Source organism: Kitasatospora sp. NPDC101447 (assembly GCF_044767225.1).
GTDB lineage: Bacteria > Actinomycetota > Actinomycetes > Streptomycetales > Streptomycetaceae > Kitasatospora.
In genome coordinates this window covers 1-112661 of sequence record NZ_JBIWNL010000004.1, presented here as the reverse complement: position 1 = coordinate 112661, position 112661 = coordinate 1, and the positions used below count along the sequence as shown (strand labels likewise).

General features: G+C 73.0%; 101 protein-coding genes and 2 pseudogenes (1 of these 103 running past the window's edge). 46 read left to right on the top strand and 57 right to left on the bottom strand.

Going from position 1 to position 112661, the window contains the following annotated elements:
- The 5 genes from ACIRST_RS07575 to ACIRST_RS07555 all read left to right on the top strand — a co-directional run.
- Positions 1-1973, top strand: the 3' portion of a protein-coding gene (locus ACIRST_RS07575) for a DEAD/DEAH box helicase (RefSeq protein ID WP_402800698.1). The gene continues 319 nt to the left of window position 1, outside the view; only the last 1973 of its 2292 coding nucleotides appear in the window; its start codon lies off the left edge, out of view; it ends in the stop codon at positions 1971-1973.
- A 231-nt stretch (positions 1974-2204) separates the two neighbouring features.
- Positions 2205-3080 (top strand): alpha/beta fold hydrolase, encoded by an 876-nt coding sequence (locus ACIRST_RS07570; protein WP_350522124.1) that lies wholly within the window; start codon positions 2205-2207, stop codon positions 3078-3080.
- Positions 3081-3477: 397 nt separating this feature from the next.
- Entirely contained in the window at positions 3478-3636 is a 159-nt protein-coding gene (locus tag ACIRST_RS07565; protein ID WP_158834957.1) for a hypothetical protein, read from the top strand.
- 307 nt (positions 3637-3943) lie between these two features.
- On the top strand, positions 3944-4582 hold the full coding sequence (locus ACIRST_RS07560; RefSeq protein WP_350522125.1) for a DUF6758 family protein: 639 nt from the start codon (positions 3944-3946) through the stop codon (positions 4580-4582).
- A gap of 95 nt (positions 4583-4677) precedes the next feature.
- On the top strand, positions 4678-5538 hold the full coding sequence (locus ACIRST_RS07555) for a PHP domain-containing protein (protein ID WP_402800694.1): 861 nt from the start codon (positions 4678-4680) through the stop codon (positions 5536-5538).
- A gap of 179 nt (positions 5539-5717) precedes the next feature.
- On the opposite strand, the gene ACIRST_RS07550 is transcribed toward ACIRST_RS07555, so the two are convergent.
- A complete protein-coding gene (locus ACIRST_RS07550; RefSeq protein ID WP_402800692.1) occupies positions 5718-6359 on the bottom strand; it encodes a suppressor of fused domain protein in 642 nt (213 codons plus the stop codon).
- 431 nt (positions 6360-6790) lie between these two features.
- On the opposite strand from ACIRST_RS07550, the gene corA reads away from it, so the two are divergent.
- Complete coding sequence (gene corA, locus ACIRST_RS07545; protein ID WP_350522128.1) at positions 6791-7912, top strand: magnesium/cobalt transporter CorA; 1122 nt, start codon at positions 6791-6793, stop codon at positions 7910-7912.
- 18 nt (positions 7913-7930) lie between these two features.
- On the opposite strand, the gene ACIRST_RS07540 is transcribed toward corA, so the two are convergent.
- Complete coding sequence (locus ACIRST_RS07540; protein WP_402800690.1) at positions 7931-8860, bottom strand: DMT family transporter; 930 nt, start codon at positions 8858-8860, stop codon at positions 7931-7933.
- Between the two features lie 140 nt (positions 8861-9000).
- On the opposite strand from ACIRST_RS07540, the gene ACIRST_RS07535 reads away from it, so the two are divergent.
- From ACIRST_RS07535 to ACIRST_RS07520, 4 genes are all read left to right on the top strand, one after another.
- On the top strand, positions 9001-9540 hold the full coding sequence (locus ACIRST_RS07535; protein ID WP_350522129.1) for a hypothetical protein: 540 nt from the start codon (positions 9001-9003) through the stop codon (positions 9538-9540).
- A 130-nt stretch (positions 9541-9670) separates the two neighbouring features.
- Complete coding sequence (locus ACIRST_RS07530) at positions 9671-10966, top strand: magnesium transporter MgtE N-terminal domain-containing protein (RefSeq protein ID WP_350522130.1); 1296 nt, start codon at positions 9671-9673, stop codon at positions 10964-10966.
- A 49-nt stretch (positions 10967-11015) separates the two neighbouring features.
- Complete coding sequence (locus ACIRST_RS07525) at positions 11016-11591, top strand: DUF1003 domain-containing protein (protein ID WP_396544746.1); 576 nt, start codon at positions 11016-11018, stop codon at positions 11589-11591.
- Between the two features lie 56 nt (positions 11592-11647).
- Entirely contained in the window at positions 11648-12808 is a 1161-nt protein-coding gene (locus ACIRST_RS07520) for a P-loop NTPase (RefSeq protein WP_350522131.1), read from the top strand.
- An 88-nt stretch (positions 12809-12896) separates the two neighbouring features.
- Here the strand turns inward: ACIRST_RS07520 and ACIRST_RS07515 are convergent, their stop codons facing one another.
- The 4 genes from ACIRST_RS07515 to sigE all read right to left on the bottom strand — a co-directional run bounded on the left by ACIRST_RS07515 (position 12897) and on the right by sigE (position 16122).
- Positions 12897-13565, bottom strand: coding sequence for a hypothetical protein (locus ACIRST_RS07515; protein WP_350522132.1), 669 nt, complete (start codon positions 13563-13565; stop codon positions 12897-12899).
- Between the two features lie 223 nt (positions 13566-13788).
- Complete coding sequence (locus ACIRST_RS07510; protein ID WP_350522133.1) at positions 13789-14223, bottom strand: sec-independent translocase; 435 nt, start codon at positions 14221-14223, stop codon at positions 13789-13791.
- A gap of 148 nt (positions 14224-14371) precedes the next feature.
- On the bottom strand, positions 14372-15394 hold the full coding sequence (locus ACIRST_RS07505; protein WP_402800688.1) for a zf-HC2 domain-containing protein: 1023 nt from the start codon (positions 15392-15394) through the stop codon (positions 14372-14374).
- Entirely contained in the window at positions 15391-16122 is a 732-nt protein-coding gene (gene sigE / locus ACIRST_RS07500; RefSeq protein WP_396544748.1) for an RNA polymerase sigma factor SigE, read from the bottom strand. The genes ACIRST_RS07505 and sigE overlap by 4 nt, the downstream gene beginning before the upstream one ends.
- Positions 16123-16410: 288 nt before the next feature.
- Here sigE and ACIRST_RS07495 point away from each other — a divergent pair, with 288 nt between their 5' ends.
- Complete coding sequence (locus ACIRST_RS07495) at positions 16411-17043, top strand: O-methyltransferase (RefSeq protein ID WP_189915839.1); 633 nt, start codon at positions 16411-16413, stop codon at positions 17041-17043.
- A gap of 115 nt (positions 17044-17158) precedes the next feature.
- Here the strand turns inward: ACIRST_RS07495 and ACIRST_RS07490 are convergent, their stop codons facing one another.
- Positions 17159-17326 (bottom strand): DUF3117 domain-containing protein, encoded by a 168-nt coding sequence (locus ACIRST_RS07490; protein WP_014137929.1) that lies wholly within the window; start codon positions 17324-17326, stop codon positions 17159-17161.
- A gap of 300 nt (positions 17327-17626) precedes the next feature.
- Between ACIRST_RS07490 and ACIRST_RS07485 the strand changes: the two genes are divergently transcribed.
- On the top strand, positions 17627-18427 hold the full coding sequence (locus tag ACIRST_RS07485; protein WP_350522136.1) for an enoyl-CoA hydratase-related protein: 801 nt from the start codon (positions 17627-17629) through the stop codon (positions 18425-18427).
- A 70-nt stretch (positions 18428-18497) separates the two neighbouring features.
- Here the strand turns inward: ACIRST_RS07485 and ACIRST_RS07480 are convergent, their stop codons facing one another.
- Together ACIRST_RS07480 and ACIRST_RS07475 are read right to left on the bottom strand one after the other, a co-directional pair.
- Positions 18498-19091 (bottom strand): DNA-3-methyladenine glycosylase I, encoded by a 594-nt coding sequence (locus ACIRST_RS07480; protein WP_350522137.1) that lies wholly within the window; start codon positions 19089-19091, stop codon positions 18498-18500.
- Entirely contained in the window at positions 19088-19534 is a 447-nt protein-coding gene (locus ACIRST_RS07475; RefSeq protein ID WP_402800685.1) for a DivIVA domain-containing protein, read from the bottom strand. Before ACIRST_RS07475 ends, ACIRST_RS07480 begins: the two co-directional genes overlap by 4 nt.
- Positions 19535-19715: 181 nt before the next feature.
- On the opposite strand from ACIRST_RS07475, the gene folP reads away from it, so the two are divergent.
- Positions 19716-20528 (top strand): dihydropteroate synthase, encoded by an 813-nt coding sequence (gene folP / locus ACIRST_RS07470; protein WP_350522251.1) that lies wholly within the window; start codon positions 19716-19718, stop codon positions 20526-20528.
- 63 nt (positions 20529-20591) lie between these two features.
- Here the strand turns inward: folP and ACIRST_RS07465 are convergent, their stop codons facing one another.
- Together ACIRST_RS07465 and dapE are read right to left on the bottom strand one after the other, a co-directional pair.
- Entirely contained in the window at positions 20592-21401 is an 810-nt protein-coding gene (locus ACIRST_RS07465; RefSeq protein ID WP_350522139.1) for a TIGR00730 family Rossman fold protein, read from the bottom strand.
- Positions 21402-21513: 112 nt separating this feature from the next.
- Complete coding sequence (dapE, locus tag ACIRST_RS07460; RefSeq protein WP_350522140.1) at positions 21514-22590, bottom strand: succinyl-diaminopimelate desuccinylase; 1077 nt, start codon at positions 22588-22590, stop codon at positions 21514-21516.
- A gap of 189 nt (positions 22591-22779) precedes the next feature.
- Here dapE and ACIRST_RS07455 point away from each other — a divergent pair, with 189 nt between their 5' ends.
- Positions 22780-23838 (top strand): hypothetical protein, encoded by a 1059-nt coding sequence (locus ACIRST_RS07455; RefSeq protein ID WP_402800682.1) that lies wholly within the window; start codon positions 22780-22782, stop codon positions 23836-23838.
- A 302-nt stretch (positions 23839-24140) separates the two neighbouring features.
- Positions 24141-24944, top strand: a complete 804-nt coding sequence (locus tag ACIRST_RS07450; RefSeq protein WP_350522142.1) for a hypothetical protein — start codon at positions 24141-24143, stop codon at positions 24942-24944.
- 130 nt (positions 24945-25074) lie between these two features.
- Here ACIRST_RS07450 and dapC read toward each other — a convergent pair whose 3' ends face one another.
- Both dapC and fdxA read right to left on the bottom strand, forming a co-directional pair.
- The gene (dapC, locus tag ACIRST_RS07445) at positions 25075-26223 is read right to left on the bottom strand and encodes a succinyldiaminopimelate transaminase (RefSeq protein WP_350522143.1); all 1149 of its coding nucleotides are present in this window, start codon (positions 26221-26223) and stop codon (positions 25075-25077) included.
- A 20-nt stretch (positions 26224-26243) separates the two neighbouring features.
- A complete protein-coding gene (gene fdxA / locus ACIRST_RS07440) occupies positions 26244-26570 on the bottom strand; it encodes a ferredoxin (protein WP_030061559.1) in 327 nt (108 codons plus the stop codon).
- A gap of 199 nt (positions 26571-26769) precedes the next feature.
- On the opposite strand from fdxA, the gene ACIRST_RS07435 reads away from it, so the two are divergent.
- Together ACIRST_RS07435 and ACIRST_RS07430 are read left to right on the top strand one after the other, a co-directional pair.
- Positions 26770-27714: a GNAT family N-acetyltransferase gene (locus ACIRST_RS07435; RefSeq protein ID WP_402800679.1), complete on the top strand. Its 945-nt coding sequence runs from the start codon at positions 26770-26772 to the stop codon at positions 27712-27714.
- Between the two features lie 121 nt (positions 27715-27835).
- Positions 27836-28708 carry a transglutaminase family protein gene (locus ACIRST_RS07430; protein ID WP_402800678.1) on the top strand — a complete coding sequence of 291 codons (873 nt, stop codon included), beginning with the start codon at positions 27836-27838 and terminating at the stop codon, positions 28706-28708.
- 13 nt (positions 28709-28721) lie between these two features.
- On the opposite strand, the gene ACIRST_RS07425 is transcribed toward ACIRST_RS07430, so the two are convergent.
- The gene (locus tag ACIRST_RS07425; protein ID WP_396544571.1) at positions 28722-29351 is read right to left on the bottom strand and encodes a response regulator; all 630 of its coding nucleotides are present in this window, start codon (positions 29349-29351) and stop codon (positions 28722-28724) included.
- 143 nt (positions 29352-29494) lie between these two features.
- On the opposite strand from ACIRST_RS07425, the gene ACIRST_RS07420 reads away from it, so the two are divergent.
- Together ACIRST_RS07420 and ACIRST_RS07415 are read left to right on the top strand one after the other, a co-directional pair.
- The gene (locus tag ACIRST_RS07420) at positions 29495-30451 is read left to right on the top strand and encodes a MerR family transcriptional regulator (protein WP_350522147.1); all 957 of its coding nucleotides are present in this window, start codon (positions 29495-29497) and stop codon (positions 30449-30451) included.
- Complete coding sequence (locus ACIRST_RS07415; RefSeq protein ID WP_402800675.1) at positions 30445-30945, top strand: GNAT family N-acetyltransferase; 501 nt, start codon at positions 30445-30447, stop codon at positions 30943-30945. The genes ACIRST_RS07420 and ACIRST_RS07415 overlap by 7 nt, the downstream gene beginning before the upstream one ends.
- Before the next feature lie 46 nt (positions 30946-30991).
- On the opposite strand, the gene ACIRST_RS07410 is transcribed toward ACIRST_RS07415, so the two are convergent.
- The 3 genes from ACIRST_RS07410 to murJ are packed head-to-tail and all read right to left on the bottom strand — an operon-like array spanning position 30992 to position 33395.
- Positions 30992-31342: a hypothetical protein gene (locus ACIRST_RS07410; protein ID WP_396544575.1), complete on the bottom strand. Its 351-nt coding sequence runs from the start codon at positions 31340-31342 to the stop codon at positions 30992-30994.
- A 14-nt stretch (positions 31343-31356) separates the two neighbouring features.
- On the bottom strand, positions 31357-31674 hold the full coding sequence (locus ACIRST_RS07405; protein WP_350522150.1) for a hypothetical protein: 318 nt from the start codon (positions 31672-31674) through the stop codon (positions 31357-31359).
- The gene (gene murJ / locus ACIRST_RS07400) at positions 31671-33395 is read right to left on the bottom strand and encodes a murein biosynthesis integral membrane protein MurJ (RefSeq protein ID WP_402800673.1); all 1725 of its coding nucleotides are present in this window, start codon (positions 33393-33395) and stop codon (positions 31671-31673) included. Before murJ ends, ACIRST_RS07405 begins: the two co-directional genes overlap by 4 nt.
- Positions 33396-33538: 143 nt before the next feature.
- Here murJ and ACIRST_RS07395 point away from each other — a divergent pair, with 143 nt between their 5' ends.
- Together ACIRST_RS07395 and ACIRST_RS07390 are read left to right on the top strand one after the other, a co-directional pair.
- Positions 33539-34204, top strand: a complete 666-nt coding sequence (locus ACIRST_RS07395) for a response regulator transcription factor (RefSeq protein ID WP_350522152.1) — start codon at positions 33539-33541, stop codon at positions 34202-34204.
- A 2-nt stretch (positions 34205-34206) separates the two neighbouring features.
- Complete coding sequence (locus ACIRST_RS07390) at positions 34207-35616, top strand: ATP-binding protein (protein ID WP_350522153.1); 1410 nt, start codon at positions 34207-34209, stop codon at positions 35614-35616.
- Between the two features lie 22 nt (positions 35617-35638).
- Here the strand turns inward: ACIRST_RS07390 and ACIRST_RS07385 are convergent, their stop codons facing one another.
- The 4 genes from ACIRST_RS07385 to ACIRST_RS07370 all read right to left on the bottom strand — a co-directional run bounded on the left by ACIRST_RS07385 (position 35639) and on the right by ACIRST_RS07370 (position 40955).
- Positions 35639-36895, bottom strand: coding sequence for a histidine kinase (locus ACIRST_RS07385; RefSeq protein WP_350522154.1), 1257 nt, complete (start codon positions 36893-36895; stop codon positions 35639-35641).
- An 8-nt stretch (positions 36896-36903) separates the two neighbouring features.
- Positions 36904-37626 carry an ABC transporter permease gene (locus tag ACIRST_RS07380; protein ID WP_350522155.1) on the bottom strand — a complete coding sequence of 241 codons (723 nt, stop codon included), beginning with the start codon at positions 37624-37626 and terminating at the stop codon, positions 36904-36906.
- Positions 37623-38606: an ABC transporter ATP-binding protein gene (locus tag ACIRST_RS07375; RefSeq protein ID WP_350522156.1), complete on the bottom strand. Its 984-nt coding sequence runs from the start codon at positions 38604-38606 to the stop codon at positions 37623-37625. Before ACIRST_RS07375 ends, ACIRST_RS07380 begins: the two co-directional genes overlap by 4 nt.
- 186 nt (positions 38607-38792) lie before the next feature.
- Positions 38793-40955 carry an alpha/beta fold hydrolase gene (locus ACIRST_RS07370; RefSeq protein WP_402800669.1) on the bottom strand — a complete coding sequence of 721 codons (2163 nt, stop codon included), beginning with the start codon at positions 40953-40955 and terminating at the stop codon, positions 38793-38795.
- A gap of 315 nt (positions 40956-41270) precedes the next feature.
- Here ACIRST_RS07370 and ACIRST_RS07365 point away from each other — a divergent pair, with 315 nt between their 5' ends.
- The 5 genes from ACIRST_RS07365 (at position 41271) to ACIRST_RS07345 (ending at position 47325) form a co-directional block, all read left to right on the top strand.
- Positions 41271-41465, top strand: coding sequence for a DUF2304 family protein (locus ACIRST_RS07365; RefSeq protein ID WP_350522158.1), 195 nt, complete (start codon positions 41271-41273; stop codon positions 41463-41465).
- Positions 41466-41496: 31 nt separating this feature from the next.
- A complete protein-coding gene (mshB, locus tag ACIRST_RS07360) occupies positions 41497-42405 on the top strand; it encodes an N-acetyl-1-D-myo-inositol-2-amino-2-deoxy-alpha-D-glucopyranoside deacetylase (RefSeq protein WP_402800668.1) in 909 nt (302 codons plus the stop codon).
- Positions 42402-42860, top strand: a complete 459-nt coding sequence (locus tag ACIRST_RS07355; RefSeq protein WP_396544593.1) for a DUF6113 family protein — start codon at positions 42402-42404, stop codon at positions 42858-42860. The genes mshB and ACIRST_RS07355 overlap by 4 nt, the downstream gene beginning before the upstream one ends.
- Positions 42861-43103: 243 nt before the next feature.
- Positions 43104-45464, top strand: coding sequence for a hypothetical protein (locus ACIRST_RS07350; protein WP_402800667.1), 2361 nt, complete (start codon positions 43104-43106; stop codon positions 45462-45464).
- A gap of 139 nt (positions 45465-45603) precedes the next feature.
- A complete protein-coding gene (locus ACIRST_RS07345) occupies positions 45604-47325 on the top strand; it encodes an ABC transporter family substrate-binding protein (RefSeq protein ID WP_402800666.1) in 1722 nt (573 codons plus the stop codon).
- A gap of 23 nt (positions 47326-47348) precedes the next feature.
- On the opposite strand, the gene ACIRST_RS07340 is transcribed toward ACIRST_RS07345, so the two are convergent.
- The 12 genes from ACIRST_RS07340 to typA all read right to left on the bottom strand — a co-directional run bounded on the left by ACIRST_RS07340 (position 47349) and on the right by typA (position 62879).
- The gene (locus ACIRST_RS07340) at positions 47349-48398 is read right to left on the bottom strand and encodes an ABC transporter ATP-binding protein (RefSeq protein ID WP_402800664.1); all 1050 of its coding nucleotides are present in this window, start codon (positions 48396-48398) and stop codon (positions 47349-47351) included.
- A 163-nt stretch (positions 48399-48561) separates the two neighbouring features.
- On the bottom strand, positions 48562-49797 hold the full coding sequence (locus ACIRST_RS07335) for an ABC transporter ATP-binding protein (RefSeq protein ID WP_402800939.1): 1236 nt from the start codon (positions 49795-49797) through the stop codon (positions 48562-48564).
- Between the two features lie 25 nt (positions 49798-49822).
- A complete protein-coding gene (locus tag ACIRST_RS07330; RefSeq protein WP_350522164.1) occupies positions 49823-50875 on the bottom strand; it encodes an ABC transporter ATP-binding protein in 1053 nt (350 codons plus the stop codon).
- A gap of 15 nt (positions 50876-50890) precedes the next feature.
- Entirely contained in the window at positions 50891-51805 is a 915-nt protein-coding gene (locus ACIRST_RS07325) for an ABC transporter permease (protein WP_350522253.1), read from the bottom strand.
- Between the two features lie 76 nt (positions 51806-51881).
- Positions 51882-52808, bottom strand: a complete 927-nt coding sequence (locus tag ACIRST_RS07320) for an ABC transporter permease (RefSeq protein WP_350522165.1) — start codon at positions 52806-52808, stop codon at positions 51882-51884.
- Positions 52809-52919: 111 nt separating this feature from the next.
- A complete protein-coding gene (locus ACIRST_RS07315; protein WP_350522166.1) occupies positions 52920-54542 on the bottom strand; it encodes an ABC transporter substrate-binding protein in 1623 nt (540 codons plus the stop codon).
- Positions 54543-54813: 271 nt separating this feature from the next.
- Positions 54814-55830: a dipeptide ABC transporter ATP-binding protein gene (locus tag ACIRST_RS07310; RefSeq protein WP_350522167.1), complete on the bottom strand. Its 1017-nt coding sequence runs from the start codon at positions 55828-55830 to the stop codon at positions 54814-54816.
- Positions 55823-56872, bottom strand: a complete 1050-nt coding sequence (locus ACIRST_RS07305) for an ABC transporter ATP-binding protein (protein WP_350522168.1) — start codon at positions 56870-56872, stop codon at positions 55823-55825. Before ACIRST_RS07305 ends, ACIRST_RS07310 begins: the two co-directional genes overlap by 8 nt.
- A gap of 19 nt (positions 56873-56891) precedes the next feature.
- On the bottom strand, positions 56892-57836 hold the full coding sequence (locus ACIRST_RS07300; protein ID WP_350522169.1) for an ABC transporter permease: 945 nt from the start codon (positions 57834-57836) through the stop codon (positions 56892-56894).
- Positions 57829-58755, bottom strand: a complete 927-nt coding sequence (locus ACIRST_RS07295; RefSeq protein ID WP_350522170.1) for an ABC transporter permease — start codon at positions 58753-58755, stop codon at positions 57829-57831. Before ACIRST_RS07295 ends, ACIRST_RS07300 begins: the two co-directional genes overlap by 8 nt.
- Positions 58756-58899: 144 nt before the next feature.
- A complete protein-coding gene (locus ACIRST_RS07290) occupies positions 58900-60543 on the bottom strand; it encodes an ABC transporter substrate-binding protein (protein ID WP_350522171.1) in 1644 nt (547 codons plus the stop codon).
- Positions 60544-60974: 431 nt separating this feature from the next.
- On the bottom strand, positions 60975-62879 hold the full coding sequence (gene typA / locus ACIRST_RS07285; protein ID WP_350522172.1) for a translational GTPase TypA: 1905 nt from the start codon (positions 62877-62879) through the stop codon (positions 60975-60977).
- A 286-nt stretch (positions 62880-63165) separates the two neighbouring features.
- Here typA and ACIRST_RS07280 point away from each other — a divergent pair.
- Positions 63166-63264: pseudogene (locus ACIRST_RS07280) on the top strand (alpha/beta hydrolase); the annotation flags it as partial.
- A gap of 27 nt (positions 63265-63291) precedes the next feature.
- Here ACIRST_RS07280 and ACIRST_RS07275 read toward each other — a convergent pair.
- From ACIRST_RS07275 to ACIRST_RS07245, 7 genes are all read right to left on the bottom strand, one after another.
- A complete protein-coding gene (locus tag ACIRST_RS07275; RefSeq protein ID WP_350522173.1) occupies positions 63292-65079 on the bottom strand; it encodes an ABC transporter family substrate-binding protein in 1788 nt (595 codons plus the stop codon).
- Between the two features lie 149 nt (positions 65080-65228).
- The gene (locus ACIRST_RS07270; protein ID WP_402800663.1) at positions 65229-67838 is read right to left on the bottom strand and encodes a SpoIIE family protein phosphatase; all 2610 of its coding nucleotides are present in this window, start codon (positions 67836-67838) and stop codon (positions 65229-65231) included.
- 240 nt (positions 67839-68078) lie between these two features.
- Positions 68079-70823 (bottom strand): SpoIIE family protein phosphatase, encoded by a 2745-nt coding sequence (locus ACIRST_RS07265; RefSeq protein ID WP_350522174.1) that lies wholly within the window; start codon positions 70821-70823, stop codon positions 68079-68081.
- 139 nt (positions 70824-70962) lie between these two features.
- Positions 70963-71475, bottom strand: a complete 513-nt coding sequence (locus tag ACIRST_RS07260; protein ID WP_402800662.1) for a (deoxy)nucleoside triphosphate pyrophosphohydrolase — start codon at positions 71473-71475, stop codon at positions 70963-70965.
- A gap of 18 nt (positions 71476-71493) precedes the next feature.
- Entirely contained in the window at positions 71494-71691 is a 198-nt protein-coding gene (locus tag ACIRST_RS07255; protein ID WP_350522176.1) for an SPOR domain-containing protein, read from the bottom strand.
- A gap of 224 nt (positions 71692-71915) precedes the next feature.
- Positions 71916-73292, bottom strand: coding sequence for a DUF4190 domain-containing protein (locus tag ACIRST_RS07250; RefSeq protein ID WP_402800661.1), 1377 nt, complete (start codon positions 73290-73292; stop codon positions 71916-71918).
- Between the two features lie 287 nt (positions 73293-73579).
- Positions 73580-74398, bottom strand: coding sequence for a methyltransferase domain-containing protein (locus ACIRST_RS07245; protein ID WP_402800659.1), 819 nt, complete (start codon positions 74396-74398; stop codon positions 73580-73582).
- A gap of 164 nt (positions 74399-74562) precedes the next feature.
- On the opposite strand from ACIRST_RS07245, the pseudogene ACIRST_RS07240 reads away from it, so the two are divergent.
- Both ACIRST_RS07240 and ACIRST_RS07235 read left to right on the top strand, forming a co-directional pair.
- Positions 74563-75704 (top strand): annotated as a pseudogene (locus ACIRST_RS07240) (dihydrofolate reductase family protein).
- 58 nt (positions 75705-75762) lie between these two features.
- Positions 75763-76437, top strand: a complete 675-nt coding sequence (locus ACIRST_RS07235; RefSeq protein WP_402800658.1) for an HAD-IA family hydrolase — start codon at positions 75763-75765, stop codon at positions 76435-76437.
- 107 nt (positions 76438-76544) lie between these two features.
- Here ACIRST_RS07235 and ACIRST_RS07230 read toward each other — a convergent pair whose 3' ends face one another.
- The 4 genes from ACIRST_RS07230 to ACIRST_RS07215 form a co-directional block, all read right to left on the bottom strand.
- Complete coding sequence (locus ACIRST_RS07230; RefSeq protein ID WP_350522180.1) at positions 76545-76799, bottom strand: Txe/YoeB family addiction module toxin; 255 nt, start codon at positions 76797-76799, stop codon at positions 76545-76547.
- Positions 76796-77077, bottom strand: coding sequence for a type II toxin-antitoxin system prevent-host-death family antitoxin (locus ACIRST_RS07225; protein ID WP_329927349.1), 282 nt, complete (start codon positions 77075-77077; stop codon positions 76796-76798). Before ACIRST_RS07225 ends, ACIRST_RS07230 begins: the two co-directional genes overlap by 4 nt.
- A gap of 198 nt (positions 77078-77275) precedes the next feature.
- Positions 77276-78349 carry a redox-regulated ATPase YchF gene (ychF, locus tag ACIRST_RS07220; RefSeq protein WP_350522181.1) on the bottom strand — a complete coding sequence of 358 codons (1074 nt, stop codon included), beginning with the start codon at positions 78347-78349 and terminating at the stop codon, positions 77276-77278.
- Between the two features lie 84 nt (positions 78350-78433).
- On the bottom strand, positions 78434-78823 hold the full coding sequence (locus ACIRST_RS07215; protein WP_402800657.1) for a VOC family protein: 390 nt from the start codon (positions 78821-78823) through the stop codon (positions 78434-78436).
- 297 nt (positions 78824-79120) lie between these two features.
- Here ACIRST_RS07215 and ACIRST_RS07210 point away from each other — a divergent pair, with 297 nt between their 5' ends.
- Positions 79121-79600: a DUF6542 domain-containing protein gene (locus ACIRST_RS07210; protein WP_350522183.1), complete on the top strand. Its 480-nt coding sequence runs from the start codon at positions 79121-79123 to the stop codon at positions 79598-79600.
- 138 nt (positions 79601-79738) lie between these two features.
- Here the strand turns inward: ACIRST_RS07210 and ppgK are convergent, their stop codons facing one another.
- Positions 79739-80485, bottom strand: a complete 747-nt coding sequence (gene ppgK, locus ACIRST_RS07205) for a polyphosphate--glucose phosphotransferase (protein ID WP_350522184.1) — start codon at positions 80483-80485, stop codon at positions 79739-79741.
- Positions 80486-80674: 189 nt separating this feature from the next.
- A complete protein-coding gene (locus ACIRST_RS07200) occupies positions 80675-81649 on the bottom strand; it encodes a 4-hydroxy-3-methylbut-2-enyl diphosphate reductase (RefSeq protein WP_350522185.1) in 975 nt (324 codons plus the stop codon).
- 109 nt (positions 81650-81758) lie between these two features.
- Between ACIRST_RS07200 and ACIRST_RS07195 the strand changes: the two genes are divergently transcribed.
- The 4 genes from ACIRST_RS07195 (at position 81759) to ACIRST_RS07180 (ending at position 85382) form a co-directional block, all read left to right on the top strand.
- Positions 81759-83114, top strand: coding sequence for an APC family permease (locus ACIRST_RS07195; RefSeq protein WP_402800655.1), 1356 nt, complete (start codon positions 81759-81761; stop codon positions 83112-83114).
- A gap of 9 nt (positions 83115-83123) precedes the next feature.
- Complete coding sequence (xseA, locus tag ACIRST_RS07190) at positions 83124-84338, top strand: exodeoxyribonuclease VII large subunit (RefSeq protein WP_350522187.1); 1215 nt, start codon at positions 83124-83126, stop codon at positions 84336-84338.
- A 32-nt stretch (positions 84339-84370) separates the two neighbouring features.
- Positions 84371-84631: an exodeoxyribonuclease VII small subunit gene (locus ACIRST_RS07185; RefSeq protein WP_350522188.1), complete on the top strand. Its 261-nt coding sequence runs from the start codon at positions 84371-84373 to the stop codon at positions 84629-84631.
- Between the two features lie 148 nt (positions 84632-84779).
- Complete coding sequence (locus ACIRST_RS07180) at positions 84780-85382, top strand: malonic semialdehyde reductase (protein WP_350522189.1); 603 nt, start codon at positions 84780-84782, stop codon at positions 85380-85382.
- Positions 85383-85455: 73 nt separating this feature from the next.
- Here ACIRST_RS07180 and ACIRST_RS07175 read toward each other — a convergent pair whose 3' ends face one another.
- Positions 85456-85992 carry a DUF4245 domain-containing protein gene (locus tag ACIRST_RS07175; RefSeq protein ID WP_350522190.1) on the bottom strand — a complete coding sequence of 179 codons (537 nt, stop codon included), beginning with the start codon at positions 85990-85992 and terminating at the stop codon, positions 85456-85458.
- Between the two features lie 215 nt (positions 85993-86207).
- Here ACIRST_RS07175 and glpX point away from each other — a divergent pair, with 215 nt between their 5' ends.
- Positions 86208-87248, top strand: coding sequence for a class II fructose-bisphosphatase (gene glpX, locus ACIRST_RS07170; protein WP_224283188.1), 1041 nt, complete (start codon positions 86208-86210; stop codon positions 87246-87248).
- A 133-nt stretch (positions 87249-87381) separates the two neighbouring features.
- Here the strand turns inward: glpX and ACIRST_RS07165 are convergent, their stop codons facing one another.
- Positions 87382-87813 carry a WhiB family transcriptional regulator gene (locus ACIRST_RS07165; RefSeq protein WP_350522191.1) on the bottom strand — a complete coding sequence of 144 codons (432 nt, stop codon included), beginning with the start codon at positions 87811-87813 and terminating at the stop codon, positions 87382-87384.
- 264 nt (positions 87814-88077) lie between these two features.
- Entirely contained in the window at positions 88078-88839 is a 762-nt protein-coding gene (locus ACIRST_RS07160; protein ID WP_402800653.1) for a DUF1707 domain-containing protein, read from the bottom strand.
- A gap of 147 nt (positions 88840-88986) precedes the next feature.
- On the opposite strand from ACIRST_RS07160, the gene ACIRST_RS07155 reads away from it, so the two are divergent.
- The 3 genes from ACIRST_RS07155 (at position 88987) to ACIRST_RS07145 (ending at position 91326) form a co-directional block, all read left to right on the top strand.
- The gene (locus ACIRST_RS07155; RefSeq protein WP_350522193.1) at positions 88987-90654 is read left to right on the top strand and encodes a fumarate hydratase; all 1668 of its coding nucleotides are present in this window, start codon (positions 88987-88989) and stop codon (positions 90652-90654) included.
- Positions 90655-90796: 142 nt separating this feature from the next.
- On the top strand, positions 90797-91069 hold the full coding sequence (locus ACIRST_RS07150) for a type II toxin-antitoxin system Phd/YefM family antitoxin (protein WP_396544644.1): 273 nt from the start codon (positions 90797-90799) through the stop codon (positions 91067-91069).
- Positions 91066-91326 (top strand): Txe/YoeB family addiction module toxin, encoded by a 261-nt coding sequence (locus ACIRST_RS07145; RefSeq protein ID WP_402800652.1) that lies wholly within the window; start codon positions 91066-91068, stop codon positions 91324-91326. Before ACIRST_RS07150 ends, ACIRST_RS07145 begins: the two co-directional genes overlap by 4 nt.
- Before the next feature lie 21 nt (positions 91327-91347).
- Here ACIRST_RS07145 and ACIRST_RS07140 read toward each other — a convergent pair whose 3' ends face one another.
- Positions 91348-92106, bottom strand: a complete 759-nt coding sequence (locus ACIRST_RS07140) for a GntR family transcriptional regulator (RefSeq protein WP_350522196.1) — start codon at positions 92104-92106, stop codon at positions 91348-91350.
- 136 nt (positions 92107-92242) lie between these two features.
- Between ACIRST_RS07140 and ACIRST_RS07135 the strand changes: the two genes are divergently transcribed.
- Positions 92243-92446: a hypothetical protein gene (locus ACIRST_RS07135; RefSeq protein ID WP_350522197.1), complete on the top strand. Its 204-nt coding sequence runs from the start codon at positions 92243-92245 to the stop codon at positions 92444-92446.
- Between the two features lie 250 nt (positions 92447-92696).
- Here ACIRST_RS07135 and ACIRST_RS07130 read toward each other — a convergent pair whose 3' ends face one another.
- On the bottom strand, positions 92697-92981 hold the full coding sequence (locus ACIRST_RS07130; protein ID WP_402800651.1) for a hypothetical protein: 285 nt from the start codon (positions 92979-92981) through the stop codon (positions 92697-92699).
- Positions 92982-93195: 214 nt separating this feature from the next.
- Between ACIRST_RS07130 and ACIRST_RS07125 the strand changes: the two genes are divergently transcribed.
- From ACIRST_RS07125 to ACIRST_RS07115, 3 genes are all read left to right on the top strand, one after another.
- Positions 93196-96168 (top strand): AfsR/SARP family transcriptional regulator, encoded by a 2973-nt coding sequence (locus ACIRST_RS07125; protein WP_402800650.1) that lies wholly within the window; start codon positions 93196-93198, stop codon positions 96166-96168.
- A 574-nt stretch (positions 96169-96742) separates the two neighbouring features.
- A complete protein-coding gene (locus ACIRST_RS07120; RefSeq protein WP_402800935.1) occupies positions 96743-97414 on the top strand; it encodes a class I SAM-dependent methyltransferase in 672 nt (223 codons plus the stop codon).
- A gap of 69 nt (positions 97415-97483) precedes the next feature.
- Positions 97484-99328 carry an ATP-binding SpoIIE family protein phosphatase gene (locus tag ACIRST_RS07115; RefSeq protein WP_350522200.1) on the top strand — a complete coding sequence of 615 codons (1845 nt, stop codon included), beginning with the start codon at positions 97484-97486 and terminating at the stop codon, positions 99326-99328.
- A gap of 114 nt (positions 99329-99442) precedes the next feature.
- Here ACIRST_RS07115 and ACIRST_RS07110 read toward each other — a convergent pair whose 3' ends face one another.
- Positions 99443-101626, bottom strand: a complete 2184-nt coding sequence (locus tag ACIRST_RS07110) for an MMPL family transporter (protein ID WP_350522201.1) — start codon at positions 101624-101626, stop codon at positions 99443-99445.
- Between the two features lie 138 nt (positions 101627-101764).
- On the opposite strand from ACIRST_RS07110, the gene ACIRST_RS07105 reads away from it, so the two are divergent.
- Positions 101765-102388 (top strand): TetR family transcriptional regulator, encoded by a 624-nt coding sequence (locus tag ACIRST_RS07105; RefSeq protein WP_350522202.1) that lies wholly within the window; start codon positions 101765-101767, stop codon positions 102386-102388.
- A gap of 24 nt (positions 102389-102412) precedes the next feature.
- On the opposite strand, the gene ACIRST_RS07100 is transcribed toward ACIRST_RS07105, so the two are convergent.
- Positions 102413-103366: a LysR substrate-binding domain-containing protein gene (locus ACIRST_RS07100; protein WP_402800649.1), complete on the bottom strand. Its 954-nt coding sequence runs from the start codon at positions 103364-103366 to the stop codon at positions 102413-102415.
- A 191-nt stretch (positions 103367-103557) separates the two neighbouring features.
- Here ACIRST_RS07100 and ACIRST_RS07095 point away from each other — a divergent pair, with 191 nt between their 5' ends.
- Positions 103558-104109: a peroxiredoxin gene (locus ACIRST_RS07095; protein ID WP_350522204.1), complete on the top strand. Its 552-nt coding sequence runs from the start codon at positions 103558-103560 to the stop codon at positions 104107-104109.
- Between the two features lie 3 nt (positions 104110-104112).
- A complete protein-coding gene (locus ACIRST_RS07090) occupies positions 104113-104655 on the top strand; it encodes an alkyl hydroperoxide reductase (RefSeq protein WP_350522205.1) in 543 nt (180 codons plus the stop codon).
- Positions 104656-104804: 149 nt separating this feature from the next.
- Here ACIRST_RS07090 and ACIRST_RS07085 read toward each other — a convergent pair whose 3' ends face one another.
- The 4 genes from ACIRST_RS07085 to ACIRST_RS07070 form a co-directional block, all read right to left on the bottom strand.
- Positions 104805-106337, bottom strand: a complete 1533-nt coding sequence (locus ACIRST_RS07085; protein ID WP_402800647.1) for an AI-2E family transporter — start codon at positions 106335-106337, stop codon at positions 104805-104807.
- 545 nt (positions 106338-106882) lie between these two features.
- Positions 106883-107629, bottom strand: coding sequence for a transglycosylase SLT domain-containing protein (locus tag ACIRST_RS07080; RefSeq protein WP_396544663.1), 747 nt, complete (start codon positions 107627-107629; stop codon positions 106883-106885).
- 452 nt (positions 107630-108081) lie between these two features.
- Complete coding sequence (locus tag ACIRST_RS07075) at positions 108082-109416, bottom strand: PhoH family protein (RefSeq protein ID WP_350522208.1); 1335 nt, start codon at positions 109414-109416, stop codon at positions 108082-108084.
- Between the two features lie 247 nt (positions 109417-109663).
- The gene (locus tag ACIRST_RS07070) at positions 109664-110458 is read right to left on the bottom strand and encodes an isoprenyl transferase (protein ID WP_350522209.1); all 795 of its coding nucleotides are present in this window, start codon (positions 110456-110458) and stop codon (positions 109664-109666) included.
- 447 nt (positions 110459-110905) lie between these two features.
- Between ACIRST_RS07070 and ACIRST_RS07065 the strand changes: the two genes are divergently transcribed.
- Positions 110906-112501 carry a chitinase gene (locus tag ACIRST_RS07065; protein ID WP_402800645.1) on the top strand — a complete coding sequence of 532 codons (1596 nt, stop codon included), beginning with the start codon at positions 110906-110908 and terminating at the stop codon, positions 112499-112501.
- Positions 112502-112661: the final 160 nt, after the last annotated feature.

The window sequence follows — 112661 nt, the reverse complement described above, 5'->3', positions numbered from 1 at the left end:
TCGTCGTGCGCGCCGACGTGGACGCCGGCCGGTGCACCGAGGAGCAGCTCTCGGACTTCCCGCAGGCGCTGATCGTCGTCCCGACCCGTGAGCTCTGCACCCAGGTCACCAACGACCTGCAGACCGCCGGCAAGGTCCGCGACGTGCGCGTCCTCGCCGTCTACGGCGGCCGGGCGTACGAGCCGCAGGTCGAGGCGCTCACCAAGGGCGTCGACATCGTGGTCGGCACCCCGGGCCGACTGCTCGACCTGGCCGGCCAGAAGAAGCTGAACCTGTCCAAGGTCCGCGCGCTGGTCCTGGACGAGGCCGACGAGATGCTCGACCTCGGCTTCCTGCCGGACGTCGAGAAGATCATCACCATGCTGCCGGCCAAGCGGCAGACCCTGCTGTTCTCGGCCACCATGCCGGGCCAGGTCATCAGCCTCGCCCGCCGGTACATGAGCCAGCCGACCCACATCCGGGCCACCGCCCCGGACGACACCGGCACCACCGTCGCCAACATCGAGCAGCACATCTTCCGTGCGCACTCGCTCGACAAGGTCGAGATGGTCTCGCGCATCCTGCAGGCCGACGGCCGCGGGCTGGCGATGATCTTCTGCCGCACCAAGCGCACCGCCGCCGACGTCTCCGACCAGCTGACCCAGCGCGGCTTCGCGGCCGGCGCGGTCCACGGCGACCTCGGCCAGGGCGCCCGCGAGCAGGCGCTGCGGGCCTTCCGCAACGGCAAGGTGGACGTCCTGGTCTGCACCGACGTCGCCGCCCGCGGCATCGACGTCGAGGGCGTCACGCACGTCATCAACTACCAGTGCCCCGAGGACGAGAAGACCTACCTGCACCGGATCGGCCGCACCGGCCGGGCCGGCGCCTCCGGCACCGCCGTCACCCTGGTCGACTGGGACGACATCCCGCGCTGGCAGCTGATCAACAAGGCGCTGGACCTGCCGTTCAACGACCCGGAGGAGACCTACTCCACCTCGCCGCACCTGTACGAGCTGCTGAAGATCGCGCCGGGCACCAAGGGTGTCCTGCCGCGCTCGGAGCGGACCCGGGCGGGGCTCAACGCGGAGGAGGTCGAGGACCTCGGCGAGACCGGCGGACGCGGCAGCCGTTCCGCCCGTTCCGGCCGCGGTCGCGCCGGACAGGGCGGCCCCGGCCGTCCGGCCGCCGCCCCGGCCGAGACCGAGGAGCAGAAGCCGCGCCGCACCCGTGAGCGCCGCCGCACCCGTCGTGGTTCGGCGCTCGGCGCCGAGGGCGAGGCCGTCGCCGGCGTGACCGAGGCCGCCGTGGCGGCCCCGGCCGTCGAGGGCGCCGAGGGCGAGGCCGCACCGCGCCGTCGCCGTCGCCGCTCGCGCGGCGGTGCCGCCGGTGAGGCCGTGGCCGCTGCCGCGGTCGAGGCGACCGTGGTGGAGGCGGCTCCGGCCGTCGAGGCCGCTCCCGCCGTCGAGGCTGCGGTGGCGGAGAAGCCGGCCGCCCGCACCCGTACCCGGACGCGCAAGCCGAAGGCGGAGGCGGTCGAGGCCGCTCCGGCCGTCGAGGCCGTCGCCGTCGAGGCGGTCGTCACCGAGGCCCCGGCCGAGGAGAAGAAGCCCGCCACCCGGACCCGCACGCGCAAGCCGAAGGCGCAGGCCGTCGAGGCCGCCACCGAGGCCGTCGTCGCCGAGGCCGTCGTCACCGAGGCCCCGGCCGAGGAGAAGAAGCCCGCCACCCGGACCCGCACGCGCAAGCCGAAGGCGGAGGCCGTCGAGGCCGCCACCGAGGCTGCCGTCGCCGAGGCCGTCGTCACCGAGGCCCCGGCCGAGGAGAAGAAGCCCGCCACCCGGACCCGGACCCGCAAGCCGAAGGCCGCGGCCACCGCCGAGACCGCCCCGGCGGCCCCGGCCGCCGAGGCCGACGTGGCCGAGGTCCCGGCCCCGCGCAAGCGCACCCGCGCCCGCAAGGCCGCCGCGACCGTCGAGGCGACCCCGGAGAGCTGATCCCGGTGCATCCCCCGAGGGGGCGAGCCAGGCCGACAGGCCCGGCCCGCCCCCTCGGGCGTTCCCGGGCCCCGGCCGCACCGGCGACGAGGGGCCTGCCGCCGTCCGGGCCCGCCGGCGCCGGGCGGGGCACGACACGTCGCCGACGGCACGGGCGCCGGACGGCGGCGGGCACGCCCTAAGCTCGGGGGCGTCGGGAAGTCGCAGGCAGGAGAGCAGGGAGACCACGCCATGAGCACGCCGCCGTTCCTGAGGTTGCCCCGGTGCGCGCGGGCCGAGCGGGTGGTGACCGGGCGCGGCGGGTTCGCGGCGCTGCGGGCGGAGCCCGACGGGGCGGTGCTGGGTTCGGCGCTGCTGGTCCCGGGGTTCACCGGCAGCAAGGAGGACTTCATCGGGCTGCTCGAACCGCTCGCGGCAGCCGGGTACCGGGTGACGGCCGTGGACCAGCGCGGGCAGCACGAGACCGGTGGGCCGGACGACCCGGCGGCGTACGCCGTCGGCGAGCTGGGCGCGGACGTGCTGGCGCTCACCGAGGCGCTGGCGGCGGACGGCGAGCCGCTGCACCTGCTGGGGCACTCCTTCGGCGGCCAGGTGGTGCGGGAGGCGGTGCTCTCCGCCGCCGCGCACGGCCCGCTGCCGTGGCGGTCGCTGACCCTGATGTCCACCGGGCCGGGCGCGATCGACCCGGCCGAGGCGGCCCGCACCAAGCTGCTGCTGGACGCGCTGCAGGTGATGGGCCTGGAGGAGATCTGGCAGGTCATGCGGCAGATGGAGGCCGACAGCGGGCAGCCGCTGCCGGCCCTCGACCCCGCCGTCGCGGAGTTCCTGCACCGCCGCTGGCTGGCCAACGTGCCGCGGGCGCTGTCCGTCACCGGCGGCCACCTGGTCGCCGCGCCGGACCGGGTGGACGAGCTGGCCGCCGCCACCGCCGGGCTGCCGGTGCTGGTGCTGTCCGGCGTGCGGGACTACGCCTGGCCGGTCCCGGAGCAGACCGGGATGGCCGAGCGCCTGGGCGCCCGACGGGTGGTGGTCGCGGACGCGGGCCACTCCCCCAACGCCGAGCAGCCGGCCGCGACCGCCGAGGCGCTGGCCGCGTTCTGGGCCTGACCGCCCTCCGGTCCCGACCGACCCCCGTCACCTCACCGCCTTCCGGAAGTGGTCTGTACCACTTTCGGAAGTTCGACGGGCTTCATCGCAGGACAAAAGTCGTTAGTTACGGTAATCTTTGATTCTGTCCGGGAATCATCGTCGGCCTCGACGCCGACGCGTACCGCTCGAAACCTGGACTTCACGGACGGGCAACGGCCCGGTAGCACCGCCACGACACCGTGGTTACGAGGCACTGGACGCACCAGGCAAGCAGGGGGAGCCCTTGCCGCAGCAGACCGCCGCACGCACGACCCGCCCGGTCCGGCCCCTTCGCCGGACCCGCAGGACCCCGAAAGGGCTGATACCGACTCAGCCGCAATCGCCCCGCCCGACAGGGCAAGGAAGGGAGACGCCCATGACGAAGACCATGCGCTTCGAGATCGTCCGACTGGACGACACCAACGGCTCCGCCACCGACCGTCTGATCGCCGACGCCGCGACCGTCCGCGAGCACGTCCAGGCCGCCGCCCGCACCGGCGAACGCCTGCTCATCCGGCCGTGCCCGACCGTCTGACCCCGCGCGGCGCCTCCGACCGGGAGGCCTCACCCGCCGCAGACGAGCCGGGGGCGTCCGATCCGGACGTCCCGATACCGGACTGACGCCCCGTCATCGCGACCGCCGATGACGGGGTGTCAGTGTGTCCGGGGTCGCGCCCCGGACGTTTGCCGCCGCCCGTCACGGGACATCCCCCAACGGGAACCACCCCGCGCCGCGCCCACCCCGCGCCGGCCGGGCGTCCACCACCGACAGGTGCCGCCGAGCCCTCCGTACGGGTGATCGTCCTTGACGCGGCGGTCCGGAGGGAGGAGCGTTGTCGGCTATGAGGGGCGAGCCAAGCTGCCCGAGGTGCGCCGGTCGGGTCCGCGCCCCCGGTCTGTTCTCAGACACCTGGCAGTGCGACCGGCACGGAGCCGTGCACCCGATGCAGCCCGTGCTGCCCCCGAGCGTCGAGGCCCTGGGCGTCGCCGTCGCCCGCTCGCAGGTCCCCGTCTGGATGCCCTGGCCGCTCCCGGTCGGCTGGCTCTACACCGGCATCGCCCACGCCGGCGACGACGTCTCGGGCGCCCGCGCCACCGCCGTCGCCTGCTCCGGCCCGGCGCCGCTCGGCGGCTTCGGTGAACTGGTGCTGGTCGCCGAGGAACTGGGCGTCGGGCTCGGTGCCCGCTACGCCGGACTCCCGGGGCCCGACCCGGGCGACTCCGTCGGCCTCTACAAGCCCGCCGACGCCAAGCTGATGGCCGCCGGCCGGCCCACCCCGATGTTCCACGTCCCGGACGCCCCGGCCGACCGCGCGGTCTTCGTCGGCGAGGCGCGCGGGCTGTGGCTCTGGGCGATCGCCTGGCCCGAGCAGTCCGCGCTGGTGATGTACGACGAGCTGGTGCTCACCGACCTGCGCGACGCCGGTGCCGAGCTGGACCTGCTGCCCTGCGGAGCGCTCTCACCCCGACTGCTCGGCTGACCCGCCCGGGCCGCCCGCTCTCCCGCCGCACCGCCCGCCCCTCGCCCGGACGGCCTATCCTGGTCGGCACCCACGAGCCCCCAGGAGCCCGCCCCGTGCGCATCGACCTGCACGCCCACAGCAACGCCTCCGACGGCACCGACAGCCCGGCCGAGCTGGTCGCGGCGGCCGTCGCCGCGGGCCTCGACGTCGTGGCGCTCACCGACCACGACACCGTGGCCGGCCACGCCGAGGCGGCCGCGGCGGTGCACGCGCTGCCCGACGGCACCCGACTGACCGTCGTGCCCGGCGCGGAACTGTCCTGCGTCGTGGACGGCGTCAGCATGCACCTGCTGGCGTACCTGTTCGACCCGGAGGAGCCCGAGTTCGCGCGGGAGCGGGAGCTGGTGCGCACCGACCGGTTCCGGCGCGGGCAGGCGATCGTCGAGCGCTGCCGGGAGCTCGGCGCGGACATCAGCTGGGAGCAGGTGCAGCGGATCGCGGGCGCCGGCTCGGTCGGGCGGCCGCACATCGCCAGCGCGCTGGTCGAGGCGGGCGTGGTGGCCACCGTCTCGGACGCCTTCACCCCCGAGTGGCTGGCCAACGGCGGGCGGGCGGACGTCCGCAAGCACGAGACCGACCCGCTGGAGGCGGTCCGGCTGGTCCGGGCGGCCGGCGGGGTGCCGGTCTTCGCCCACCCCGGCGCGGTCAAGCGCGGCCGGGTGGTCCCGGACGCGGTGATCGCCGACCTCGCGGCGGCCGGGCTGGGCGCACTGGAGGTCGACCACACCGACCACGACGAGGAGACCAGGGCCCGGCTGCGCGGTCTGGCCGGCGAGCTCGGCCTGCTGGTCACCGGCTCCAGCGACTACCACGGCACCCGCAAGACCGTCCGGCTCGGCGAGCACACCACCGACCCCGCCGTCTACGAGGCACTGCTGGCGCAGGCCACCGGCGCGAAGCCGATCGAGCGCTGAGGGTACGGGCCGCCGCGCTCCGGCGTGCGGGGCGCGGCAGGGGCCTGCGGGCGCGTCCCGCACGCCCTGCCCGGGTCCGGCCCGGCCCCTGCCCGAGCGGCGCCTGAACAGCCGTCAGCGGCCGCCGGGGGCCCGCCGAGGAGCGTCGGGGAACGCCGACCGGGCCGCGGGCCGGGCCGTCAGTCCAGCCGGACGCCGCGGCGCTCCGGGTCGCGCAGGTCGGTGCCCTGGTTCAGCCAGCGCTCCTGGAGCGCGGCCGCGCCGTGCACCCGCTTCCAGCCCGCCTCGTTGGGCGTCATCGGCAGCAGCGGCAGGAAGCGGACCGGCTCGGCCGGCTCGGCCAGCTCCAGGTCCTCGACCAGACCGCCCGGCTCGGCGGCCAGCACCGAGGTGAAGGGCGCGCCCTCCCACAGCGGGGCGCCGAGGTCCAGCGAGCCGCCCGGGGCCACCACCAGGCCCTCGACCTGCGGCGTCGCGGCGAAGGTGGCCAGGCTGCGCAGCACGCCGTCCCGCCCGCCGCGGACGGTCAGCACCAGTTCGGCGCGCGGGCCGCGCACCTGGTCGGCGACCATCGCGGTCGGGTCGGCCATCGGCGCGGCGGACATCCCGAGCGTCGCGTACCGGGCCAGGCCCTCGGCGTCGGGGCCGAAGCGCAGCACCTCGATCCGGTCGGTGCCGAGGAAGGTGACCGCGGCCCGGCCGCTCGGCTCGCCGAAGGTGGAGATCAGCCGGGCCTCGACGGCGGCGAGCACCGCCTCCCGGGAGAGCTCCGGGGAGCTGCCGCCGTGGGGATCGCCGAAGAGCGGGAAGTCGTGGGCCATGCCGGTGAGCGTAACCCGGTGGGGCGCACGGGCCGCGTGCGGGCGGCCCGGTGGAGCGGCCCGTCAAGGACCCGTAAAGCCTCGGGGAACCCCCGGGCGCCGATGGCCGGTCAGATGTTAGGGTGAGCGACTGGCCACCGGGATGCTTCCGTCCCGGGGCGGCGGCGCGAAGGAGGTGGTTGCGGTGGATACCGGCCGACCATGCAGTACCGGCAGCTCTGCCCGGCCCCGACTTCCCCGTACCCCTCGCCCCGCAGGCCCAATCGGCTGAATCAGCCGCAGTAGCCCAGGGCGCAGGACCACGGCGGACGGACCGGCCGGGAGAGCACCTTCATCCCCCCTTTCACCGGTGTTCTTCGCCGTCGTACCGCGGCCGAACGTTTCTTCTTCCGCGCCGCCTTGCGACGGCTCCCTGCCCCTGGGAGCCTGCCATGTCGATGATCAACAGCCTGCGTGCCGCCGTCCGCACCAACCGCCGCCGGGTCGTGGCCGGGGTGTACGACGTCCTGCCCGAGGACGCCGCTTCGGCGGTCGTGGACTGCGCGGTCTACCAGCACGGCAAGCGCAAGGGCGAGTCCTGCAGCCCGCGCGAGGCCGCCCGCCGGGTCAAGGCCGAGCAGCAACTCCAGGACGGCGCGGGCTCGTTCAGCTGGATCGGACTGCACGAGCCGACCGAGGCGGAGTTCGAGGGGATCGCCCAGCGCTTCGGCCTGCACCCGCTCGCGGTCGAGGACGCGGTGCACGCGCACCAGCGGCCCAAGGTCGAGCGCTACGACGACGTCCTGTTCGCCGTCTTCAAGACCATCCGCTACGTCGAGCACGACCAGCTCACGCCGACCAGCGAGGTGGTGGACACCGGTGAGCTGATGGTGTTCGCCGGGCGGGACTTCGTGATCACCGTCCGGCACGGCGGCCACGGCTCGCTGCAGGAGCTGCGCCACCGCCTGGAGGCCGACGCGGACGAGGCCGGACTGCTCGCCAAGGGCCCCGCGGCGGTGCTGCACGCGATCGCCGACCACGTCGTGGACAACTACCTGCTGGTCGCCGAGCGGCTGCAGAACGACGTGGACGAGATCGAGTACGGCGTCTTCTCGGCCAAGGGCGGCCGCAGCTCCGACGTCGGCCGGGTCTACCAACTCAAGCGCGAGGTCCTGGAGTTCAAGCGCGCCGTGGTGCCGCTGCTGCGCCCGATGCAGCAGCTGTCCGAGCCGCTGCAGCGCCTGGTGGACCCGGACATCCAGAAGTACTTCCGGGACGTCGCCGACCACCTGGCCCGGGTCGCCGAGCAGGTGCACGGCTTCGACGAGCTGCTGAACTCGCTGCTGCAGGCCAACCTGGCGCAGGTCTCGGTCGCGCAGAACGAGGACATGCGCAAGATCACCGCGTGGGCGGCGATCTTCGCCGTGCCCACCATGATCACCGGCGTGTACGGCATGAACTTCGACTACATGCCCGAGCTGCACCACGAGTACGGCTACCCGATGGTGCTCGGCGCGATCGCGCTGATCTGCGTCGGGATGTACCGGGGCTTCCGCCGCAACGGCTGGCTCTAGGACCTGGACCGCGGCCGGTCAGCGCCGGCCGCCGCGGGCGACCAGGACGAGGCCGAGCAGGATCAGCACCACCGCCGGGTAGGCGGCCGCCGGGGGCCACTGGCCCAGCCAGAGCGCGGCGATCAGGGCCGCGCCCGGGGTCTCCAGCAGGATCGCGGTGGAGGTGATCGACGGCCCGAGGTTGCGCACCACACGGTTGCTCAGCGAGTGGCCGAGCAGCTGGGCGGCGACCATCAGCAGCACGATCTGCCACCACACCCCGGCCGGCCAGCCGGCCAGCGGGGTCCCGGCGACCAGGCAGATGCCGAGCAGGACGACCGCCGTGGTGGCGTAGCAGACCAGCGTGTACGCGGTGGTGCTGACGGTCCTGCGGACCTCGGCGCCCAGCAGCATGTACCCGGCCGCGGCCAGGCCGGCGGCGAGGGCGAGCGCGTCGCCGAGCAGCGCGCGCGGGGAGAGCGAGAGGTCGACCCCGGTGAGCACCAGCACGCCGGCGAAGGCCACGACCGTGCCGAGCCAGACCGTCCGGGGCGCCCGGACGCCCATCAGCCGCATCAGCAGGATGGTCCACAGCGGGGTGGTGGTGACCAGGGCGGTGGCGGAGGCCACCGAGGTCATCCGCAGACTGGGCATCCACAGCGCGAAGTGGACGGCGAGCAGCGCCCCGGCCGCGACCGCGAGCAGCAGCGCCCGCCGGCCGATCCCGCGCAGCTCGGCGCGGTGGCGCAGCAGCGCGTACGGGCCCAGGGCCCCGACCGACATGACGTTGCGCCAGAAGGCGATCGCCAGCGCGGGCGCGGCGGTGGCGCTGATCAGCGGACCGGACAGCGAGATGCCGCCGATCGAGACGGCGAGCAGCAGCAGGTCGAGGGTGGGGAGCGGATGCGTCGGCCGCGGGTCGGCGGTGGGCGTGGCGGCGGGGGCGGTCGCGGGCCGGGCGGCGGGCACGGCGCTCCTCTGCTGGTCGCGGTGGGCGGGGCGCTCATACGGTAAGGCCCGTGGCGCAGTAATGGAACTGTCGCCCGGGGGCTGAGACGTCCCGGCGTCCCGTGGACGGGAGCGGACCGGAAAGCCGTACGCTGTCGGCCATGGACCGTACGCCCGCTGCCGCGACCGCCGACGCCTTCCTCGACCAGGCACTGCTGGAGGAGGCCGCGAAGAAGTCCGGCCTGCTCTGGGTGCGCGCGGACGGCCAGGAGCAGGCCCGGCCGCTGTGGCACGCCTGGCACGACGGCGCGGTCGTGGTGGTCGGCGAGGGCGGCGAGCAGCCGCTGCACGGCCTGGCCCCCGGTGCCGGGGCCGTGGTCACCGTCCGCAGCAAGGACAAGGGCGGCCGGCTGACCGGCTGGCACGCCCGGGTGGTCGACCTCGCGCCGGGCAGCCCGCAGTGGCTGGGCGCGGTCGAGGAACTCAAGGGCAAGCGGCTGAACGCGCCCGACACCGACGCCATCACCGAGCGCTGGGCCCGCGAGTGCCGGGTGCTGCGGCTGGAGCCCTCCGGCCCGCTCGCCGAGGGTCCGGGCGCGATGCCGGACGGCTCGCACGCCGCACAGCCGATGCCCACCCCGGCCACCACCCGCCGCCCGATCCCGGCCGGCCTGCCCAAGCTGCTGTTCAAGCGCCGCTGAGGGTTCACGCCGAGGACTCCTCGCCCGGCTACCGTGCCCTCGTCGGGCCGGGCCCCGCACTCGCGGGTAGATTTGGCCGCGAGTGCGCCCGGGCGCACCACGCACGGCGTCGAGCGAGTCGAGGGAGTCCATGGCAGGGCCAGGCACGCGGGTCTTCATCTCCCACCTGTCGGCCATCGCGGTCTTCGACCCCAACGGCGACCAGGTCGGCCGCGTCCGCGACGTCGTCGTCTCGCTGCGGCTCGGCGGGCGTCCGCCGCGCGTGCTCGGCCTGGTGGTCGAGGTGGTCGGCCGACGCCGGATCTTCCTGCCGATGACCCGGGTGACCAGCCTGGAGTCCGGCCAGGTGCTCACCACCGGCGTGATCAACCTCCGCCGCTTCGAGCAGCGCCCGTCCGAGACCCTGGTGCTCGCCGAGCTGCTGGACCGCACCGTCACCTGGTCCAAGACCGGTGAGGAGGTCACCGTGCTGGACGTCGGCATGGTGCAGTCCCGGGTGCGCGAGTGGGAGGTCAGCAAGGTCTTCGTCCAGGTCGGCCGGGCCGGCCGGCTGCGCAAGGGCAAGGGCGAGCGGCTCACCCTGGACTGGCAGGACGTCACCGGCTTCTCCCTGCCCGAACAGGACCAGGGCGCCGCCAACCTGCTCGCCACCTTCGAGCAGCTGCGCCCCGCCGACCTCGCCAGCGTGATGCACCACCTGTCCGCCAAGCGCCGGGCCGAGGTCGCCGCCGCACTGGACGACGAGCGGCTGGCCGACGTCCTGGAGGAGCTGCCCGAGGACGACCAGGTCGAGATCATCGGCAAGCTCCAGGAGGAGCGCGCCGCCGACATCCTGGAGGCGATGGACCCGGACGACGCCGCCGACCTGCTCTCCGAGCTGCCCGGCGAGGAGGCCGAACGACTGCTCCAGCTGATGGAGCCGGACGAGGCCGCGCCGGTGCGCCGCCTGCTCACCTACGAGGAGGACACCGCCGGCGGTCTGATGACCACCGAGCCGATCGTCCTGGAGCCGGACGCGACGGTCGCCGAGGCGCTGGCCCGGGTCCGGATCAGCGACCACAAGCCCGCCCTCGCCGCGCAGGTCTTCGTCTGCCGCCCGCCGAACGAGACCCCGACCGGCCGCTACCTCGGCACCGTGCACTTCCAGCGGCTGCTGCGCGAGCCCCCGTACGTCCTGGTCGGCTCGCTGGTCGACGACGACCTGGACCCGCTGCCGCCGGACACCCCGCTGTCGCTGATCACCAGCTACCTGGCGACGTACAACCTGGTCGCCGCGCCGGTCGTCGACGAGGCGGACCACCTGCTCGGCGCGGTGACCGTCGACGACGTGCTCGACCACCTGCTGCCGGACGACTGGCGCGACGCCGCACTGCACTCCGGGGACGCCTGGCAGCACGAGACGGAAGGGGTGACCGGTGGACGGTGACCGCAACGGCCGGCCGGACGACTCCGCCCGCCGACGCCTGCAGGGCGAACTGCGGCAGCTGCGGCAACTGCGCGAACTGCGCACCCGCGAGGGCAGCCGCGAACGCCGGCCGGAGACCGCCACGATCACCGGCACCGGCCGCACCCGGCTCGACCAGCCCCGCACCGCCCGCCCCGGCCTGCTCTCGCTGCCCTCCTACGACCCGGAGGCCTTCGGCGTCCTGTCCGAGCGGATCGCCCGCTTCCTCGGCACCGGGCGGTTCATCGTCTGGATGACGGTGGTGGTGGTCGTCTGGATAGCGTGGAACACCCTGCTGCCGGCGACCGTGCGCTTCGACGAGTACCCGTTCATCTTCCTGACCCTGGCGCTGTCGCTCCAGGCCTCCTACGCGGCGCCGCTGATCCTGCTGGCGCAGAACCGGCAGGACAACCGGGACCGGGTCAACATGGAGCAGGACCGGGCCCGCAGCGACCGCAACATCGCGGACACCGAGTACCTGACCCGCGAGGTCGCGGCCCTGCGGCACGGACTCGGCGAGGTCGCCACCCGGGACTTCATCCGCTCCGAACTGCAGTCCCTGCTCAGGGAGATCGAGGAGCGCCGGGAGACCTCCGAGCAGCTGTGACCGGCGGCACGCTACCGGCGAGTCAAGGGGATCCGTCGGCGCCGTACCATCAAGGCATGGCCAACGAGACAGAGGTCGCGGCCGGCGTCACGGAGGAGTCCGTACGCCAGGCGCTGGCGACCGTCAACGACCCGGAGATCAACCGCCCGATCACCGAGATCGGCATGGTGAAATCGGTCGAGATCGCCGAGGGCGGCGCGGTGCGCGTCGCGGTCTACCTGACGGTCTCCGGCTGCCCGATGCGCGACACCATCGTCACCCGGGTCCGCGAGGCGGTCGGGAAGGTCTCCGGCGTGACCGGCGTCGAGGTCGAGCTCGACGTGATGAGCGACGAGCAGCGCAAGGAGCTCTCCCAGCTGCTGCGCGGCGGCGCCCCCGAGCGGGAGATCCCGTTCGCCAAGCCGGGCACGCTGACCCGCGTCTACGCCGTCGCCTCCGGCAAGGGCGGCGTCGGCAAGTCCTCGGTGACGGTCAACCTGGCGGCGGCGATGGCCGCGGACGGCCTGAAGGTCGCCGTCGTGGACGCCGACATCTACGGCCACAGCGTGCCGCGCATGCTGGGCGTCGAGGGCCGGCCGACCCAGGTCCAGGACATGATCATGCCGCCGCAGGCGAACGGCGTGAAGGTCATCTCGATCGGCATGTTCACCCCGGGCAACGCCCCGGTGGTCTGGCGCGGCCCGATGCTGCACCGCGCGCTCCAGCAGTTCCTCGCCGACGTCTGGTGGGGCGACCTGGACGTGCTGCTGCTGGACCTGCCGCCCGGCACCGGCGACATCGCGATCTCGGTGGCCCAGCTGGTCCCCAACGCGGAGATCCTGATCGTCACCACCCCGCAGATGGCCGCCGCCGAGGTGGCCGAGCGGGCCGGCACCATCGCGGTGCAGACCCACCAGAAGATCGTCGGCGTGATCGAGAACATGTCCGGCATGCCGTGCCCGCACTGCGACGAGATGATCGACGTCTTCGGCACCGGCGGCGGCCAGACCGTCGCGGACGCGCTCACCCGCACGGTCGGCGCGACCGTTCCGGTGCTCGGCTCGATCCCGATCGACGTGCGCCTGCGCGAGGGCGGCGACGACGGCCGCCCGGTCGTGCTCGCCGCGCCCGACTCCCCGGCCGGCGCCGCCCTGCGCGCCGTGGCCGGCAAGCTCGGCGGCCGCCAGCGCGGCCTGTCCGGGATGTCGCTCGGGCTGACGCCCAAGAACAAGTTCTGAGCCGACCGCCACGGAGGGGCCCGGTGACGCACGCGTCACCGGGCCCCTCCGTCGTCACGGGCGGGTCCTACGGGCTGCTGTACGGGGCCTACGGGCGGGTGTAGGCGGCCAGGTCCGGGACGGTCGAGAAGCCGACGCCGTAGGCGCTGACACCGCGGCCGTACGCGCCGAGCAGGACGCCGGGGGCCTCCCCGGCCAGCACCCAGCCGTACTCGGACTCGCGGTAGCGGAAGGGCTGCGGCAGGCCGTTGACCGGCAGGCTGAGGGTGGACCAGCCGGGGCCGGCCAGGTCGTCCGCGAGGTCCCAGGCGAGGCTGCTCTGCTGGTCCAGCCAGTCCTGGCGCAGCGCGCGGTCCAGCTGGCCGGGCCAGGTCGCGGCGAGCAGGCCGGAGCCGGCCAGCCAGGCGGCCGAGGAGGCGGAGGTCGCCTCCAGGGTGCCGGTGTTGTCGGCGCTGCGCCGGCTGTCGCGGCGGGCGACGGTGACCACGGCCGCGAACTTCCGCATGTCGCGCGGCTCGTACTGCTTGGCCGGCTCGTCGCCGTGGCCGAGCGAACCGTAGTCGACGCTGCCCGCGGCGCGGGTGCCGGCGCCGGCCTGCATCAGGTAGCGGCGGCCGGTCCAGCCCTCGTCCAGCCCGTACCAGGGGAAATCGGCGGACAGGTAGGGCACCAGCGGGTCCGCCGGGCCGGCCTGTCCGCCGACCACCGGGCCGCCGGCCGTGGCCGTCGCCCCTCCCGCCTGACTCGTCGCGTCCATCCCCGGGCCTCCTCAAACGCACGTGTGCCTGCCGTGGCGCGCTCCCATGGTGGCGTACCGCGGCGTTCCCGGGGGCCGTTCCTGCTCCGCGACCACGCGGAATGTGACGGACGGCTCATCGGGAACAATCAGCACAATAGCGGCGCACACACCGCCGCCCCGCTCAGCCGGGCGGCCGGGCGGGGCGGTGGCGTGCTGCCGGAGCCTCGTGGCGGAGCGTGCGTCAGGTGGCGTCGGGGTCGAACGGGGGCCGCTCGCCGGGCGCCAGCGGAGCGCCGGCGGAGGCGGTCGCCGGGGCGGACTTGTCGAAGCTGACGCCGCCGCTGCGGCCGTTCACCGGCGCCGCGGGCTTGTCGTCCAGGACGGAGCGGATGTCCAGCGAGTCCTTCATGTCCTTGAGGCCCAGCGGGTCCGCCTGGTCGCCCATGAGCTGCTTGCGGACGAAGGTCTTGGGGTTGAGGTCCTCGAACTCGAAGTCCTTGAACTCGGGGCCGAGCTCGCTGCGGATGTCCTCCTTCGCGTTGTCGGCGAAGGAACGGATCTTCCGGACGAAGCCCATGGTGTCCTGGATCAGCTTCGGCAGCTTGTCCGGGCCGAAGATGATGATCGCCATCACGATGAGGGTCAGGATCTCCAGCCCGCCTACGTCGCTGAACACCTTTGCTCCCTAGCTCGTCGGACGACGGTTCCTACAGGGTAATGGCCACCGGCGAGTCTCCGACCCACGCTGCGATGAAGCCGTGGTAAAGACCTGCCGGTGGCCGAGCACGTCGGGAGCCGGACGCCAGGACCCCTCCGGGGACGCTCTAGCGGGTCTGCTGACGCAGTGCGGCGACGCCGCCGGGGTAACGCTCCGGGGAGGACGGCGGGGACGCCTCACGGGTCGCGGCGACCGGTCGGCCCGGGAAGTCCACCGGGACCTGCGCGGTCATCGGGACGAGGCCGCCGCGGCCGGTACCGGCGTTGCCGCCGGCCGGGCTGACGGTCGTGCCGTGGCGTTCCTCGCCCTGCGGGGTGAGGCCGCCGACGCCGCCGAGCGTGACCGCGGCGACGGAGAAGGCTCCGGCGGCGGCGAAGACCAGTCGGCGGCCGCGCGCGGCGGGGCGGACGGCTGCCGCGGCCGGCTGCGGCCGGGCCCCGTGGTCCGGTCCGACGGCGGGCTCGGGGCGGGCGGCGCGCCGGCCCATCAGCGGCCGCAGGACCGCGCCGCGGCCGAAGGCCCGCGGGTCGACCCCGGGCACCGGCGTGTCGGCGCCGAGCGCGCCCGCGCCGAAGGAGGCCCCGGCGCCGCGGCCGAAGGAGCCGCCGTCGAGCCGGCTGCCGCCGAGCGTGCCGGTGGCGGCGACGCCGCCGCCCGGCAGGTCGTCGTCGTCATCGTGGTGGGCCCGCCCGGACCGCCAGTCGCCGTCCGCCGGGCCGTCCTCGGGGAGGTTGCCGACGGCCATCAGCCGGGCCATCAGCGCGGAGGACGGGCCGGGCGTCCCGGTGCGGGTCAGCAGGTGCTTCACGGAGCGGCCCTCGTCGACCTCGGCGAGGCACTGCGGGCAGGTCGCCAGGTGCGCCTGGACGCGGTCGCGCGAGTCGTGGCCGAGCTCGCCGTCCAGGAAGGCGGAGAGGCGCTCGCCGAGGTGGTGCTCCTCGGCGGCGGGTTCGGCGGGCCGTACGGGCAGCGCGTGCAGCGCCGTGTCGGCGGGCAGCGCCAGCGCGGGCAGCACGGGCTCACCCGGTTCGTCGGTACCGCGACGCCCCGGCAGGGCCCAGCTCCGCCGGGTCGAGGACCGGCCGGACGTGTCCGAACGGTCCGAGCCGGACCGGCTGGTTCCGCTCACGATCGCCTCCGTCCGCGCCCACCGGGCGCGACGGCGGCCTCGACCGCGCCGACACCGACCGGCACCGGCTCCTCCGAGCCGCCGCGGCGCTCACGGCCGGGGGCCGAGCCGGGGGCACGGTGCTTGAGCGCGGCGCGCAGGTGCGAGCGGCCGCGGTGGATGCGGCTGCGGACGGTACCGAGCTTGACGCCCAGCGTGGCGGCGATCTCCTCGTACGACAGGCCCTCGATGTCGCAGAGCACCACGGCCGCGCGGAACTCCGGGGCGAGGGTGTCCAGGGCCTGCTGCACGTCGGCGTCGAAGTGGGTGTCGCTGAAGTGCTGGGCCGGGCTGGGCTCGCGGGAGGCGAGCCGCTCGGCCGCGTCCTCGCCGAGCGCGTCGAAGCGGATGCGCTGGCGCCGGCGGACCATGTCCAGGAAGAGGTTGGTGGTGATCCGGTGCAGCCAGCCCTCGAACGTGCCGGGGGTGTAGGTGGACAGCGAACGGAACACCCGGACGAAGACCTCCTGGGTGAGGTCCTCGGCGTCGTGCTGGTTGCCCGTCAGACGGTAGGCGAGCCGGTAGACGCGGGCGCTGTGCGCCTCGACGATCTCCTCCCAGGAGGGCGGAGTCCAGGTCTGCGCGTCGGGGCCCTCGGCGAACGTCGCGAGGGCGGGGGCCTCGGTGGTACCGGCGGCCGGCGTCGCGGCGGCGGGCTGGTCCAGGTCGGAATGCGCAGGCTGGTTCATCACGGGCTTCGGCGTACGGGCCGACGCGGTGCCGCGGGAGTGCCGCCGCACGGGCACGTCTCCCTCGGCCACACCTCCTCGGTCGGCTCTTCTGCCCAGCAGGGCCACCACCATATCCACCTCACCCGTCAAGCCCGGATAAAAGTGCCCGGGAGGTCTCCCGCACCCGGTCCGACATGACAACGGCCCGCCCCCGTACGCGGTTCCCGGTCGGCCAGTAATCTGTGGCAGGAAATATCGACATCCCCCGGCACCGGGCCGCCACCCGGGGCTCCGAAAGAGGCAGCCATCAGCGAGTTCGGGCCCGCGCGCGCGGCCCTCGCCGACACCTACGTGGGCGAGGACGCGGTGCTGACCTACGCCCGGGCGCAGTCCGCGCGGACCGGCATACGCGCGATCGGGCCGAGCGGCGGGGCGTGCCTGCGGCTGCTGGCCGCCGCGCTGGACGCCAAGGCGGTCGCCGAGATCGGCACCGGCACCGGGGTGTCCGGGGTCTACCTGCTGCGCGGCATGCGGCCGGACGGCGTGCTCACCACCGTGGACTCGGAGCCGGTGCGCCAGCAGCTGGCCCGCGAGGCGTACCAGGCGGCCGGGTTCGCGGCCAACCGCTCGCGGTTCATACCGGGCCGGGCGCTGGACGTGCTGCCCCGGCTCGCCGACGGCCAGTACGACCTGGTGTTCTGCGACGGCGACCCGGCCGAGTCCCGCGAGTACCTGCTGGAGTCGCTGCGGCTGCTGCGGCCGGGCGGCATGGTCTGCTTCGAGGGGGTCTTCCAGGAGGGCCGACTGGCCGAGCCGGAGCTGCAGGACCCGCAGACCGGCGCGGTCCGGGACCTGGTCCGGGACGTCCGGGAGAGCGAGGCGCTGCTGCCGGCGCTGCTGCCGGTCTCGGACGGGCTGCTCTGCGCCGTCAAGCGCTAGGGGCCGCCCCGGGGGCCCTGCCGGGGCCGCCGGGAAACGCACGGGCCCGGGCCGACATGACGTCGTGCCCGGGCCCGGCAGCGCATCTCCAGGAGATGGCGAGCACCTGCTGCGGTCAGCCGCAGGCCTTCTTCAGGGCCTCGCCGAGGGCGTCGGCCTCGTCAGGCGTGAGCTCCACCACGAGGCGTCCGCCGCCTTCGAGCGGAACGCGCATGATGATGCCCCGCCCCTCTTTGGTGACTTCGAGCGGGCCGTCACCCGTCCGCGGCTTCATGGCCGCCATGCTCGTTCCCCTTCCTGCAACCGCTCAGCTACGCACCGGCAGTCCGTCCACCGCCGGTATCGAACGCATTGATCGGAAGCCATTATCCCGCATGCCACGGGCTGATGACCAACATCACTCTCGGTGCAACCTCGGCCGGACCGCCCCCAACCGCCGCAATTCACGTCATAAGCCCCGGCGTGGCGGCAGTGCGGACGCCACCGGAAGGTGCGATACCTCACACTCCCCAGGCCACCGCGTGCTCCGGCATCCTGGCACACGACACCGACACCACGACGATCACCCAGGGAGCCCTCGCCCATGTCCGATTCCGTGCTGTACGAGCTGGACGGCGGCCTGGCCGTCATCACCATCAACCGCCCGGAGGCGATGAACGCCCTCGACGTGGCCACCAAGGTGGCGCTGCGCGACACCGTGACCGCCGCCGCCGAGGACCCGGCGGTGCGGGCCGTCCTGCTGACCGGGGCGGGCGAGCGCGCGTTCTGCGTCGGACAGGACCTGAACGAGCACCTGACGATGCTGAAGCGGGCCGACGAGACCGGCGAGGGCGCGCTGCGGACCGTCGCCGAGCACTACAACCCGCTGACCCGGGCCCTGGCCGGGATGCGCAAGCCGACCGTCGCCGCGGTCGGCGGGGTGGCGGCCGGCGCGGGTGCCTCGCTCGCCTTCGCCTGCGACTTCCGGATCCTGTCCGACCGGGCCGGCTTCAACACCGCCTTCGCCGGGATCGGCCTGACCGCCGACTCGGGCGCGTCCTGGACGCTGCCCCGCCTGGTCGGGCACGCCAAGGCCACCGAGCTGCTGATGCTGCCCCGGACGGTGAAGGCCACCGAGGCGATGGAGCTGGGCCTGGCCACCAAGGTGGTGCCGGCCGACGAACTCGCCGCCACCGCCCGGGTCTTCGCCCGCGAGCTGGCCGAGGGTCCGACGGTCGCGTACGGCGCCATCAAGGAGTCGCTGGCGTACGGCGCTTCGCACTCGCTGTCCGAACTCCTCGACAAGGAGGACGAGCTGCAGACCCTGGCCGGCGAGAGCGAGGACCACCGGATCGCGGTGCGCGCCTTCATCGCCAAGGAGAAGCCGAAGTACGTGGGCCGCTAGCGAGCGGCCACCGGGGAACGGCCGCCGGGAACGGGCCCTCCGGGGCCGGGCCGCCGGGCGGGCGGCGGGCTCAGCCCTTCGCCCCGGTGCGGACGTGGCAGTCCGCCAGGTGGTCGTCCACCAGGCCGCAGGCCTGCATCAGGGCGTAGGCGGTGGTCGGGCCGACGAAGCGGAAACCCGCCTTCTTCAGCGCCTTCGCCAGCGCCGTCGACTCGGGCGTGACGGCCGGCACCTCGCTCATCCGGCGGGGGGCCGGCCGGCCCGGCTCCGGGGCGAAACCCCAGATCAGCGCGTCCAGCCCACCCTCCAGGTCACGGGCGACCCGCGCGTTGGCGATCGCCGCCGCGATCTTGGCCCGGTTGCGGATGATGCCCGCGTCGGCGAGCAGCCGCTCCTCGTCGGCCTCGCCGAACTCGGCGACCTTGCCGATCTCGAACCCGGCGAACGCGGCCCGGAAGCCCTCGCGGCGGCGCAGGATGGTCAGCCAGGACAGGCCGGACTGGAAGGCCTCCAGGCAGACCCGCTCGAACAGGGCGTCGTCGCCGTGCACCGGCCGGCCCCACTCGGTGTCGTGGTAGACCCGGTAGTCGTCGGTGGAGTCACCCCAGGCGCAGCGGAGCAGCCCGTCCGCGCCGAGCACCGAACCGTCGACCGGTCCGGTCACTGGTCGTTCACCGGCTTCGCGTCCTCGGGGGCCCGGGCCGGCTCCCCGGACGACGACTTGGTGAGGGCGACGGTCGGCTCGACGACCTTGGCGAACTGCTCCAGGCCGGGCAGCGGTTCGGCCGCCGGGTCGGGGCCGGTGGTCGCCTCGACCGCGCCGCGCAGGTGGGCCGCGGCCTCCAGCTCGGCGATCCGCGCGTCGCGGTAGGCCAGTTCGGCGCCCAGACGGTCCAGGACGTCGTCCACCTCGTCCATCCGGTAGCCGCGCAGCGCCATCGGCAGGCGCAGTTCGTCCACGTCCGCCTTGCCCAGCGGGCGGTCCTGCGGGAGCCGTGCGGAGATGCGGTCCGGTACCGCCTCCGGCATCGAGCCGCCCCCGCCGAGCGCCACCAGGGCGGCGCCGCCGACCACCACGGCCATGGCGACCACGATCACCCAGAACACGAGCTGTCCTCCCGAACTCCCGGTCGGCCTTCGTCGAGGTGCCAGGGAACCAGACTGATCATGACAGCATGGTCCCTTAGTGAGGCCGGGGGCCATCATCGCACCCGCAGGAGCTCTGGAGGAGACATCGGTGGCACTGCGCCTGGGACCGCGGGAATTCGGTGACGACGAACTGGTGATCATGGCGATCGTCAACCGGACGCCGGACTCGTTCTTCGACAAGGGCGCGACCTTCGCCGACGAGGCCGCGTTCGCGGCCGCCGACCGGGCGATGGCCGAGGGTGCGGCGATCCTGGACATCGGCGGGGTCAAGGCCGGGCCGGGCGACGAGGTCACGGTCGAGGAGGAGCTGCGGCGCACCGTGCCCTTCGTGGCCGAGCTGCGCAAGCGCCACCCCGACGCGGTGATCAGCGTGGACACCTGGCGGCACGAGGTCGGCGAGGCGGTCTGCGAGGTGGGCGCCGACCTGCTGAACGACGCCTGGGGCGGGGTCGACCCGAAGCTCGCCGAGGTGGCCGCCCGCCACGACGTCGGACTGGTCTGCACCCACGCGGGCGGCGCCGAGCCGCGCACCCGTCCGCACCGGGCCGGGTACGAGGACGTGATGGCGGACATCCTGCGGGTGACCGTGGGGCTGGCCGAGCGCGCCGTGGAGCTGGGCGTGCGGCGCGACGCGGTGATCATCGACCCGGGGCACGACTTCGGCAAGAACACCCGGCACTCGCTGGAGGCCACCCGGCGGCTGCCGGAGATGACCGCGACCGGCTTCCCGGTGCTGGTCTCGCTGTCCAACAAGGACTTCGTCGGCGAGACCCTGGACAAGCCGGTGGACGAGCGGCTGCTCGGCACGCTGGCGACGACGGCGGTCTCGGCCTGGCTGGGCGCGCAGGTCTACCGGGTGCACCAGGTCGCGGAGACCCGCCAGGTGCTGGACATGGTCGCCTCGATCCGGGGCACCCGCCCCCCGGCGGTCGCCCGCCGGGGGCTGGCGTAGGGCCCCAGGGGACTCGGCGGCGCCCCTTCGGCTCGCTCGCGGGCCCGCTCGCGCCGGATCCCGTCAGATCTCGTTCACGGGCCGGCGGGCGTCGGCGAGGATCTTCATGACCTCGTCGACCTCGTCGGTGATGTGGAACAGCTCCAGGTCGTGCGGGGCCGCCTTGCCCTGCGCGACCAGGGTGTTCTTCAGCCACTCGAAGAGGCCGCCCCAGTACGCGGTGCCGTAGAGGATCACCGGGAAGCGGGTGACCTTCTTCGTCTGCACCAGGGTGAGCGCCTCGAACAGCTCGTCCAGGGTGCCGAGGCCGCCGGGCAGGACCACGAAGCCCTGCGCGTACTTCACGAACATCGTCTTGCGGACGAAGAAGTAACGGAAGTTCAGCCCGAGGTCGACGAACTCGTTGAGGCCCTGCTCGAAGGGCAGCTCGATGCCGAGCCCGACGCTGAGGCCGCCGGCCTCGGAGGCGCCGCGGTTGGCGGCCTCCATCGCGCCCGGGCCGCCACCGGTGATCACCGCGTAGCCGGCCTCGGCGAGGGCCCGGCCGATGGCCATGCCGGCCTCGTACTCGGGCGAGTCCGCCGGGGTCCGGGCGGAGCCGAAGACGCTGATCGCGGGCGGGAGTTCGGCGAGGGCGCCGAAGCCCTCGACGAACTCGGAGGTGATCCGCAGCACCCGCCACGGGTCGGTGTGCAGCCAGTCGGTCGGCCCGGTGGTGTCCAGCAGGCGCTGGTCCGTGGTGCTCGTGCCGACCTGGTCCCGGCGCACCAGCACCGGGCCCTTCTGCTTCTCGGGCCAGGCCTTCTTCTTCCGCGGCACGCCGACCTGCTCGGGGCCGTGTCCGTACTGCTTTTCGTCTCCTGTGCCTGTCATGACGAAACCCTACGCCCGCCTTCCCCCGTTTTCAGGCAACGGGGGAAGGTCGGTTGGGCAACCGGAAGATGGCGTTCGACCGTTGATCGGATCGGCTGCCCGGGAACGGGGCTCAGTCGGTCAGCCAGGCGCGCAGGCACTCCTCGGTCTCCGCGATGGCGCTCAGCGAGCAGTGCTCCTCCCGCTTGTGCGCGAGGTTCGGGTCGCCGGGGCCGTAGTTGACCGCCGGGACGCCCAGCGCGCTGAACCGGGCGACGTCCGTCCAGCCGAACTTGGCCCGGGCCTGGCCGCCGGTGGCCGCCAGGAAGGCCTGCGCGGCCGGCTGGGAGAGGCCGGGCAGGGCGCCCGGGGCGAAGTCGGTGACGGTCAGCTCGAAGCCGTCGAAGACCTCGCGCACGTGCTTCTCCGCGTCCGCCTCGCTGCGGTCCGGCGCGTAGCGGAAGTTGACCGTGACGACGCACTCGTCCGGGATGACGTTGCCGGCCACGCCGCCGTCGATCCGGACCGCGTTCAGGCCCTCGCGGTACTCCAGGCCGTCGATCTCCACCCGGCGCGGCTGGTACTGCGCGAGCCGGGTGAGCACCTCGGCGGCGCGGTGGATGGCGTTGTCGCCGAGCCAGCTGCGGGCCGCGTGGGCGCGCACGCCGGTGAGCCGGATCTGCGCCCGCAGGGTGCCCTGGCAGCCGCCCTCGACCATGGCGCCGCTGGGCTCCATCAGCACCGCGAAGTCCGCGGCCAGCCACTCCGGACGGTCCTTGGCGAGGTGGCCGAGGCCGTTGCGGTGGGCCTCCACCTCCTCGCAGTCGTAGAACACGAAGGTGAGGTCGCGGTTGGGCTCGGGCAGGGTGGCGGCGAGCCGCAGCTGGACGGCCACGCCGGACTTCATGTCCGAGGTGCCGCAGCCGTAGAGCAGGTCGCCCTCGACGTACGAGGGCAGGTTGTCGGCGATCGGCACGGTGTCCAGGTGGCCGGCCAGGACGACGCGCTCGGCCCGGCCCAGGTTCGTCCGCGCGACCACGTTGTTGCCGTACCGGTCCACGGTGAGGTGCGGGTAGCCGCGCAGGGCGGCCTCCACGGCGTCGGCGAGCGCCTGCTCGTCGCCGCTCACCGACGGGAAGTCGACGAGCCGGGCGGTCAGCGTGCCGCCGTCGAGGGTGAGGTCCAGGGGCGTCGGGTTCGGGCTGCTCATGGCGCCAGCCTAGTCCGCGCCCCGTGCGCGCTGCGTGGTCGCCCCGTGACACCGGTGCGACGCCTCCGCGACACCGGGGAGACACGTTCTGTGACACGGATGGGACTCGGTTCGGCAACCGGGGGGCGCCGCACATCCGTCCGAGTGGGTACGGTGTCGGATCAAGGAGCAGGCGCGAGAGGGGCGACGGTGGCCAGGAAGAGGAGCAGCGAGGAGCTGGGCGACGAGACGGCGCCCGCCCGCCGCCGCGGGCCGCTGCGCGCGCTGCTGTTGGTGATCGTCGGACTGCTGGGCCTCGCGCTGGTCGCGGGCCTGGCCGTGGTCGGCATCTGGTGGTTCGGCTTCAAGCCGGGCGAGTCCGAGGGCTGCACGGTGAAGACCGCGGCCGGCAACGGCACCCTGGAGCTGCCGCAGGCCGCCAACGCCGCGACGATCGCCGCGGTGGCGCGCTCGCGCGGGCTGCCGGACCGGGCGACCGCGATCTCGCTGGCGACCGCCATGCAGGAGTCGAAGCTGCGCAACCTCGCGGGCGGCGACCGGGACTCGATCGGCCTCTTCCAGCAGCGGCCCTCGATGGGCTGGGGCACCCCGGAGCAGATCGCGGACCCGGTGTACGCGACGAACAAGTTCCTGGACGGCCTGGTCAAGGTCCCGGGCTACACCCGGCTGCCGCTGACCGACGCCGCGCAGGCGGTGCAGAAGAGCGGCTACCCGCAGGCCTACGCCAAGCACGAGACCAAGGCGACCCTGCTCACCTCGGCGCTGGCCGGCCGCGAGCCCGCCTCGTTCTCCTGCATCGTGCACGACTACGCCAAGCCGGACCCGGGTGACTCCTCCTCCCCGACCGCCACCGCCTCCGCCACCCCGGCCGCGGCGCCGGACCGGGCCCAGGTGCTGTCCGACCGGGTGCGTCGGGAGTTCGGCCGCACCGTCACCCCGGCCACCGGGTACGCCTCCACCATCAAGGGCGCCGAGAACGCGGTGGCGCTGACCCCGGACCCGGCCACCGCCGCGCTGACCTCCTCCGCGGACGCCGGCGCCGACGGCGGGGTGAGCGCCGAGCGGGCGAGCGGCTGGGAGGTGGCCCACTGGGCGGTCGCCCAGGCCCAGCAGCTGGGCATCGCGACGGTCGCCTACGACGGGAAGATCTGGCGCAAGAGCAAGTCGGAGGACGGCTGGCAGCCGCAGCCGTCGGGCACCTCGACCAAGCTCGTCCAGGTCACCATGGCGGCACCCGACAAGGGCTGACGCACAGACGTACGGGTTGCCGCCGGACGGGTGATTCCGGTCAACCCCGGTGGACCGGCGGCGCGTTCCGCTCCCCCGGCCGGAGAACCGTCACTCCCCTTGGCCGGGCCGGTTCCACGGCCTCCGGCGGGACCCGGACGTCGTCTCCACTGCGGTCGTACGATCCGATGGTCGGTCAGGACCTTTCCTTGCAGCGACCGAAACCTTCTGGCTTCTCAAGCGGTAACAACCTCGTCCGCCCGGTCGTCCACGCCCGGTCCCAGGGGCGGACGGGACGGACCCAGACCCCTTCGAGGAGCCCCATGTCTCACCCCCTCACGCGCCGGATCGCCCAGGCCGCGCTCGTCGTGGCGGCCGGAGCGACCCCGCTGGTCGCGGCCGGCTCCGCGTCCGCCCTGGGCGGGGACGCCCTGCTGCCCAAGAGTGACCTCGCGGCACCGCTGGGCCAGCTGACCAACACCGACACCGGTTCCACCCTGCAGCACACCACCCACCAGCTGGGCCAGGCCGCCGGCACCACCGGTGCGGCCACCGTCGCCGCGGGCGTACCGGCCTCCGCCGACGCCGCCGGCAACATCGTCGCCCAGCAGCTCCCCGAGGCGAACGAGAAGGCCAGTTCGCTGACCGCGCCGGTCGACCAGACCGCCGCCACCACCGGCCAGCTCTCCGCCGTCACCCCGAAGGTCGCCTCGGCCCTGGCCGGCAAGCTCGGCGAGGCCGTCACGGGCAGGAGCGCGGCCACCCGCAGCGCCGACGCCGGCGCCGGCCCGGTCGGCGGACTCTCCCAGGCGGGCTCCGTCGCGCAGGCCCTGCCGGGCGCCGGCAAGCTCTCCGGGGCCGTCCCCGGCACCAACGCCGTCACCGACGCGCTGCCGCTGGGCTCGGTGGAGCGCGCGCTGCCGCTCGGCTCGGTGCAGCACGCCCTGCCGGCCGACCTCCCGGGCGCCGACGTCCTGGGCCTGGCCGAGCACGGTTCGGCCAACCGCCTCGGCGGCGCCGACCTCGGCCCGAACAACCCGCTGTCCGGCCTCACCGGCGCGCTCGGCCCGCTGGGCGGGCTGCTGAACGGTGTGAACGGCGGCAGCATCAGCGGCCTGCCGCTGTAGTCCGGACGCTGTAGTCAGGACGCGGTGCCCGGACGCGGTAGCCCGCGTGCGGTGGTCCCGATGCCGAAGGGCCGGTGTTCCGAGGAGGAACACCGGCCCTTCGCGCGTGCGTGCTGCGTGCTGCGTGCGCTCAGCGCGCCGCGTTCAGCCGCTCCACGGCCGCGGCGACCCGCTCGTCGGTCGCGGTGAACGCGACCCGGACGAAGCGCTCGCCGGCCGGACCGTAGAAGTCGCCGGGCGCCACCAGGATGCCCAGCTGCGCCAGCTCGGCCACGGTCTCCCAGCACGGGCGGTCCTGGGTCGCCCACAGGTAGAGGCTCGCCTCGGAGTGCTCGATCCGGAAGCCGTAGGCCTCCAGCGCCGCCCGCAGCGCCGAGCGCCGGGCCGCGTACCGCTCGCGCTGCTCGGCCACGTGCGCGTCGTCCGCGAGCGCGGCGACCGTCGCGGCCTGGACCGGCGCGGGCACGATCATGCCGCCGTGCTTGCGCACCTCCAGCAGCTCCTTGACCACCACCGGGTCGCCCGCGACGAAGGAGGCGCGGTAACCGGCCAGGTTGGAGCGCTTGGAGAGGGAGTGGACGGCCAGCAGTCCCTCGTGGTCGCCGCCGCACACCTCCGGGTGCAGGACGGAGACCGGGTCGGCCTCCCAGCCCAGCTCCAGGTAGCACTCGTCGCTGACCAGCAGCGCCCGGTGCTCGCGGGCCCACTCGACGGCGCGGCGCAGCTCGTCCGCGCCCAGCACCCGGCCGGTCGGGTTGGACGGCGAGTTCACCCAGAGCAGGCGCACCCGGGAGCCGTCCAGCTCGTCCACCGAGTCGTACTCGACGGGCTCGGCGCCGCACAGCCGCGCGCCCACCTCGTACGTGGGGTAGGCCAGGCGCGGGTAGGCGACCTGGTCGCCGGGGCCGAGGCCCAGCTGGGTCGGCAGCCAGGCCACCAGCTCCTTGGAGCCGACGGTCGGCAGGACGGCCTGCGGGCCGATCCCGGCGCCGAGGCGGCGGTGCAGCCAGCCGGCGATCGCCTCGCGCAGCTCCAGCGGCCCCCAGACGGTCGGGTAGCCGGGCGTGTCGGTGTGCGCGGCCAGCGCCTTCTGGATCAGCTCGGGGACCGGGTCCACCGGGGTGCCGACCGAGAAGTCGCAGAGGCCGCCCGGGTGCGCCAGGGCGGTGGTCTTGTACGGCTCCAGCTTGTCCCAGGGGAAGACCGGCAGGAGGTCGGAAACGCGGCGCGCCGCCCCCGGGTGGCCCGGGAACGGCGCGCGCGTGCTGTCGTTGCTCACAGCTTCGTTGCCACCGATCGTCAGTGGTCGGCGTTCTGCGGCGGCAGAGCGGCGATGAACGGGTGGTCACGCTCGATCAGGCCCAGCTTCGAGGCACCACCGGGCGAACCCAGGTCGTCGAAGAACTCGACGTTCGCCTTGTAGTAGTCCTTCCACTCCTCCGGAGTGTCGTCCTCGTAGAAGATCGCCTCGACCGGGCAGACCGGCTCGCAAGCGCCACAGTCGACACACTCATCCGGGTGGATGTAGAGCGATCGCTCGCCCTCGTAGATGCAGTCAACCGGGCACTCTTCGATGCACGCCTTGTCCTTCACGTCGACACAAGGCTGCGCGATGACGTAGGTCACGCTGTCGTTCCTCCTCGGAAGGGCCTGGTGGCCCGTTCTGTTCTGCTCGCGTGCGCGGTGAGCGCGGCGTCGTCGATGCCCGCCCCTAGTATCGCGGGTCGGAGACCGCAAATGCACAGGAGGTGGCCACATGGCGACGGGCAACCCGGTCGACAGCCGTCCGGAGGTCCGGATAGATCGCTCTGACGTGGGACGACGCGTGTCCGTCCGACGCCTCGCCGAGTTCGTGGACGACCGTCCGGTGTTCCGGGATTCGATCGGCGTGCTCACATCGTGGGACGATCATGGGTTGACGGTCGTGCCGCGCTCGGGGGATCCGGTCTTCTTGCCGGAGAAACTGCTGGTCGCGGGCAAGGTCGTGCCGCCGTTTCCCGTCCGGCGCGCCCCGCTGCCGGTCGCCGCGCCGGTCGAGCTGCAGCGGATCGCGGGGCGCGGCTGGCCGGCCGTCGAACAGGAGCCGCTCGGCGAGTGGACGCTGCGCGCCTCGGCCGGGTTCACCCGGCGGGCCAACTCCGTCCAGGCCCTCGGGGACCCGGGGCTGCCGCTGCCGGAGGCCCTGGCCGCCGTCCGGGCCTGGTACGCCGAGCGCGGGCTTCCCTCCTACATCGAGGTGATCACCCCCGGGTCGCCGGAGGAGCTGCGGACGGAACTCGACCGGCTGGGCGCCGGGTACGCGCCGACCCTGGTCCGCACCAGCCCGCTGGCCGGGCTCGCGCGGGCCGGCGGCGGGCAGGACCGGGTGCGGCTGTCCCGGACGGCCGACGAGGCGTGGCTGTCGCTGTACCGGCGGGTCGGCGACGACCGGGAGGTCGAGGAGGCGGCGCGGCGGGTGCTGCACGGCGGGCCGTCGGTCTGGTTCGCCACCGTGCCGGGAGCGCCCGGGCAGCCGCCGCTGGCGATCGGACGCTGTGTCATCGAAGGGGCCTGGGCCTGCTTCGGCGCGATCGAGGTGCAGCCGTACGCGCGGCGGGCCGGGCTGGCGACGGCGGTCATGGCGGTGCTCGCCTCGCGGGCCGCCGAGGAGGGCGCGACCGGCGGGTACCTGCAGGTCGAGGCGGAGAACGCGGGGGCGATCGCGCTCTATGACGGACTCGGCTTCACGACCAGTCACACTTACCACTACGCCCTCCTTCCCCAGGGGTAGCGCTCGGGCCGATCCGTCGGCTTGTCTGTCCCCCGCCCCGTCCGCCGGTCGTCTTGTCCGTCCGTCGCCTTGCCCGTCCGTCGCCTTGTCCGTCCGCCGTACGAAAGCCGTCGCCGTCACCGTGACCGAGCAGAGCAGAGACCGCTTCCGGACCGCCGCCCGCTCCGAGCAGCCCGACCCGGTGCTGCTCTGCCTGCTCGCCGCCGCCGAGCACCGGCCGGCGCTCGACCCGGGCGATCCCGGCGAGCCGCCGGGCGTGGACGCCCTGCTCGCCGCCTGCGAGGCCGCGCTGGACCGGCACGCGGCCGCCGTCCGGCTGGCCGTCGCCGAGCGCGCGCCCGCCGGGCCCGAGGAGACCGCCGCCCTGCTCGCGGCCGTCCTCGGCGGGCGGGAGCGGTTCCACGGGCGGCAGGCGGACTACCGACGGCTGGAGTCCTCCCTGCTGCCGGAGGTGCTGCGGCGGCGGCGCGGGCTGCCGATCATGCTCTCGCTGGTGTGGATGGCGGTCGGGCGGCGGGCCGGGCTCACCGTCCACGGCATCGCGCTGCCCGGCCACTTCGTGGTCGCCGTCGGCGGGCCGGCCGACGGCGGCGACTACGTCCTGGCCGACCCGTTCCACGGCGGGCGGCTGCTCGACCCCGGGGACGTCGAGGACCTGGTCGCCGCCGCCGGGCACGAGTTCACTCCCGACCTGCTCACTCCGGCCCAGCCCCTGGACATCGTGCTGCGCGTGCTCGGCAACATCCGCGTCTGGGCCTCCGACCGCCCCGAGCAGGCCCGCACCCAGCTCTGGGCCACCGAACTCGCCCTGCTGCTGCCCCGCCACCCCGCCCAGCTCCGGCTGGAGCGGGCCGAACTCCTCGTCCGCACCGGGGACTTCCTCGGCGGCTCGGCGGAGATGGACGCGTACGCGCAGATCCTGGACGCCTTCGACCCGGACGGCGCCGCCAAGGTCCGGCAGGAGGCGCGGGCGGCCCGGCACCGGCTGAACTGAGCTCCGGCCGGAGCTACAGCCAGCCCTTCTCGCGGGCGATCCGGACCGCCTCGGTGCGGTTGCGGGCCTCGGTCTTCTGGATCGCCATCGACAGGTAGTTGCGCACCGTGCCCTCGGACAGGTGCAGCCGCCTGGCGATGTCCGCGTTCACCGCGCCGTCGGCGGCCGCGCCCAGGACGTCCCGCTCGCGCGGGGTCAGCGGGTTGGCGCCCTCCGCCAGCGCGGCCGCCGCCAGCGCCGGGTCGATCACCCGCTCGCCGCGCAGCACCCGGCGGATCGCCTCGGCCAGCTCGGCGGCCGGCGCGTCCTTCACCAGGAACGCGTCGGCGCCCGACTCCATCGCCCGGCGCAGGTAGCCGGGGCGGCCGAAGGTGGTCGCGATGACCACCTTGGTGTGCGGCGCCTGCCGGCGCAGCTCGGCGGCCGCCTCGATGCCCGTCATCCCCGGCATCTCGATGTCCAGCACGGCGACCCGCACGTCGTTCGCCAGCACCGCCGCCACCACCTCGTCACCGCGCCCGACCTGCGCGACGACGTCGATGTCCCCTTCGAGGCCCAGCAGCGCGGCCAGGGCCTCCCGGACCATCCCCTGGTCCTCGGCCAGCAGTACGCGGATCGAGGCCCCGTTCTCAGTGTCGTCCATGGCCATGACCTTAGGGGGCGGGCCGGAGCGCCGGGCGGGCAGGCGGCCGGGGGGCAGGCGGCCCGAGCGGGCAGACGGGCCGAGCAGGGCGGGCTGCCAACGGACTTGAGTCTCCGGTAGGGGGAGAGTCCACAGTGGTGCCCATGGACGGCAGCTCCCCGGACGACGGCATCCGGTACTCGATCGGCGACCTCGCCCGGCGCACCGGGCTCACGGTCAAGACCATCCGGTTCTACGCCGACACCGGCCTCGTGCCGCCCACCGACCGCACCTCCGCCGGCTACCGGCGCTACGACGTCCACGCGCTCGCCCGGCTGGACCTCGTCCGCACCCTGCGCGAGCTCGGCCTCGACCTGCCCGCGATCCGCCGGGTGCTGGAGCGGGAGACCCCGCTGCACGAGGTCGCCGCCGCGCACGCCGAGGCGCTCCAGGTGCAGATCCGCACCCTGCGGCTGCGCCGGGCGGTGCTGCTCGCGGTCGCCCAACGTGACTCCACCCCAGAGGAGATGAAACTCATGCACAAGCTCGCCGCACTCTCCGACGCCGAACGCCGGCGCCTCGTCCACGACTTCATCGACGAGGCCTTCGGCGGCCTCGACGCCAACCCCGAGTTCGTCGCCATGATGCGCTCCGCCATGCCCGAACTGCCGGACGAACCGCGGCCGGAGCAGGTCGAGGCCTGGGTCGAGCTGGGCGAACTCGTCCAGGACCCGGACTTCCGCGCAGCGGTGCGCCGGATGGCCGAGCGCCAGGCCGCGGAGCGGGCGGACGGGGACCGCGGCGGCCTGCACACCGAACTCACCGCGACCGTACGGTCCTCGGTGGGCACGGCCCTGGCGGACGGCATCGCCCCCGCCTCCCCCGCCGCCGACCCCGTCGTCGACTCCCTCACCGCCGCCTACGCCGAGGCCTTCGGCCGCCCCGACGACGCCGACCTCCGGCGGTGGCTGCTCGACCGCCTCGGGATCGCCGACGACCCGCGCGCCGAGCGCTACTGGCACCTGCTGGCGACCGTCAACGGCTGGCCCGCCCCGGAGAGCCTGCGGGAGGTGTTCGAGTGGTTCGGCGAGGCCCTGCGGGCCAGACTGTCGGGATGCTGAGCCTGGAACCCCTCCACCCGGACCACGCCGAAGCCCTGCTGGCCTTCGAACGCACCAACCGCGCGTACTTCGCCCGCAGCGTCCCCGACCGTGGGGACGACTACTTCGCCGACTTCCCGAGCCGGCACGCCGCGCTGCTCGCCGAACAGGGCGCGGGCACCTGCCGGTTCCACGTGATCCGGGACGCGGACGGCGCGCTCGTCGGCCGCGTCAACCTGGTCGACATCGCCGACGGCACCGCCGAACTCGGCTACCGGGTCGCCGAAGCCGCCGCCGGCCGGGGGATCGCCTCCGCCGCGGTCGCCGAGGTCTGCCGACTCGCGGCCGGCCCCTACGGCCTGCGCTCCCTGACGGCGGGCACCTCCGTCGACAACGCCGCCTCGCAGGCCGTGCTCGTCCGCAACGGCTTCCGGTTCGGACACCGGTACCTGCTCGGCGGCCTCCCGGCCCTCGCCTACCGCCGCGACCTGGACGACCTGATCCCGGCGCACTGACCGGAGCGGCCGGGCTGCCCGGGAACGGGACCGGGACCGGGACCGGTCAGAGCCAGCGCAGGGCGGCCTCGACGCTGTCCGCGCCGCTGGTGTTGAAGGCGATGGCGGACCCAGGCGCGTGGCGGCGGACGAGGTTGACGACGAGTTCGAAGAACGGGAGGGCCGGCTCGGGCTTGCGGATGCCGCCGCCGATGACGACGACGTCCCACCCGTGCCCGTCGAGCGCCGCGACGATCGCGGGCTCGGCGGTCGCGTCGGGGGCGACCAGGGTCATCGCGGCATCGATGCCGTGATCGGCGAAGCGGGCGAGTTCGGCGTCGAGGACGGCCCGCACGGCGTCGCCGTCCATGCCGGGGACGCTGTGCGGGTCGAAACCGAGAACGAGGACGGTGGGCATGCCCGGTAGGACGATCAGGCCGCCTCGCCGGGTTCCCCGCGCAGGAAACGGGCGGCGTCGGCCAAGGTGAGCTTGGGGTCGGTCCAGGAGCAGACCTCCAGCCGGGAGAGCCGCCCGTCCTCGGCGAAGAGGAGGACCTCGCCGTCCTCGCCGAGGTCCGTCTCGGCCGCGATCTCCGGACGGGCCGCCGGGTCGGGGCCGGTGAAGTGGACGGTGCAGCCGCAGGCGCAGCGGGCCCGGATGCGCAGGTACGGGACCTGGGCGCGCAGCGGGTGGCCGTCGGGCAGGAGGACGTCGAGGGTGTGGCGGACGTCGGCGGGGAGCTGGTTCATCGGCGGCGCAATCGCGTGGTGAGGGCGGACAGTTCTTCGACACGGAGGAGGTGGGCGAGGAGCAGGTAGACGACGGCGAGGGCGGCGCCGGCGGGCAGCAGGCCGTAGCGGGCGGTCCACCAGGCGGCGGCCGCGGCCGGGAGGGCAGCGGCGAGCAGCTTGAGGTGGGCGCCCAGCACGCGCAGCGGGCCGAGACGCCGGCGCAGCAGCAGCTGGGCCGCCACGCAGGTGAGCAGGAAGGAACCGCCGTAGCAGCCGGCCATCCCGGTGACGACCCAGCGCAGCGGCAGCAGCCGGTGGCAGAGCAGGGCGCCGAGCACGGTGGCGGCGACGGGCAGGAGGTTGAGCAGGAAGGGCGTGCGGCTGTCGCCGAGCGCGTAGAAGGTGCGGGTGAGCGCGTACGCGGCCGAATAGAGGACCAGGCCGGGGGCGAAGGCGGCCAGCATGCCCGCGATGGCCTGGACGTCGGCGGAGCCGGTCCGGCCGTGGCCGAAGGCGAGGGCGCACAGCTGCGGCGCGAGGACGGCCAGCGCACAGGCCGCCGGGACGGTCACCACCCCGATCGTGCGGACGGTCCGGGAGAGAATCCCGCGGACGGCGCGCGGGGTGTCGGCGGCCGCGCTGAGCGCGGGGACGGCGGCGGTCACCACGGACACCGTGATCACGCCGTGCGGCACGATCCACAGCAGGTACGCGCTGCTGTAGGCCGTGTACCCGACGCCCGGGAGACCGGCGGCGGCGGCCTGCGAGCCGGCGAGCGTGGAGAGCCGGGTCACCACCCAGTAGCCCACCTGGTCGCTGAGCACCAGCAGCAGCGTCCACCCGGCGGCCCGCAGCGGCTCGCCGAGCCCGGCCTGCCGCCAGTCCCAGCGCGGCCGCAGCCGCACCCCGGCGGCCCGCAGGCAGGGCAGCAGCACCAGGCTCTGCACCACCACGCCCGCCGTCGTCCCGGCGCCCAGCACCGTCAGGTCGGCGGCGGAGAAGGACCGCTGTCCGACGTACGCACCGAACACCCCGATCACGACCAGGTTGTTGAGCACGGGCGCCCACGCCATCGGCGCGAACCGCTGCCGGGCGTTGAGGAGTTGGCCCAGCACCGTGAACAGGCCGTAGAAGAACACCTGCGGCAGGCACAGGTACGCCAGCAGCACCGTGCGGTCCAACTGCGCGTCGCCGTACGAGGTGTACGCCCGGACGACGAGCGGCGCGGCGGGCACCACCACGGCCGTCAGCACCAGCAGCGCGGCCACCAGCACCGTCACCAGCCGGTTGACGTGCGCCGCCCCGCCGTCCGCCGACTCCTTGGCGGCGCGCACCAGGTGGGGCACCAGCGCGGTGTTCAGCGCGCCGCCGATCAGCAGCACGAACAGGATGTTGGGCACCGTGTTCGCCACGTTGTAGCCGTCCGCGAGCACCCCCGAGCCCAGGACGGCCACCAGCACCGCCGAGCGGACGAAGCCGGTCGCCCGGGACACCACCGTCCCCACCGCCATCACCAGGCTCGGCGGCACGGTGCGCCGCGGCTTGCGGTGCCGGGCGGACGGGACGGGCCGGGCCGGCGGAACGGCCGGGGCCGACGAAACGGGCCTGGCCGACGGAGCAGGCAGGGCCGGCCAGCCCGGGGCCGGGTGCTCCCCGGCGGACCTCGGCTCCACCCCCTGCCCGGGCTCACGGGCGTGCCCGAGCTCACGGGCCCCGACGGCCTCCTGGAGAACGGTCATCCGCCAGCTCCTCTCGCTCCGGGCACCGGCCCGAACAGGCCGGCGAGAACGGCGAGAGCATGCGTCAAGTGCCCTGAAGCGAAGCTGAGAAAGCTGAAGACCGCTTAAGGAGCGGATCCGGCGCCGGTGGCATCCTGATCCGCATGGAAATTCTGATGGTGGAGGACGACCCCCAGGTCGCCGCGGCCGTCCGGCGCGGCCTGGAGGCCGAGGGCTACACCGTCGACCTCGCCCCGGACGGCCTCACCGGCCTGCGGCTGGCCCGGCGGCACGCCTACCGGGCGATCGTGCTCGACATCATGCTTCCCGGCCTGAACGGCTACAAGGTGTGCGAGGCGCTGCGCGCCGAGGGCGTGACCACCCCGATCCTGATGCTGACCGCCAAGGACGGCGAGTACGACGAGGCTGAGGGCCTGGACACCGGCGCCGACGACTACCTCACCAAGCCGTTCTCGTACATGGTCTTCCTGGCCCGCCTGCGCGCCCTGATCCGCCGCAGCCAGACCCCCGGCCCGCTGCTGCGGGTGGGCGACCTGTGGCTGGACCCGGCGGGCCGCCGCTGCGGCCGCGGCAGCGCCGAGATCACCCTCACCGAGCGCGAGTTCGCCGTGCTGCGCTGCCTGGCCGAGCACCCCGGCGAGGTGCTGTCCAAGCGCCGGATCGTCGACGAGGTGTGGGACATCGCCTTCGACGGCGAGGAGTCCATCGTCGAGGTGTACGTCAGCATGCTGCGCCGCAAGGTGGACTCCCCGTTCGGCGTCCGCTCGATCACCACCGTGCGCGGCGCCGGTTACCGACTGGAGGCCTGACCGTGCTCAGCCGCCTCTCCACCCGCCTGCGCACCTCGCTGGCGGCCGGTCTCGCGGCCCTGCTGCTGCTCGGCGGCGGCGCCTGGTGGCTGCGCGACCACATGTACGACGCCCAGCTGCAGGCCGCCGAGTCGGAGGCCAAGTCGCAGGCCCGGGAGATCAGCAACAACTTCAAGTACGGCCAGCAGCTGAAGGACAAGGCACAGCTGCCGTACCTGGTGCTGGGCAACGACGGCCAACTGGTCACCATGGGAGGCCCGCTGACCACCCAGCACCTGGTCGGCCCGATGCCGACGCTGGTGCCGCACCTGGCGCCGGACGACTGGCAGACGGTCCAGCGGATCACCATCGGCCCCGTCGGCACGGCCGCCGCCAACCGCTACTCGGGACGCACCTTCGTCGCGATGGGCGCCTGGAGCCCGCTGCTGGAGAAGGACGGCTACCAGCCGCGGGCGGGGACCAACCCCTACACGGTCTACGTGCTGGCCACGCCGTTCGTCGCCGAGGCCTCGCTGCGCACCATCGACCCGGTGCTCCGGGCCGGCGTGCCCGTCGCGGCGCTGCTGGTCGCGCTGACGGCCTGGGTGGCGACCCGCCGGGCGCTGCGCCCGGTGGACGCGATCCGCGCCGAGCTGGCCGAGATCGGCGAACACCGACTGGACCGCCGCGTCCCGGTGCCGCCCTCCGGCGACGAGATCACCCGGATGGCCCGGACCACCAACGCCACACTGGACCGGCTGGAACGCTCGGCCGCCCAGCAGCAGCGCTTCGTCGCGGACGCCTCGCACGAGCTGCGCAGCCCGATCGCGGCGCTGCGCACCAACCTCGAAGTCTCGCTGGCCCACCCCGAACGCACCGACTGGCCGGCCGCCACCCAGGAGGCGCTGACCTCGGTCGAGCGGCTCCAGCAGCTCACCGAGGACCTGCTGTTCCTGGCCCGGGGCACGCACCCGGCGGCGGCCGGCCAGCTCGCCACCGTCGACCTGTCCGCCGTGCTGCGCGAACTCGCCGACCAGTACCGCCCGGCCCTCCACACCCGGCTCGTCCTGCAGGTGGACACGCCCGAGGCGGTCCTGGTGCGCGGCAGCCGGATCCGGCTGCACCGGCTGGTGCGCAACCTGCTGGACAACGCCAAGCGGCACGCGGCGACCGAGGTGGTGATGTCCGCGCGGCAGACCGCGTACGGCTGCGTCGTGGAGGTCCGGGACGACGGCCCGGGCGTGCCGCCGGAGGACCGCGAGCGGATCTTCGAACCGTTCACCCGGCTCGACGAGGCCCGCAGCCGGGACGCCGGCGGCAGCGGCCTGGGCCTGGCCATCGCGGCGGACGTCGCCACCCGGCACGGCGGCAGCCTGCGCGTCGCCCACGCGCCGCGCGGCGCCCGCTTCGTGCTGGAGCTGCCGTCCGCCTGACCGGCTCGGTCGGCCGGGCCGGCTACTCGGGCCCCGTGGCTCCGGGCACGACGGACACCGTCCGCAGCGGCACCGAGGCCCGCAGCCGGAAGCCCCTGCCCCGCTCCGCCGGTCCGGTCTCCAGCCGCCCGCCGACCAGTGCCAGTCGCTCCTCCAGCCCGGACAGGCCGTTCCCGGCCTGGGACTTGCCCGGCCCGCGCCCGTCGTCGGCGATCTCCAGGACGGCGTAGCGCTCGCCGTCGCCCGCCCAGCTCTCGTCCGCCGTCACCGTGCAGACGGTGGCGTCCTCGCCGTGCCGGACGATGTTGGTGACGGCCTCGCGCAGCGCCCAGGCCAGCGCGCCCGCCTCCTCGGTGGCCAGTCCCGGCCAGCTGTCCACCAGCTCCGGCGCGACCTCCAGCCGGACCTGGGCGGCGGCCAGCGCGGTACGGGCGGCGGCGAGTTCGACCGGCAGGGTCGGACGGCGGAAGCCGGTGACCGCCTCCCGGACGTCGATCAGCGACTGCCGGGCGACCTGCTCGATGTCGGCGACCTGCGCCCGCGCCGCCTCGTCCTTGCCGGCGTCCATGAACCGCCCGGCCAGCTCGCTCTTCAGGGTGATCAGCGAGAGCGAGTGCCCGAGCAGGTCGTGCAGGTCGCGGGCGAGCCGCAGCCGCTCCTCGGAGGCGGCCAGGTGCGCGACGGCGGCGCGGGCCTCGCGCAGCTCCTTCATGGTGGCGACGAGCCGCTGCAGGCCGGTCATCGCGGCGCCGGAGAGGAAGGCGCTGAGGGCGAAGGTCGCGATGCTGTCCATTCCGGCGTGGATCAGCAGGCCGACCGCGACGACGAGCCCGGACATGGCGGCCAGGGCGCGCAGCGCGTACTGCGCCGGCGAGATGATCGCGACGCACACCGAGGTGTAGATGAAGAGGGGCAGGAAGGTCTCGCCGAGCACGACGGAGGACGCGATCGCGAGCGCCACCATCAGTGCGACGATCACCCGGCAGGCCCGCGGCCACATCCCCGGGGTCGAGCGGAAGATCACCAGCAGGACGTAGCTGCCCACGAAGAACGCCAGGCTGATCCAGCCGAACACCTGGGCGCCCGTGCTGTGCTCGCCGTTCAGCAGGCGGCTCACCGGGTAGGCCAGGTACGTCAGCCACAGCAGCATCCAGGCGACCTTGACCAGCAGCTGCCGCCTGGTCTCCACCGGGGATCCGGGGACGTTCATGAACGACGCACGCGCCGGGCCCTCCCCCCGCTGCTCGTCGGAGTGGTCGGCCTGACGCGTGTCGCTCATGTGGATCATCATGCCTGGCGGGTGTCACGGCGGTACAGGGCCGTCGCGGCCACGACGAACACCACCAGGAAGCCGGCCAGCCCGACGGCCGCGACGGTGTCCAGGGAGTGCCCGGGCTGGGTGAAGGTGGCCAGCTTGTTGTACAGGAACACCGGATTGAAGCGGGCGAACTTCTCCAGCGAGCCGCTCACCGGGAACCAGGTGCCGCCGAGCAGCGCCATCGCCATGTAGGTGATCATCACGATCGGCTGCACCGAGTCCGGCGCCGCCGCGTAGCCGAGCGCCACCCCGAGCGCCGCGAAGACGAAGCTGCCCAGCCACAGCGCGGCCGCCAGCCCGATCCACTGCGCCGCGCCCAGCGAGACGCCCTGGCCGGCGCCGACCGCGAAGACCACCAGGATCGCCGGCAGCGTGGTCACCGCGCTCGCCGCGATCTTGCCGAGGGTGTACGCCCGGCCCGGCAGCGCCGTCAGCCGCAGCTGGCGCGTCCAGCCGGTCTTGCGCTCCAGCGAGATCCGCTGCGCGTTGCCGGTGAGCACCGCGCCGACCGCGCCGAAGGTGGCCATCGAGACCATGAAGTAGGTCTTCACCGGCAGTCCGCCGGCCTGGTCGGCGGCGCCGTACGCGTGGATGAAGAAGACGTACATCAGCGCCGGGTAGGCCACGGTGAAGAACAGGTAGCGCCGGTTGCGGAGGGTCCGCAGGATCTCCAGCCGGATCAGGGTGGTCATCGCGCACTCTCCAGGGCGGCGTCGTTCTGCGGGGCGGCGTCGTCCGACCGGGCGTCGTCCCGGTCCAGCTCGCCGGTGATGGTCAGGAAGGCCTGCTCCAGGCCCAGGCCGGTGACCTCCAGCCCGCGCGGGTACAGGCCCGCCCGGTAGAGCCCGGCGACGCTCGCGTCGGCGTCCGCGGTGCGGATCCGCACCGTCCGCACCCCCGGGACCCTCGCGGTGACGTCCAGCGACTGCACACCCGGCAGGGCGCGCAGCACGGCGTCCTCGAACCGGCCGTCCGCGTCGTGGAGTTCGAACGCGATCCGGCGGGCCCCGGCCCGCGCCTTGATCTCCGCGGAGCTGCCGTCGGCGATCAGCCGGCCCCGGTGCAGCACCAGGACGCGGTCGGCGATCGAGTCGGCCTCCTCCAGGTAGTGGGTGGCGAACAGCACCGTGCGCCCGGCGTCGGCCTGCGCCCGCATGCTCGCCCAGAACGACTGCCGGACGCTGACGTCCATGCCCGTGGTGGGCTCGTCCAGCACGATCAGGTCGTTGTCGCCGGCGATCGCCAGGGCGAAGCGGACCCGCTGCTCCTGGCCGCCGGACAGCTTGTCGACCCGGCGCTCCGCCAGCTCGGTGATCCCGGCGTCGGCCAGCACCTCCGGCACCGACCGGCCGCGCGGGTGCACGTCGCAGGCGAGCCGCACCAGCTCGCGCACCTTGACGTCGGACATCAGCCCGCCGCTCTGCAGCATCGCGCCGACCCGGCCGGCCTCGATCGCCGCCCGCGGGGTGCCGCCGAACAGCGTCACCCCGCCCTGGTCGGGCTCGCGCAGTCCGAGCAGCAGGTCGAGGCTGGTGGACTTGCCGGCGCCGTTCGGGCCCAGCAGGGCGACGGTCTCCCCCGGCCGCAGCACGAGGTCCAGCCCGTCCACGGCGCGCACCCGCCCGTAGCTCTTGCCCACGCCGCGGAAGGCGGCCACCGCCTCGGTGTCCATCGCCCGGCTCCTCTTCCCTGGTGGTGTCGTGTCCGTTGCTGTTCGCACCACCTCAGAGTCCCGCGCGGGCGGGGGCCGGCGTCAGTGTCCGCCGTCGTGCCTTCGACATGACGGATGTCATGCCGACGGCCGGTACCCGTGTCAGCCCGGTGGGGCGGTGGGGGTACCGGCCGTCGGTCGCGCCGGTCAGGAGCCCTGCATCCCCAGCGAGCGCTTCACGAAGTCGACCTGGAGCAGCAGCAGGTTCTCCGCGACCTCCTCCTGCGGGGTCATGTGCGTGACGCCGGACAGCGGCAGCACGGTGTGCGGGCGGCCGGCGGCGAGCAGCGCCGAGGAGAGCCGCAGGGTGTGCGCGGCCACCACGTTGTCGTCCGCCAGCCCGTGGATGATCATCAGCGGGCGCTCCAGCCCGGCCGCGTACCCGCTCAGCGAGTTGGCGGCGTACACCTCGGGCCGCTCGGCCGGATCGCCCAGGTAGCGCTCGGTGTAGTGGGTGTCGTACAGCGCCCAGTCGGTCACCGGCGCGCCGGACACCGCCGCGTGGAAGACGTCCGGGCGGCGCAGCACGGCGAGCGCGGCGAGGTAGCCGCCGTACGACCAGCCGCGGACGGCGACCCGGTCGAGGTCCAGCGGGAACTCCGCGGCGAGCGCCTGCAGCGCCTCCACCTGGTCGTCCAGGGTCGCCCCGGCGAAGTCGAAGGCGATCGACTTCTCCCAGGCCGGGCCGCGCCCGGGAGTGCCGCGGCCGTCGGCGACGACCACCGCGAAGCCCTGGTCGGCGAACCACTGCGAGTTGAGGTGCGGGTTGTGCGCCTGGACGACACGCTGGCCGTGCGGGCCGCCGTACGGGTCCATCAGGACGGGCAGCAGGCCGTCGCGCTCGCGGTCGTAGCCGGTGGGCAGGAAGACGGCGGCCGGGATGCGGCGCTCGCCGGCGAAGCGGAACACCGGGCGGGCGGTGATGACCGGGGTCTCGGCGTACGAGGCGATGGTGGCGATGTCGTCGACCACCACGCCCTCGGGCAGGTCGCGGGCGACCTGCACCAGGGTGCCGGGCAGGTCAGGCTCGGCGGTGACCCGCACGGTGACCCCGCCGCCGTGCACGGCGTTGCCGACGGAGGTGAACGGCCGGCCGTTGGCCGACTCCCAGCCGAGCCGCGTGCCGTCGTGGCTGATCCGGCCGACGGCGATCCAGCCGGGCTCGGGGTCGGTCTCGGCGGCGCCGCCGGAGGCGCTGAAGAACACCTCGTCCTCGGTGACGGCGATGACGGACCTGACGTGCAGGTCGGCCCCGGTGACGGCCCGGTCGCCGACCACCAGCGTGCGGCTTCCCCCCTCGTCCGAGATCCGCACCAGCTTCCCGTCCGGGGTCCACGCCGGGACGCCCGGGAACAGCTCCAGCCAGGCCTCGTCCTTCTCCTCGTGCAACACCTCGGTGGCGCCGGTGGCCACGTCCAGGCCGAGGATGCGCTGGCTGCGCTGGTCGCGGGACTGCACCTGCAGCAGCGGCACGCCGCCCTTCGACCAGTGCACCCGGCCGAGGTACGGGAAGGCGGCGCGGTCCCAGACCACCTCGGTGCGCCCGCCGTGCAGGTCGAGCACCCAGAGGCCGACCTCGGCGTTCGGGGTGCCGGCCGCCGGGTAGGCGACCTCGGCGGGCTCGCGGTCCGGGTTGGCCGGGTCGGCGATCCACCAGCGGCGCACCGGGCTGTCGTCGGCGCGTTCGACGAGCAGCCGGTCGCTCTCGGGGGACCACCAGAAGCCGCGGTCGCGATCCATCTCCTCCTGGGCGATGAACTCGGCCTGGCCCCAGGTGACGTTCGGGCCGTCCGGCTCGGCGAGCACCCGGTCGCCGCTGCCGTCGGTCCGGGACAGCCGCAGCTCGCCGGCGGTGTTGGCGTACGCGACGTGGCTGCCGTCGGGCGACGGGCGCGGGTCCAGAAGCGGCCCCCGGGCGGGCAGTTCGGCGGTGGTGCCGGCCACCAGGTCGGCGGTGAACAGGCGTCCCGAGAGGGCGAAGGCGGCCAGCGAGCCGGCCGCGTCCAGGGCGTAGCCGACGATGCCGGCCGAGCCTTCGCGGCTGCGCTCGCGGCGGGCCTTCTCGGCCGGCGAGAGGTCCTCCTCGCCGCCGCCGAGCAGGACCGCCGGGTCCGCGGCGATCCGCTCCTCGCCGGTGGCGGTGTCGAGGGTCCAGAGCAGGTTGGCCCGTTCGCCGCCGGAGGGCGAGCGGAGGAAGAGGACCCGCGAGCCGTCCGGTGCGACGGAGAAGGAGCGGGGCGCGCCGACGGTGTAGCGCAGGGTCCGCGCGTACTGCCGGGGGAAGGTGTCCGCAGGGGTGTGGGAGGTCATGGCACCAGACCCTACGACGCCGAACTGCCGCTGTCGGGAGGCTGGTGATCACTCGTTCGGAGCATCGTCGCGAAGTACGCCCCGAAGAGTGCCACACCCCCTCCGACCGGCCCGTGCGCCCCGTGAGTGCCGCAATGCCCCGGCGCGCGGGGACTCACTGAATGTAATGCTCCCCTTACCCATCGGGTATGACTGGTCAGGCGAGTGATCGTCGGCCCCGTCCCGGGCCCCGGTCGCCCGCGGCCCCAGTTCCGCACCGTCCCACCGCCGCCCTCCCCAGGGGGTGGCGCGCCCGAGAAGGGGTTGTGAGCCGACATGGCCATGAACATCTCCGCAGCCGTGCTGATGCTGGTCATCGTGGTGGTGCTGATCCGCCGCTCCGGCCTGAAGCTGGCGCACGCCATCGTCTGCGCGCTGCTCGGCTTCTACCTGGCCTCCAGCTCGATCGCCCCGTCGATCAGCCAGGTCACCACCAACCTCGCCGGCATGATCAACGGCCTGAGGCTCTGACCCCACCCGGCCGGTGGTTAGGCTTCCTCCCATGACCGCGACTACCGGCCGCCGACTCCTCCTGGTGCACGCGCACCCCGACGACGAGTCGATCGGCAACGGCGCCACGATGGCCCGGTACGCCGCCGAGGGCGCCCGGGTCACGCTGGTGACCTGCACCCTCGGCGAGGGCGGCGAGGTGATCCCCCCGGAGCTCGCCCATCTGACGGCCGATCGGGAGGACACCCTCGGCGCGTACCGGATCGGCGAGCTGACCGAGGCGATGCGCGCCCTGGGCGTCACCGACCACCGCTTCCTCGGCGGCCCGGGGCGCTACCGCGACTCCGGAATGATGGGCGTGGCCGACAACGACGTGCCCGGCTGCTTCTGGCGGGCGGACGTGGACGAGGCGGCCGGCCACCTGGTCGCGGTGATCCGCGAGGTGCGGCCGCAGGTGCTGGTCACGTACGACGAGAACGGCGGCTACGGCCACCCGGACCACATCCAGGCGCACCGGGTCGCGATGCGCGCGTACGAGCTGGCCGCCGACCCGGCCCACCGCCCCGAGCTGGGCCCGGCCTGGCGGATCGCCAAGGTGTACTGGAACCGGATGCCGCGCTCGGTGATCGAGGCCGGGCTCGCCGAGACCGCCGCCAAGGCGGCCTTCCCGGGCGTCGCCCGGCCGTCCGACGTCCCCGGCGTGGTCGCCGACGAGGCGGTCACCACGGCACTGGACGGCGCCGCGTACGCCGGCCGCAAGGCGACCGCGATGGCCGCGCACACCACCCAGATCACCGTGGACGGCGCCTTCTTCGCGCTGTCCAACGACCTCGGCCAGCCCCTGCTCGCCACCGAGTACTACCAGTTGGTGCGCGGCCAGGCCGGTCCGGGCGAGCCGGAGGACGACCTGTTCGCGGGCCTCGACGACACGGCCGCGGGTGCCGAGGAGGACGCGCGATGAGCAAGCCCGCACCGCGGCCGCCGCGCCGCTCCATCCCCGCGGCGGTGCTCGGCACCCGCGAGGAGCGCCTGGCCGAGCCTCAACCCCCGCGCGCCGCCCGGATCGCGGCCTATGTCCTGTTCTTCCTGCTGGGCATCGCCGTGTCGGTCTGCGGATCCTTTGTGCAGGCCCTGTGGCCGCCCGTGGGGGTCCTGCTGGCCCTCGCCGCGACCGCCGCGACCTTCTACGGCGGCCTGCGGGTCACCGGCACCCGGCTCGGCGCGGCCGCGCCCGCGGCCGGCTGGTTCCTGGCGATGCTGCTGCTGATCGTGCCCCGGCCGGAGGGCGACAACGTGCTGTGGTCCAACGCCACCTCGCTGGCCTGGCTGTTCGCCGGCTCGGTGCTGGGCGTGATCTGCGCCACCCTGCCCACCCGCACCAGCTGGTTCCCCGGGGTGCCCGGCCCCCCGCGCTGACCACGGCCGAGCGCGGCGTACGGTACCGCGTACGACGCGCAGTCAGGAGCACGCGGCCTTACTCTCATACCGGAAGAACCGGACGTATCAGGATCTGTCCGAACCCGTTCACCGCTCAGTTCTTCCCAGTATGGTGGTCCCGCAGAACGCCGTACCCGACCGCCGCCCGCCCCAGCCGGGCCCGGCGACCACGAACCGCGGTCGCGCCGCACGGCCCGCCCGCGAACCCGGAGCAGAGCAGCATTGAGCAGCCGCGAATCTGACAACGCCCACCCGACGCCTCGGCGCACGGGTCCGGACGCCTACCCGTCGGGCACCCCGCCCTACGGCACGCCGGGGCCCTCCGGCGGCGACCGGGCCGCGGCCGGCACCGGCCAGGGCACCGCGGACGGCGGCGAGGACGACGGTCCGAAGACCGAGACCACCCTGACCACCCGGGTCCGGATCAACATCCCCGGCTCGCGTCCGATCCCGCCGGTCGTCGTCCGCAGCACCGTCAAGAACGAGGACGGCCCCGCCGAGGAGACCCCGGCCGCCGACCAGGGCGGCGCGCGCCACCGCTCCGCGCCGGCCTCGCCCGTCCTCGGCGTGATGGACGGCGGCAGCAGTATGGCCACCCCGCCGAACCTGCCGCCGGAGTGGGAGATCCCGCCGATCCCGCCGGCGACCTCCGAGTCCGAGTCCACCGGCGCGTGGTTCCGGCCGCGCCAGAAGAAGGCGTCGGCCGCCGAGCCCGCCCCGGCCGCCGTGCCGGCCGGTGCCCCGAGCGCGCCGGAGGCCCCGTCCGGTGCCGCCGAGGCCCGACCGCAGGGTGCCCGCCCGGCCGGCGGCGCTGCCGCCCGTGCCAACGGCGCCCCGAAGGGCCGTCCGGTACCCGCCCAGGGCAAGGCGTCGAACCCGGGCGCCCCCGCCGCGCCGTTCCGCGCCGAGGCCCCGGCCGAGGAGCCCGGCGTCTACGAGGCCGCCGACCCCTTCGCGCCCGCGGCCGACCCGTTCGGCCCGACCCCCGGCCCCGACGCCGGCACCCGGGGCCCGCGCGGCGGCCGCCCCCAGCAGGACCGTCCCCAGCAGCAGAACGGGGCGCGCCGGAACGGCGCCCGGCAGAACGGCCCCCGCCAGGGCGGCCCGCAGCAGGGCGGCCCGCAGGACGCCTTCCGGCCGAACGGCCACCCGGCCGGCCCGCAGGGCGCGCCGGCCGCCGAGCCGAGCCCGGAGGACACCTCGGTCGACGGCTTCCGGCCGATCCGCGAGAACACCCCGCCGCCCGCCGGGATATCCGGCCCGCCCCGCAACGGCGCCCCGCACGGTGCCGACGGCCGTACCCAGCCGGGCCTGTTCGCCTCGGCGCCGACCGGCGCCGACCCGTTCGCCACCCAGCGCCCGGCCGCCCCCGGCCAGGACGGCCCCGCCGCCCCGGCGGCGCCCGGCGGGCTCTTCCCGGGTGCGCCCGGCGCGGGCCCGCAGCCCGGCCGCCCCCGGCAGGCCGACCCCGAGGTCACCGAGGTCACCCCGCTGCCCTCCCCGGGCGCCGGCGCCGGCCCCCGGCCCCCGGCCGCCCAGGGTGCGAAGGGTGCTCCCTCGCCGGCCCCGGCCCCGGCTCCGGCTCCGGCCCCCGCCAAGGCCCAGTCCGCGCCCGCCAAGACCAAGCGCGGCGGCGGCAAGAAGCTGGTCAAGCTGGGCGTCTACGGCATCGGCGGTGTGCTGTTCCTCGGCGCCGCCGCGTACGGCACCGGCCTGATGCTCAACCAGTCCGACGTCCCCAAGGGCACCGTGGTGCTCGGCACCGACATCGGCGGCAACAGCCGTGACCAGGCGATCCACTCGCTGGACGCCTCGGTCGGCAAGGCCGGTCAGCAGCCGCTCAAGCTGAAGATCGGCGACCAGACCCTCGACCTCGACCCGGCGGTCGCCGGCCTGAGCTTCGACACCACCGCCACGGTGGACGGCCTGGCCCAGCACAGCTACAACCCGGTCGACGTCATCAAGTCGATCCAGGGCGGCAGCAAGGCCGTCGCGCCGGACGTCAAGGTCGACCGGGCCAAGCTCAAGGCCGCCCTCGACTCGCTGACGGCCGGTTCGGGCCAGGGCCTGCAGGAGGGCTACGTCAAGTTCGGCGAGCCCAACGGCGAGCCGATCGTCGTCCCCGGCCGGGCCGGCCAGGCGGTGGACTCGGCGAGCGCCCTGGACGTGGTCGAGCAGGCCTACCGCGACCGCGCCGACGGGAAGCCCGACCAGCCGATCGCCCTGGCCGTCACCGCCGCCCAGCCCAAGGTCTCCGCCCAGGCCCTGCAGGCCGCCGCCGACGGCCTCGGCAAGCAGGTGGCCGCCGGCAAGGTGCACGTCGTGGCCGGTACCAAGACCTGGGACTTCGGTGGCAAGACCGCCGCCAAGGCGCTCACGCTCGTCCCGGACGCCTCCGGCAAGATCGTGCCCAAGTGGGACCTCGACGCGCTCTCCGCCCAGCTGGGCAACGTGTTCGACAAGGTGAAGATCAAGAAGAACGGCCAGACCGTCGCGATCACCCCGCAGGACGTCGCGGACGGCATCGCCTCGGTCTTCGACAAGACCGGCGACAAGGACCGCACCTTCAAGTTCACCGTCTGACGTTCCGCCGTCCGACGTTCCGCCGTCCGTCGGGGGGCGGGGCCGCACCGGTCCCGCCCCTCGACAACCCCGCCTCCCGCTCAGCAAGATGTGACGCCACACCTTCCGTTTCCGTCACACGCACCCCGGGAGCACGCCGATGAGCCGCCGCCTCCAGCACCACGGGACGGCACTGCTCGCCGGCCTCACCGCACTCACCCTCTCGCTCGCACTCTGCTCCTGCGGCTCCGGCCAGGGCGGCGACGGGGGCGACGCCCTGCCCTCCTCCGCCGCCGGGACGCCCAAGCTCACCTCGGTCGACATCAACCCCCACGAGCGCGGACAACTGCGCCAGGGCGGCACGCTGAACCTGGCGATCACCCAGTTCTCCCGCCAGTGGTCGCCGATCCACGGCGACGGCAGCGAGTCCTCGACCATCGCCGTCACCAAGCCGCTGCTGCCCACCTTCTTCCGCTCGGACGCCGCCGGCGCCCAGACCGTCAACCCGGCCTACCTGCAGGAGGCCCACGCCGAGCTCAAGGACGGCCGGCAGGTGGTCACCTGGACGCTCAACCCGAAGGCCCACTGGTCCGACGGCACCCCGATCACCTGGCGCGACATCGAGGCCAACTGGCGCGCCCTGAACGGCAAGGACCCCGCCTACAAGCCGTCCAGCAGCACCGGGTTCGAGCTGGTCTCCTCGGTCGAGCGCGGCAAGGACGACTTCCAGGCCGTGATGACCTTCGACCGGCCGTTCTCGGAGTGGCAGTCGATGTTCAACGGCGCCGGCAACGCCCCGCTGCTGCCGGCCGGTCGGATCTCCACCCCGGACCTGTTCAACACCGCCTACCTGGACGCGATCCCGGTCACCGCGGGCCCGTTCAAGGTCGAGCAGCTCGACCGCACCGCGCAGACCGTCACCCTGGTCGCCGACCCCAACTGGTGGGGCGACAAGCCGATGCTGGACCGGATCGTCTTCCACGCGATGCTCCCCGACGCGATGGCCGACGCCTTCGCCAAGGGCCGGATCGACCTCCTCAACAACGGCCCGGACGTGGCCGGTTACCAGGCCATCCGGAACACCAAGGGCGCCGTCGTGCGCCGGGCCGGCGGCCCGGACTTCCGCCAGATCACCCTGAACGCCCGCACCCCCGCGCTGAGCGACGCGACCGTGCGCCAGGCCGTGTTCCAGGCGATCAACCGGGACGCCGTCATCCGCGGCGACCTCAACGGCCTGGACTGGCCCGCCGTCGCGCTCAACAACCACCTGCTGGTCGCCAACCAGAACGGCTACCGCGACAACTCGCTCGGCCTGGCCCGCTACGACCCCGTCGAGGCCGCCCGCAAGCTGGACGCGGCCGGCTGGAAGCTCGACGGCGACGTGCGCAAGAAGGACGGCCACGAGCTGAACCTGCGGATGGTCATCCCGGCCGGCGTCACCCAGGCCCAGAACGAGGCCGCGAACACCACCAAGATGCTCAAGGACGTCGGCATCAAGGTCAGCACGGTGACCGCCGCCGCCAACGAGTTCTTCGACAAGTACATCAACCGCAACGACTTCGACATCACCGCCTACTCGCTGCTCGGCACGCCCTTCCCGGCCAGCGGCAGCCGCGCCAACTTCGTCCAGAACGGCGGCACCAACCACGTCGGAGCGGGCAGCGCCGCCGTCGACTCCGCGCTCGACCGGGCCGCCGCGGCGACCGACGCGGCCACCACCTCCGAGGCCATCAACCAGGCCGACGGCGAGCTCTGGAAGGTGGCCGGCGTCCTGCCGCTCTACCAGCGCCCGCAGCTGTACGGCGCCCGCGCCGACCTCGCCAACATCGGCGCGCAGGGCCTGTCCGACATCGTCTGGGAGAACGTCGGCTTCCTGAAGTAGCCCGGAGCGGCCCGGCGGTGGGCTCAGCCGTGCAGCGTCTCGCGCCAGTAGTGGCAGGCGCTGTGGCGGCCCACCAGCTCCTCCCCGTGCTCGCCCACCACCGGGTGCAGCGGCGGGAGTTCGCTCCGGCAGCGGTCCTGCGCCCGGTCGCAGCGGGGGTTGAAGGCGCAACCCTCGGGGATCCGCAGCAGGTTGGGCGGCAGGCCCTTGATGGCGTGCAGGTCCTGGCCCTTCTGGTCGAGCCGCGGGATGGAGTCCAGCAGGCCCCGGGTGTACGGGTGGGCCGGGCGCGCGTACAGCTCGTGCACCGGGGCGGTCTCGACGATCCGGCCCGCGTACATCACCGCGATCTTGTCCGCGACGTCGGCGACCACGCCCAGGTCGTGGGTGATCAGGATCAGGCCCATGTTGAACTCGCTCTGCAGCTCCGCCAGCAGGTCCATCACCTGGGCCTGGACGGTCACGTCCAGCGCCGTGGTGGGCTCGTCCGCGATGATCAGGTCCGGCTCCAGGGCCAGCGCCATCGCGATCATGATCCGCTGGCGCATGCCGCCCGAGAACTGGTGCGGGAAGTCGCCGACGCGCTGCCGGGCGGCCGGGATGCGCACCCGCTCCATCAGCTCGACGGCCTTCTCCCGGGCCTCCTTGCGGGTGACGCCGTGGTGCACCCGGAACATCTCGCCCAGTTGGTAGCCCACGCTGAGCACCGGATTGAGGGCGGACAGCGCGTCCTGGAAGATCATCGCGATCCGCCGGCCCCGGACGGCCCGCCGGGCGTTGGCGCTCATGGTCAGCAGGTCCTCGCCCCGGAACAGCACCCGCCCCGCGGTGATCCGCCCCGGCGGCATGTCCAGGATGCCCATGACCGCCTGCGCTGTCACCGACTTGCCCGAACCGGACTCCCCCAGCACCGCCAGCGTCTCGCCGGCCGACACCGCGTAGCTCACCCCGTTGACGGCCTTGGCGACGCCGTCCCGGGTGTGGAACTCCACGTGCAGATCCTCGACCTCCAGCAACGGGGTCCCGGGTGCCAGACCCTCCCGACCGCCGCCGATCACCTCCACCGCGTCCATCTGGGCAGACCTCCTCAGCGCAGCAGCGACCATCGACAGGTGCAGAGCAACTATCAAGGAACGGGGCACACTTGGCGAGTCTGCGGCAGATCTCTTTTCCGTCACGGGGCGGACGGCGAAGGGCGCGCCCCCGAGCCGAGGACGCGCCCTTGGAGGAGGATTCTCAGTCGGTCCCCCGCCCGTTCCCGGGCTCCGCGCCACCCTGCCCGGCCGCACCCTGGTCGCCCTCGGGCTCAGTCGGGCCCTGCCCGGCCGCACCCTCCGCCGGGCCCCGCTCGCCCTCGGGCTCCACCGCGCTCTGCCAGGTCTCGCGCTCCGCCGCACTCTGCTCGCCCTCGCGCTCCGCCGCACTCTGCTCGATCTCGCGCTCCGCAGCGAAGTGACAAGCCGAGTCGTGGAACGCCGCCCCGTCCAGCCAGGACGGCGAGGCGAGCAGCGGCACCTCGACCTCGCACCGCTGCTGGGCCTTCCAGCAGCGGGTGCGGAAGCGGCAGCCGGAGGGCGGGTTGGCCGGGGAGGGAACGTCCCCGGTGAGCACGATCCGGTCCCGGGACTCGCGCGCCGTCGGGTCCGGCACCGGCACCGCGGAGAGCAGCGCCTGGGTGTACGGGTGGGTCGCGTGGTCGTAGATCTCCGCGTCGCTGCCGATCTCGACCAGCCTCCCGAGGTACATCACGCCGACCCGGTCGGAGATGTGCCGGACGATGGAGAGGTCGTGCGCGATGAACATGTACGACAGGTTGAACTCGCCCTGCAGCTGCTCCAGCAGGTTGATCACCTGCGCCTGCACCGACACGTCCAGCGCCGACACCGGCTCGTCGCAGATGATGACCTCCGGCTTGAGCGCCAGCCCCCGGGCGATGCCGATGCGCTGGCGCTGGCCGCCGGAGAACTGGTGCGGGTACCGGTTGATGTACTCCGGGTTGAGCCCGACCACGTCCAGCAGGTCCTGGACGGCCTTGCGGCGGTCGCCCCTGGGCGCCACCTCGGGGTGGATCTCGAACGGCTCGCCGATGATGTCGCCGACCGTCATGCGCGGGTTGAGCGAGGTGTACGGGTCCTGGAACACCATCTGGATGTTCCGGCGGACGGCCTTCAGCGCGCCCCCGGAGAGCCGGGAGATCTCCTCCCCCTTGTACCGGACCGAGCCCCCGGTGGCCGGCTCCAGGTTCATCAGCACCTTGGCCAGCGTGGACTTCCCGCAGCCGGACTCGCCGACGATGCCGAGCGTCTCGCCCTGCATCAGGTCGAAGCTGACCCCGTCGACCGCCTTCACCGCACCGACCTGCTTCTTGAACAGGACGCCCTGGGTCAGCGGGAAGTGCTTGACCAGGTCCCGGACTTCGAGGATCGGCTCGCCGCGCGGCACCTCCTGCGCGAAGACGACCTCCTCCGGCATCGCCGCGCCCAGTGCGCTGGCCCCGTTAGCGGTCATGGAGGGTCTCCTTCCAGAAGAAGCAGGCACTGCCGCGCCCCTCCGCCGGCGTCCCGTCGTCCTCGGTCACCGGGAACAGCTCCGGCACCTCGGCCCGGCAGATGTCCTGGGCGCGCGGGCAGCGCGGGTTGAAGGCGCATCCCTTGGGAATCCGCAGCAGGTTGGGCGGCAGGCCCTTGATCGCGTAGAGCTCCTGGCCCTTCTGGTCCAGCCGCGGGATGGAGTCCAGCAGGCCCCGGGTGTACGGGTGGGCCGGGCGCGCGTACAGCTCGTGCACCGGGGCCGTCTCGACGATCCGGCCCGCGTACATCACCGCGATCTTGTCCGCGACGTCGGCCACCACGCCCAGGTCGTGGGTGATCAGGATCAGCCCCATGTGGAACTCGGCCTGCAGTTCGGCGAGCAGGTCCATCACCTGGGCCTGGACGGTCACGTCCAGCGCCGTGGTGGGCTCGTCCGCGATGATCAGGTCAGGCTCCAGGGCCAGCGCCATCGCGATCATGATCCGCTGGCGCATGCCGCCCGAGAACTGGTGCGGATAGTCGTTCACCCGGTCCTTGGCCGCCGGGATGCGCACCCGGTCCATCAGCTCGACGGCCTTCGCCTTGGCCTCCGCCCGGGAGGCCCCCCGGTGGGCGCGGAACATCTCGCCGAGCTGGAAGCCCACCGAGAGGACCGGGTTGAGGGCGGACAGCGCGTCCTGGAAGATCATCGCGATCCGCCCGCCGCGGATCCTCCGCCGCTCGTCCTTGCTCATCGTGAGCATGTCCTGGCCCCGGAAGCGGATCTCGCCGCGCGGGATCCGGGCCGGCGGCATGTCCAGGATGCCCATGATCGCCTGCGCCGTCACCGACTTGCCGGAGCCGGACTCGCCCAGCACCGCCAGCGTCTCGCCGGCCGCGACCGAGTAGTTGACGCCGTTCACGGCCCTGGCGACGCCGTCCCGGGTGACGAACTCGACGTGCAGGTCCCGGACGTCGAGCAGCGGCCCCTCGTACGGTGCCTCCCGCCCGGCCTTGGTGGTGTCCACCGCTGTGTTCACGATGCGCTCCCTCGCTCAGCGAAGCTTCGGGTCGAGGGCGTCGCGCACCGCGTCGCCCATCATGATGAAGGCCAGGACGGTGATGGACAGTGCCGCGGCCGGGAAGAACATCACGTAGGGCGCGGTCCGGATCACCTTCTGGGCGGAGGAGATGTCGATGCCCCAGGAGATGGTCGGCTCCTGCAGGCCGATGCCCAGGAAGCTCAGCGTCGCCTCGGTCGCGATGTAGCCGCCGAGCGCGATGGTCGCCACCACGATCACCGGGGCGACGGCGTTCGGCAGGATGTGCCGGACCATCAGCCGCCCGGTCCCGGCACCGAGCGCCCGGCCCGCCACCACGTAGTCGGACTGTTTGACGGTCAGCACCGCGCCGCGCATCACACGCGCGATCTGGGTCCAGCCGAGGACGACCAGCGCGAAGACCACGGCCCACACCGTACGGCTGTGGAAGCCGTTCAGCAGCACCAGGGCGCCGAGCAGCAGCGGGATGCCGAAGAAGATGTCGATGATCCGGGAGATGACCGCGTCGATCGCGCCGCCGAAGTACCCGGCGACCATTCCGGTCAGTCCACCGAGCAGGGTGACCCCGGCGGTCACCACGATGCCGACGGTGATCGAGGCCCGGGCGCCGTAGACCACCCGGGCGTAGATGGAGCGACCCTGGGCGTCGTAGCCGAACCAGCCGGCGCCGAAGAAGTCCGTCCAGTCCGGCCGCTTGAGGTAGTCGTGCACCAGGTCGGCCTTGCGCGGGTTGGCGTCGGTGAAGGCCCAGGGGAAGATCGCCATGAGCACCAGCAGCACGATCAGCAGCACCGAGATCAGGAAGATCGGCCGCCGCCGCAGGTCCCGCCAGGCGTCGCCCCAGAGGCTGCGGGCCTCTTCCCGCTTCTCCACGTCGGGTTCGATCAGGGTCTCCTGCTCGACCGCCATGCCCTGCTCCCCGGCGTAGTCGAGGTGCGACACACCCGGCTTCGGGTGCGGCTCGTACGAGCCCTCGTCGTGGATGTCAGGCATAGCGGATCCTCGGGTCCAGGACCGCGTAGAGCAGGTCGACGAGCAGGCTGGCGACCAGGTAGATGATCACCAGAACGGTCACGATGCCGACCACGGTCGGGCCTTCCTTCTGGTTGATCGCCCGGTACAGGACGTTGCCGATGCCCTGCACGTTGAAGATGCCCTCGGTGACGATCGCCCCGCCCATCAGGGCGCCGAGGTCGGTGCCGAGGAAGGTGACCACCGGGATCAGCGAGTTGCGCAGCAGGTGGCGGGAGATGATGGTCCGCCGGGGAAGCCCCTTGGCGGTCGCGGTGCGGATGTAGTCGGCCCGCAGGTTCTCGCCGATGGACGTCCGGGTGAGCCGGGCGACGAACGCGAGCGACAGCGAGCCCAGGACGACCGCGGGCAGGATCAGCTGGGTGAGGTCGTAGCTGTCCTGCACGGTCGGCGTGACCCAGCCCAGGTTGGTGGCGAACACGGTCTGCGCGATGTACGCGAGCACGAAGACCGGGATCGAGATCACCACCAGGGTCAGGATCAGCACCAGGGTGTCCGCGATGCTGCCGCGCTTCAGGCCGGAGATGACACCGAGGGCGAGGCCCACGACGATCTCGTAGGCGAAGGCCAGCAGCGCCAGCCGGATGGTGACCGGGAAGGCGTCCGCCATGATGTCGGAGACCGGGCGGCCGGTGAAACTCGTCCCGAAGTCCCCCTGGAACAGGTTCCCCATGTAGTGCAGGTACTGCTTCCAGAGCGGCTGGTCGAGGTAGTACGTGTGCTTGATGCTGGCGACCACGGCCGGGTCGGCGGCCTTCTCGCCGAACAGCGCCACCACCGGGTCGCCCGGCAGCGTGTACACCATCACGAAGATCAGGAACGTGGTGCCGAAGAACACCGGGATCATCTGCAGGACCCGCCGCAACACGTAACTGCCCATCCGGGCCTCCTTCCTAGGTGCCCGACCGGCGAGGCCGGTCGGCCGGGAGGCCGCGCCCCGCCCTCCGTGCGGGGAGGGCGGGGCCGGCGCGAGGGGATCAGGGCCCGGAGATCAGCCCTTGACCTCGATCTGGGTCCAGGCCGGGTTGCCGAACGAGTCGAACGTCACGTTCTGCACGTTGGTCGAGTAGCCCGAGTTGGTGCGGTAGTACCAGAGCGGGATGGCCGGCATCCCGCTCTGCAGCACGGCCTCGGCCTGCTGGTAGCCGGTCGTCGAGTCGCTGACGCTCGGGGCCTCGTCCGCCTGGGTCGACAGCTGGTCGAACTGCGCGTTGCTGTACCCGGTGTCGTTGGACGCGGCGCCGGTGCGGTACACGTCGGCCAGGAAGTTGGCGTTCAGCGGGTAGTCCTGCACCCAGCCGGTGCGGAAGGCACCGTTGAGCTGGTGCGCGGTGATCGCCGCGCGCGCGGTCTTGAAGTCCGGCTTCGGGTCGCCGAGGCAGTCGACGCCGGTGTTCTGCCGGATCGAGTTGCAGACCGCGTCGACCCACTCCTTGTGGCCGCCGTCCGCGTTGTAGGTGATCAGCACCTTGTTGCCGGGGACGCCGCCGCCCTGCTGGATGAGCTGCTTGGCCTTGGCGGGGTCGAAGTTGCAGAAGTCCCCGCAGGTGCCGGCCTTGTAGCCCTCGACGCCCTCGGCCACCCAGGCGCTCGCGGGAGCCCGGGAGCCCTGCAGCACCGTCTTGGTGATGGTCGCGCGGTCGATCGCCATCGACAGGCCCTGGCGCACCTGGGCCTTCTCCGGTGCGGCCCAGTCGGCCTGGTAGAGCGTGAAGCCGATGTTCTGGATGCCGCCCTGCGGGGCGTCCACCGCCCGGTCGCCGAGGTCGCTCTTGTACGTCGCCAGCGCCGACGGCGGCACCTGGTCGATCACGTCCAGGTTGTTGGACTGCAGGTCGGCGTAGGCGGCCTCGGACGTGGTGTACATCTTGAAGACGATGCCGCCGTTCTTCGGCTTGTCGACGCCCTGGTAGTCCGGGAAGGACTTGGTGACCACCTGGGTGTTGTGCGCCCAACTGACGAACTGGTACGGACCGTTGCCCACCGGCTTCTGGCCGTACCCGGTCGGGTCGCTGAAGAAGCCGTCCGGCAGCGGTGAGAAGGCGATGTAGCCGAGCTTGTACTCGAAGTACGACACCTTGTGGTTCAGCTTGATGGTGAAGTGCTGGTCGTCGGTGACGGTCAGGCCGGACATCTTGTCCGTGGTCGGGTTCCCGGTGGCCGGGTGGACGTCCTGGTAGCCGTCGATGTCCGAGAACCAGGAGCTGTTGATCTGGTTGTTGGCGGGGTTGGCCGCCCAGTTCCAGGCGTTGACGAAGTTCTTCGCCAGCACCGGGGTGCCGTCGTGGAACTTCCAGCCGCTCTTCAGCGTGACGGTGAAGGTCTGCGAGTCGCTCGTGTCGATCGCGCTCGCGACCTGCATCCGGAGCTGGGCGTTGGTCGGGTTGTAGTCGACCAGCCCCTTGAAGAGGTTCTGGATGATGCGACCGCCACCGACCTCGTTCGCGTTGGCGGGCTGCAGCGGGTTCTGCGGCTCGTTGCTCTGGTAGCTGAAGGTCTTGCTGGTGTCCGACGAGCTGCTGCCCCCTCCGCCGCTGCTGCTGCACCCGGTGGCCACCAGGGCCACGGACGTCGCAACGGCGAGGACCCAACGAGCACGGGCGGCTACGGGCATGGAGGTCCCTCCTCAAGGTGTGTGTCGCATCACACCCCATGAGAAGCGCGCCCCGGCGACGGCGCGAGTCGGGTGCACCCGGACGGGTGCCGTGACCCCCCTGCCGAGTTGACGCGGCGCCGGATCGGCGCAGTGCGTTCGACGCCTTTCGACGCGGCGACTGCTCGACGCGGCGGCTATCGATGCGGCGCCGTCCGCCCGGGACCGGAGCGGCCGAACGACGGAAGGGCCCGTGGCGGGAAGCCACGGGCCCTTCCGGGGAGTGCGGGGATCAGGCCGCGGCCTGCTCCCGGACCTCGGGGAAGTGGCAGGCCGAGTCGTGCGCGGCCGCGCCCTTCAGCACCGAGGGGACCGCGAGCAGCGGCACCTCCTCGGCGCAGCGGTCCTCCGCCTTCCAGCAGCGGGTGCGGAAGCGGCAGCCGGACGGCGGGTTGGCCGGCGAGGGGATGTCACCGCTGAGGATGATCCGCTCGCGGGACTCGCGCGCCGTCGGGTCCGGCACCGGCACCGCGGAGAGCAGCGCCTGGGTGTACGGGTGGGTGGCGTTGTCGTAGATCTGCTCGTCGGTGCCGATCTCGACCATCTTGCCCAGGTACATCACGCCGACGCGGTCGGAGATGTGCCGGACGATCGAGAGGTCGTGCGCGATGAACATGTACGACAGGCCGAACTCGCCCTGCAGCTGCTCCAGCAGGTTGATCACCTGTGCCTGGACGGACACGTCCAGGGCGGAGACCGGCTCGTCCGCGATGATGATCTCGGGCTTGAGCGCGAGACCACGGGCGATGCCGATGCGCTGGCGCTGGCCGCCGGAGAACTGGTGCGGGTACCGGTTGATGTACTCCGGGTTCAGACCCACGACGTCCAGCAGGTCCTGGACGGCCTTGCGGCGGTCGCCCTTGGGCGCCACCTCGGGGTGGATCTCGAACGGCTCGCCGATGATGTCGCCGACCGTCATGCGCGGGTTGAGCGAGGTGTACGGGTCCTGGAACACCATCTGGATGTTCCGGCGGACGGCCTTGAGGGCCGAGCCGGACAGCGTGGAGATGTCCTCGCCCTTGAACAGCACCTGGCCGGAGGTGGCCCGCTCCAGGTTCATCAGCACCTTGGCCAGCGTGGACTTGCCACAGCCGGACTCGCCGACGATGCCGAGCGTCTCACCCTTCTTCAGTTCGAAGGAGACGCCGTCGACGGCCTTGACGGCGCCGACCTGCTTCTTGAACAGGACGCCCTGGGTCAGCGGGTAGTGCTTGACCAGGTCCTTGACCTCCAGGATGTTCTCAGCCATGGAGGGTCTCCTTCCAAAGGTGGCACGCGCTGCGGCGGCCGGTGAGCTCCTTGCCGTCCTTGTCGGTCACGTGGTGCAGCGCCGGGATGTCCGTGCGGCACAGGTCGGTGGCGACATCGCAGCGGGGGTTGAACGCGCAGCCGGTCGGGACCTTCAGCAGGTTCGGGGGGAGGCCCTTGATCGCGTAGAGCTCCTGGCCCTTCTGGTCCAGGCGCGGGATGGAGCGGAGCAGGCCCTTGGTGTACGGGTGCGCGGGGTTCGCGTACAGCTCGTGCACCGGGGCGGTCTCCACGATCCGGCCCGCGTACATCACGGCGATCTTGTCCGCGACGTCGGCGACCACGCCGAGGTCGTGGGTGATCAGGATCAGGCCCATGTTGTACTCGGCCTGCAGCTCGGCGAGCAGGTCCATCACCTGGGCCTGGACGGTGACGTCCAGGGCGGTGGTGGGCTCGTCGGCGATGATCAGGTCGGGCTGCAGGGAGAGCGCCATCGCGATCATGATGCGCTGGCGCATGCCGCCGGAGAACTGGTGCGGGTAGTCGTTCACGCGCTGCCTGGCAGCGGGGATGCGCACCCGGTCCATCAGCTCGATGGCCTTCTCCTTCGCCTCCTTCTTGGAGGCGCCCTGGTGCACCCGGAACATCTCGCCGAGCTGGTAGCCGACGCTGAGCACCGGGTTGAGGGCGGAGAGCGCGTCCTGGAAGATCATCGCGATCTTCTGGCCGCGGATCTTCCGGCGGTCCTCGTTGCTCATCGTGAGCATGTCCCGGCCGCGGAACAGGATCTCGCCCTGGGTCACCTTGCCCGGGGGCATGTCCAGGATGCCCATGATGGTCTGCGCCGTCACGGACTTGCCGGAGCCGGACTCACCGAGCACGGCGAGCGTCTCGCCCGCCGAGACGGAGTAGTTGACGCCGTTCACGGCCTTGGCGATGCCGTCCCGGGTGTGGAACTCCACGTGGAGGTCCTTGACCTCCAGGAGCGGGGTTCCGACTTCGAGACGATCGTTCTTCTGGTTGTTCTCGATCACGGTGGTCATCGGGTCGTCACCTCTTCTCTCAGCGGAGCTTCGGGTCGAGGGCGTCGCGCACCGCGTCGCCGAGCATGATGAACGCCAGCACGGTAAGGCTCAGCATTCCGGCCGGGAAGAACAGGGCGAACGGCGCCGTCCGGATCACCTTCTGGGCCGAGTTGATGTCGATGCCCCAGGAGATGGTCGGGTCCTGCAGGCCGATGCCGAGGAAGCTCAGCGTCGCCTCGGTGGCGATGTAGCCGCCGAGCGCGATGGTGGCGACGACGATCACCGGGGCGATCGCGTTCGGCAGGATGTGCTTGAACAGGATCCGGCTGGTGCCGGCGCCGAGCGCCTTGGCCGCGGTCACGAAGTCGGCCTGCTTGACCGTGATGACCGAGCCGCGCATGACGCGGGTCATCTGGGTCCAGCCCAGGGCGACCAGGGCGAACACCACGCTCCAGATGGTGCGCGAGGTGAAGGCGTTCAGGATCACCAGCGAGCCGAGCAGCAGCGGGATGCCGAAGAAGATGTCGGTGACCCGGGAGATGATCGTGTCGGTCCAGCCGCCGAAGTAGCCGGCGAGCATGCCGGTGATGCCACCGAGGACGGTCACGCCGAAGGTGACGCAGATGCCGACCACGACCGAGGCGCGGGCGCCGTAGATGACGCGGGCGTAGATGCTGCGACCCTGGAGGTCGTAGCCGAACCAGTCGGCCTGGAACAGGTGACCGTAGTTCGGCTTCGTCAGGTAGTGGTTGCGCAGGTCGCCGGCGCGCGGGTCCACCGAGGTGAACAGGCCCGGGGCGATCGCGATGACGATCAGCAGCAGGATCAGCAGCGCGGAGATCACGAAGATCGGCTTGCGGCGCAGGTCGTGCCAGGCGTCCGAGCCGAGGCTGCGGGCCTTCTCCTGCTTGGGCGCCGGGACGTCCGCGGTGCGCTGGGCCGGGATGTCCCCGGAGGTCTTCTTCTCGGTCAGGTCAGGCATAACGGATCCTCGGGTCCAGGACCGCGTAAAGCAGGTCGACGATCAGGCCGGCGGCCAGGTACACGAGCACCAGGAAGGCGACGAAACCGGAGACGGTCGCGCCCTCCTTCATGTTGATGGCGTGGTAGAGCGCGTTGCCGACGCCCTTCACGTTGAAGATGCCTTCGGTGACGATCGCACCGCCCATCAGGGCGCCCAGGTCGGTACCGAGGAAGGTGACCACCGGGATCATCGAGTTGCGCAGCAGGTGGGTGCCGATGACCTTCCGGCGCGGCAGGCCCTTGGCCACCGCGGTGCGGACGTAGTCGGCCTTGATGTTCTCGGCTATGGAGGTACGGGTGAGACGCGCGACGTAGGCCAGCGACAGCGAGCCGAGGACGACGGCCGGCAGCACCAGCTGGGTGATGTCGTTCGAGTCCTGGACCGTCGGGGTGACCCACTTGAGGTTGTTCGCGAAGATCGTCTGGAAGATGAAGCCCAGCACCGGGACCGGGATCGAGATCAGCAGCAGCGTCATGACCAGCGCGCCCTTGTCGAACGCCTTGCCACGGCGCAGACCGGCGAACAGGCCGATGCCGATGCCGAGGACGATCTCGATGCCGAACGCGAAGAGCGCCAGCCGGACCGTGACCGGCAGCGCCTCGGTGATCTTGTCGAGCACCGGTCGGCCGTCCAGGGAGGTGCCGAAGTCGCCGGTGAGCAGCTTCCCCATGTAGGAGAGGTACTGCTGCAGCAGCGGCTTGTCGAGTCCCTGCTGGTGCTTCAGGGCTGCGAGCTGCACCGGGTCCGGCGCCTTGTCGCCCCACAGTGCTGCCAGCGGGTCACCGGGCAGCAAATGCACCATGAAAAAGATGAGTGCGGTCGTTCCGAGGAACACCGGAATCATCTGGAGCAGTCGCCTCGCGACAAAGCGCCCCATCGTGCCTCCATGTATGACTCTGCCGGGCCCGTCAACCCGGCCAGAGATAAGTCGGCGTGCCAACGGCCGGTGCCAGTCCTCGCCCTCGTGGGGATGGGACGGGCACCGGCCGTTGTCACCGGGTCAGGCGGTGCCGACCGATTACTACTTCTTGACCTCGACGTCGGTGTAGACCGGGTCGCCGAAGGAGTTGAACTTGACGTTCTGGACCTTGTTCGAGTAGCCCGAGTTGGTCTTGTAGTACCAGAGCGGGATGGCCGGCATGTCCTTGGCCAGCTGCTCCTCGGCCTTCTCGTACAGCTCCGCCGTCTTCTCCACCGAGGTGGCGGCGTCGGCGTCGTGGGCCAGCTTGTCGAACTCGGGGCTGGAGTAGCCGGCGTCGTTGGCCGCGGCACCGGTGCCGTAGACGTCACGCAGGAAGTTGGCGTTCAGCGGGTAGTCCTGCACCCAGCCGGTACGCATCATGCTCGGGACCGCCTTCTTCGTGACGATGTCACGCGCGGTCTTGAAGTCGGGCTTCGGGTCACCGATGCACTCGACGCCGGTCGCCTGGCGGATCGAGTTGCAGACCGCGTCCACCCACTCCTTGTGGCCACCGTCGGAGTTGTACAGGACGGTGATCTTGTTGCCCGGGACGCCGCCGCCCTCGGCGATCAGCGCCTTGGCCTTCTCCGGGTTGTACTTGCAGGCGTCACCACAGGTGCCGGCCTTGTAGCCCATGACGCCCGGCGCCACGAACGAGTCGGCGGGCTGACGGCTGTTGTTCAGCACGGTCTTGGTGATGGTGTCGCGGTCGATCGCCATCGACAGACCCTGGCGGACCTTGGCCTTGGCCGGGTCGCTCCAGTCCGCGTTGTACAGGGCGAACGAGATGTTCTGGATGGCACCCTGCGCCTGGTCGACGGCGCGCTTGCCCAGGTCGTCCTTGTACTTCGGCAGGTCGGTCGAGTCGACCTGGTCCAGCACGTCCAGCGTGTCGGACATCAGGTCCTTGTACGCGGCCTCGGGCGAGGTGTAGTTGCGGAAGACGATTCCGCCGTTCTTCGCCTTGTTGGTGCCGGTGTACTTGTCGTAGGCCTTCAGGGTGATGGCCTTGTTGTGCTCCCACGACTCGAACTTGTAGGGGCCGTTGCCGATCGGCTTCTGGCCGTAGCCGGCCGGGTCCGAGAAGAACCCGTCGGGCAGCGGGAAGAAGGCCGAGTAGCCGAGCTTGTACGTGAAGTACGAGACGGGGCTGGTCAGTTCGATGGTGAAGTGGGTGTCGTCGATGACCTTGAGACCGGACATCTCCTTGGCCGTCGGGTCACCCTTGTCCTTGTCCGGGTGGACGGCGTCGTAGCCGACGATGTCCGAGAACCAGTCCGAGTTGATCTGGTTGTTCGCCGGAGCGGCCGACCAGTTCCACGAGTTGACGAAGGACTTGGCGGTGACCGGGGTGCCGTCGTGGAAGGTCCAGCCGGACTTCAGCGTGACGGTGTAGGTCTTGGCGTCGGTGGTCTCGATCTTGTCGGCCACCTGGTTGCGCAGCGCACCGGTCGCGGGGTCGTAGTCGACGAGGCCCGTGAACAGCTGCTTGACGATACGGCCGCCCTGGTTCTCCATGGCGTTGGCCGGCTGCAGCGGGCGCTGAGGCTCGCCGCTCTGGTAGCTGAACATGCCCGCGGGGTTGACCGCGGCACCGTCCGAGCTGCCCCCGCTGGAGGAGTCGCTGCTGCTGCTACAAGCAGTCGCGGCAAGGGCGACCGCAACAGCTGCGACAACCCACTTGGCCTGGCTCCCACCACGCATCGGTGTGCCTCCTGAATTCGACGATTGCAACGAGGAGGGCACCACGGAACGGTTCTCACCGGGTCCGCAATGCCGTCCGCGCTCGTGGTTTCGGCGCGCACCCCTGCGCGTTCACCCTTGACCCGAGCCTGACTGGCTCCACTATCCGTCACGCACGGACACGAAAGTGACCAGTGACGATCTCAATTAGGTCACATGAACAGTCGGTAAGTTTCGAAAACCGGACATTTGAGACATAGCCAGACAGGTACCAAACGGACAGTCGTCATGCATGACGAACCGTCGCGTCCGCTCAGCGGACACCCGGGTGTGATGAGCGTTATTCGGTTAATACCGGCCCCGACAACTTGGAGTAGTTGAAAAAGTTCGCCCCCCTCTCCATTGGAAAGGGGGGCGAAACATTCCGGCCAATGGCCGTCAGTGCGTCCTGATCACGCCTTCTTGGCGCGCGAGGCAGTGCGTCCGCGGTCCTTCTGGTCCAGGACGACCTTACGGATGCGAACCGTCTCCGGGGTCACCTCGATGCACTCGTCCTCGCGGCAGAACTCCAGCGACTGCTCCAGCGAGAGCTTGCGCGGCGGGACGATCGACTCGGCCACGTCGGCGGTCGAGGACCGCATGTTGGTGAGCTTCTTCTCCTTGGTGATGTTCACGTCCATGTCGTCGGAGCGCGAGTTCTCACCGACGATCATGCCCTCGTACACCTCGGTGCCCGGCTCGCAGAAGAGCACGCCGCGCTCCTGCAGGTTGGTCATCGCGAAGGCGGTCACCACGCCGGCCCGGTCGGCGACCAGGGAGCCGTTGTTGCGGGTGGTCAGGGTGCCGAACCACGGCTCGTGGCCCTCGTGGATCGAGTGGGCGATGCCGGTGCCGCGGGTGTTGGTCAGGAACTCCGTGCGGAAGCCGATCAGGCCGCGGGACGGCACGACGAACTCCATCCGGACCCAGCCCGAGCCGTGGTTGGACATGTTGTCCATCCGGCCCTTGCGGATGCCCATGAGCTGCGTGACGGCGCCCATGTGCTCCTCCGGCACGTCCACGGTGAGGCGCTCGACCGGCTCGTGGGTCTTGCCGTTGACCTCCTTGGTGACCACCTGCGGCTTGCCGACGGTCAGCTCGAAGCCCTCGCGGCGCATGGTCTCGATGAGGATGGCCAGCGCCAGCTCACCACGGCCCTGCACCTCCCAGGCGTCCGGGCGCTCGGTGTCCAGGACGCGCAGCGAGACGTTACCGATCAGCTCGCGGTCCAGGCGGTCCTTCACCTGGCGGGCGGTGACCTTGCGGTCCACCTTGCCGCTGGACTTGGCGTCCGCGCCCTTGCCGCTGCCGCCACGGCCGACCAGCGGCGAGGTGTTGGTGCCGATGGTCATCGAGATGGCCGGCTCGTCCACCGTGATCAGCGGCAGCGCGATCGGGTTCTCCGGGTCGGCGAGGGTCTCGCCGATCATGATGTCGGAGATGCCGGCGACGGCGCAGATGTCACCGGGGCCCGCCACCTCGGCCGGCTTGCGGGTGAGCGCCTCGGTCATCAGCAGCTCGGAGATGCGGACGTTCGAGATGCTGCCGTCGCGCTTGATCCAGGCCACGGTCTGGCCCTTGCGCAGCTCACCCTGCTCGACGCGCAGCAGCGCGATGCGGCCGAGGAAGTTGTCGGCGTCCAGGTTGGTGACGTGGGCCTGCAGCGGCGCGTCCGCGTCGTAGCTCGGCGCCGGGACGTGCTCCAGCAGGGTGGAGAAGAACGGCTCCAGGCTGGTGCTGTCCGCCGGGACGGTGCCGTTCTCCGGCTTGGTCAGCGAGGCGACGCCGTCACGGGCACAGGCGTAGACGATCGGGAACTCGATCTGGTCCTCGTCCGCGTCCAGGTCCAGGAACAGGTCGTAGGTCTCGTTGATGACCTCGTCGATCCGGGAGTCCGGGCGGTCGGTCTTGTTGATGCAGAGGATGACGGGCAGCCGCGCCGTGAGCGCCTTGCGCAGCACGAAGCGGGTCTGCGGCAGCGGACCCTCGGAGGCGTCGACCAGCAGGACGACCGCGTCCACCATCGACAGACCGCGCTCGACCTCGCCACCGAAGTCGGCGTGGCCCGGGGTGTCGATGATGTTGATGGTGATCGGCGCGCCACCGTCCTTGGGGTGGTACTTGACCGCGGTGTTCTTCGCGAGAATGGTGATGCCCTTCTCGCGCTCCAGGTCGTTCGAGTCCATCATGCGGTCGTCGAGCTGCTGGTGGGCGGCGAAGGCGCCGGCCTGCTTCAGCATGGCGTCGACCAGCGTGGTCTTGCCGTGGTCGACGTGGGCGACGATGGCGACGTTACGGATGTCGTTGCGCGTGGGCATGCCTTGCGGATTCTCCCGGAATCGTGGGTTGCGGCGCCCGGCTGCGTGACGCGCACTTGCGATCCCTGTCGATCGCCGCCGCCCGTTCCGCCTGCTACTACCGGTCCACCCGCCGGGCACATGGACATGCCTCGGCTTCCTCCTATCGTACGGGGAAGGGCCCAGGTGGGCGGAAACGAGCAGGTCGGGCGGGACCAAGATCACAGGTGGGTCACGCGCTCTTCACCCGGCGGCCGCACTCCGACAGTCCGCCGTTCGTGATCCAGCGGCCCAGTGCCCCGTTGCCGAGCTGATCCCGCGGGCCCGCCACCTGGCCGACTTCGACGATCCCGCGGCCTTCACCGCCGCGCTGTGCCGCTTCGCCCGGGAGCTGGGCCCGTCCTGAGGAGGGCCGTCCTGAGGGGCCCCGTCCTCAGGAGCCCGTCCACCCCACGTCCTGGAAGCGCGGCCAGCCGTAGCCGAACGCTCCGGCGCCCGCCACGCCCTCCCGGACTCCGACCAGCTCCGGCCGCTGGTACAGCGGCACCGAGTGCCCGAGCTGCCAGATCCGTACGTCCGCCTCCTGCAGCAGGTCCAGCCGGGCCGCCGGGTCCGGTTCGGCGGACGCCCGGTCGAACAGCCGGTCGATCTCCTCGGTGCCGCTGCGGCCGTAGTTGCTCCCGGCGTCGAGTGCGCCGTCGGGGCCGGGCCGGGGCTTGGCGTAGGCGGGGCGCTGCTCGCTCGCCGGGCTGGGCCCGGCCGGCCAGGAGAAGAGCGCGAGGTCGTAGTCCCCGACGGCCAGGTGGTCCGGGACGAAGGTCTCGGCGGGCGCCGTCACCGGCTTCAGGGCGATCCCGTACTCCGCGAGGTCGGCGGTGAGCGCGTCGGCGGTGCGCCTGGCGGTCGCCGAGCCGGCCGGGACGAGCAGGGTGAGGGCGAGCTGCTTCCCGTCCTTGGTGCGGGTGCCCCGGCCGGCGGGTCGCTTCCAGCCCGCCGCGTCCAGTGCCCGGGCCGGGTCCTGCGGGCCGGCCGCGGCGCTGTTGTCCCGGTAGCCCTCCTGGTCCCCGGCGAGCAGGTGGTTGCCGAGCGGAGCGGCGGGCAGGCCGAGCGGGGTGAGCGCCGCGTCGGCGATCCGCCGCCGGTCGACGGCCCCGGCGAGGGCGCGCCGCACGGCCGGGTCGGTGAGCGGACCGCGGGCGGCGTTGACGGTGAGCTGGGTCAGCGAGGCCGCGGCCGCCCGGTGCACGGTGACGCCGGGCAGTGACTCGGCCCGCCGCAGCGCCGACGCCGCCGCCTCGGGAGCCGCGGCGGGCGGTGCCGCCGCCGGGGCGGACGCGGCGGGGCTCGGCACCGCCCGGTCCACCGCCGCGGTGAGCAGGGCGATGTCCAGCTTGTCCTGGTCGAGCGCGTCCAGCCGCTGCTCGGGCGGCACGGCGAGGAAGTCGATCCGGTCGGTCTTGGGCACGTCGCCCCACCAGAGCGGGTTGCGCGTCATGGTGACCCGCCCGCCCCCGGCGTCGTACCGGGAGAGGGTGTACGGCCCGGCGCTCGGGTGGCCGCCGTCGGTCAGCGCCCGGTTGAAGGCGGCCGGGGTGCCGGTCTCGGCCGCCGGGTAGAGCGGCCCGAACAGCGAGCGCCACTCGGCGTACGGCCGCCGGAAGGTGACCCGCACCTCGTGCGGGTCCTCGCCCCGGGCGACCGAGTCGATGGCCTCGTACCCGGCCGGGTGCGCGCCCCGGTAGGACGGGTCCAGCCCGGAGAGGGCGGCCCGCTGGGCGGCGAGGTCGGCGGCCGAGAGCGGCGTGCCGTCGCTCCAGACGGCGTGCGGGTTGAGCCGGTAGGTGACCACCTGCGGCAGCTGCCCGGGCGGGGTGGACTCCGCGCCCGCCAGGTAGTCCGGGTCGGGCACCAGCCGGCCGTGCTCGTCGGGGCGGAACAGCGAGGGGTACAGCGCATGGGCGAGCAGCGCCGAGTCGGCGGTCGCCGCGCCCTGGTAGACGTTCAGCGTGGTCGGGACGCCGTCCATCGCCCAGCGCAGCGTGCCGCCGCCCCGGACGTCGGTGCGGTCGGCGGCCCGGACGTCACCGGTGGTCGCGGTGGGATCGGCCGAGACCGGGGCGGGGGCCGGGGTACGGCCGGGGTCGGGGTCGTCGGAGCAGCCGCCGAGACCGGCGGCGAGCAGCAGCGCGGCGGCTGCGGCGGTGAGCTGGCGGACGCGCATGGCGGCCATCGAACGCCGCCCGCGCGGCCCGGCCCGCGCCGACACGGCGGACCGGGGGCGACTGCACCCTTACGGCCCAACCCGTGCAGCCCGACCCGTGCGGCCCGACCCGTGCGGCCGGGCCGTCCCCGGTGGGGTTCCCGATCCGGCTAGAGCGCCAGCTCGAACCAGACGATCTTGCCCTTCGGCGTGCGCCGGCTGCCCCAGCGCTCGGCCAGCAGACTGACCAGCTGCAGACCGCGCCCGCCCTCGTCGGTCTCCTGGGCGCGCCGCTGCCGGGGCTGGGCGTAGCCGTCGTCCCAGACCTCGCAGACCAGGCCGCGCTCGCGCAGCAGCCGCAGCCGGATCTCGCCGCGCCCGTGCTTGAGCGCGTTGGTGACCAGCTCGCTGACCAGCAGCTCGGTGGTGTCGACCAGCTCCTCCAGCCCCCGGGTCAGCAGCCAGCTGCAGGCCAGCTCGCGGGCCTTGGCGACGGAGGTGGGCTCGGGCAACAGGAACCAGTTGCCGACGGCGTCCTCGGGGAACGCGTGCACCTTGGCCATCAGCAGGGCGATGTCGTCCTCGCCGTGGTGCGGGTTGAGCTCGCCGAGCACGTGGTCGCAGAGGTCCTCCAGCCCCTTGCCCTCGACGGAGAGCGCCGAGCGGAAGGCCCGCAGGCCCTCGTCCAGCTGGTGCTTGCGGCTCTCCACCAGGCCGTCGGTGTAGAGGCCGAGCACGGCGCCGTCCGGGAGGACGATCTCGACCTCCTCGAAGGGCTCGCCGCCGACGCCGAGCGGCAGGCCGGGCGGTACGTCGAGCATCCGGGCGCTCTCGCCGGGGCTGAGCAGCACCGGCGGCAGGTGGCCGGCGTTGGCGAAGATGCAGCGGCGGGTGACGGCGTCGTAGACGGCGTAGACGCAGGTCGCCAGGTAGACCTCGCGCGCCTCCTCGTCGGCCGTCGAGGTGAGCCGGCCGTACGGGGTGGGCGGGCCGGCCGGGACGGAGTCGTCGCCGAGGCCGCGGGCGATCTCGTCCAGGGCGGTGAGCACCTCGGCGGGGTCGAGGTCGAGCATGGCCAGGGTGCGGACGGCGGTGCGCAGCTGCCCCATGGCGACGGCGGCGCGCAGGCCTCGGCCCATCACGTCGCCGATGACCAGCGCGGTGCGGTTGCCGGGCAGCGGGATGACGTCGAACCAGTCGCCGCCGACCTCGGTGTTGTTGTTGCTGGGCAGGTAGCGGCAGGCGATCTCCAGGCCGCTGGCGGCCGGGTTGCCGGGGGGCAGCAGGCTGCGCTGGAGGATCAGCGCGCGCTCGTGCTCGCGGCGGTAGAGCCGGGCGTTGTCGATGCAGACGGCGGCGCGGGCGACGAGCTCCTCGGCGATCGCGACGTCGCGGGCGTCGAAGGGCTCGCTGCCGATCGCGCGGGAGAGCTGGACGAGGCCGAGCACCTGGTCGCGGGCGACCAGCGGGACGATCAGCGTGGAGCGCAGCAGCGGGTCGGGCCCGGGGTCGGGGACGACGCTGCGGCCGGTGCGCAGCGCCCGGGCGTGCGGGGAGCGGCGCGGGTAACAGAGGGTGCCGCCGGCCTCGGCGATGGGCAGGCCGGTGACCGAGCCGAGCACCGAGGAGGCGCCGCCGACCACGCTGGAGACGGCGACCCGGCGCAGTTCGCCGCTGCCGTCGGTGAGCACGGTGTCGCCGAGCCGGCCGGCGCTGGGAACGGTCTCGCCGGACAGCAGCGCGGTGTAGAGGTCGACGGTGGCGAGGTCGCAGAACGGCGGGACGACGACGTCCAGCAGCTCCTTGGCGGTGGTCTCCAGGTCGAGCGTGGAGCCGATGTGGGCGCTGGCCTCGTTGAGCAGGGCGAGGTTGCGGCGCACGCCGTCGGCCTCGCGCTCGGCGACGTGCCGGCTGGTGACGTCGGAGACCTGCCCGGCCACGCCCATCGGCTGCCCGGCGGCGCCGTTCAGGCGGTACAGCGAGACGGCCCAGAGCCGGTTGCCGTCGCGGGTCGGGACGGCCCCGTGGAAGCGCAGGTCGAAGACGGGCTCGCCGGTGGCGAGGACCTTGCGCAGGGCGGCGGTGAGCCGGTCGGCCTCGGACGGCGGGAAGAGGTCGTGCGGGGTGAGGCCTTCGAGGTCGGTGGGGACCAGGCCCATGCCGGAGGCGAAGGCGTCGTTGACCCGCTGCAGGCGGAGCCGGTCGTCGAACAGCACGAAGCCGGTGGGGGTCTGCCCGAAGACGGCCTCGGAGGCGGCGAGGTCGGTCTCGATCCGGCGCAGCCGACCGAGGTCGACGGCCAGGCAGGTGGCGCCCGCGGTGGGCAGGGCGCTGTCGGGCATCAGGTACAGCTCGGCCAGGCCCTCGCCGCCGCCGGCCTCCCGGTACGGGGTGGTGCCGACCCACTCCTCGCCGGCCAGGGTGCGCTCCAGCCGGGCGCGGCCGCGCTGCCAGAGCTCGCGGGGGACGAACGTGGTGATCGGGTCGGCGCCGACGGCGTCGGCGGCCGGGACGCCGAAGAACTCGGCGGCGCGCTCGCTCCACTGGCTGATCCGCCCGTCCGGGCCGATCGCGAAGGTCGCGACCCGAATGTAGTCGTAGATCGTGCCGGGGTCGCCGGCGCCCCACGGCCGCGCCTCGGCGACGGGGTGGGCGCCGCGGCTCGCGGTGTCGCCGTCCGGCCGGGTCGCCGGTACGGGCAGGTGCGACGAACCGGCCTGCCCGGGTACAGCGGCATGACCGCTGCTGATCGGCGCGCTCCGCGCCGGAGTGCTGTTCAACGGACCGACCCCTCCAACCCGCGACCGTCCGGATGTCGAGAAGACCGAGTATTCATCATCAAGGGGTGCGTTCACACGCCCTCAACATCACAACATCAGATCGGGCGAAGGTTTTTGTCCTACCGCCCGCGCAACCACAATGCCACGCTCGCGCCCCCTTCCGGGGCGCGCGCTCCCCCCGGGCCCCCGATGGCATATGCGGCACCGCTCTCCTGTCGCTCCGTCCGGCGTTCGATCGAGTCACGCCTCGTCGGGCTCATTACCCGGCAGCGCCTGCTCGAACCAGACCACCTTGCCGATCCCCTCGGCCCGGGCGCCCCAGCGCAGTGCCAGCCGGCGGACCAGCTCCAGGCCCCGGCCGCCCTCGTCGGCCTCGGCCGCGTGCCGCTCCCGGGGCGGGTCGGGCAGCGGGTCGGAGATCTCGACCAGCAGCGTCTCGCCGAGCGTCAGCCGCACCCCGATCGGGGCGCTGGCGTACCGGACGGCGTTCGTGACCAGCTCGCTGACCAGCAGCTCGGCGGTGTCGGTGAGCGCCTCCACGCCCCACTCGGCGAGCGCGGCGCGGACCAGCCGACGCGCCCGGGAGACGGCGGTGGGCTCGGCCGGCAGGGTCCAGCCCGCCGTCGGGGTGCCGGCCTGGCCGTGCCCCAGCCGGGCCAGCAGCAGCGCCACGTCGTCCGGCTCGCGGCCCTGCTCCATGGTGTCGAGCACCGCCTCGCAGGCGGCCTGGATGGAGGCGTGCGGCTCCTGGAGGACGGTGAGCAGCCGGCCGAGGCCGACGTCCAGGTCCTTGTCCCGGGACTCGACCAGGCCGTCGGTGCACAGCGCGAGCAGGCTGCCCTCGGGGATCTTCAGTTCGACCGATTCGAACGGGACTCCGCCCACGCCGAGCGGGGCGCCGGAGGGCAGGTCGAGGATCCGGCCGGCGCCGCCGGGCAGCGGGCTGCCGTTGCGGGTGGGCTCCTCGCTCTCCTGTCCCGGCACCACCAGCACCGGCGGGATGTGCCCGGCCTTGGCGACGGTCAGCCGGGCGGTCGCCGGGTCGAAGACCGCGTAGACGCAGGTGGCGAGCAGCGCCTCGTCCGGGCCCTGGGCGAGGTCGTCGGCCAGCTCGTGGACGTGCCGCAGCAGGACGTCCGGCGGCAGGTCGAGGGCGGCCAGCACCCGGACGGCGGTGCGCAGCCGGCCCATGGTGGCGGCGGCCCGCAGGCCGTGGCCCATCACGTCGCCGACCACCAGCGCGGTGCGGTCGCCGGGCAGCGGGATGACGTCGAACCAGTCGCCGCCGACCTCGGTGCCGCTGCTGCCGGGCACGTACCGGTAGGCGACCTCGACGCCGGTGGGCTGCGGGACCTGCTGCGGGAGCAGGGTGCGCTGGAGGGTGAGCGCGGCGGTGCGCTCGCGGGCGTAGAGGCGGGCGTTGTCCAACGAGCTGCCGGCCCGGTCGGCGAGCTCGACGGTGAAGGCCAGGTCGTCCCGGTCGAAGGCCTCCCGGTAGCCGGCCCGGCTGACCTGCAGCAGGCCGATCACGATGCCGCGGGCGCGCAGCGGGACGACCAGCATCGAGTGCACCCCGAGGTCCCGGGCGGCCTGCATCTTGGGGTCGCCCGGGTAGGTGACGTCGTCCAGCTGCTCGGCCCCGGAGAGCAGCTCGGGCACGCCGGTGCGCAGCACCCGGCCGCAGGCGGAGTCCTCGGAGAAGGTGATCCGGGCGCCGCGGCGCAGCATCACGTCCACCTCGGGGCCGTCCTGGACGGAGGCGGTGCCGAGCTGGAGCAGCGAGGTGCGGCGGTCGTGGCCGTGCCGGGGCAGGTCGTCGCCGTGCGCGACGGCCTGGAGCAGGATCACCGCCGAGTGGTCGGTGAGCCGGGGGACGACCGAGCTGGCCAGCTCCTGGGCGATCCGGGACGCGTCCAGGAGGTCGCCCACTCGGGAGCCGAACTCGTTGAGCAGCGAGAGCCGGCGCCGGGCGTGCTCGACCTTGGCGACCGCCCGGTAGCGCTCGGTCACGTCCATCACCGTGCCGGAGATGCCGAGCACCCGGCCGGAGCGGTCGGTCATCCGGCTGTAGGAGATCGACCGGTAGCCGGCCCGGGTGGTGACCGGGGAGGCCAGGGTGACGTCGATGACCGGCTCGCCGGTGGCCAGCACCTGGCGCTGGATGGCGGTGATCTCGTCGGCGGCCCGCTCGGGCAGGGTCTCGCCGGTGGTGCGGCCGACGTGGTCCTCCAGGGCGACGCCGTTCATCTCGGCGAGGGTCTGGTTGACCGCGGTGTAGCGCAGGTCGGTGTCCAGGATGGCGATGCCCAGCGGAGACTGCTCGAACAGCGCGTCGCGCACCGCGAGGTCCCGCTCGACGGCCCCCACGGCGGCCGACTCGGCCATGCTGACCTGCAGGAACGGGGTGCCGTCGCCGTCCACCAGGAGGGAGATCCGGGCCTCCACCGCGACCGGCACGCCCTCCCGGTCGCGCAGCTCCGCGTAGCCGGCCCAGCGGCCGTGCCGCAGGGTGTCCTGGACCGCCGCCCGAACCCGGACGACCTGCTCCTGGTCGGGGATCAGCTCGTCGATCCGGCGGCCGACCAGCAGCTCGTTCGGCCAGCCGAGCAGTTCCTCGGCGGCGGGGCTCCAGAGCACCACCCGGCCCGCGGTGTCCAGGATCGCGATGGCGACCTTGAGCATGTCGAGCAGGCCGCCCCCGGGCGGCGCGCCGAGCGCGTTCGGGGCGTCGCCGGGCCCGCCGGGGAACGGCCGGCCGGGGCGGCTGCGCAGCCCGGAGCGGGCGCCCGGTTCGGGCAGGGCCAGGGTCGGCGCCGGCTGGGCGGGCCGCTCGGTGTCGGGGGCGGCGACGGGACCGCGGCGGCGGCCGACCGGCGGCTGGGGGGCGGTCGGACGGGCGGCGCGGCGCAGCCGGGCGCGGGCGGCCGCGCTGCCCGCGGTTCCTGCCCGCCGCTCTCCCCCGCCGCCGTTCCCGGTACTCGACACCGACGGGGCCTCCGGCTCTGGTCGGGATCGGCGTCGCCGGCTGGGGGCGGCTCACCGATGGTGACGAATAGTGCCGAAAAGTGACATACCCAGCAGAACCCAGGCTATCCCGGTCGCCGGGTCGTCTTGTCCGATTGACCTACCCGGCGGACTGCGCGTCGTGCGCCGTCCCCGGCTCCGCGAGCAGCCGGGCGACGTACGGCAACACGTCGCGGTCGTGGTCGATCCAGTCCACCGCGTCCAGCTCGTCCGGGCCCAGCCAGCGCAGCGCGTCGTGGTCCTGCAGCGCGCGCGGCTCACCGGCCAGCAGTTCGGCCGCCCAGAAGCGCAACTCCAGGCCGGGGCGCACGGCCCACGCGCCGGGCAGCCGGGTCAGCGCGCGCGCCCGGACACCCAGTTCCTCCCGCAGCTCGCGTTCCAACGCCTGCGCCTCGGTCTCGCCCGGCTCGGCCTTCCCGCCGGGGAACTCCCACCGTCCGGCCACCGCCGCGGGCGCGCTGCGCCGGGCCGCCAGCACCCGGCCGTCACGGACCAGTGCGCCGCCGACCACGATCCGAAGCTCGGCGGGGCCGTCGGCCGGGCGCTCCGTGGGGCTGCCGGCGGGACGGTCGGTGGAGCGGTCGGTGGGGTGCGGGGCGTGCGGGGCGTCCATGGCCCCGACCCTACGGCCTCAGGCGTTCCGGACGGCGCCGTTCCCGTGCTCGGCCGGCCCGGCCGCGGACCCGGTCGTCTCGACCCAGTACAGCTGCTTGTGGCCGCGGGCCTCGAACTCGGCGGCCAGCCGCTCGGCCGCTGCGCCGTCCAGGCCGTCGGCGACCAGGAAGCGGTTGCCGTTGTCGTCCTGCCGCATCACCCGGTAGGTGCCCATGGCGCGAGGGTATCCGGCGTCCGCCGCCGCCTCCAGTGGCCTCCGGCGGCCGGTCCGAGCGCCGTGGCCGGCCGGATGCCGTCGTGGCCGCTCGGCCGGCCGGATGCCGTCGTGCCCCCGGCTCGCGTGGGGGTCGGGCCGGGGGCACACCCGCGACGCTACGCGCCGTTCGCTACCGGCAGGTATGGACGTTGTTAACGGCCGGTAACCTCGTGCGCGCAGGCTCAGACCCGCAGGTCGGGCACCTGCTCGCCGGTGGACAGGCCCAGCGCGCGGCGGATGTCCACGCTCATCGGCACCGTCTTGGCCACCAGCGCCTTGGCCCGGCGGATGCCGCCCTCCAGGTCGTCGGCGGAGGCCGCGGAGTCCCACGCGGGGGCCGCCTGGGACTGCGCCTCGACCAGCTTGGCGATCTTCGGCCGGACGTCGGCCGGCCAGTCCGTCGTCGGCGCGCCAAGCACGGCGGCCTCGGTCCGGGAGGCGACGGCCATCCGGCGGGCCCAGCTCCGGTAGTCGGCCCCGGCCTCGGAGACCTCCTGCTTCGGCTGCTCCAGGTAGGCGTCGTTGAAGACCCGGACCGCCTCCAGGTAGGCCAGTTGAGGCGCGGTCAGGCGGCTCCGGTCGGTGCGGACGGTGCCCCGGTGCTGGTCGTCGCGGTCCTCGAAGGCGCAGGTGGCGTAGCGCTCGCCGGCCGCCCAGTTGTTCGCGGTCGGGTAGAGGTAGACGTCGTCCATGCCGTCCGGGACGGCCCACTGGTCGAGCGCGTAGTCGTCCATGACCTTGCGGCACAGCCGGGCGGCCGACTCGCGGACCTCGCTCTCGCCCGGGTAGGCGCCGCTGCCCGTGGGGAACGGGACCGTTCCGGCCACCTCGCCGTGGTGCGGCTCGGCGCAGGCCACCCGGTTCACCCAGTACACCGTCTCGTCGCCGTCGGTGCCGGTCACCGATCCCCCGGCGGGGGAGTTGTAGCAGTCGCCGGTCTTGAGGTCGGACCAGTGGACGGAGCCGGCCGGCGCCTTGGGCGCGTGGGCGAACCGGCCGCCGCCGGCACCGCTGAAGTTCCCCGCCCCCAGCAGCAGCGAGAGCAGGAGCGTGCCGATCGTGCCCAGCACGACACCGGCCACCGCCAGGCCGAACCCGCGCTCCTTGCGGCGGTTGATCTGGACCAGCGCCACGATGCCGAACACCAGGGCCACCGGCGCCACCATGACCAGACCGGTCACCAGGGAGCCGACCGCGAACCCGTTGGTGGGCGCCGGACCGGCGGGCTGCGGGTACGGCTGGTCGGGCCGGAAGCCGGCCTGGGCGGAGGGTGTGACGGAGGCCCAGCCGCCGGCGGGCAGCGGATGCGGCGGCTGGGGCGGGGCGGCGGACGGCAGCGGGACGGGCTGCGGGTGCCCGACGACGGGCGGGGCGGGGGCGACAGGGGCGGCGGGGGCGAGGTCGGGCGCGGCCCAGGGGTCGGCGGGGGCGGGCGGCGGCACGGCGCCCGCGAGGGGGGCGGGCGCGACGGGAGCGGGCGCGGGCGCGGGCGCGAGGGGGGTGGGCGCGGGGTCCGCCGGGGTGGCCTCGGGCTCGTCGGCCTCCTTGCGGAAGTCCACCCGGGGGTCCTGACCCGTCGTCGGAGCCGCACCCGTCCCCGCGTCCACCCCCGTCCCAGCGTCCGTGCCCGCGTCCGGCCCGGTCCGCGCGGGCGTCTCCGGCCCAGGGGCGGACGGCTCGGACTCAGGCTTGGACACGTGGACTCCCCCAACCCGCCGGGGCGGGCATCGGCTCGGCGTTCGGCACCATGGCACGGACCCCCTGACGGGCCCGATGTGAACGGTCGCGCGACTTTACCCGATCTTTCCGAACACCTGCCCGCCCCGGCCGGACCCCTGTCGGGCACTCAGCCGCGGGCCAGGACCTCGCCGTGCAGCATCGAGAACCAGCCGTCCTCCGCGGCGCTCCACTCCCGCCAGCCGGCCGCGATCCGCCGCAGTTCGTCCGGCTCCGCGTAGCCCCGCTCGACCGCCGTCCGGCCCAGCGCGGTGCCGGTGACCCGGTCCGCCCACATGCCGCCCCACCAGGCGCGCCGCTCAGGCGTCGCGTACGTCCAGGTGCCGGCGCTCGCGGTGACGTCCGCGAAACCCGCCGCGCGGGCCCAGGACAGCAGCCGTCGGCCCGCGTCCGGCTCACCGCCGTTGGCGCGGGCGGTGCGCCGGTACAGCTCCAGCCAGCGGTCCAGCTCGGGCACCTCGGGGAACCAGGTCATCGAGGCGTAGTCGACGTCCCGGGCCGCCACCACCCCGCCGGGGGCCGTCACCCGCCGCATCTCGCGCAGCGCGGCCACCGGGTCGGCCACGTGCTGCAGCACCTGGTGGGCGTGCACGACGTCGAACCCGCCGTCCCGGAAGGGCAGTCGGTGCACATCGGCCTGCTCGAAGACCACGTTCGACAGGCCGCGTGCGGCCACGTACCCGGCGGCCTGCTCCAGCACCTCGGCGGAGGTGTCCACCGCGACCACCCGGCCGTCCGGGCCGACCAGCTCGGCCAGGTCGGCGGTGATCGTGCCGGGCCCGCAGCCGATGTCCAACAGGGCCTGCCCCGGCCGCAGTTCGGCCAGCAGGTAGGCGGCCGAATCGGCGGCGGTACGCGAGCGGTGCGAGCGCAGCACGGCCTCCTGGTGGCCGTGGGTGTAGACGGCGGAGGGCTGCGGTCCGGACATGGGATCCCCCTGGGGCGTGGTCGGCGTTCCGTTCTCCTCGATGGCTCGACGCTACTCCGCATCCCGCATGCCGAGAAGTTCCGTCTCACATTCCGGCCCGGTGGCATCCCGCCCGTACCCGCTCGCCGTACCGTGGAGGCGCCCCCGACAGAACGGTCCCGCCCATGCCCGGCCAGCGCCCCTTCGTCCTGCTGAGCGCCGCCGTGTCGCTCGACGGCCACCTCGACGACGCCTCCCCCGAGCGGCTGCTGCTGTCCAACGCCGCCGACTTCGACCGGGTGGACGAGGAGCGCGCGGCCGCCGACGCGATCCTGGTCGGCGGCAACACCCTGCGCGCCGACAACCCGCGACTGCTGGTCAACGACCCCGCGCGCCGGTCCGCCCGGCTGGCGGCGGGCCGGACGGAGCACCCGCTGAAGGTCACCCTCAGCGCGAGCGGCGACCTCGGCGCCGACCTGCGGTTCTGGCACACCGGCGGCGCCAAGCTCGCCTACACCACGGACGCCGGGGCGGCGGTCCTGCGCCCCCGGCTGGACGGGCGGGCCGAGGTGGTCGCGCTCGGCGGCGCGGTGGACCTCGGCGCGGTGCTGGACGACCTGGGCGCGCGCGGAGTGCGCCGGCTGATGGTCGAGGGCGGCGGGGGCGTGCACACCCAGTTCCTGGCCCTGGGCCTCGCGGACGAGCTGCAGCTGGCCGTCGCCCCGCTGCTGGTCGGCCAGGCCGAGGCGCCCCGGTTCGTCCGCCCGGCCGCCTTCCCGGGCGGCCCGGCCCGGCGGATGCGGCTGCTGGAGGCACGTACCGTGGGCGACGTCGTCCTGCTCAGGTACGCCCCGAAGGAGCCCGCGCCGTGAACCGCCCCGCGACCACCGACCTCGACCACCTGCGCCGGGCCGTCGAACTCTCCCGCCGCTGCCCGCCGTCCGAGACGGCGTTCTCGGTGGGCGCGGTGATCGTCGGCGCCGACGGCCGGGTGCTGGCGGAGGGCTACAGCCGGGAGACGGACCCGCACAACCACGCCGAGGAGGCGGCCCTGGCCAAGCTCCCGGCCGACGACCCCCGGCTGCGCGGGGCGACCGTCTACAGCTCGCTGGAGCCCTGCGGGCAGCGCGCCTCACGGCCGGTGCCGTGCGCCCGCCGGCTGATCGCGGCGGGCGTGCCGCGAGTGGTGGTCGCCTGGCGCGAGCCGGACCTCTTCGTCACCGACTGCCAGGGCACCGCCCTGCTGGAGGCGGCCGGGGTCGAGGTGGTGGAGCTTCCGGAGCTGGCCGAGGAGGCTCGCGCGGTCAACGCCCACCTGCTCGGTTGATCTTTTGTATCATCGAGGAACAAACAGCTGTCGTTCCGTTTCCGTCGAGGAGCCCCCCATGGAGCCCCCCATGCCCGCCGCCCCCACCCGGCTGACCGCCCGCGCCCTCCTCCTGGACATGGACGGCACCCTGGTCAACTCCGACGCCGTGGTCGAACGCTGGTGGAGCCGCTGGGCCGTGCAGAACGGCCTGGACCCGGCCGAGGTGCTCTCCGTCGCCCACGGCCGCCAGGGCCACGCCACCATGGCCGCCCTGCTGCCCGACCGCCCGGTCGAGGTCAACCTCGCCGAGAACGCGCGGATGCTCGACCACGAACGCGGCGACACCGACGGCGTCGTCCCGGTGCCCGGCGCCGCCACCTTCCTCGCCTCGCTGGCCCGCCTCCCGCACGCCCTGGTGACCTCCGCCGACCAGCCGCTCGCCCGCGTCCGGATGGACGCCGCCGGGCTGCCGCTGCCGCCCGTCCTGATCACCGCCGAGTCCGTCGGTGCCAGCAAGCCGGACCCGGAGGGCTTCCTCAAGGGCGCCGCCGCCCTCGGCTTCGCGCCCGCCGACTGCCTCGCCTTCGAGGACTCCGGCGCCGGCATCGCCGCCGCGAAGGCGGCCGGCATCCGCGTCGTCGGCATCGGCCCCCGCGCCACCGCCCACCACCCGGACGCCCACGCCGACACCCTCACCGCGGTCACCGTCACGCCCGCCCCGGACGGCCTGCTCACCGTCACCGTCGGCTGACCACCCGCCGACGCCGGACCGCCCGCCCCCGTGCGTACGGGGGCGGGCGGTCCGGTCACGCATCAGCCGTCACACGTTGAAGCGGAACAGCACGCCACGGCCGGGGATCAGTAGTGGTAGCGGGCCGCCAGGATGATGATTTCCCGGTCGGTGACCAGATAGACGAGGCGGTGCTCGTCATCGATCCGCCGCGACCAGACCCCCGGCAGGTGGTACTTCAGCGGCTCGGGCTTGCCGATCCCGGTGAACGGATCGCGCAGGACGTCCTCGATCAGCTTGTTGATCCTCGCGAGCATCTTGCGATCGTTCTTCAGCCAGGACGTGTAGTCCTCCCAGCCCTGCTCTTCGAAGACGAGCCTCACTCGACACCCCGCCCGGCATCAGCCGAGTCGGGGTCGATGAGCGTGCGCTCGGAGAGCCCTATACCGTTCAGCGCGTTGTCGTACGCCTTGAGCAGGCGACGCGCATTCGCCGGCGAACGCAGGAGGTACGAGCCCTCACGCAGGGCGGCGTAGTCCTCGGCCGAGACGAGCACGGCATTTCCGTGCTTGGACACGATCTCGATGGCGTCGTGATCCTCGTTGACCTTCTTGATCAACGGAAAGAGATCCCTGCGGGCCTCGCTCGCGGTGATGGACATGGCGCGTACCCCCTTCGGCGAGTGGTACCGAATAACGTACCACTCAGGCGCGCTTCCGAGTGGGTCGGCGACCGTTGGGGACACCCGAAAGTCAGCACCAAGTCAGCACGGCAACGAGGAGAGGGCCGGACTCCGTGGAGTCCGACCCTCTCCGACCTGCACACTTGCCACGTCACGTGGCATGCAGCAGTGGCCCGATCACACGTTGAAGCGGAACTCCACCACGTCGCCGTCCTGCATGACGTACTCCTTGCCCTCGATGCGGGCCTTGCCCTTGGAGCGGGCCTCGGCGATCGAGCCGGACTCGACGAGGTCGGCGAAGGAGATCACCTCGGCCTTGATGAAGCCCTTCTGGAAGTCGGTGTGGATGACACCGGCGGCCTCGGGGGCGGTGGCGCCCTTCTTGATGGTCCAGGCCCGGGTCTCCTTGGGGCCGGCCGTCAGGTAGGTCTGCAGGCCGAGGGTGTCGAAGCCGACCCGGGCGAGCGTGGCGAGGCCGGGCTCCTCCTGGCCCATGGACTGGAGGAGTTCGAGGGCCTCGGCGTCGTCCAGCTCGATCAGCTCGGACTCGATCTTGGCGTTGAGGAAGATCGCCTCGGCCGGGGCGACCAGCTCGCGCTGGGCGTTCTTAAAGTCCTCGTCGACCAGTTCGTCCTCGTCCACGTTGAAGACGTAGAGGAAGGGCTTGGCGGTCAGCAGGTGGAGCTCGCGGATCGGGGCGGTGTCGAAGCCGGCCTCGAAGAGGGTCTTGCCGGTCTCCAGGATCGCCTGCGCGGCCTCGGCGGCGGCCAGCACCGGGGCGGTGTCCTTCTTGAGGCGCGCCTCCTTCTGCAGCCGCGGCAGGACCTTCTCGATGGTCTGGAGGTCGGCCAGGATCAGCTCGGTGTGGATGGTCTCGATGTCGTCCTTGGGCGACACCTTGCCGTCCACGTGCACCACGTCCGGGTCGGTGAAGGCGCGCACGACCTGGCAGATCGCGTCCGACTCGCGGATGTTGGCGAGGAACTTGTTGCCCAGGCCCTCGCCCTCGCTGGCGCCGCGCACGATGCCGGCGATGTCGACGAAGTCGACGGTCGCCGGGAGGATGCGCTGGGAGCCGAAGATCCCGGCGAGCTTGGCCAGCCGCTCGTCCGGGACGCCGACCACGCCCACGTTCGGCTCGATGGTGGCGAACGGGTAGTTGGCCGCCAGCACGTCGTTCTTGGTCAGGGCGTTGAACAGGGTCGACTTGCCGACGTTCGGCAGGCCGACGATTCCGATCGTGAGCGACATGAAGCGCAGTCCCGTGGGCTTGGAGGAGTTGGGTCGGCACCGTACGGGCCGACCCCCAAGTCTACGGGCAGCGCCCGCGCTGCCTCACGCCTCGGTCGACGCCGCCCGGGGCTCCAGGAACTCCAGCCGGTTGCCCAGCGTGTCGGCGCTGTGGAAGCGCCGGTGGCCGGGCAGGTTGTCGTCCCAGAGCACCTCGTGGCCGTGCGCGGCGAGGCGCTCGGCCAGTGCGTCCAGCGAGTGCACCAGGATCCCGGGGTGCCCCTTGCGGGACGGGCGGAAGTCCGGGGTCACGCCCAGGTGCACCTCGACGCCACCGCCGCGGAACCAGCAGCCGCCGCGGGCGGCGAGCACCGGCGGCTTCTCCAGCTCGGCCATGCCGAGCACGCCGGACCAGAACGCCCGGCACTCGTCCTCGGCGCCGGCCGGGATGTCGAGCTGGACGTGGTCGAGCCGTTCGAACGTGAAACCGGTCATGTGCACCCCCGTGGGACGATCCGATGATCATGATGTGTCGGCTCGGCCGGGCAGGTCAGCCGCCCGATCGACGATCACATGACTAAGCCATCCGGAGACACGGGGCAAGACCTGAACGGTCCATTACACAGTGTGGCGATGATCGGACCGTACGTTGGGCGGGTGGAGCAGCGCATCCGAACCCAGCCGCCAGGGCCCAGACGCCGTCCGCCGAACGGCGCGGCCGCAGCCTCCGTCCCCGGTCCAGGCCGGGCTCCCGAGACGGCCGGGTCCGCCCCCGCCTCCCGACTACGGCCGGTGACCGGCCCCTCCGGACCCGCCCGCCCGGCCGGCCCGCGGCTGCGGCTGCCGCTGCGCGGGCGCGGCGACGAGCAGCCGTACGGGCGGCGCCGGACCGGTCGGCCGACCCGGCTGACGGCCATCGGAGCCGGCGTGGTCGCCGTCCTGGCCACGCTCGCGGTGGCGGGCCTGGACCGGCTGCTCTTCGGCGACCTCGGCTGGCTGTTCGGCCTCGGCTACCTGGTGGTCTGCTTCCAGCTGGCCGTCCGGGTCCGCTACGTCGACCTGCTGGCCGCGCCGATCAGCGGGCCGATCGCCTTCGCCGCGGCCCTGCTGCTGCTCGCACCGGTCGGCTCCTCGGGCGTCACCGCCCAGGTGGTCTCGCTCGCGACCGGGCTGGCCCTGCGGGCCGGCTGGCTGTTCTCCGGCACCGGGCTCGCCGCGCTGATCGTGCTCGCGCGCTTCGTCGCCCAGCGCCGGTTCCACCGCTCCCGCTGAACCCGCTCCCGCCGGCCCCGGGGCGGGAGCGGTCGATCCGGCGGAAGCGGCCGATCCGGCGCTCGCGTTGAACCGGCCACAGCGGACCGGCCACAGCGGAGCGGCCCGGCGAACCGGACTGACCACCCGGCGCGGGCCTCAGCCCGCCGCGCGGGCCGCCGCCATCGCGGCCCCGACGATGCCCGCGTCGTTGCGCAGCTCCGCGGGCACCACCCCCGCCTCGCGCTCCTTCAGCAGCGGCAGGAACTTCTCGTGCTTGCGGCTCACCCCGCCGCCGATCACGATCAGCTGCGGCGAGAACAGCATCTCCACCAGGTCCAGGTACTCGTCGACCCGCCCGGCCCACTGCGCCCAGTTCAGCCCGTGCCGCTCCTTGGCAGCCGAGGAGGCCCGCCGCTCGGCGTCCTTGCCGCGCAGTTCGAGGTGGCCCAGCTCGGTGTTGGGCACCAGCGCGCCGTCCACGAAGAGCGCGCTGCCGATGCCGGTGCCGAAGGTGAGCACCATGACGACGCCGGAGCGCCCGCGGCCCGCGCCGTGCGTGGTCTCGGCGAGGCCGGCCGCGTCGGCGTCGTTGAGGACGGTCGCCGGCAGGTCCAGCGCCTCGCGGAACAGGCCCTCGGCGTCCACGCCGATCCAGCCCTTGTCCACGTTGGCCGCCGTCCTGGTCCGGCCGTCGACCACCACGCCGGGGAAGGTCAGCCCGACCGGGCCCCGGTGGTCGAAGTGGCGGACCACCTCGCACACGGCGGCGACCACGGCTTCGGGGGCGGACGGCTGCGGGGTGAGCACCTTGTACCGCTCCTCGGCGAGCGCGCCCCGGGCGAGGTCGACCGGTGCGCCCTTGATGCCCGAGCCGCCGATGTCCACGCCGAATACCGCCGTCATCACGTCCACCCTCCGCTGTCGCCGCGGACCCGCTTGTCCACAGCCTGTGAACAAAGCTACGAGAGCACGCACGGGCCCGCACCGCAAAGAGCGGCGCAGGCCGGCACCGCGGAGAGCAGGACGCAGCAGGCAGGCCGCACAGCAAAGGACCCGGCACCCCGCGAGGGGGTGCCGGGTCCTCCGGAAGCGTCAGAGCTTGCCGGCCGCCTCGGCGCGCAGGTCGCGGCGCAGCTCCTTGGGCAGCGAGAAGGTCAGGTGCTCCTCGGCGGTCTTGACGGTCTCGACCGTGTCGTAACCGCGCGCGGCCAGGAATTCGAGCACGCCCTCGACCAGGATCTCCGGGACGGAGGCGCCGCTGGTCAGGCCGACGGTGCCGACGCCCTCCAGCCACTCCTCGCGGATCTCCTCGGCGAAGTCCACCAGGTGGGCGGCCTTGGCGCCGTACTCCAGGCCGACCTCGACCAGGCGGACCGAGTTGGAGGAGTTCTTGGAGCCGACCACGATCAGCAGGTCGGTCTCGGGGGCCATCTGCTTGACCGCGACCTGGCGGTTCTGGGTCGCGTAGCAGATGTCGTCGCTGGGCGGGCTGACCAGCGCCGGGAAGCGCTTCTTCAGCTCGCCGACGGTGGCCATGGTCTCGTCCACCGACAGGGTGGTCTGGGACAGCCAGACGACCCGGGACTCGTCCCGGACCTGCACGTTGGCGACGTCCTCGGCACCGTCCACCAGGTGGATCCGGTCCGGGGCCTCGCCCATGGTGCCGATGACCTCCTCGTGGCCCTCGTGACCCACCAGCAGGATGTCGAAGCCCTCGTCGGCGAAGCGCACGGCCTCCTTGTGCACCTTGGTGACCAGGGGGCAGGTGGCGTCGATGGTGGCGAGCCTGCCGGCCCGCGCCTCGTCGTGGACGGACGGCGCGACGCCGTGCGCGGAGAAGACCACGATCGAGCCCTCGGGCACCTCCTCCGTCTCGTCGACGAAGATCGCGCCCTTCTTCTCCAGGGTCTGCACCACGTACTTGTTGTGGACGATCTGCTTGCGGACGTAGATGGGCGCCCCGTACTGCTCCAGGGCCTTCTCCACGGCGATCACGGCGCGGTCGACGCCCGCGCAGTAGCCCCGGGGGGCGGCGAGCAGGACACGGCGCGGCGCGGTGTTGGACATGGCTCCATCGTACGGGCGGCAGCGGGCGGCGCCGCCCGGGGCGGGCAGCCGCGCCGACAACGGGCATTTTCCGTACAGACCCGATCACAAGTGCTCAAATGTGGTGTCTATGAGCTCTGCGAGCGAGCAGGCGACGCCGAGCGGCCTGCGCCGCAGCCTGGGCGTCCGCGATCTGATGGTCTACGGGCTGCTGTTCATCGCCCCGATGGCCCCGGTCGGCGTGTTCGGCGTGCTGGACGCCAAGAGCCACGGGGCCGTCGCCACGGTGTACCTGGTCGCCACGGTGGCGATGGGATTCACCGCCTTCTCGTACGCCCAGATGGTGCGCGCGGTGCCGCAGACCGGGTCGGTGTTCGCCTACGCCCGGGCCGGGCTGGGCGAGGGGCCGGGGTTCATCGCCGGGTGGATGGCGATGCTCGACTACCTGCTGATCCCGGCGGTGGCCTACTTGTTCTCCGGGATCGCGCTGCACTCGCTGGTGCCGGGCGTCTCGCGCTGGGTGTGGACGGCGATCGCGGTCGTGGTGACCACCGCGCTCAACCTGGTCGGGGTGCGGACGGCGGCGGCGGTCGGCTTCGCGGTGCTCGCGATGGAGATCGCGGTGCTGCTGGTGTTCGTGGTGGCGGCCGTGGTGGCGCTGGCCCAGGACGGCGCCCGGCGGGGCTGGGACACCCCCTTCACCGCCGTCGGCGGCTTCTCGTCGACCGCCGTGGTCGCGGCGGTGTCCGTCGCGGTGCTCTCCTACCTGGGCTTCGACGCGATCGCGACCTTCGTGGAGGAGGCGGTCGGCGCCTCGGAGGCGGTCGCCCGGGCGCTGCTCTGGTGCCTGGCGCTGGCCGGGGTGCTGTTCGTGACGCAGACCTACCTGGCGGCGCTGCTGGAGCCGCTGGGTCCGCGGCAGCTGGCGGCCGATCCGGTGGCGCAGGGCTCGGCCTTCTACGACACGGTGGAGAGCGGCATCGGGCACTGGCTGCACGTGCTGGTGGCGGCGAGCAAGGCGATCGGCGCGGCCTTCGCGGCCCTGGCCGGGCAGGCCGCGGCCGGGCGGCTGGTCTTCGCGATGGCCCGGGACGGACGGCTGCCGCGCGTGCTCGGCTCGGTCGACCCGGCCAGTGCGGTGCCGCGCCGGGCGCTGCTCGCCGCCGCGGTGATCACGATGGCGGCGGCGGTCTGGGCGGCGAACCGGGACGACGGCCTGGACCGGCTGACCTCGGTGGTGAACGTGGGCGCGCTGACCGCCTTCGCACTGCTGCAGGCCTCGGTGATCGGCTGGTACACCGTGCAGCACGGCTCGCGGGACCGGCTGCGGCACCTCGTCGTCCCGCTGCTGGGGATCGCCGTGATCGGCGCGGTGGTCTACGAGGCCTCGGCCACCGCCCAGCTGGTCGGGCTGGTCTGGCTGGCCGTCGGCCTGGTGGTGCTCGGAGTGCAGGGTTCGCCGGGCAGTGTCGGCAGGCGCCGCTAGCCTCGTCCCATGGCCAACACCAGCTCCCCCGAAGCCCCGCTCCCGGTCGGCAAGGTCTCCGCGCTGATCGGCGGTTGGATCGACCGGCTCGGCGCGGTGTGGGTGGAGGGGCAGATCACCCAGCTCAGCCGCCGCCCCGGGGCGGGCGTGGTGTTCCTGACCCTGCGGGACCCGCAGGCGGACGTGTCGCTCACGGTGACCTGCTTCCGCTCGGTGTTCGACCAGGTCGCGGACGTCGTGCAGGAGGGCGCGCGGGTCGTCGTGCACGCCAAGCCGGAGTGGTACGCGGCGCGCGGGCAGCTGTCGATGCGCGCCTCGGAGATCCGGCCGGTGGGCCTGGGCGAGCTGCTGGCGCGGCTGGAGCAGCTGAAGCGGCGGCTCGCCGGGGAGGGGCTGTTCGCGGCCGAGCGCAAGCGGCCGCTGCCGTTCCTGCCGCAGTGCGTCGGGCTGGTCACCGGGCGCGGCTCGGCGGCCGAGCGGGACGTGCTGGAGAACGCCCGGCGGCGCTGGCCGGCCGTCCGCTTCGAGGTGCGCAACGTCCCGGTGCAGGGGGTCAGCGCGGTGGAGCGGGTGAGCGCGGCGGTGCGGGAGCTGGACGAGCACCCCGAGGTGGACGTGATCATCGTGGCCCGGGGCGGCGGCAGCGTGGAGGACCTGCTGCCGTTCTCGGACGAGGGCCTGGTGCGGCTCGTCGCGGCCGCCCGTACGCCGGTGGTCAGCGCGATCGGGCACGAGCCCGACCAGCCGCTGCTGGACTTCGTCGCCGACCTGCGCGCCTCCACGCCGACCGATGCCGCCAAACGGGTGGTTCCGGACGTCGGCGAGGAGCTGGCCAAGGTCCGCCAGCTGCGCGACCGCGCCCGCCGGCACGTGCTGGCCCGGGTCGAGCGCGAGCAGCACGGGCTGGACGGGCTGCGCACCCGCCCGTCGCTGGCCGCCCCGCACCGGATGCTGGACGGACGCGGCCAGGAGGTGGAGGGCCTGCTGGAGCGGGCCCGGCGCACCCTGCGGCACCGGCTGGACCACGCGCAGAGCGACCTCGGGCACACCCTGGCCCGGGTGGTCGCGCTCTCCCCTGCGGCCACCCTGGAGCGCGGCTACGCGGTGCTCCAGCGGACGGACGGCACGGTGGTGACCGACCCGGCCCAGGTCGCGCCCGGCGAGGGGCTGCACGCCCGGGTCGCGGGTGGCGGCTTCCCGGTCACCGTGGCCGAGGAGGACTAGCGGTGTCCGTCCCACCCCCTACGCTGGCACGCATGGCAGAGCAGCAGGAGCAGCAGGACGCGGCGGCGGCCCCGAACCCGGACGACGCGCTGGGCTACGAGCACGCCCGGGACGCGCTGCTGGACGTGGTCCGGCAGCTGGAGAACGGCGGCACGTCGCTGGAGGAGTCGCTGGCCCTGTGGGAGCGCGGCGAGCAGCTGGCCAAGGTGTGCCAGCGCTGGCTGGACGGCGCCCGGGCCCGGCTGGACGCCGCACTGGCGGCCGAGGACGGCGGGGCCCCGGGCGGCGAGTGAGGCGGCCGGGGCGGGCGCGACCCGGCGGAGGACGTGAGGTGGATCACATCGACTTGGGGAATCGTTGAAGATTCACCTATGTTGGAGGAAGTGATCGGCCACGGCCGGTCACACCGACGAACCCCCCTCCCGCATGAGGTGCAGAAGCATGACCACCGACGCCCTGGTACTCGACGCCGCCGCTCAGGACCTGCTGTTCCGCGAGGCCCGCACCGCGAACACCTTCACCGACGAGCCGGTCTCCGAGGAGCAGGTCCAGGCCATCTACGACCTGGTCAAGTTCGGCCCGACCGCGTTCAACCAGCAGCCGCTGCGCGTCGTCCTGGTCCGCTCGGCCGAGGGCCGCGAGCGCCTCGTCCAGCACATGGCGGACGGCAACAAGGCCAAGACCGCCGCCGCCCCGCTGGTCGCCGTCCTCGCCGTGGACAACGAGTTCCACGAGGAGCTGCCGACCCAGCTGCCGCACTTCCCGCAGGCCAAGGACATGTTCTTCTCGGAGCGCAGCGTCCGCGAGCAGTCCGCCACGCTGAACGGCGCCCTGCAGGCCGCGTACTTCATCATCGGCGTGCGCGCCGCCGGCCTGGCCGCGGGCCCGATGACCGGCTTCGACGCCGAGGGCATCAACAAGGAGTTCTTCGGCGACGGCGAGCACTCGGTGCTGGCCGTGGTCAACATCGGCAAGCCGGGCGAGGACGCCTGGTTCCCGCGTTCGCCGCGCCTGGCGTACGACGAGGTCGTCACCACGGTCTGACCGGCCCGCGCGAAAGGGCCCCGCACCGGTTCGTCCGGTGCGGGGCCCTTCGGCGTTCGAGTGCGGGGCGGCGCTACTTGAGCGCCTGCGCCAGCTCGGCCAGCTCCTCGTAGGAGGCGGTGCCGGTGAGCACGGTCGTCCCGGAGCCGGTCTGCGCGGTCAGCGCGCGGGCCTTCTCGCCCTGGACCCGGTCCCAGGTGTGGCCGTCCACGTCGGAGGTGCCGTCCGGCTTGCCGCCGCGGACCTTGTCGGCGAGCAGCGAGTCGCGCGGCGCGTCGCTCTGCTCGACCGCCGCGTACTGGCCGGACGGCGTCACGAAGCCCAGGTGCCAGGCGTTGCCCTTGCCGTTGCTCTGGTCGGCCGAGCGGTAGCTGACCGAGGTGGCCCGCCACTTGTCGGACAGCCCGTCCGGGGAGAGCAGCGGGTACGGCGCGGCACGCTTGGCGGTGGCCGCGGCCACCTTGTACTCGACCACGTGCACCGGATCGCCGTCGGCGTCGTGCGGGAGGAAGAGGTACCCGATCCAGACGACGAAACCGACCGCCACCATCGACAGGACCATGTCCCGTACGGTCTGGCGACCCCTCATGCCCTTGCTCTCTGCAGCCACCCCCACATGGTGACTCATCCACACAACGGCACGGCCACCCGGGGTGCCCACGTACGGGTGAACCGGGACGAAGCGGTGGTTTTCGCCTGAGCATGGCGACCCGCGCCACAGACAGTCATCTCGTGGGCAGATACGATCGCAGAACCCTCACCACGGCGTTCGACCAGGCAGTAGTCGGGCGCTCACTGGCCGTCGCGTACAGAGAGGTAACGACGATGACCACGCAGTACCCGCACCACCTTCCCAGCGCCCTGGAGGTCGCGCCCGAGGCTCCGGACCGGAACCTCGCGCTCGAACTCGTCCGGGTCACCGAGGCGGCCGCGATGGCCGCTGGCCGGTGGGTCGGCCGTGGCGACAAGAACGGCGCGGACGGCGCGGCCGTCAAGGCGATGCGCACCCTCGTCTCGACCGTCTCGATGAACGGCGTCGTCGTCATCGGCGAGGGCGAGAAGGACGAAGCCCCGATGCTCTACAACGGCGAGCGGGTCGGCGACGGCACCGGCGCCGAGTGCGACGTCGCGGTGGACCCGGTGGACGGCACCACCCTCACCGCCAAGGGCATGAACAACGCCGTGGCCGTGCTGGCCGTGGCCGACCGCGGCACCATGTTCGACCCCAGCGCCGTGTTCTACATGGACAAGCTGGTGGCCGGCCCGGAGGCCGCCGAGTTCGTCGACATCACCGCCCCGGCGGCGGTGAACATCCGCCGGGTCGCCAAGGCCAAGGGCAGCGCCGTCGAGGACGTCACCGTCGTCGTGCTCGACCGCCCGCGCCACGACGGCCTGGTCCGGGAGATCCGCGAGGCGGGCGCCCGGATCAAGTTCATCTCCGACGGCGACGTGGCCGGCGCCATCATGGCCGCCCGCGAGGGCACCGGCGTCGACCTGCTGATGGGCGTCGGCGGCACCCCGGAGGGCATCATCGCGGCCTGCGCGATGAAGTGCATGGGCGGCGTGATCCAGGGCCGGCTGTGGCCCAAGGACGACGCCGAGCGGCAGAAGGCCCTGGACGCCGGCCACGACCTGGACCGGGTGCTCACCACCGACGACCTGGTCAGCGGCGAGAACGTGTTCTTCGTCGCCACCGGCATCACCGACGGCGAACTGCTGCGCGGTGTGCACTACCGCTCGGAGACCGCCACCACCAGCTCGCTGGTGATGCGTTCCAAGAGCGGCACCATCCGCGAGATCAACTCCACCCACAAGCTCTCGAAGCTGCGGGCCTACAGCGCGATCGACTTCGACCGCGCCAACTGACGAACCGGAAACGGCGCGTCCTGCGGACAGCAGGCAGCGGCCCCGGCGGAATCCCCCTCCGCCGGGGCCGCGGCACGTCCGGCCCCGGGCCCCCGGCCCCGCGGCGCCCGACTCCCGGGTCTTCGGCCCGCCGTCACCCGGCTATCCGGCGCCCGGCGGCCGCCGTCACCCGGGCCGCCTCGCGCAGCTCGCCGTCCCGGCGCCGCCGCCGGGCCAGCACCACCCGCCGCTCGGCGGCCGTCAGCCCGCCCCAGACGCCGTACGGCTCCGGCTGGGCCAGCGCGTGCTCGCGGCACTCCAGCAGCACCGGGCAGCGGGCACAGACCTGCTTGGCCTGCTCCTCGCGGGACAGCCGGGCCGCCGTGGGCTCCTTGGAGGGCGCGAAGAACAGCCCCACCTCATCCCGCCGGCACGCCGCGCCGGTGTGCCAGGGGTCGTCCTCGCCCGCGGGGGCACCCGTCGGGCCGCCCGGGGGCTGCGGCTGCGGGCGGACGCCGGGCCGGCGCTCCAGCAGCTGCGCGGCGGCGACTGGCGAGGTGGTGCGGGACTCGATCGGATGCAGCACGGCCGTACTCCTGACGAGGCTCTCGGACACGGGGAACCCCGCTCCCCTGCCCGGCTGCGAGCCCCCGCTGTCCAACCCTCCGGAACGGCCGCTCGGCCGCCTCCGGTGCGCAGCCGTACAAGAAGCGATGTGCGGAAGGAACTACCCCGCCCGGCCGCGATTCATGCACACTGCACGCAATCGACTACGGAGTGCACCGGCCACAACGTCAAGCGCCCGACCGGGAGTTGGCTCCCGGTCGGGCGCTGTGCTGGTCAACAGGGTTTACTCGGTGCCGAGTTGGCGGCGAACCCACTCCTTGAGCTTCTTGCCCCGGCGCGGCTTGGCGGTGCAACCGCCGAACATCGCAAGGCCCTTGACCCGGACGACCGGAGCGTACGGGTCCGCGGCGGTCTGCTCGCGGACGTCGAAGCCGCCGAACAGGCCGACCCCGCCGCCCTGCAGGCTGACGTTCTCCGGCACCCGGACCTCGACCCCGCCGAACATCGCCATCACCACGATCTCGACCTCGGGCGACTCGAAGACCGCGTCGCTCAGGTCGATCTCCACCCCGCCGAACGCGGCGAAGGCCTTCAGGTGCGAACCCACCCGCCAGCGGCCCTTGCGGGACGCGCCGCCGAAGATCGCCACCACCGCCGGCGACTCCTGCCGCGCGGGCGGCTGGGGCGTCGGGGCCGCCGCACCCAGCGGCTGCTTCTCGAAGGACAGCGGCCGGGCCGGCAGGTCCCGGGTCAGCGGCGCCAGGTCGCCGAAGGTCTTGGCGGCGTACGCGGCCTCGATGCGCTCCGCGTGCTCGTCCGCGTCCAGGCGCCCCTCGGCGTAGGCGTCGCGCAGCAGCTCCGCGATCTTCTCCCGGTCGGCGTCCGAGACGCGCATCTCCGCCTGCGCCGCCGGCGTGTGCGACGGTTGCGGCTCGGCCCCGGGCTTCGCCTCCGGCCTTGGTTCGGGCTTGAGTTCGGACTTGGTCATCGGTACGGGCGCCGGCACCGGCTGCCCCGGATCGTCGTGCGACGGCGAGTTGTCCACGGGGGCCAGCCTAGTCGCTCGCACTACTGCCCGAGTGAGCCCGGTCACGCAAGGCTGACCTGTCCGCAGGACGGCTCCGGCCGGGTCCTACCCTGGATGGTGCTTCGCCGACGCAGCCGGACCACTGGATAGCTAAGGACCGCCCCGATGGCTCCCACGCCAGACTTCGAGTACAGCGACCTGCTCCCCCTGGGCGCTGACCCGACCCCGTACCGCAAGCTCACCTCCGAGGGTGTCTCCACCGTCGAGGCGGGCGGTCGCACCTTCCTCCAGGTCGAGCCCGAGGCCCTGCGGCTGCTGACGGCCGAGGCGATGCACGACATCTCGCACTACCTGCGCCCCGCCCACCTCGCCCAGCTGCGCCGCATCCTGGACGACCCGGAGGCCAGCCCCAACGACCGCTTCGTCGCGCTCGACCTGCTGAAGAACGTCAACATCTCGGCCGGCGGCATCCTCCCGATGTGCCAGGACACCGGCACCGCGATCGTCATGGGCAAGCGCGGCCAGAACGTGCTCACCCAGGGCGGCGACGAGTCCGCCATCGCGCGCGGCGTGTACGACGCGTACACCGAGCTCAACCTGCGCTACTCCCAGATGGCCCCGGTGACCATGTGGGACGAGAAGAACACCGGCAACAACCTGCCGGCCCAGATCGAGCTGTACGCCACCGACGGCGACGCGTACAAGTTCCTCTTCATGGCCAAGGGCGGCGGCTCCGCCAACAAGTCGTACCTGTACCAGGAGACCAAGGCCATCCTGAACGAGGCGAGCATGCTCTCGTTCCTGGAGCAGAAGATCCGCTCGCTCGGCACCGCGGCCTGCCCGCCGTACCACCTGGCCATCGTGATCGGCGGCACCAGCGCCGAGTTCGCGCTGAAGACCGCCAAGTACGCCTCGGCGCACTACCTGGACAACCTGCCGACCTCGGGCAACGCCAAGACCGGCCACGGCTTCCGCGACCTGGAGCTGGAGGCCAAGGTCACCGAGCTGACCCAGAAGATCGGCATCGGCGCCCAGTTCGGCGGCAAGTACTTCTGCCACGACGTGCGCGTGGTGCGCCTGCCGCGCCACGGCGCCTCGCTGCCGGTCGCCATGGCCGTCTCCTGCTCCGCCGACCGCCAGGCGCTGGGCAAGATCACCGCCGAGGGCGTCTTCCTGGAGCAGCTGGAGACCGACCCGGCGAAGTACCTGCCGGACACCACCGACGAACACCTCGACGACGACGTGGTGCGCATCGACCTCGACCAGCCGATGTCCGCGATCCGCGCCGAGCTCTCCAAGTACCCGGTGAAGACCCGCCTCTCGCTCACCGGCACCCTGGTCGTCGCCCGCGACATCGCCCACGCCAAGATCAAGGAGCGCCTGGACGCCGGCGAGGGCATGCCCAAGTACCTGCAGGACCACCCGGTCTACTACGCGGGCCCGGCCAAGACCCCCGAGGGCTACGCCTCCGGCTCCTTCGGCCCCACCACGGCCGGCCGGATGGACTCCTACGTCGACCAGTTCCAGGCGGCCGGCGGCTCGATGGTCATGCTCGCCAAGGGCAACCGCAGCAAGCAGGTCACCGACGCCTGCGCCGAGCACGGCGGCTTCTACCTCGGCTCCATCGGCGGCCCGGCGGCCCGCCTCGCCCAGGACTGCATCAAGAAGGTCGAGGTGCTGGAGTACGCCGAGCTCGGCATGGAGGCCGTCTGGCGCATCGAGGTCGAGGACTTCCCGGCGTTCATCGTGGTGGACGACAAGGGCAACGACTTCTTCCGCGAGACCACGGAAGGCCCGCTGATCACCAACCTGCGGGTCCGCTCGAAGGAGTAGCCCGCACGCCCGGGGAATGACCCCGCACGCCCCCAGACCGCCCCGGCCGCCCTGCGACCGGGGCGGTCTTCTCGTGGCGCATGGTACGGAGAACTCGTACCATCGCGGTACGGGGACACGGTACGCAGATGGAGGCACGACGGTGGCGATCAGCGCAAGCGAGGCCCGCACGCAGCTCTTCCCGTTGATCAAGAAGGTCAACGACGACCACGCCCCCATAAGGATCACCTCGAAGAGCGGGGACGCGGTCCTCATGTCCGCCGAGGACTACGACTCGTGGCAGGAGACGATCCACCTCCTGCGCTCACCTGCCAACGCCCAGCGGCTCATGGAGGCCGTCGCCCGCGATCGGGCCGGTCAGGCCGGCGTCAGCCGGACCATGGAGGAGCTGGAATCCCTGGCGGGAGAGGTGTGAGGAGCGCCCACTTCGACCCGGACGCCTGGGAGGACTTCCTGTTCTGGCTCGCGTCGAACCGGAAGATGGCCCAGCGGATCACCCGCCTCATCGGCGAGATCCAGCGCGACCCGTTCGGTGGCATCGGGAAGCCCGAACCGCTGAAGGGCGACCTGGCCGGCTACTGGTCCCGCCGGATCGATGACGAGCACCGACTGGTGTACCGGGCCGACGAGAAGGAAGTGAAGGTCCTCAAGGCCCGCTACCACTACCAGTAGCAGCAGCCGAGCGACAGGCGCTCACGCGTCGAAGTCGTACTCCAGGACGTAGGAGGCGGCGTCCAGGATCATCTCGTTGAGCTCGACCACCTGGCCCTCGTCGGCGAAGGCGGTGCGGCAGATCAGGATCACCGGGGTGCCGGCGGACAGCTCCAGGCGGGTGGACTCCTCCCCGCTGGGCATCCGGGAGCGGACCTCCTCGCGGAAGTGCACGGGCTTGGCGCCGATCTCGGCCAGCCGGGCATAGGTGCCGCCGGGGCCGGTGTCCTCGCGGGTGATCGCGGTACCGGCGACCAGACCGGCGGGCAGGTAGGAGGTGGAGAGCAGCACCGGCTTGCCGTCCAGCACGAAGCGGCGGTTCCGTACGCACATCGCGGCACCCGGGTCCACGCCGAGCACCCGGGAGACGTGCTCGGGCGCGCCCCGCTCGGTGACGGACACCTGGTCGACCACCAGGCTGCGGTTGTCGATGTCGGCCGACCATATCGACCGGCCGGACCCCCACTGCCCCTGCGCCAGCCGCTGGATGCCGCGCCGGCGCAGCGGCCGGAAGTCCCGCACGAACACCCCGGCGCCGCGGCGCGCCTCGGCGATGCCCTCGCTCTGCAGCACGCCCAGTGCCTGGCGGGCGGTCATCCGGGCCACGCCGTACTCGTCCATGAGGTCGTTCTCGCCGGGCAGGCGGTCGCCCGCGCGGTACCGGCCGGTGTCGATGGCCGCCTTCAGCGCGTCGGCGATCCGCTGGTACTTGGGCTGCTTGTCGCCACTGCTGCCGGTCATCGCCGCTCCCTCTGCCTCGGACAAATCGTAGGCGCGCCCGCGGCCGCTAGTAAGCCGATACGACCGTTGACATCTCTAGAGATATTAGCTTCTCTAGAGATGCTGGCCAGTCGCCTACCGAGCGAGGAGCACAGCGGTGAGCATCCGACAGCGCAACGCCCCGGCCTACCGACCGCACGTGGGTGAACTCGTCCTCGACCGGAGGACCGGACGCACCGGCATCTACATGGACACCATCGGCGGCGAGCACTACCTGCGCCCCGAGGGCGGCGGCCTCGAATGGGCCGCCGAACCGCACCACGTCTCGCCCGTTCCCGGGCCCCTCGATTCGGCTGAATGACTTCGCCTCCGGTAATTCCGGCGAAATCCCCGCGAACAGTTACATTCCGGACCCTGCTATCCCACCGGTGAATCCGGAATTCCGGAACGCCCCGCGCACACCGCCGGGCACGTTACGGATGACACCGGTCACCATGCGTGCACCGGGAACGGGAATCGGCCACCGGCGCACCGGCGCACGAACCGGCGTGCACATAACCGACAGCACCCCCGCGCCCGGACGGGGCACGGGGGCACTCGGACCGCGCGGGTTACGGGTGGCCGGCGATCATGCCCTCCGGCTCGTAGACCTGGCCCGACTTGTCGGTGGCCGGCGTGGCGGGCTCCACCACGTGGTCGGCCTCGTCACCGAAGAAGTCGTTCTCGATCGCGTTCTTCTGCGCGTCCGTCGGCGCGGTGTACTCGGTCGGGTTCGAGGACGCGGCCACCGCGACCTCGACAGCCTTGCCCGCCTCCACAGCGGCGGCCGGGGCCTCGGTCTTCGCCTCGTTCTCGGGCGTCGACGCCACCGGGGTCTCGCTCTGGTCGTTGGCCATTGGGCGGCCGCCTTTCGGTCATCAATTGTGTCCAGCCCGACCTCCGTGGCGCGGGCGCCGGGACAGTATCGTAGGGTTGATTAAATGTCCGATAAACATCGTGCGACTTGCGGCGCTGTCCGGCAGAGTCAGGCGCCCGCCTAAGCTGAAGCACCGCGGCGGACCGCCGAGCGCCCTTTCACGGAATCGACACCACAGGCCACCGGGGGACTTCATGGAGTTTCGGGAGACGCCGCAGGGCCCTGCGCTGCGCTTCCAAGTCCTCGGTCCGGTTCAGGCCTGGCTCGACGGAAAGCCCCTCTCCCTCGGCTCCCCCCAGCAGCAGGCGGTTCTGACCACCCTTCTGCTGCACTCAGGCCGCCCGGTCACCACCCAGGACCTGGTCGACTCCCTCTGGGGCGACCGGCCTCCGGCCCAGGCCGTGGCCGCGCTCCGCACCTACATCTCACGCCTGCGCTCCGTCATCGAGCCCCGACGGGAGGTGCGCCGCCCCGCCGAACTCCTGGTCTCGGTCGCCGACGGCTACGCACTGCGCGTCCCGGGCGAGGCGCTCGACCTGACGGTCTTCGAGCGGCTCTCCTCCGAGGCCTCGGCCGCCCGCACGACCGGCGACAAGCACGAAGCGCACCAGTTGCTGACGCAGGCGCTGGCCATGTTCAGCGGCCGACCCCTCACCGGCATTCCGGGCCCCTACGCCGACGCCCAGCGGCTGCGACTGGGAGAACGCCAGGTGGCGGCCTCGGAGGAGCTGTGCACCGTCGCCCTCGACATCGGCCTGCACGCGGAGATCGTCGGCGAGCTCAACACCCTGACGGCCGAACACCCGCTGCGCGAGCGGCTGCGCGAGCTGCTGATGCTGGCGCTGTACCGCTGCGGGCGCCAGGCCGAGGCGCTCGGCGTCTACACCGACACCCGCAAGCTGCTGATCGAGGAGCTCGGGGTCGAGCCGGGTGCGGGCCTGTCCGCGATCCACACCCGCATCCTGGCGGCCGATCCCGATCTCGTCCTTCCGGCCGCACCCGCCCCCGCGCCCCGCGAGGAGGGTCCGGCCGCTCCGCCGGCTCCGGCTCAACTGCCCGCTGACGTCTCGGACTTCAGCGGTCGAACGGAACTGGTGGGCGACCTCTCCACCGTCCTGATGAACGCCACCGGCCAGGCCGTGGTGGTCACCTCCCTGGCCGGAATCGGCGGCGTCGGCAAGACCACCCTCGCGGTGCACGTCGCCCATCGCGTCCGCGCCGAGTTCCCGGACGGCCAGCTGTACGTCGACCTGCGCGGGGCCGGCGCCTCGCCCGCCGACCCGGTCGTCGTCCTCGGCGACTTTTTGCACGCCCTCGGTGTCACCGAGAACCCCGACTCACTCGAACAGCGCGCCGCCCTCTACCGCTCGCTGCTCGCCAACCGGCGGATGCTCATCCTGCTCGACAACGCGCGGGACGCCGACCAGATCCGACCGCTGATCCCCGGCGTCTCCGGCTGCGCCGTGCTCGCCACCAGTCGCTCCCGGCTGGCCGGCATCCCGGGCGCCCAGCTGTTCGACGTGGAGGAGCTGACCCCGGACGAGGCGCTGGCGCTCTTCTCGGCCATCGTCGGCGAGCAGCGGGTCGCCGCCGAGTCGGAAGCGGCCATGAAGGTGGTCGCCGCCTGTGGCTTCCTGCCGCTCGCCGTCCGCATCGCCGCCGCCCGGCTGGCCAGCCGACCGCGCTGGAGCGTCTCCGACCTGGCCCGCCGGTTAGCGGACCAGCGCCGACGGCTGGACGAACTCCAACTCGGCAACCTCGCCGTGGAGACCACCATCGGGCTCGGCTACGGACAGCTGTCCACCGACGAGGCCCGCGCCTTTCGACTCCTCGCCCTGATCGACTCCCCCGACATCCCGCTGGCGGCCGCCGCGGCGCTGCTCGGCGTGGACGAGTACACCGCCGAAGACCTCGCGGAGGCGCTGGTCGAGGCGAACATGCTGGAGTGCTTCACCCCGGGCCGCTACCGCTACCACGACCTGCTCCGGCTGTACGCCCAGCGGCAGAACGAGCGGATCGGGGACGCCGCGGAGCAGGAACAGGCGGTGCTGCGGCTGCTCGACCTGCTCGTTCCGACCGTCCGCAACGCGGCCCAGGTCATCGAGCCCGACGACCGGCTCCCGGAACCGCTCAATCCGTTGAGTTCCTCGGGCCTGGACCTGCCGACGAGCCAGGACGCGCGGCAATGGCTCCGGACCGAGATCACCTTCCTGCTCAGCACGGTCGAGGCAGCCGTCCGAGGGCCGGGCTTCGTCCTGCGACCGGCCGTCGACCTGCTGATCGTCCTGAACAGCCTGGTCGGGGATCCCACCCACGGCTCCCGCGTGCGCGGCTCCCTGGAGACCGCCGAACAGAATGCCGCTGCCTCCGGGGACTCCGCCGCGCTCGCCCGGGTGCACTTCGCCTTCGGGACGCTCCAGTCGATCACCAATGACTTCCAGGGCGCCGAACGGTCGCTCCGGAACAGCCTGAGCCTTCAGGGTGCCGAGGAGATGACCATTCTGCGGTCGGCGGCGACGAATCATCTGGGCATCATCCTCAGCCTGACGAACCGCCCGGCCGAGGCCATCTCGTTCTTCGAGCAGGCCCTCGCCATCAGCCGGGTGGTGCGCGTTCCGATCAACGAGGCCCGGCTGCTCGGCAACATGGCCCGGGCGCAACTGAGACTGGGCGACACCGAGACGGCGGTGCGCTCGGTCATCGAAGCGGTCACGACGGCCCGGACGTCGAGGAACGGCCCGTGCCTCGCCGACACCCTCTACCAAACGGGCGTGGTGCTCTCCTCCACCGATGAGCCGGGAGCAGCCGTCGAGTACCTGCGCGAGGCGCACCAGCTGTTCCAGTCCCACCAGAACCCCCTCTGGGAGGGCTACACCCTGGCCCGCCTCGCCTCCGCCCTGCTCGCCGCCGGGCAACACGCCGACGCCGCCGAGGCGGCCGGCGAGTCGCTCGCGATCGGCCAGGAGATGGACTCCGCCTACTGCCAGGGCCTGGCCAACGCCGCGCTGGGCGAGGCGTTGCTCGCCCTCGCCCAGCCCGCTCGCGGGCTCGCGTGCCTCCAGGAGGCGCACGCGATCTTCACGCGGCTCGGTGTGCCGGAGGCCTCCCCCGTGGCGGACCTCATCGCCCAGCAGCACACCGAGCCCTTCTCTCCCCCCGCGCCGTAAGGCCTCCGCTCCCCACGGAGAACCTCCCCCGATCCGCGCGTCGGCGCTCCCGCAGCCCCCCGGCTGCGGGAGCGCCCTCAACGCTTCCCCGGCGCTGGACTCCACTGTGCACCGGACCGATTGACGTTCGATAAACGACCGACAGTCTGCCTGCGGACCGGAGAAACCGCAGGTCAGCGGCGCCACCCCGGCGCGCCGTACGGCGTGCGGGGTCCGGCGCACCACCCCTGCCCGCACCGTCGTGCTTCCGCAACCCCGGCCACATCGACCCAAGCGCGACGAGTTGGCCGGAAAGGGACCCCACGACGCAGTGATCACGCATATTCTCAGATGCCAGTACGCACACGAGTGTCTGCCGCAGAGCGGGTCTGGGTGCAGTCGTCTCTGTGCTGCGGGGAGCGTGACACACCGCCACCGGCAGCGGCCCGCGGGGCCGCAGAGGAGCCGACCGGAGGCCACGGGTGGAAGGGTGCCTCTCAACGTGACGACCGGACAGATATCGGACGCGTTCCCCGTCGGCGAGGACGCGGGGGACGACGAACCCGAGGTACGACGGCGCCGCGCGGCCCGGGCCCTGCAGGCGGTCGCCTTCGACACCATCGGCGCGGGGTACGGCGAGGCGTTCCCCGCCAAGGACGGGCAGCTGGCCTGCGGCCGGCGGCTGCTCGCCGAGCTCGAACCCGGCGCCCGGGTCCTGGACGTGGGCTGCGGCACCGGCGAGCCGACCGTCCGCCAGCTGGCCGGGGCCGGGCTGCGGGTGACCGGTGTGGACCTCTCCGACGTGATGCTCTCCCTGGCCCGGCGGGCGGCGTTCCCCGGCTCGTTCCCGCCGGTGTTCCATCGGATCGACCTGTACGATCTGGCCACCGCGCGCGCCGACCGGGTCTGGAACGCCCCCGGGCTCGGCCCCGACGGCCACGGCGCCTTCGCCGCCGTCACCGCCTTCTTCTCGTTGATCCTGCTGCCGCAGGACGAGATCCCCACCGTTCTCCGGCGCCTGCGCGAACTCCTGCGGCCGGGCGGACTGCTGGCGCTCGGTATGGTCGAGGCGGACCTGGATCACGTTCCGCTTCCGTTCCTTGGCAGAGAGCTGCGGATCAGTGGGTATCTGAGGGAGGATCTGGAGCGGGTTCTGGTCGCGGCCGGCTTCGCCGTCGAGGAGTGTTCGGGGCATCCGTACGCGCCGGCCAGTACCTCGCTGCCGCCGGAGGAACAGCTGTTCCTGTGCTGTCGACGCGTCGGCTGACCGACCGATCGACCGGAACACCCACCCACGGAACACCCACCGACCACACAGAACCCAGGACAGGCAGCCGTGCGCGACCAGCTCAAGACCGAGGCGGAGCAGCCGCCCGCCGTCCCGGGCCAGCGCCGCCAGGTCCCGGCCCGGGCGCAGGCCCCGACGAGGACGCCGGCCGCGCGGCCGGAGCGCGCCGACGTGGCGGACCGCCTCGCGTACCTCGACTCGGCGACCCGGCGGATCAACAGCGCCCTCGACCTGGCCGCGACGCTGCGCAACATCGGCCGGGTGCTGGTCCCGACCCTGGCCGACGCCGCCGTGGTCCACCTCCGCGACCCGCTGCCCAACGTCGAACGCGAGCCCGGCTTCCCGGAGGAGCTGCGGATCCACCACAGCACCGGCACCCGGATCGGCCGCCGCGGCCGCCCGGGCGGCTTCGACGACCGGCGCCGCTCCCGCTACGGCGCCCGCTCGACGGCCGACAGCGGCCCGGCCACCCCGGTGACCCGCGGCGGGGCGCTCGCGCACGCCCTGCTGAGCCGTCGCCCCGCCGAAGCGGCCGTCCTCGGCACGCCCGGCGCCGAGCGCACCGAGGTGCTGCTGCGCGAGCTGTACGGCACCCGCGGGGTGGCGCGGCTGGCCGCGGGCACCTCCGTGGTCGCCCTGCCGCTGCGCGGCCGCAAGGCCGTCCTCGGACTGCTGGTGCTGATCCGCCGCCCTCCCGAACGCACCGGCCGCCCGGTCTTCGACGCCGCGGACACCGCGACCGCGGCGCACCTCGCCACCCAGGCCGGGCTGGCCGTGGACACCGCCCTGCGGTACGCCCGCGAGTGGGAGATAGCCAACGAACTCCAGCGCAGCATGCTGCCGTTGCGCCTGCCGCAGCCGCACGGAGTCCGGATCGCCCAGCGCTACCTGCCCGGCGAGCGCGGCGCGCAGGTCGGCGGCGACTGGTACGACGCCGTGCCGCTGCCCGGCAACCGGGTCGCCCTGATCGTCGGCGACGTGATGGGCCACTCGCTCACCTCGGCCGCCATCATGGGCCAACTGCGCACCAGCGCCCAGACCTTGGCCGCCCTCGACCTGCCGCCGCACGAGGTGCTCTACCACCTGGACGAGCAGGCCCAGCGGCTCGGCCGCGAACAGCACCTGGCCACCTGCGTGTACGCGGTCTACGACCCGATCGCCAACCGGGTGGTGCTGGCCAACGCCGGGCACGTCCCGCCGGTGCTGGTCCGCCCGGACGGGACGGCCGAGCTGGTGGAGCTGGACTCCGGGGCGCCGATCGGGGTCGGCGGGGTGGACTTCAACTCGGTGGAACTGCCCGCGCCGCCCGGCTCGGCGCTGCTGCTGTTCACCGACGGCCTGGTGGAGACCCGGACCCGCCCGATCAGCGACGGCCTGGAGGTGCTGCGCGCCCGGATCGCCGCCGCCCGCTGGCAGTCCCCCGAGCAGCTGTGCATGGAGGCGCTGCGGATCCTGCCGCCCGGCGACCGCGGGGACGACATCGCCCTGCTCGGCGCCTGCTTCGACGGCATCCCGGCCGGGGACGTCGCGCACTGGTACCTGCAGCCGCGCAACGAGACGCCGGGCCGGGCGCGCCGGCTGGCCGCGCACACCCTGCGCCGCTGGGGGCTGGACGAGCTCAGCGAGGCGACCGCGCTGATGGTCAGCGAGCTGGTGACCAACGCCGTCCAGCACGCGACCCGGCCGATCACCCTGAGCCTGGTGCGCACCACCCGGCTGCGCTGCGAGGTCGGCGACGACAGCCCGCTGCTGCCGCGCCCGCGCCGGGCCGGCCCGGAGGACGAGCGCGGGCGCGGGCTGCAGATAGTGGCGAGGTGCGCGGACCGCTGGGGCGCGACCCGGCTGGGCACCGGCAAGGTGGTCTGGTTCGAGCAGCGGCTGCCGCAGCCGTAGGCCGCCCGACGGCCGCGCCCGACGGGACATGCGCCGGCGCCCGGCGGAAGTGATCCCACCGGGCGCCGCTCGGACACCTCCCGGGCGCCTCCCGGGCGCCCTCGACCGGGGTGTTCAGACCCCGACCGGCTCCTTCGCGGGCTGCTCCTGCAGCCGCGCGATCAGCTGCTCGCCCTCCATGTCCACCCTCGGCACGACCTTCTCCAGCGGCTTCGGGAACCACCAGGCGGCCCGGCCGAACAGCGCCATCGCGGCCGGCACCAGCGCCATCCGCACCACGAAGGCGTCCACCAGCACGCCCACCGCGAGGGCGAATCCGATCGGCTGGACGATCGGGTCGTGGCCGAAGACGAAGGCCCCGAAGACCGAGATCATGATCAGCGCGGCCGCCGTCACCACCCGGGCGCCGCCCTTGACCCCGCCCACGACCGCCTCGCGCGGCGCCTTGCCGTGGACGTGCTGCTCCTTCATCCCGGAGACCAGGAACAGCTCGTAGTCCATCGCCAGCCCGAACAGCACCCCGATCAGCAGGATCGGCACGAAGCTGACCACCGGGCCGACCTTCGGCACGTCGATCACGCCGTCCAGCCAGCCCCACTGGTAGACCGCGACCACCGCGCCGAGCGAGGCGCCGATGCTGAGCAGGAAGCCGAGCACCGCCTTGATCGGCACGAGCACCGAGCGGAAGGCCAGCGCGAGCAGCACCAGCGCGATGCCGACGATCACGGCGACGAACGGCGGCAGGGCCTGGCCGAGCTTGGTGGAGACGTCGATGTTGGCGGCGGCGGTGCCGGTGACGGCGATGTCCGCGCCGGTGGCGGACTTCAGCTCGGCGCGTTGCCCGCGGATCTCGTCGACCAGCGCCTTGGTGCCCTCGTCGTCCGGTCCGGTCCGCGGGATGACGGGCACCAGCGCGGTCCGGCCGCTCGGGTCGACCTGCGGCGGCAGCAGCGTCCGGACGCCCTCCAGGCTCTGCAGCCTGCCCGCCACGCCCTGCACCGCCTGCTCGGGGTGCGGCGCGCCCTGGGCGTCCACGACCACCACCAGGGGCGCGTTGAAGCCGGGCCCGAAGCTGTCGCTGACCAGGTCGTACGCCTTGCGCGCGTCCGTCCCGACGGCCTGCGAGCCGCCGCCCGGCAGGCCGAGGTCCAGACTCGCCGCGGGCACCGCCATGACGCCCAGCCCGGCCAGGCCGACGAGCAGGACGGGCAGCGGCCGGCGGACCACGAAGCGGGCCCAGCGCTCGCCCATGGTGGTCCTGCCGGAGGTGCGCAGGGCCCGCTTCCAGACCGGCAGCCGGTCGACGGCGCGGCCGACGAAGCCCAGCACCGCGGGCAGCAGCGTGATCGCGACCAGCACGGCCACCACGACGGCGCCGGAGGCGGCCAGGCCCATCACGGTGAGGAACGGGACGCCCGCGACGGCGAGCCCGGCGAGCGCGACGACCACGGTCAGGCCGGCGAAGACGACGGCGCTTCCGGCGGTCGCGGTGGCACGGGCGGCGGCCTCCTCCGGCTCCAGTCCCTCGTCCAGGTGGCGCCGGTGACGGAACAGGATGAACAGCGCGTAGTCGATGCCGACCGCGAGGCCGACCATCAGGGCCAGCACCGGTGCGGTGGTGATGATCTGGAACGAGCCGGTGAGCGCCAGCAGTCCGGCCATCGCCACGGCGACGCCGACCAGCGCGGTCAGCAGCGGCAGCCCGGCCGCGACCAGCGTGCCCAGGGTGATCACCAGCACCACCCCGGCCACCACCAGGCCGATCGACTCGGAGCCGCCCTCGATCTGGGCGAACTTGTTGTACGCGTCGCCGCCGAAGGCCACGTCCAGCCCGGCCGCGCGGGCCGGTTCGGCCGCCGCCCGGACCGCGTCGCGCTGCTGGTCGGTGACGTCGGCGAGCTTGTGGTCGAAGGAGACCAGGGCGATCGTCACCCGGCCGTCGGGCGAGACGGCGCCGGTCGCGTACGGGTCGGGCACCGCGGCCACACCGGGGACGTGGGCGATCCGGTCGACGGCCGCGCCGACCGCCGCGGCCGCCTCGGGCGCGGTGGCACCGCCGGGCGCGGGGGCGGCGAAGACGACCTGGGCGGATGCGTGACCCTGCGCCGGGAAGGTGTCCTTGATCCGGTCCAGCGTCGTCTGCGCCTCGGTGCCGGGCACCTTGAACTCGTCGCTGGTCTTGCCGGCGAACGCACCCGCGGCCCCGCCGACCGCGATCAGCACGGCGATCCAGACGGCCAGGACGGCACGCCTTCGGCGGAAGCAGAAGCGGCCCAGTCGGTACAGGTACGTGGCCATGGGTGGTCCCTCGGAGTCGGTCAGGACAGGTCTCGCTCCACCGTACGCGCAACCTTGTCGCGTGACAAAGTCGACCGACAGATGCATTTGACCGAATCATCTGACACAGTTGGCCGACCATGGCGATACCCTGGCTGGATGGCTCATGTCCCCGCCTCCGAACGCCGCCCGCAGCTGGTCCAGGCCGCCATCGACCTGATGGCCCGGGAGGGGATCGCCGCCGGCAGCACCCGCGCGATCGCGGCCGAACTGGGCGTGGCACAGGCGACGGTGCACTACACCTTCGGCACCAAGAAGGACCTCTACCGGGCGGTGATCGAGCAGCTGACCGCCGAGTTCATCGGCTACGTCCGCGACGCCTACCCCGGCGACGGCTCCTTCACCGAGCAGGTCAGGACGCTGGTCCACGCGCTCTGGGAGAGCTCGACGGGCCCGGACGGCCGCTGCCAGCTCCTCACCGAGTTCTCGGCGCTGGCGATGCGCGACCCCGACCTGCAGGAGATCATGCGGGGGCTCCAGCAGGAGAGCGAGGGCACCGCGACCGAGATGATCACCGCGCTCGCCGCGGCGCACGGCCTGCAACTCGCCACGCCCGCCGAGGAGATCGCCGTCCACTTCCTGACCGGGTTCCACGGCCTGACCGACCGTTACCTGTCGCTGCGCGCTCCCGGCGAGCAGCCCGGCCCGGACACCCTGCGGGCGCTGGACGTCCTGGTGGCCACCGCGGTCGGACTCTGCCTGGGCACGCCCGCCGACCTCTAGGAGCCCGCGCGGCGGCCCCTCCGCTCAGGAACCGATGATCCGGACCGGCAGTTCGACCAGCACCTCGCGCAGCGCCGCCGCGAAGCGCTCGTACTCGTCGCCGCGGGCCGAGCCGGGGCGGACGGCCAGACCGATCCGGCGGCCGGGCGCCGGCTCGGCGAAGCGGACGGCGGCGAGCCGGTCGCTGCGCCCGGCCTCGACGTCCAGCGCCGTGGCGGGCAGCAGGGTCACCCCGAGGCCGCCGGCGACCAGCTGGACCAGCGTGGACAGCCCGGCCGCACGGGTGGTCGAGCCCGCCGGGTCGGCGCCGACCTCGCGGCAGATGTCCAGCGCCTGGTCGCGCAGGCAGTGGCCCTCCTCCAGCAGCAGCACGTCCAGGTCGAGCAGCACGTCGCGCGGGACGTCGACCCGCCCGGCGAGCGGATGGTCGGTCGGCGTGATCAGGACGAAGTCCTCGTCGAAGAGCGGGATGTCCAGGGTCGGGGAGGCCCCGCCGGCCGGGAGCGCGAGCAGCAGGACGTCCAGGCGCCCCGAGGCCAGGCCCTCCAGCAGCGAGGGGGTGCGCTCCTCGTGGACGTGCGGCTCCAGCTCCGGGAAGCGGTCGCGGACCAGCCGCAGCACGGTGGGCAGCAGGTAGGGCGCGACGGTCGGGATGACGCCGAGGTGCAACGGCCCGGTGAACGGGCGGCGGGCGGCCTCGACCTCCTCGGTGAGCGCCTGCAGCGAGGCGAGCACCCGACGGGCGTGCTGGTGCACCCGCTCCCCCAGCGGCGTGACGATCACCCTGCGCGTCGTACGCTCGACCAGCTGCGCGCCCAGCGACTCCTCCAGCGCCGCGACCGCACCGGACAGCGCGGGCTGGCTGGTCCCGGTCGCCGCCGCGGCCTCCCGGAAGTGCCGGTGCTCGGCCACCGCGACGAAGGCCCGCAGCTGGGCGACGGTCGGGGTGCGCGGACTGCGGACCGTGGTGCTCGTCACAGTCGGGTCGGCCTTGGCGGCGGCGCTCCGCCGGGAGCCCGGCCGCGACGTGGGGGATTCGGTACTGATAGCAATCTCCGATCAGACACATCCAGTGTAGCTATTTCCCTGATCAGTCCACGATGTGGAATCGTGCTGGGTGTCCGGAATCCGGACAAAGCTCCCCTCATCTCACTTCAGGAGAAGCGAACGTGCTCACGATCGGTGACAAGTTCCCCGAGTTCGACCTCAAGGCCTGTGTCGACCTGGACGCCGCGAGCGCCTTCGCTGACATCAACCACAAGACCTACGAGGGCAAGTGGAAGATCGTCTTCTTCTGGCCGATGGACTTCACCTTCGTCTGCCCGACCGAGATCGCCGCGTTCGGCAAGCTGAACGACGAGTTCGCCGACCGTGACGCCCAGGTCCTCGGCGTCTCCGGCGACTCCGAGTTCGTGCACCACGCCTGGCGCAAGGACCACAAGGACCTGCGCGACCTGCCCTTCCCGATGCTGGCCGACATCAAGCACGACCTGATGCGCGCCTGCGGCGTCGAGGCCGAGGACGGCACCGCCCAGCGCGCCGTCTTCATCGTCGACCCGAACAACGAGATCCAGTTCGTCATGGTGACCGCCGGCTCCGTCGGCCGTAACCCCAAGGAGGTCCTGCGGGTGCTGGACGCCCTGCAGACCGACGAGCTGTGCCCGTGCAACTGGAACAAGGGCGAGGACACCCTCGACGCCCAGGCCCTGCTGGCGGGCTGACCCATGGCTCTCGACGACCTGAAGGCCGCCCTCCCGGACTACGCCAAGGACCTCAAGCTCAACCTGGGCTCGGTCATCGGCAACTCCGACCTCCCCGCGCAGCAGCTCTGGGGCACCGTGCTGTCCTGCGCGATGGCCAGCCGCAGCGCCGGTCTGCTGCGCGAGCTGGAGCCGGAGGCCAAGGCCAACCTCTCCCCCGAGGCGTACACCGCTGCCAAGGGCGCGGCCGCGATCATGGGGATGAACAACGTCTACTACCGGACGCTGCACCTGCTCTCCGACAAGGAGTACAGCACGATGCGGGCCGGTCTGCGGATGAACATCATCGGCACCCCGGGCGTCGAGAAGGTCGACTTCGAGCTCTGGTGCTTCGCCGTCTCGGCCATCAACGGCTGCGGCCAGTGCCTCGACTCGCACGAGGCCGTCCTGCGCAAGGCCGGCGTCGAGCGTGAGGTCATCCAGGCCTCGATGAAGATCGCCGCCGTCCTGCAGGCCGTGGCCGGCGTCCTCGACTCCGAGGCCGCCCTCGCCGACGTCACCGCCTGACGCACCCGGCACCCGAGCGGGCCCCCTCCCGGACACACGTCCGGGAGGGGGCCCGTCGCCGTTTCCCGGTACGCCCGCGCCGCGCCGACCCTCCGGCACCCGGGCGGCTGCCCGGGCCGGTCCGTCCGCGGCCGTCCGTCCCGCGCGGGTCAGTCCGTGGCGGGCTGGGCGACCGGGCTCGGCTGGACCGCCTGGTTCGGCTGGGCCGCAGCCGTGGGGTGGGTGGCGGCGGTGCGCTCGGCGGCCTCGCGGGCGGCTTCGAGGGCGACGAACACGGCCTGGCCGGCCTCGTTGCGACGGCGGAGGTGGGTGATCACGGTGTTGGTGACGGCGATCAGCGGGACGGCGACGACCGCGCCGCCGATGCCGCCGATGATGCCGCCGGCCGCGACACCGAGGACCACGCCCAGCGGGTGCACCCGGACGGCCCGGCCGAGGATCAGCGGCTGCAGGATGTGGCTCTCGACCTGCATCACCGCGATCAGCACCACCAGCACCATCAGCGCCGTCCACGGCCCCTGGGTGACCAGGGCGATCAGCACCGCGACGGTGCCGGTGACCAGTGCGCCGACCAGCGGGACGAAGGCGCCCAGGAAGATGATCACGGCCAGCGGCATCGCCAGCGGGACGCCCAGCAGGTCGATGCCGATCCCGATGCAGACCGCGTCGATGAAGGCCACGCACACGGTGCCGCGCACGTAGGCGGTGAGCGTCGCCCAGGCCTTCGGGCCGGCGCCGGCCATCGCGAAGCGGGAGTGCCGGGGCAGTCCGCGCAGCGCCCAGTTCCAGATCCGCTCACCGTCGTAGAGGAGGAAGAAGGTGGTGAAGAAGGTCATCAGCAGCGCGGTCAGCACCTCGACGGCGATCTGCGCGCCGGTGATCGAGGCCGAGGTGAGCTGATCGGTGTTGGTGGTGATCGCCTTGGTGATCTGGTCGGCGAAGTCCTTGATCTGCTGCTGGGTCAGGTGCAGCGGCCCGGTGATCAGCCAGTCCCGCAGCTGGTTGACACCGTCCTTGACCTGGGCGGTGACGTCCGGCAGGTTGGTGCTCACCTGCCAGACCACGAACCAGCCGACCAGTCCGATCCCGGCCAGACCGCTCAGGAAGACCACGCCGGCCGCCAGCGAGCGCGGCGCCCCGTGCCGGCGCAGCCAGGACACCGAGGGCTCCAGCAGCGCGGCGATCAACAGCGAGGCCAGCACCGAGAAGGCGACCAGCCGCAGCATGTCGACCACGTAGAAGACGACGTAGAGCGCGGCGCCGAGCAGCAGCAGTCGCCAGGTCGACTCGGCGGCCACCCGCAGTCCCCACGGCACCGCCTCGGCGGGGGTGGCGGGCCGACCGGGGTGGTACTCGCGGCCGAGCCCGGCGTGCACGGTGGGCTCGGTGGGCGCGGCCGGAGCCGGTGCGACGGGTGCGGGCGCCTCGACGACCGGCGCCCCCACCGGCACCGCCGGCGCCGGGGCGGGGTCGGCCCTGGGGACCGGCACCGGGCCGGACGCCTCGACGGCCGGCACGGGCCCCTCGACGAGCGTGTGACCCTCCGTGAGCACGGGCACGGCGAGTTCGTGCGGGTCGGCCGCCATCGCGGCGCGTCTGCGCCGTTCGATCACGGCGGCCGCGCTCGCCACCACGGCCATGCCCTTGGCCACGGCCTTGAAGGCCTTTCCGCCCCGCGCCATCCTCGCTACCACCGCTCCCCTGCCCGGTCCGCCGTGCCCGGCGGTACGCCGCGGGTCCTGCCGCGGCCGTCAGGGATGACGCTACCCGGCGAGGGTGCGGCGAGTCCGGCCGCCGGTCAGTTCGATTCGACGACCTCACTCCGGAAACCAGGGCAAATCGCCATGTTCCCGCTGGTTTCGGATGCACTTCGCTGGGGAGGAGTCGGGACGAGACCCCGGAGAGCACGGCTCCGGAGGGCATCGAGAGCCAACTGCCGGCGGACCGGCCGGTGCGGGGAGCAACCAGGACCCCTCCCCGCGCCCCGCGTCCGCATCCAGGACCGCACCGCCCGAGAGCGCACTGGTCAGCGCAGCCCGGGCGGCGCGGTTCGTCTGCTCCCGCCGGCACGCCGGCGGCCGGCCGCCCCGGCCCAGGAACGGCAACGGCAACGGCAACGGCAACGGCAACGGCAACGGCCCAGGAACAGCGACGGCCCCGGCCGCCCGCCCGGGAAGGGCGAGCGGCCGGGGCCGTACGGAGTGCGCCGCCGCAGCGGCAGCCGCTCCTAGTACCAGCTGTGGGCCTGCCAGAACGACCAGGCGCCGCAGGGGCTGCCGTAGCGGCTGTTCATGTAGTTGAGGCCCCACTGGATCTGGGTGGCCGGGTTGGTGCGCCAGTCGGCGCCGACCGAGGCCATCTTCGAGCCGGGCAGCGCCTGGACGAGGCCGTACGCGCCGGAGCTCTTGTTGGTCGCGGTGTAGTCCCAGCCGCTCTCGCGCTTCACGATCTGGCTGAAGCACTGGAACTGGGCGTCGTTGCCGACGATCTGCCGGGCCAGGTCCTGGACCGAGCCGGGGCTGACCGAGACCGGGGGCGTGTTGGTGCTGCCGTCGACAGCAGTCATCGCCGAACGGGCCTTCGACCGGTTGGCGGCCTCGGCGGCGGCCTTGCGGGCGTCGTCGGCAGCCTTGGCAGCCTTGTCCGCGTCGGCCTTGGCCTGGGCGTCGGCCTTCGCCTGGGCGTCCGCGGCGGCCTTCTGGCGCGCGGCCTCCTCGGCGGCCTTCTGCTCCGCGGCGGCCTTGGCAGCTGCGTCGGCGGAGGCCTGCTGGGCGGTCGCCTGCTGGCCGATGTTGTCACTGATGGTCTGCGCCTGGGCGCCAGAGGGGACTTCGGCAAGCAGGGTCGCGCCGGCGACGTCGACCGTCTGCGTGGTCTTGCCCTCGCTGCCCGAGGCCATACCAACGACGGCACCGACAGCGGTGACGGCGGTGGCGGAGGCCACAGCAACTCCCCGGACCGAGATCCGAGTCACATGGATTCCTTCCAGCATCGCCCACGCGTGACCGTGCGGACGCAACATGCCCCTTGGCACGGACCTCCGCACGGTGCTCTGGTCACGGGAGGTGCTGGCCCGGCGTCCGGTGCCGAGGTGAGGCGACCGGGCGTTGGAATCGGGCGGCGTACGGCTCATCGGTGTTCAATTATGCGTCCACCGACCGGAGTTGGCGGACCTTCCGGGCCTGACTCCCGGGGTCCGGAAGCCCTGCCGCGCCGTACGCGGGGCCTGACAGAACCCTCACCATGCCGCACGGGACACCGCGGACGCAATTCCCGCCCGCGTGGCGCATGTCACATTCACCGCCCCGGAGTTCGCCGGACGGAAAGCACTCGATGTGATGAAACGGATGGGGCCCGCTCCGTCAGGAGCGGGCCCCGGGGCGCGAATTGACCGCATTGTCCGACTATGTCCCGATCAGGGACGGATCACGGGTTGATGTCCTCCAGCATCTCCGTGACCAGCGCCGCGATCGGCGAACGCTCCGAGCGCGTGAGCGTGATGTGCGCGAACAACGGATGCCCCTTCAGCTTCTCCACCACCGCCACCACGCCGTCGTACCGGCCCACCCGGAGGTTGTCCCGCTGCGCCACGTCGTGGGTGAGCACCACCCGCGAGCCCTGGCCGATCCGGGACAGCACCGTCAGCAGGACGTTCCGCTCCAGCGACTGCGCCTCGTCCACGATCACGAAGGCGTCGTGCAGCGAGCGCCCCCGGATGTGGGTCAGCGGCAGCACCTCCAGCATCCCCCGGGAGATGACCTCCTCGATCACGTCCGGCGTGGTGACGGCGGAGAGGGTGTCGAAGACCGCCTGCGCCCAGGGGCCCATCTTCTCCGCCTCGGAGCCCGGCAGGTAGCCGAGCTCCTGGCCGCCGACCGCGTACAGCGGCCGGAAGACCATCACCTTGCGGTGCTGCCTCCGCTCCAGCACCGCCTCCAGACCCGCGCACAGCGCCAGCGCCGACTTGCCCGTACCGGCCCGGCCGCCCATCGAGACGATGCCGATGTCCGGATCGAGCAGGAGGTCCAGCGCCACCCGCTGTTCGGCGCTGCGCCCGCGCAGCCCGAACGCCTCGCGCTCCCCGCGCACCAGCCGGACCCGCCCGTCGCCGGTGACCCGGCCGAGCGCGCGGCCGCGCTCCGAGGTGAGCACCAGTCCGGTGTGGACGGGCAGTTCGTCCACCCCGTCGACGTCCACCCCGGCGTCGTGGCCGGCCGCGAACAGCGCGTCCACCTGATCGGCCGGGACGTGCAGCTCGGACATGCCCGTCCAGCCGGAGGTGATCGCCAGCTCGGCCCGGTACTCCTCGGCGAGCAGGCCCACCGAGCTGGCCTTGATCCGCAGCGGCAGGTCCTTGGAGACGACGGTGACGTCGTAGCCCTCGGCCTGCAGGTTGCGGGCGACCGCGAGGATCCGGGTGTCCGCCTCACCGCCGCCGGCGCGGTAGCCGACCGGCAGTATCGACACGTCGGAGTGGTTGAGCTCGACCCTGATGGTGCCGCCGAGCTCGCCGACCGGGATCGGCTCGTCGAGCCGGCCGTGGCGGATGCGGTAGTCGTCGAGCAGTCGCAGCGCCTGGCGGGCGAAGTAGCCCAACTCCGGGTGGTGCCGCTTGGCCTCCAGCTCGGTGACGACCACCACCGGCAGGACGACCTCGTGCTCGTCGAAGCGGGTCATGGCGAGCGGGTCCGCCAGGAGCACGCTGGTGTCGAGAACGTACGTGCGCCGGTCTGGTGTCCGGCGGCTCTTGGAACTGACCACTAGGCCTCCAGAGCGGATGACCCTGCGTCATCCGCGGCAAGCCGGCCTCGCTGCCCCGGTGGCCTCGGGGCCGGACTGACTGGAGTATTCCCAGGCGGGGGGCGGTGCATTCGCGCCCCCGGCGAACTGACGGATCATTGCCGGTGAACGTTTGGCCTCGCGCGGCACCCGGGTAGGCCAGCCCTACGGCGGTCACTTCGCCGCGCGGCCGCCGGCCGGGGCCGCGGGCCCGCGACCAGGACGGGCCCTAGAGCCCCAGCCGCCGGTTGCGCTGCTCGAACGCGCGCAGGGCGCGCAGGAAGTCGACCTTGCGGAAGGCCGGCCAGTACGCCTCGCAGAAGTAGAACTCGCTGTGCGCGCTCTGCCAGAGCAGGAAGCCGGACAGCCGCTGCTCGCCCGAGGTGCGGATGATCAGGTCCGGGTCGGGCTGGTTGCGGGTGTAGAGGTGCTCGGAGATGTGCTCGACGGTCAGGATCTCGGCCAGTTCCTCGATCGAGGTGCCGCGGCCGGCCTGTTCCTGGAGCAGTGAGCGGACGGCGTCGGCGATCTCGTGCCGGCCGCCGTAGCCGACGGCGACGTTGACCGTGATGCCGTCGATGTCGGCGGTCTCGTCGGCGGCGCGCTTGAGCACGTCGGCCGTGTGCTGCGGGAGCAGGTCCAGCGCGCCGACCGGGTGGACCCGCCAGCGGCGGGCGGCGGCCAGGCCGGTGACGGCGTCCTCGATGATGCCGAGCAGCGGGACCAGCTCGTCGGCCGGGCGGTCCAGGTTGTCGGTGGAGAGCATCCAGAGGGTGACGACCTTGACGTGGGTCTCGTCGCACCAGCCGAGGAACTCGGTGATCTTGTCGGCGCCGCGCTGGTGCCCGTAGGCGGTGGAACCGCCCGCGGCCTTGGCCCAGCGGCGGTTGCCGTCGAGGATCACGCCGATGTGGTGCGGGGTGCGCGCGAGGTGGACCTCGACCCGGCGGCCGTAGAGCCCGTACATCCCGCCCAGCAGGGTGCGCAGCCCCGGCGTCCGTTCGGCGACATCGCGCAGACCCATGTTTCCCGGACCCCTCCGTGCTCGTTCAGCGGGTGCGTCACCACCCCGGCGCAGCCTACTCCGGCAGGCACGCGCACGGTAAAGCCGCAGGTAGCGGTCTGGTCACGGTCCTGTGCGAAGTCTGTCGCAAGGAGCGCGTCGGGGCCTTCGGGGGAGCGCCCGGCGGTCGTCCGGGAGCCGCCCGGGGCGTCCGGTGGCGGTGGCGGTGCGGACACGGAACGGTCTCCGGATCCTTAACGGAACCGTAAGCCGTCCGTCCGGTGCTTGACGACCAGCAATGGTCTAGTCCAGCTTGTGACCCGGGACGGAACGACCCTCCGCCGCCCCTCACCCAGGCTCACCCCGGGCCCTCCCACGGCCTGCTCGGACGCAAAGCCCTCCCCCCACACGCGGCCGCCGCGCCCCCCACCGCGGCGGCCGCTCCTCCTCCCCCAGGAGCGTCATCCCATGGCCCGTACGCTGAACCAGCCCTCCCACAAGCGCCGGCGCAGCCCCCTCCCGGCCGTCGCGGCCGGTGCCACCGCCCTCGCCCTGGCCGGCGGCGGCCTCGCCCTCTTCGCCGGCGGCGCCGGCGCGGCGGTCGGAAACCTGGTCACCAACGGCGGCTTCGACGGCGGCCTGGGCGGCTGGAGCTGCACCGGCGCCGCGGCCGCCGTGTCCTCGCCGGTCCACTCCGGCACCGGCGCGCTGCAGGCGACCCCGGGCGCCGGCGACACCTCCGAGTGCACCCAGACCATCAGCGTGCTGCCCAACACCAGCTACACGCTGAGCGCCTGGGTCCAGGGCCCGTACGTCTACCTCGGCGCGCGCGGTACCGGCGGCACCGACCCCTCCACCTGGTCCAACCAGAACAGCTGGAACCAGCTGTCCACCACCTTCACCACCGGGGCGAACGCCACCAGCGTCACCGTGTACCTGCACGGCTGGTACGGCCAGGGCGCCTACCTCGCCGACGACGTCGCGCTGGCCGGCCCCGGCGGCACCGGCACCCCCTCGCCGACCGCGACCCCCACCCCCACGCCGACCGCGACGGCCACCGCCTCCCCCACGGCCACGCCCACGGCGACCCCCACCGCCACGCCCACCCAGACCGCGACGCCCACTCCCACCGCCACGCCGACCGGCACCACCCCGCCGACCACCGGCCTGCCGGCGCACGCCGTCACCGGCTACTGGCAGAACTTCGACAACAACTCGACCCCGCAGCGCCTGAGCGACGTCCAGAGCGCGTACGACATCATCGCGGTGTCCTTCGCCGACGCCGTGCCGACCCGCACCGGCGCGATCAGCTTCACGCTGGACCCCGGTCTGTCCAAGGCGCTCGGCGGCTACACCGACGCCCAGTTCCGCGCCGACCTCAAGGCCAAGAAGGCGGCCGGCAAGAAGGTCGTCCTCTCCATCGGCGGCCAGAACGGCGCGATCAGCGTCGGGGACGCCACCGCCGCGGCCAACTTCGCCGACAGCGCCTACGCGATCATCAAGGACTACGGCTTCGACGGCATCGACGTCGACCTGGAGAACGGCGTCCAGCCCGGCCCGCTGGCCGACGCGCTGCACTCCCTGCAGGCCAAGGTCGGCTCCGGCTTCGTCCTGACCATGGCGCCCGAGACCATCGGGATGTACAGCACCGCCGGCGCCTACTTCCAGCTGGCGCTGAAGACCAAGGACATCCTCACCGTCGTCAACACCCAGTTCTACAACTCGGGCGGCATGAACGGCTGCGACGGCAAGGTCTACAACCAGGGCACCATCGACTTCATCACCTCGCAGGTCTGCACCCACATCCAGGGCGGACTGCGGCCGGACCAGGTCGGCATCGGCGTCCCCGCCTCCACCCGGGCGGCCGGCGGCGGCTACGTCTCCCCGACCGTGGTGAACAACGCGCTGGACTGCCTGGCCACCGGCAACAACTGCGGCAGCTTCGTGCCGCCGGCCAAGTGGCCGACCATCCGCGGCGCGATGACCTGGTCGACCAACTGGGACGCCAACAACGGCAACGCGTTCTCCGACACGGTCGGCCCGTTCGTCCACCGGATGCCCTGAGGACCCACCTCCCCCGGCGCGCCGCTCCTTGAGGGTGGGGCAGGCGCGCCGACGGCGGGGCCCCGCGGACCCCGCCGGGACCACGGGGCCCCCCCGGGTGCGCGGGTCCCCCCGCCCCCCCCGACCCGGGCCCCCCCGCCCGGAGCGCCCCCCGCAGCAC

Excerpts from the sequence above, each read along its gene's own strand:
- ACIRST_RS07320 (WP_350522165.1), bottom strand. The coding sequence starts at position 52,808 with ATGGGCAGTTACGTGTTGCGGCGGGTCCTGCAGATGATCCCGGTGTTC.
- dapE (WP_350522140.1), bottom strand. The coding sequence starts at position 22,590 with ATGAGCAGCCCGAACCCGACGCCCCTGGACCTCACCCTCGACGGCGGC.
- ACIRST_RS07090 (WP_350522205.1), top strand. The coding sequence starts at position 104,113 with ATGGCTCTCGACGACCTGAAGGCCGCCCTCCCGGACTACGCCAAGGAC.
- ACIRST_RS07200 (WP_350522185.1), bottom strand. The coding sequence starts at position 81,649 with ATGTCCAACACCGCGCCGCGCCGTGTCCTGCTCGCCGCCCCCCGGGGC.
- ACIRST_RS07565 (WP_158834957.1), top strand. The coding sequence starts at position 3,478 with ATGACGAAGACCATGCGCTTCGAGATCGTCCGACTGGACGACACCAAC.
- ACIRST_RS07560 (WP_350522125.1), top strand. The coding sequence starts at position 3,944 with ATGAGGGGCGAGCCAAGCTGCCCGAGGTGCGCCGGTCGGGTCCGCGCC.
- ACIRST_RS07070 (WP_350522209.1), bottom strand. The coding sequence starts at position 110,458 with ATGGGTCTGCGCGATGTCGCCGAACGGACGCCGGGGCTGCGCACCCTG.
- ACIRST_RS07465 (WP_350522139.1), bottom strand. The coding sequence starts at position 21,401 with ATGACAGGCACAGGAGACGAAAAGCAGTACGGACACGGCCCCGAGCAG.
- ACIRST_RS07275 (WP_350522173.1), bottom strand. The coding sequence starts at position 65,079 with ATGCGCGTCCGCCAGCTCACCGCCGCAGCCGCCGCGCTGCTGCTCGCC.
- ACIRST_RS07515 (WP_350522132.1), bottom strand. The coding sequence starts at position 13,565 with ATGGACGCGACGAGTCAGGCGGGAGGGGCGACGGCCACGGCCGGCGGC.
- ACIRST_RS07355 (WP_396544593.1), top strand. The coding sequence starts at position 42,402 with ATGAGCAAGCCCGCACCGCGGCCGCCGCGCCGCTCCATCCCCGCGGCG.
- ACIRST_RS07380 (WP_350522155.1), bottom strand. The coding sequence starts at position 37,626 with ATGACCACCCTGATCCGGCTGGAGATCCTGCGGACCCTCCGCAACCGG.
- ACIRST_RS07450 (WP_350522142.1), top strand. The coding sequence starts at position 24,141 with ATGTCTCACCCCCTCACGCGCCGGATCGCCCAGGCCGCGCTCGTCGTG.
- ACIRST_RS07105 (WP_350522202.1), top strand. The coding sequence starts at position 101,765 with ATGGCTCATGTCCCCGCCTCCGAACGCCGCCCGCAGCTGGTCCAGGCC.
- murJ (WP_402800673.1), bottom strand. The coding sequence starts at position 33,395 with ATGACCGTTCTCCAGGAGGCCGTCGGGGCCCGTGAGCTCGGGCACGCC.
- ACIRST_RS07530 (WP_350522130.1), top strand. The coding sequence starts at position 9,671 with ATGGCAGGGCCAGGCACGCGGGTCTTCATCTCCCACCTGTCGGCCATC.
- ACIRST_RS07290 (WP_350522171.1), bottom strand. The coding sequence starts at position 60,543 with ATGCGTGGTGGGAGCCAGGCCAAGTGGGTTGTCGCAGCTGTTGCGGTC.
- xseA (WP_350522187.1), top strand. The coding sequence starts at position 83,124 with ATGGCCAACACCAGCTCCCCCGAAGCCCCGCTCCCGGTCGGCAAGGTC.
- ACIRST_RS07140 (WP_350522196.1), bottom strand. The coding sequence starts at position 92,106 with ATGACCGGCAGCAGTGGCGACAAGCAGCCCAAGTACCAGCGGATCGCC.
- ychF (WP_350522181.1), bottom strand. The coding sequence starts at position 78,349 with ATGTCGCTCACGATCGGAATCGTCGGCCTGCCGAACGTCGGCAAGTCG.
- ACIRST_RS07315 (WP_350522166.1), bottom strand. The coding sequence starts at position 54,542 with ATGCCCGTAGCCGCCCGTGCTCGTTGGGTCCTCGCCGTTGCGACGTCC.
- ACIRST_RS07365 (WP_350522158.1), top strand. The coding sequence starts at position 41,271 with ATGGCCATGAACATCTCCGCAGCCGTGCTGATGCTGGTCATCGTGGTG.
- ACIRST_RS07295 (WP_350522170.1), bottom strand. The coding sequence starts at position 58,755 with ATGGGGCGCTTTGTCGCGAGGCGACTGCTCCAGATGATTCCGGTGTTC.
- corA (WP_350522128.1), top strand. The coding sequence starts at position 6,791 with ATGTCGATGATCAACAGCCTGCGTGCCGCCGTCCGCACCAACCGCCGC.
- mshB (WP_402800668.1), top strand. The coding sequence starts at position 41,497 with ATGACCGCGACTACCGGCCGCCGACTCCTCCTGGTGCACGCGCACCCC.
- ACIRST_RS07110 (WP_350522201.1), bottom strand. The coding sequence starts at position 101,626 with ATGGCCACGTACCTGTACCGACTGGGCCGCTTCTGCTTCCGCCGAAGG.
- ACIRST_RS07185 (WP_350522188.1), top strand. The coding sequence starts at position 84,371 with ATGGCAGAGCAGCAGGAGCAGCAGGACGCGGCGGCGGCCCCGAACCCG.
- ACIRST_RS07235 (WP_402800658.1), top strand. The coding sequence starts at position 75,763 with ATGGAGCCCCCCATGCCCGCCGCCCCCACCCGGCTGACCGCCCGCGCC.
- ACIRST_RS07310 (WP_350522167.1), bottom strand. The coding sequence starts at position 55,830 with ATGGCTGAGAACATCCTGGAGGTCAAGGACCTGGTCAAGCACTACCCG.
- ACIRST_RS07490 (WP_014137929.1), bottom strand. The coding sequence starts at position 17,326 with ATGGCGGCCATGAAGCCGCGGACGGGTGACGGCCCGCTCGAAGTCACC.
- sigE (WP_396544748.1), bottom strand. The coding sequence starts at position 16,122 with ATGAACCAGCCTGCGCATTCCGACCTGGACCAGCCCGCCGCCGCGACG.
- ACIRST_RS07085 (WP_402800647.1), bottom strand. The coding sequence starts at position 106,337 with ATGGCGCGGGGCGGAAAGGCCTTCAAGGCCGTGGCCAAGGGCATGGCC.
- ACIRST_RS07195 (WP_402800655.1), top strand. The coding sequence starts at position 81,759 with ATGAGCTCTGCGAGCGAGCAGGCGACGCCGAGCGGCCTGCGCCGCAGC.
- ACIRST_RS07395 (WP_350522152.1), top strand. The coding sequence starts at position 33,539 with ATGGAAATTCTGATGGTGGAGGACGACCCCCAGGTCGCCGCGGCCGTC.
- ACIRST_RS07345 (WP_402800666.1), top strand. The coding sequence starts at position 45,604 with ATGAGCCGCCGCCTCCAGCACCACGGGACGGCACTGCTCGCCGGCCTC.
- ACIRST_RS07385 (WP_350522154.1), bottom strand. The coding sequence starts at position 36,895 with ATGAGCGACACGCGTCAGGCCGACCACTCCGACGAGCAGCGGGGGGAG.
- ACIRST_RS07180 (WP_350522189.1), top strand. The coding sequence starts at position 84,780 with ATGACCACCGACGCCCTGGTACTCGACGCCGCCGCTCAGGACCTGCTG.
- ACIRST_RS07425 (WP_396544571.1), bottom strand. The coding sequence starts at position 29,351 with ATGGACGACACTGAGAACGGGGCCTCGATCCGCGTACTGCTGGCCGAG.
- ACIRST_RS07535 (WP_350522129.1), top strand. The coding sequence starts at position 9,001 with ATGGACCGTACGCCCGCTGCCGCGACCGCCGACGCCTTCCTCGACCAG.
- ACIRST_RS07255 (WP_350522176.1), bottom strand. The coding sequence starts at position 71,691 with ATGGGCACCTACCGGGTGATGCGGCAGGACGACAACGGCAACCGCTTC.
- ACIRST_RS07405 (WP_350522150.1), bottom strand. The coding sequence starts at position 31,674 with ATGAACCAGCTCCCCGCCGACGTCCGCCACACCCTCGACGTCCTCCTG.
- ACIRST_RS07125 (WP_402800650.1), top strand. The coding sequence starts at position 93,196 with ATGGAGTTTCGGGAGACGCCGCAGGGCCCTGCGCTGCGCTTCCAAGTC.
- ppgK (WP_350522184.1), bottom strand. The coding sequence starts at position 80,485 with ATGACGGCGGTATTCGGCGTGGACATCGGCGGCTCGGGCATCAAGGGC.
- ACIRST_RS07155 (WP_350522193.1), top strand. The coding sequence starts at position 88,987 with ATGGCTCCCACGCCAGACTTCGAGTACAGCGACCTGCTCCCCCTGGGC.
- ACIRST_RS07415 (WP_402800675.1), top strand. The coding sequence starts at position 30,445 with ATGCTGAGCCTGGAACCCCTCCACCCGGACCACGCCGAAGCCCTGCTG.
- ACIRST_RS07370 (WP_402800669.1), bottom strand. The coding sequence starts at position 40,955 with ATGACCTCCCACACCCCTGCGGACACCTTCCCCCGGCAGTACGCGCGG.
- ACIRST_RS07485 (WP_350522136.1), top strand. The coding sequence starts at position 17,627 with ATGTCCGATTCCGTGCTGTACGAGCTGGACGGCGGCCTGGCCGTCATC.
- ACIRST_RS07520 (WP_350522131.1), top strand. The coding sequence starts at position 11,648 with ATGGCCAACGAGACAGAGGTCGCGGCCGGCGTCACGGAGGAGTCCGTA.
- ACIRST_RS07335 (WP_402800939.1), bottom strand. The coding sequence starts at position 49,797 with ATGCCGGAGGAGGTCGTCTTCGCGCAGGAGGTGCCGCGCGGCGAGCCG.
- folP (WP_350522251.1), top strand. The coding sequence starts at position 19,716 with ATGGCGATCGTCAACCGGACGCCGGACTCGTTCTTCGACAAGGGCGCG.
- ACIRST_RS07065 (WP_402800645.1), top strand. The coding sequence starts at position 110,906 with ATGGCCCGTACGCTGAACCAGCCCTCCCACAAGCGCCGGCGCAGCCCC.
- ACIRST_RS07550 (WP_402800692.1), bottom strand. The coding sequence starts at position 6,359 with ATGGCCCACGACTTCCCGCTCTTCGGCGATCCCCACGGCGGCAGCTCC.
- ACIRST_RS07340 (WP_402800664.1), bottom strand. The coding sequence starts at position 48,398 with ATGGACGCGGTGGAGGTGATCGGCGGCGGTCGGGAGGGTCTGGCACCC.
- ACIRST_RS07325 (WP_350522253.1), bottom strand. The coding sequence starts at position 51,805 with ATGGCGGTCGAGCAGGAGACCCTGATCGAACCCGACGTGGAGAAGCGG.
- ACIRST_RS07375 (WP_350522156.1), bottom strand. The coding sequence starts at position 38,606 with ATGGACACCGAGGCGGTGGCCGCCTTCCGCGGCGTGGGCAAGAGCTAC.
- ACIRST_RS07305 (WP_350522168.1), bottom strand. The coding sequence starts at position 56,872 with ATGACCACCGTGATCGAGAACAACCAGAAGAACGATCGTCTCGAAGTC.
- ACIRST_RS07260 (WP_402800662.1), bottom strand. The coding sequence starts at position 71,475 with ATGGACGCCCCGCACGCCCCGCACCCCACCGACCGCTCCACCGACCGT.
- glpX (WP_224283188.1), top strand. The coding sequence starts at position 86,208 with ATGACCACGCAGTACCCGCACCACCTTCCCAGCGCCCTGGAGGTCGCG.
- typA (WP_350522172.1), bottom strand. The coding sequence starts at position 62,879 with ATGCCCACGCGCAACGACATCCGTAACGTCGCCATCGTCGCCCACGTC.
- ACIRST_RS07215 (WP_402800657.1), bottom strand. The coding sequence starts at position 78,823 with ATGACCGGTTTCACGTTCGAACGGCTCGACCACGTCCAGCTCGACATC.
- ACIRST_RS07410 (WP_396544575.1), bottom strand. The coding sequence starts at position 31,342 with ATGCCCACCGTCCTCGTTCTCGGTTTCGACCCGCACAGCGTCCCCGGC.
- ACIRST_RS07225 (WP_329927349.1), bottom strand. The coding sequence starts at position 77,077 with ATGTCCATCACCGCGAGCGAGGCCCGCAGGGATCTCTTTCCGTTGATC.
- ACIRST_RS07130 (WP_402800651.1), bottom strand. The coding sequence starts at position 92,981 with ATGGCCAACGACCAGAGCGAGACCCCGGTGGCGTCGACGCCCGAGAAC.
- ACIRST_RS07300 (WP_350522169.1), bottom strand. The coding sequence starts at position 57,836 with ATGCCTGACCTGACCGAGAAGAAGACCTCCGGGGACATCCCGGCCCAG.
- ACIRST_RS07420 (WP_350522147.1), top strand. The coding sequence starts at position 29,495 with ATGGACGGCAGCTCCCCGGACGACGGCATCCGGTACTCGATCGGCGAC.
- ACIRST_RS07245 (WP_402800659.1), bottom strand. The coding sequence starts at position 74,398 with ATGTCCGGACCGCAGCCCTCCGCCGTCTACACCCACGGCCACCAGGAG.
- ACIRST_RS07570 (WP_350522124.1), top strand. The coding sequence starts at position 2,205 with ATGAGCACGCCGCCGTTCCTGAGGTTGCCCCGGTGCGCGCGGGCCGAG.